A 115,343-nucleotide genomic window follows, 5' to 3' on the forward strand; every position below is an offset into this window, starting at 1 on the left:
AATTCATAGCATTAAAATATCAAAATTATTTTCACCCGCATGCAACCATTTAGCCCAAACATTCATCTTACCTTTAAATGATGTTTTTGGAGCGAACTTATACCATTGAGGAATTGATCAAACGCTGTAAGGCGGGCGAGCGTAAAGGGTGTGAAATGCTTTACAAACAATTTGCTTCGAAAATGCTGGGGGTATGCATGCGCTACGCTACCGATAAGATGGAGGCCGAAGATATGTTGCAGAACGGTTTCATAAAGGTTTTTAAAAAGCTGGACGACTACCGCGGCGAAGGTTCTTTCGAGGGCTGGATCAGGCGTATTATGGTGCACAGCTCTATCGAATACTACCGCAAGCACCATAAAATGCTGCAAGTAGTTGATGTGGAAGGTACAGGGCAGGAGCCATCGGTTAACGCTGTAGCCAATGCCAATTTGGATGCCCGCGATTTGATGGGTATGATACAACAACTGGCCCCGGGGTATCGCATGGTATTTAACCTGTACGCCTTGGAAGGTTATTCGCACAAGGAGATAGCCGAAATTGTGGGCATCACCGAAGGCGCGTCGAAATCGCAGCTGTCGAGAGCGCGTACTATATTGAAAGAGTTAATTGCAAAAAGTGAGGGAAAAAGATATGAATATGCAGGATAAAGAACTGGACGCTTTTTTCCATTCGAAATTGGATGATTTTGAAATGGAGCCATCCCACGACCTGTGGAAAGGCATCGCCGCCGAACTGGATAGCGACAAAAAGAAGAAGAATTTAAAACCTTACCTAAGCATAGCGGCCACTATAGTGGTATTACTAACCGCCGGTATATTATTTATGCCCGGCAAACCAAAGCTAACCAATCAGCAGGTGGTAAAAACCAGGGTGAGCAGCAAGCCCCAGCCTGTAAACAATACTCCTGTGCAGGCAAAGGTAATAGCGCCTGTACAACCTGTGGTTAAACAACAGGCTCCGGTTGAGAGCATAGCGGCTACTAAAGCTGTAAAACCGAAAGTGAAAGCCAATACAGTTAAGGCAGAAAAAGAAGCAACTCATACACCCGTACAGCCGGTAGTTGTGGAGCAGGAGCCCGTGCTGGCAGCAAACACAGCCAAACCGGAGGAAACATTACACCCGGTGGTGCCTGATACGGATATCGCGCTGTCACAAAAAACAATTTCTGCCGAAACCGAACCTTTTAAAACAAAGCCTGTTGTAATGGCTTCAACAACACAGCCCGCAGCCGAAAAACAAGCGACCGAGCAGGAGCCTGTGAAAAAGAAGAAAAGGGGCTTTGGCGGATTTATGAACAGCCTGATAGCGAAAATTGATAAACGTAAAGATAAACTGATTGAATTTAAGGATGGCGACGGTGCTATTACAGGCATCAACCTCGGCATCATCAAAATAAAGAATGAAGACAAATAACAACCTATAATATCCAACATATATGAAACGTATAATTTTTACCATCGCTGCAGTGCTTTTTACGGCGACCATATTCGCGCAAACCAAAACAGATACCGTTGTTACCACAACTACCACTATAACCACTGTTTCTACCGATACCACTAAACATTCGGATACTACCCGCACCAAAAAGCGTCGTTTTAAATTCAGCTTTAGTACCGATAATCATGATACATTAAAAACGCCGTCAAAACAGCCCGGCTTTTCTTATGGCTTCGCCTTTTCACGTATCGACATTGGTTTTGCTACGCTGATTGATAACGGAAGCTTTAAGCTATCGGCCGATAACCAGTTTTTAAGATACCGCTCATGGAAGAGCAGCAACTTCGGGTTAGACCTCGTACAGATCGGTTACCGTTTCAGCAGCTCATTTAAAATATATGCTTCCGGTGGTTTCGACTGGACAAGCTACCGCCTGCGCGAAGATGTATCGATAAAAAGGTTCCAGCCATCGCTAACCTATACTACCGACGATATTGATTACGAAAAGAATAGCTTTTCATCAGTTTACCTGCGTATCCCGCTTACTTTTTACTGGAGAAGCCATAATGACAACCATGGTCACCGCTTTCACCTGGCAGGTGGTCCGCTGATGGGTTTCCTGATGAACGGGGCCACCAGGCAAAAAAGTACCGAGAACGGTGAACAGAAATACACTGCCAGCTTTAACCTGGCCAAAGTACAATACGGCGCATTTGCCCGCATAGGCTACGGAGGCATAGGCATGTTTGCCAAATACTACTTCAACGACATGTTCGACGACAGCCCCGCCCAAAAAGGCCTTAAGAGCTTTATGATAGGCGCTACGATAGGATTCTAATTAAGAGGTAAAAGCTAAAGGCGGAAAGCTGAAAGGATAAAGCTTAAAGGTGAAAGCCGAAAGGCGGAAAAGTTAAGGGGATACACATGTGCCTTTAACCTTTCCGCCTTTTCTTTATTAATGATTAATGCCGACGCTTGGCTCCGGCCAAGTGTCCACCATTACCCGGCCTCCGGCCGTTACGTATTACAGATATATGATTGGGGCGGGAAGCCGCGGGATCGCTAACACTTGGCCGGAGCCAAGCGTCGGCATTAAAGAGCTTTCGGCTTTTCGCTTTAAACTTTCTCCTTTCCGCTTTCTCCTTTTACCTTTAGCCTTTTCGCTTTCTCCTTTCCGCTTTCACCTTTCTCCGTATATTTGCCGCTGATGACGGAAACTTCTTTTTTGCAGGCACGGGGGATAAGTAAAATTTTCCCAGGTGTACGCGCGGCGGGTGTTAAAGATATAAGCCTTGATATTGAACAGGGAAAAATTACAGCCATAATAGGTGCCAGCGGTAGCGGTAAAAGTACCTTGCTGCGCATGTTGTTTGGCTTGATAAGTCCGGAACAGGGGGAAGTACGTTTTAAAGATGAACGTGTTTGGGGGCCCGAAGAAAAGCTGATACCCGGCCACGACTCTATGAAGATGGTAACCCAGCATACCGACGATCTGAACACCTTTGCCAAGGTTTGGGATAACGTAGCCTCTCTGTTGCCCAATACCAACCTGCAAGCCAAAAAAGAAAAAACCGAAAATGTACTCACCCAGCTCAATATGCTGCACCTGGCCACCAAGCAGGTGGTGGATCTTAGCGGCGGCGAAAGGCAGCGTGTAGCCATAGCCCGCGCGCTGGTAATGCAACCCGAAGTTTTATTGCTTGATGAACCCTTTAACCAGGTAGATACCTCGTTTCGGGAAGGATTACAGCAGGATATCAGGCAGATTGTTAAAGATACCGGCATTACGGTGATCATGGTATCGCACGATCCTGCCGAAGTACTGTCAATGGCCGATGAGCTGATCGTGCTTAAAGATGGCGAGATTTTGGAAAAGGGTAGTCCGAAAGCACTGTATGCCAATCCGGGATATTTATATACCGCCCAATTGCTTACCAACTGCAATGTGATGGACGCGGCTGAAGCAAAAGCTTGCGAAATTAATCCGGATAAAAGTACCGTGGTGGTATATCCTGAATGGGTAACCATTACCCATAGCCTCACCCATAAAGACTGGACGGTAAAACAAGTGCTTTTCAAAGGTTTTTACGAAGACCTGATACTGCACAACGGCCACACCCAATTACGCGCCGTAAACCAGGAAAAAGGCAAATACAAGGAAGGCGATACCGCCAACCTGAAAGTGAAGAAGTGGTTGGAGTATTAATGATAGAAAGGAATAAAAGTGTAGGGAAATGTGCGATTCCTACCTTGGGAGGATGTAGGAAAGGGTTCGTCCACTGCTCGTATAAACCCCTCCTTGCCACCGCGATTCCCACCACACTCCTCCCGAGGGAGGAATTAAAAAACACATATATTAGCGAGGATAAAAGAGTAGGGGCTTGTGCGATTCCCTCCCATGGGAGGGTGTAGGGAGGGGTTCATCCACTGCCGTATAAACCCCTCCTTGCCACCGCAATTCCCTACACACTCCTCCCGAGGGAGGAATTAAAAAGTTTCTGACTAAGCCACCCACGTACCGTTCACCAGGTTTAATTGTTTTTTAGCGCGTGTTACAGCGGTGTACCACCAGCGGCAAAGTTCGTTATAGGGCATGCCATACATTTTGCTTTCCAAAAATAGGTATACATCATCCCACTCGCCGCCTTGTGCTTTGTGGCAGGTTACGGCGTAACCGTACGATGCTTTGAGGCTGCTCATATATTCATCGTCGCGCATGGCTTTTTTATATTTTTCGGAATTTTGCGCTATATTCTTAGCCCGCATACGCTTATTAAAATCCATCAGCAAAAACTGCGATTGATCATTTGTTAAACCACCTTTCGGACTTTCCAGCGCATCCATAGATAGGAGCATGGTAGTTTCTTTGTCAGATGCCAGCGCTTTGATGCGTACCTGCTGAAACACGAGGTGCGAGCGGTATTTTAGTTCGGTAAGTTCCAGCACCTCCACAAAATCGCCATTGGTTAAGGCTACAGCATAGTTGTTTTGTGTTACCAACAGGATGTCGCCCTCTTGCAACGGCGCATCGACCGAGCCGTAAAGTTCCCTGCGCATGGCTTTGTTAATGTTTTGTACCAACGCGTTACTGCGGGCTATGGCCAGCGTTTTATTGGCGCCTGTGGCTTTATATTTTTGTACGTAATGGTGAAAGATGTCCTTATCCGAAAAATGTAGTTTGATATTATTCAGATCGCGGGCGGGTAATTGAGGGAAACGTGCCGGGATATCCTGTGTACTCATATTGCGGATGGAAGTAGCAAGGGTAAGGATACCGTTATCAGCATTGGTGCGCTCAATTTTGGTCAGCGTTACCACCATGGCGGTAAGTCCTTTAGCCGAAAGCCAGTTTACATCCAATGCCGGACTAAAAGCCTGCCCGACCGGTGGTAACTGGCACGGATCGCCAACAAAGATGATCTTGTTTTGGCCAGCTACTTCAAAAAAATCATCAAGTAAAATACCCGAACCGAATGTAGCGAAAGCCTGATCTTTAGATGCCTCGCACGACATCATGGAGGCTTCATCAACTATGTAAAGCTTTTTATCTTCATCGGGCGCACGCAGCAAAAATTGCAGCGTCATCTGGCCGTTACTGTTAATTTTGCTGTCGGCCTTTGAGTTTTCCTCAATACCGTCAATCTTACTGAAATTATAAAGCTCGCTATGTACAGTTTTGGTTGTGAAGCCGGTTTTACCCTTTAATACGCTCGCCGCGCGGCCGGTAGAAGCCAGCATGCAAAACTTTTGTTCACGTTTCTCCAGCCAGTTGCACAGGTGCTGCATCAGGAAGGTTTTACCTGTACCGGCATAACCCCTTAACACCAAAATATTGGTAGTAGGATGCTTCAAAAACTCTTGTATAGTTTCAAAAGCAATTTGTTGATCAGGGTTTAAGGTATACGCCGCCATTAGATGGCGCTAATATAAGTATATTTTGCTAAATAAATTAGTATTATTTGGTTTTGGCTTGAATGATAAGAAAGACAAGGTAGAAGGGGACGAGGATAATGCCAGTGATCGGTGTTATCACCCAGGGTGTTTCGAAGAGATAAGAAATGCGGGGCAATGTGCGATTCCCTCCCTTGGGAGGGTGTAGGGAGGGGTTTCATCAACCGGATTTTTTAGTTAAAATGCCGTATAAACCCCTCCCTGCCATCGCTCTCCCAACGCGCCCCTCCCCAAGGAGGGATTGTAAAAAAAAGAATATTTATTAGGCTTACACCAAATATTCAAACAGTGTTTGATCCCTGTTGATCTCTATTACATCAAACCGGTGTTCGGCCATGCGTTGCATGAGGGCCGGGTAGTCGTCGGCAGATTTTAGCTCGATACCTACCAGTGCCGGGCCGTTCTCTTTAGCTGTTTTCTTGATGAACTCGAAACGGGTAATATCATCGCCAGGGCCTAATACATTACTCACGAACAACTTTAAAGCTCCGGGACGTTGCGGGAAACGTACGATGAAGTAGTGTTTCAATCCTTCATACAGCAGCGATTTCTCTTTGATCTCCTGCATGCGGTCGATATCGTTATTACCACCGCTGATTACGCATACCACTTTTTTGCCTTTTATCTGATCTTTAACCAAATCAAGCACCGCTACTGATAGCGCGCCTGCGGGTTCAACCACAATGGCATCCTCGTTGTATAATTTCAGTATGGTGGTACAAACTTTACCTTCGGGTACCAGCAACATTTCGTCCAATACTTCGCGACATATTTTGTAGGTGATACTGCCCACGCGTTTTACCGCCGCGCCGTCTACAAAACGATCGATATGGTCAAGGGTTACCGGGCCATCATTCCCAAAAGCGCCAACCATTGAGGGGGCACCTTCGGGCTCAATACCTATCAGTAAAATATCCGGGTTTTGCGATTGCAGGTAAGTGCCTGTACCGGCTGCCAAACCGCCACCGCCAACAGGCATAATAACGGCTTCCACATCGGGCAGGTCTTTCAATATTTCTACACCAACTGTACCTTGTCCCTCAATAACAGGGTAGGTATCAAACGGCGGAATAAACGTCATCCCGTGTGTTTCGGTGTAAATGAGGGCTTCGCGTAAGCAATCGTCAAAAGTATCGCCGGTTAAAACGGTTTCAACGCTGCCATTGCCAAACATCAGGGTTTGCTTAACTTTTTGCTTCGGGGTAATTTCGGGCATAAAAATTACACCTTTAGTACCTAACCTGTTGCACGAAAATGCTACGCCCTGTGCATGGTTACCCGCGCTTGCGCACACTACACCACGGCCCAACTGCTCGGCAGTTAACTGGCTGATCATGTTGTAGGCGCCGCGCAATTTGTAAGAGCGTACTATTTGCAGATCCTCACGTTTCAGGTAAATATCGCATTCGTATTTTGCTGAAAGGCCTGCATTATATTGTAATGGCGTATGTTTAACTACACCCTTTAAGCGCTGGTGTGCCGCTTCAAAATCAAGCAAATGTTCGGTTTCTGTACCCATTATTATTGTTTTACCAAACGATATGCCAGTAGGGTTTGCAAATCATCGTCATTTATATCCAGCTTGCTATCGGCAAGCGCCAGGAAGCGTGTATAGGCTTCGTTCAATTCTTCTTTGCTTAACTGGTGACCCAAACGCTCTAAGTGGAATTTTAAAGCGTGGCGACCACTGCGTGCTGTAAGCACGATGCTCGCGTTCGGGAAACCAACGTCTTCCGGGCGAATGATCTCGTAGTTCTCACGGTTTTTCAGGAACCCATCCTGGTGAATACCCGAACTGTGCGCAAAGGCGTTAGCGCCAACAATTGCTTTGTTAGGCTGCACCGGCATACGCATTTGAGTGCTTACCATGCGGCTCATTTCGTAAAAGTTCTTTGAGTTTACGTTGGTGTATAAACCCAATGTTTGGTGCGTTTTTAACACCATTACCACTTCCTCTATAGAGGTATTACCGGCGCGCTCGCCGATACCGTTAATGGTACCTTCAATTTGCCTTGCACCGTTTTGCAAACCTGCAATTGAGTTGGCCGTGGCCAAACCAAGGTCATTATGGCAATGTACCGATATAATAGCTTTATCGATGTTTTTTACGTTCTCTTTCAGAAAACGGATCTTGCTGCCGTATTGGTCGGGCAGGCAATAGCCGTTAGTATCTGGAATGTTTACTACTGTAGCACCTGCTGCAATAACGGCTTCCACCATTTTTGCCAGATACTCAACGTCGGCACGGCCGGCATCTTCAGCGTAAAACTCAATATCTTCTACAGCGCGTTTGGCGTATTTAACGGCCTCAACGGCGCGTTCTAAAATTTCCTCGCGGGTGCTATTAAATTTATGCTTGATGTGCATATCCGACGAACCTATACCGGTGTGGATACGTGGGTGTTTGGCATATTTAAGTGATTCGATGGCGGCATCTATATCACCTTTGTTGGCCCTGGTAAGGGCGCAAACGGTAGGCTCTTTTACAGCTTTTGATATTTCTACCACGCTCTGAAAATCGCCCGGACTTGAGATAGGGAAACCGGCTTCTATAATATCCACGCCCAGTATTTCAAGCTCGCGTGCTATCTCAATTTTTTCGGGGGTTGTTAACTGGCAACCCGGTACCTGCTCGCCATCGCGCAGCGTAGTATCAAAAACATAGACTCGGTTGGGATCGTGTAACATAAGCTTTTTTGTTTTTAGTTGTATGTTATTCTTTAGTATCAAGTAGTTAGTATCAAGTATCAAGATTTCTCTTTTTGTTAGCGAATGAGTATGGTACATAAAATGTCTTGATACTTGATACTAACTACTTGATACAATACCTACTCCTTTATTGCTATAAATCTTAATCTCTTGTAATCGGCGTACCATTGGCCGCCTTCGTTGTAATGCGGTTCGAGCAGGGCAGTTACTTCGGCCAGCATTTGTTGTTTTTCTTCCTGCGGGATGCCTGCTAAAAACAGCGGACCAAACATGGTGATCCACTTGGCTACTCCCTGGTCGCCATCTTGCAGCGGCGTTTTACGGTCGAAATGTGCCGCGTAAGTTACCCTGAAACCATGTGCCTCCAGCTTTGAGGTATACTCACCCATTGACGGGAAGTACCACACCTTAGTTTCGGCTTGTTTTTTATAACCGTGGTTTAACAATACCTCGCGTGTTGCTGCAATTAAATGTTTCACATTGCCTTTGCCTCCCATTTCGGCCACAAAGCGGCCGCCTGGTTTCAGGCTGTTGTAAACACTGGTCATCATGGCATCGGTATTCTTTATCCAGTGCAATACCGCGTTTGAAAACACGGCATCGTATTGATCGTCAGTAGTAAATTTTGTAGCATCCTCTACCGCGAAATCAATTTCAGGATAGTTCCCTTTAGCTTGTTTGATCATGTCTGCCGAGCTATCGGTGCCCTTTACCCTTGCACCAAGCTGATGTATCTGCTGTGTTAAATAACCTGTACCGCAACCCAGATCAAGGATATGCTCACCGGCTTTAACCTCCAGCAACTCCAGCACATTCTCGCCGTATTGAAATACGAATGAGTGCTTTTGATCATATAATTCAGCGTTCCATTTCATTTTTTAGTCCTATGTTTTAGTCATTGGGGCATTAGGGCATTCAGTCATTGCGGTCATTGGTTCATTTGCTTTTCGCTTTTACATCAACTCACCCTGTCATCGCTTTGCTCGACGTCCCTCTCTGCTGCGCAAAGAGGGAGTTTTTAGAGTTTGCTTTCAGCTTTTACTTTTCGCCTTTCTCCCTTTAACCTTAACTCAAGTATTCCAATACCTTTTGGCCCATGGCTTTGGTGCCTAATATTTTTGCTTTGTCGGTTGTCGCGTCGGCGATGTCGCCGGTGCGGTAGCCGTCTTTTAATGCTTTGTCAATAGCGTCGGTTATCTTCTTGGCTTCTTCTTTGAGGCCGAAACTGATCTCGAACATCAGCGCTACCGATAGTATCGAGGCCAGCGGATTAGCTTTATCCTGACCGGCAATATCATGTGCCGAACCGTGAATAGGCTCAAAGAAACCGGTACCATCACCCACCGATGCCGATGCCAGCATACCCATTGAACCTGCAATTTGCGATGCTTCATCAGTTAATATATCACCGAAAAGGTTGGCGGTTAATACCACGTCAAACTTTTTAGGATTTTTAACCAATTGCATGGCCGCATTGTCGATGAACATGTGTTCGGTTTCTACATCCGGGTATTGCTTGGCCAGTTCCTGCACTACTTCGCGCCACAGGCGTGATGCTTCCAGTACGTTGGCTTTATCTACCGAGCATAATTTTTTGCCGCGTACACGGGCTGCTTCAAATGCTTTGGTAGCAATACGCTCTACCTCGTAACGGTGATAGATCATCAGGTCCGACGCGGTATTGCGGTCTTCGCTGCGTTTCTTTTCGCCGAAGTATACATCGCCGGTCAGTTCGCGGAAGAAGAGGATATCCGTTCCTTTTAGTATTTCGGGTTTAAGGCTCGATGCGCCAAGCAGTTCATCAAACAGCATGATAGGGCGCAGGTTGGCATATAAACCCAATTCCTTACGGATCTTCAGCAAGCCTTGTTCCGGCCTTACTTTAGCCGACGGGTCGTTATCGTATTTAATGTGGCCGATGGCGCCGAACAAAATAGCATCGCTGGCTTTTGCCTTGGCAAGGGTTTCGTCGGGCAGCGGCTCGCCGGTAACTTCAATGGCCGCGTGGCCCATCAAAGCTTCATCGAACGTAAACTCATGACCGAAATCTTTACCTATTTGCTCTAAAACAGCTTTGCCCCAGGTGGTAACCTCGGGGCCTATCCCGTCGCCGGGTATTACTAATATGTGTTTTTTAATTCCCATTAATTCTTAGATTTCACCGATTCTATTCTTTTGGGATTTCACCGATTTATTGTGATCTCACCGATTATTTTAACTCACCTGGTCTTTGCTACGAAAAAGAGATTGCTTTTAGCTTTATACTTTCAGCTTTCCGCCTTTAACCTTATCTGTTTTCCTCAAATTCAACAACCTTCTCTTTGTTGCTTAAAATATAGTCGATATCGTCGTAACCGTTGGTCATGCAGGCTTTTTTGTACGGGTTGATCTCGAAGTTCTCCTGTTCGCCGGTGGCTACAATTTTGATGAACTGATCAACCAGGTTTATTTCTACCTGCGCGTTATGGTCGGCAAATACGGCATCGAATATTTTTTTCAAAAACTCGTCGCTCACCTGTACCGGCAGCAAGCCGTTGTTAAGGGCATTGCCTTTAAATATATCGGCAAAAAAGCTGCTTACTACGGCATCAAAGCCATAATCGTCAATAGCCCAGGCGGCATGCTCGCGACTACTGCCGCAACCAAAGTTTTTGCCTGCAACCAGTATCTTACCACTGTAAGTGGGGTTGTTAAGCACGAAATCTGTTTTCGGGTTGTCGTTCTCATCAAAGCGCCAATCGCGAAACAGGTTATTACCAAAACCCTCGCGGGTAGTGGCCTTCAAAAAACGAGCGGGGATGATCTGATCGGTATCGATATTCTCTATCGGCAACGGCACCACGCTGGTTTGTATATGTTTGAATATTTTAGTAGCCATCTTGATCTGAATTTTTGTCTGAACCCGAATTTTTAGAATTAAATAATTTTCAGAATTTCTTTAAAATGAAAAATTGCTTGTGCTGTATTTCTTATTAAATAATCGTTTAAACTGGAGGCTTTTACTGCCAAAGTTTATAAGTAAACCGGTTTTAACATTGTATGCTTCCAAATAATTAAGTGCCTGCGCCAAATGAACATCTTCCAATTGTATAATCGCTTTTAGTTCAACCATAATTTCATCATCAACAAAAAAATCAACCCTGCGTGTACCTATCTGCTGTTGTTTGTAATATATCGGCATTTCCATTTCTCTCACAAATCCCAAGCCTTCATCCTGAAATTCTATCTCTAATGCTCTTTGATATATTACTTCCTGAAAGCCGTTGCCCAATACTCCGTGAACCCTCATTGCACAACCTATAATTTTGCTGGTGCAATCTTTAAATTCTTCCGGTGATCTTTTAACGCCCTCCATTCTGTTAATTCAACCAATTCTTAAATTCCGGTTCAGACAATGAATGTTAATTTACCAATTCACCTGCTCCCAACAACTCCCTTATATCAGTAACCTTCCCGGTAATGGCTGCTGCTGCGGCGGTTAGGGGGCTGGCTAAGAACGTGCGTGAGTTGGGGCCTTGTCTGCCTTCAAAGTTTCTGTTTGAGGTTGATACGCAGTATTTGCCTGCGGGTATCTTGTCCTCGTTCATACCTAAGCAGGCGCTGCATCCCGGTTCGCGGAGCGGGAAACCTGCTTCGGCAAATATTTTATCGAGGCCTTCGCTTATGGCCTGTTGTTCTACCTGTTTTGATCCCGGTACTACCCAAACGGTAACGTTATCGGCCTTGTGCTTGCCTTTTACAAAGGCGGCCACCTGGCGCAAATCTTCAATACGGGAGTTGGTGCAGCTGCCGATAAAAACATAGTCGATAGGCTTACCCAGCAACTGGTCGTCGTCGTGCAGGCCCATATATTCGAGTGATTTTTTGTACGAACCTTGTTCTTTAGGTTCAAAATCAGTAGTTGATGGCACGTGTTGTGTAACCCCGATACCCATACCCGGATTAGTTCCGTAGGTGATCATCGGTTCAATATCTTCGGCTTTAAAGCTTAATACTTCGTCAAACTGAGCGTCTTCGTCGCTAAATAAAGTTCTCCAGTAAGCTTCTGCCTTGTCCCACTCTTCGCCTTTAGGAGCAAATTCGCGACCTTTTACATAATTAATAGTAATATCATCCGGAGCAATTAAGCCACAGCGTGCACCCATTTCGATGCTCATATTACAAATGGTCATGCGGCCTTCCATACTTAAAGCACGTATGGTATCGCCTGCATATTCAACAGCGTAACCTGTACCGCCCGCCGCCGAAATTTTAGCGATGATGTACAGGATAATATCTTTAGCGCCAACGCCGTTTTGCAGCTTGCCGTTAACTTCTATCTTCATTTTTTTAGGGCGCGATTGCAGCAAACATTGTGTTGCCATAACCTGCTCTACCTGCGATGTGCCTATACCAAATGCTATAGCGCCAAAAGCACCGTGGGTTGATGTGTGGCTGTCGCCGCAAACGTAAGTGCCACCCGGGCGGGTTATGCCCAGTTCGGGCCCTATTACGTGTACAATACCCTGGTAAGGGTGGCCTAAACCGTAAAGTTCAATACCGAACTCTTTGGTGTTTTTGGTAAGCATATCAACCTGGTAACGCGAAAGCTCCTCCTTAATAGGCAGGTGCTGATCCCAGGTAGGTACGTTATGATCGGCAGTGGCAACGGTTTGTTGCGGCCTGAAAACCGGCAAACCACGCTTGCGCAATCCGTCAAATGCCTGCGGACTGGTTACCTCGTGTATAAAATGTGTATCAATATATAAAATATCAGGAAAGCCCTCGTTGCTGCTCACAACATGCGCATCCCAAATTTTATCAAATAATGTTTGTCCCATTTGCAAATTAGTATCAAGTATAAAGTATCAAGTAGTTAGTACTAAGCGCCAAGGTTGTCTTGATACCTGATACTAACTACTTGATACCAAAAATTATGCTTCTACAGCCTGGTTTTCAGGGCGAAGGCTGCGTACAGTTTTACCTGCCTGCCACATTTCGCTGTCGCGCAGTTCAGCAAGTTCCACGTTTAATTTTTCGCGGTAGTCAGGCTGGCTGTTCAGGTCGATAGAACGTTGAGATTCTTTACCTGTAGCAACACTTTTGTATAATTCTTCAAATACCGGTTTAGTAGCGTCATGGAATTTTTTCCACCAATCTAACGCGCCGCGTTGAGCGGTAGTTGAGCAATTGGCATACATCCAGTCCATACCGTTTTCGGCAACTAATGGCATTAATGATTGGGTTAACTCTTCAACAGTTTCGTTGAAAGCTTCAGATGGTGAGTGACCATTGCTGCGTAATACATCGTATTGTGCAGCGAAGATACCCTGGATACAACCCATCAGCGTACCACGCTCGCCGGTTAAATCGCTGTATACTTCTTTTTTGAAGTTGGTTTCGAACAGATAACCGCTACCTACGGCAATACCTAAAGCTATAACACGGTCTTGCGCGTTACCTGTAGCATCCTGGAAGATAGCGTAGCTTGAGTTTAAGCCGCGACCTTGCAGAAACATGCGGCGTAATGATGTACCTGAACCTTTAGGTGCAACCAAAAATACGTCAACATCAGCAGGAGGAACGATGCCTGTTTGCTCGTTAAAAGTGATACCGAAACCGTGAGAGAAGTATAATGCTTTACCCGGAGTAAGGTGTTTTTTAACTGTTGGCCATAATTCAATTTGAGCCGCGTCACTTAATAAGTAGCAAATGATAGTACCTTTTTCAAGGGCTTCTTCAATTTCAAAAAGGGTTTCGCCCGGTACAAAGCCATCAGCAACAGCTTTATCCCAGGTTTTTGAATTTTTACGCTGACCAACAATTACGTTAATGCCATTGTCTTTTTGATTTAGCGCCTGGCCCGGACCTTGAACACCGTAACCAATTACAGCTACAACTTCGTTTTTAAGTACTTCCTGAGCTTTTGATAAAGGGAACTCCTCGCGGGTTACTACATTTTCTTCAGTGCCGCCGAAATTTAATTTTGCCATGATTTTGTTTTTGTTTTTTGTGATCTCATCTATTTTGAGGACGAGAGCAGCGATTTTATTTTTAGGTTATTGTTATTTGTTGTTTTTGGATTTCACCGATTTTATTGTCTGAACCTGAATTTTTGGAATTTATAGAATTAAGGAATTTTACTTTTCGTATTCAGATAATTCTTTAATTCTGTGAATTATGGTTAAGACAAATTACATCGTAAACACTTTCTGTCCTTTGTTCAGGTATTCGTTTTCTATTACGTCTTCACCCGGTTCAAGGCGTTCAAATTCGCGTAGTTTGGAGTTGAAGCCTTCGCTGTCTTTAATGATAGCTACCCTTGCGCTGCGTACAAACTCAATAAGTCCGTATGGTTGCAGTATGGTGATCAGGTTATCGGTTTCCTCGCGGTGACCGGTAGTTTCAAACACGGTATAATCTTTACGGATCACTACCGCGCGTGCACCATTTTCGCGCAGCAAACGCTCAACGCTTACCTTCTCGGCAATTACATCGGTTGATAGCTTGTACAACGCCAGTTCCTGCCAAATCACATCTTGATTGGTGTGGTAGTATACTTTTAATACCTCTACCTGTTTCTCTATCTGACGGCAAAGCTTGCGCACCACATCTTCTGATTCGGTAATAAGAATATTGAACCTGTGGATGCTTTCAATCTCCGACGGAGAGGTGTTCAAACTCTCGATATTGATCTTACGGCGGGTAAATATAATAGCTATTCTGCTTAAAAGACCAATTTGGTTTTCGGTATAAACCGTTATGTTAAATTCCTGTTTCTCTGTTTCTGGAGTGCTCATAATATTTTCTTTTTAGTGCCCCGGTGGTTTTTGTACCGGTTTCGCATTTTTTAGAAGTTCACTGTAGCTTTCAGCTTTCGCCTTTAAGCTTTCAGCCTTTATCTTATTTAAGCCTAATTTCTGATACGCTGCAACCTTGTGGTACCATCGGGAATACGTTGTTCTCTTTGGTAACAATTACTTCTAACAGGAACGAGCCGTTGTTATTAAGCATTTCTTTCAGGGCATCCTGCAAGTCGTCGCGTTTTTCAATAGAGCGGCCTGCTATACCGTAACCGCTGGCTACGCGCACAAAATCCGGACTTTGAATATCCACGAAAGAATAACGGCGCTCGTTGAAGAGTTCCTGCCACTGGCGTACCATACCCAGGAAACGGTTATTAAGAATAATGATCTTTACATCAACACCCGATTGCATAATGGTACCCAGTTCCTGTAAGGTCATCTGGAAACCACCATCACCAATAATGGCGACAACAGTACGATCCTGTGCGCCAAATTTAGCGCCTATGGCAGCCGGCAGGGCAAAGCCCATTGTGCCCAAACCACCGCTGGTAACGTTACTGCGGGTATTGTTCAGTTTAGCATAACGGCAAGCCACCATCTGGTGCTGACCAACATCGGTAACGATAACGGCATCACCATTGGTAAGCTCGTTAAGTTGTTTAATTACCTCGCCCATGGTCATTTCTTCGGTAGTTGGGTTTAGCTCGTTGTGGATAACCGCGTCAACTTCTTTTTGAGTATAGTCGTTGAATTTGGCAACCCATTCGGTATGTTTCGCTTCGTTAACCAATTCGGTTAATAAAGGCAAAGTCTCTTTACAATCGCCCCAAACAGGTACGGTTGATTTTACGTTCTTGTCTATCTCGGCCGGATCAATATCCAGGTGAACCACTTTGGCTTGTTTGGCGTATTTATCCAAACGACCGGTTACGCGATCATCAAAACGCATGCCGATAGCGATAAGCACATCGCACTCGTTGGTTAATACGTTAGGGCCATAGTTACCGTGCATGCCCAGCATACCTACGTTAAGCGGGTGATCTGTAGGGATAGCGCCGGCACCAAGAATAGTCCATGCGGCAGGGATACCGCTTTTTTCAACGAAAGCTTTAAATTCCTGCTCGGCACTACCTAAAATAACGCCTTGTCCCCAAAGGATGAAAGGTTTTTTAGCCTGGTTGATCAGCTCGGCAGCCTGCTCAATGTATTGTTTACGCACTATAGGTTTTGGCCTGTAGCTGCGGATGTGTTTAAATGGGGTATAACCGCTGTAATCAAATTTCTGGATCTGCGCGTTTTTGGTAATATCGATCAGAACCGGGCCCGGGCGACCGCTTTTGGCGATATAAAATGCCTTGGCAATAACTTCCGGAATTTCGGTAGCATCGGTAACCTGGTAGTTCCATTTGGTAACCGGGGTAGTGATGTTGATCACGTCGGTTTCCTGGAAGGCATCGGTACCTAAAAGGTGCGCGAAAACCTGCCCGGTGATACATACCAATGGGGTACTGTCAATTTGAGCATCGGCCAAACCTGTTACCAGGTTGGTAGCGCCGGGGCCGCTGGTAGCGAACACTACGCCCACCTTGCCCGAGGTACGTGCATAACCCTGACCGGCATGGATGCCGCCCTGTTCGTGACGTACCAATATGTGGTTTAACTTTTCGCTGTAATCATACAGCGCGTCATATATCGGCATTATGGCACCACCCGGGTAACCGAAAATGGTTTCGGTACCTTCGGCTATTAATGCTTCTAATAATGCAACCGAACCCGAAACTTCTGTGGTTTCTTTTTCTGCGGCTGCTGTTAGTATTTCTTGTTGTGCAACTTCCATACTGTTTATTCTTTTGGTTTCACCGATGTGTTTAATTTCACCGGTGTATTGTTTGCAATTTTGTTGTTCGTGGCCGTACTGATTTGAATTTAACGATTACCGTAATTAATGTACTTATACATTCTGTTCATTCGTTAAATGCTGTTATTCAGTATTATTCATCTGTTACACAGCCTTCTGCGGCTGTGCTAACGCTCTTGGCATATTTGTATAAAAGCCCTTTGGTTACACGATAGTTAGGCTGTGTCCATGTTGCCTTGCGTGCTGCTATCTCTTCATCAGATACTTTAAGTATCATGGTGTTTTTGGTAGCATCAATTTCTATCCTGTCTTCGTCTTTTACAAATGCTATCAAGCCGCCTTCAAATGCTTCGGGGGTGATGTGGCCAACTACAAATCCGTGGGTACCGCCCGAGAAACGCCCATCTGTGATGAGTGCTACCGAAGCGCCTAAGCCTGCGCCAAAAATGGCAGACGTTGGTTTAAGCATTTCGGGCATGCCCGGCGCGCCTTTAGGGCCCACGTTACGAATCACTACCACATCACCGGCTTTGACTCGGCCACTTGTAATACCTTCAATAAGTTCAAACTCGCCATCAAACACGCGGGCAGGGCCTTCAAAAAAGTCGCCTTCTTTACCGCTAATCTTGGCTACACTGCCGCCTTCGGCAAGGTTGCCGTAAATAATTTGTAAGTGACCTGTAGCTTTCACCGGTTTTTCAACCGGCCATATAATATCCTGTTTATTAAAATCAAGTGCCGGAACTTCCGCCAGGTTCTCGGCCAGCGTTTTGCCGGTTACAGTAAGGCAATCGCCATGCAGCCAGCCTTGTTCCAGGCAATATTTCATTACTGCCGGTATACCGCCAACCGCATGTAAATCGGTCATCATGTATTTACCGCTTGGCTTCATGTCAGCCAGTACCGGTATGCGGTCGCTTATATCCTGAAAATCATCCTGGGTAACCTTCACGTCCACACTTTTTGCCATGGCTATCATGTGCAGCACCGCGTTGGTACTTCCGCCTAATACCATAATTACTACCATCGCGTTCTCAAATGCCTTGCGGGTCATGATATCGCTTGGTTTAATATCTTTTTCTAACAGGAGTTTTATGGCTTTGCCCGCTGCCAGGCACTCTTCTTTCTTTTCATCGCTCAAAGCAGGGTTGCTTGATGAGTAAGGTAAACTCATACCTAAAGCCTCAATAGCTGCTGCCATGGTATTGGCGGTATAAACACCACCACATGCACCTGCGCTTGGACAGGCGTTTTTTATTACACCAATAAAATCTTCGGGACTGATAGTTCCGGCTATTTTTTTCCCTAAGGCCTCAAAGGCAGATACGATGTTAAGATCTTCACCTTTCCAGCGCCCCGGATGAATAGTGCCTCCATATACCATTATCGACGGACGGTTTAAACGGCCCATTGCAATGATAGATCCGGGCATATTTTTATCGCAACCCGGCAGGGTGATCAAACCATCATAGTATTGCGCGCCGGTAACGGCTTCTATAGAGTCGGCAATAACATCACGGCTTATTAAAGAGTAACGCATGCCGGGGGTACCATTGCCCATACCATCGCTTACGCCAATAGTATTAAATATCAAACCCACCAGATCTTCATTCCAAATACCTTGTTTAACAATTTTAGCCAAATCGTTAAGGTGCATGTTGCAGGTGTTACCATCATAACCCATGCTTGCTACACCTACCTGGGCTTTCTTCATATCGTCGTCGGTTAAGCCAATGCCGTAAAGCATTGCTTGTGCCGCAGGCTGAGTAGGGTCCTGGGTAAAGGTTTTGCTGTATTTGTTTAATTCAACAGCTTGTAAAGTATCGGTGGAAGAACTCATATAGTATTTATATTTATGATCTTATATTTTAGGTTTCGCTTAGCGCTAAAAATCAATATTGTTAAGGTAGACAGACGGCTTATTTTTCGCAATAGCAATAACAAAAATTTTAATTTAGTATATTATTTGTTAATTTATTATTTATACAGAATTAAAGTATGTAAATATATAAATAATAAGAATTATATTTTTATCAAAATAGACCAAAGTTAAAATCGGTATTCGGTATGTATTCTATGCAAGCATAGTAAAGTGTCGTTTTTCTGCCTGAAATTGGATGAAAGCATAAAATTGTCGCAAAAAAAAGGCCCCGGTTGGTTACCGGGGCCTTTTCAAAATAGCTTGTATCTTATCAGTTTGAAATACCTTCGGCAAGTACGGTGATTTTGTTGTTTAATGCTTCAACTACCCCGCCTTTAATAAAAAAGACTTCCTCTTTAATGCCACCACCGCGCACAATCAGTTTTCCATCCTGTAAGGTTGAAATAATTGGCGCGTGATTGTTCAGTATCTCAAAAGAACCTAAAGCTCCGGGCAGGGTAACTGATGTTGCCTCGCCTTCGTAAACTGTTTTATCCGGAGTAAGAATTTCTAATGTCATTTCTTTAGTATCAAGTATTGAGTATCAAGTATCAAGTAACTTTTATAATATCAGGTAGCAATATGTCTTGATACCTGATACGAAATACTTGCTACTATTATGATTGTCAGGTATCAAGTAAATATGTTGTAGTATCAGGTAGCAATATCGTCTTGATACCTGATACTAAATACTTGATACTAACTATTAGCTTCCGCTAATAATTTTTTGCCTTTTTCAATAGCGTCTTCAATGTTACCAACAAGGTTGAATGCTGCTTCAGGATATTCATCCACTTCACCATCCATAATCATGTTGAAACCTTTGATGGTTTCTTTAATATCAACCAATACACCTTTTAAACCGGTGAACTGCTCGGCAACGTGGAATGGCTGTGAAAGGAAACGCTGAACACGACGGGCGCGTGATACAACCAGTTTGTCTTCCTCGCTCAACTCATCCATACCAAGGATGGCGATGATATCTTGTAACTCTTTGTAACGTTGTAAAGTTTCTTTAACGCGTTGAGCAGTGTTGTAGTGCTCGTCGCCTAAAATAGCAGGGCTAAGGATACGTGAAGTTGAATCCAACGGATCCACCGCAGGGTAAATACCCAACTCGGCAATTTTACGTGAAAGTACGGTTGTAGCATCTAAGTGGGCGAAGGTTGTAGCCGGCGCCGGATCGGTCAAGTCATCCGCAGGTACGTATACCGCTTGTACAGATGTAATTGAACCGCGTTTGGTTGATGTGATACGCTCCTGCATCAAACCCATCTCGGTAGCAAGCGTTGGTTGGTAACCTACCGCTGAAGGCATACGGCCTAACAACGCTGATACCTCAGAACCTGCCTGCGTGAAACGGAAGATGTTATCGATGAAGAAAAGGATATCACGGCCTTTACCATCTTCGCCACCATCGCGGAAATACTCGGCAATAGTTAAACCTGATAGCGCCACACGTGCACGTGCACCGGGAGGCTCGTTCATTTGACCGAACACAAAGGTTGCTTTTGAATCTTTCAAAGCTTCGGCGTCAACTTTAGTTAAGTCCCAGCCGCCTTCTTCCATTGAATGCATAAATGCATCACCATATTTTATAATGCCCGATTCAAGCATCTCACGTAAAAGGTCATTACCTTCACGGGTACGCTCGCCTACACCGGCAAATACTGATAAACCTGAATATGCTTTCGCGATGTTGTTGATCAGCTCCTGGATCAATACGGTTTTACCTACACCCGCACCACCAAACAAACCGATCTTACCACCTTTAGCATAAGGCTCTAATAAGTCGATAACTTTAATACCTGTAAACAATACTTCGCTTTCGGTAGATAGATCTTCAAAACGCGGAGGTAAGTTGTGTATAGTACGGCCGCCTGTTTTATCAAGGTTAGGAATACCATCAATAGCATCACCTACAACATTGAATACACGGCCTTTAATTTCTTCACCAATTGGCATTTTGATAGCTGATTCTAAGTCAAGAACCGGCATACCGCGTAATAAACCATCAGTTGAATCCATCGCGATAGCGCGAACCCTGTCTTCACCTAAGTGTTGTTGAACTTCAAGAACGATCTTTTGGCCGTTGTCTTTAGTGATCTCTAATGCATTGTAAATCTTTGGAAGATGGGCGTCATTAGCGAAGCTTACGTCAACTACCGGACCAATGATCCGTGATATTTTTCCAATGTTTGGCATACTATAACCTGATATTTAAATAGTTTTATTGTACAAAATGGTCTTGCTTTAAGACGCTGTTTCGAGGCGCAAAGTTATGATTTATAACTAAATATTTACATAGTGTTAGTAAGATTTTTCGCATACTTTTTTAACTGTTGCAACGGCTATTAAAATGTAAGCACAATTTTGCCTGTATGCGCGCTGCTTTCCATCAGCCTGTGGGCCTCGGCAGCCCTGTTTGCCGGGAAAGCTTTATAAATAACAGGTCGTATTTTACCCGATGATAAATGAGGCCAGATATGCTGTTCGAGCTGCTGCGCAATGGCTGTTTTAAAGCCTGTATCACGTGTACGCAGCTTTGAGCCGGTTATGGTAAGGCGTTTATGCATAATCAAGGCCAGGTCAATCTGCACATCTTTACCGTGTATGGTATTGATATGTACCAGTCGGCCGTCATCGGCCAGTGAGGCGATATTGTTGGCCGTATAATCGCCTCCAATGCTGTCCAGTATGATATCAACTCCGCGGCTGTTGGTAGCTATGTGGATAACTTCTTTAAAGCTTTCGGTTTTATAATTGATGGCCCTGCTTGCGCCAAGCTTTTCGCAGAAGGCGCATTTGGCATCATCGCCCGCGGTAACGTACACTTCGCCACCCATGGCCGTAACCATTTGTATGGTAGCAACGCCTATGCCACTGGAGCCGCCATGCACCAAAACGCTTTCGCCTGCCTTAAACCGGCAACGATCGAACACGTTACTCCACACGGTGAAATAGGTTTCGGGCAGGGACGCGGCTTCCTCAAAAGTAAGGTTAGCAGGGATGGGCAGGCAATTCCCTTCGGCAACAGTTGCATATTCGGCATAGCCGCCACCGCCCAGCAGGGCACACACCCTGTCGCCCACCTGCCAGCGGGTAAAGCCATCGCCAATGGCTTCTATAGTTCCGGCTACTTCAAGGCCCAATATATCCTGCGGTACACCATGCGGGGCAGGGTAATTTCCTTTCCGCTGAAAAATATCCAACCGGTTTAAACCCGCTGCGGCTACTTTGATCAATACCTCGCCCGGGTTGGGTATTGGTGTTGGGCGTTCTTGTATCTGCAAAACATCGGGGCCGCCGGGTTGGGTTATCACTACTGCTTTCATACGGATAAAGGTATCATCTAACTAAAGTAAAATTTGTAAGCATTATGTTGTTTTTTGCTTTTGATTGTTTTGCTTTGCCAAAGTTCAATTTAGTAAAAATTCAATTATGGCAATAGCAGTTGGCCAGGCGGCACCACAGTTTATATTAGTATCATCGGCATTGAAAGAAGTTTCGCTGGCCGATTTTAAGGGCAAAAAGGTGGTGATCCACTTTTTCCCGATGGCATTTACCGGTGTTTGCACCACGCAGCTATGCACCATGCGCGATAGTTTTGGCTATTACGAGGGGCAAAACGCGGTGATTTTAGGCATTTCGGTTGATTCGCCTTTCACTTTAGCCAAGTTTAAAGAGGGAAATAATTACCAGTTTGAGCTGTTATCCGACTTCAATAAGGAGGTTTCTGCCGCTTACGGAGCAATTTATGAAAATTTTGTTTTCGGCTTGAAAGGGGTATCAAAACGTGCCGCTTTTGTTATAGATGAGGCTCAGAATGTGATATATACGGAGGTGCTTGAAGATGCCGGCGACCTGCCCGATTTTGCAGCGATTGCAGAAATTGTAAAGTAATTTTAAAAAAGATTTTGGTTCTTTAAAAGAGATTTCTATTTTTGCAGTCCCGTTTCAAAGGCGGGAAAACAAAAATAAAATATTGGACTTGTAGCTCAATTGGATAGAGCATCTCACTACGGATGAGAAGGTTAGGGGTTCGACTCCCTTCAAGTTCACTCTAACTGTAGCCTTTCCGTTTAATTAACTGAAAGGCTATTTAAATTTTATCAGCATGCTAAACTTAGTTTTGTTCGGTCCTCCCGGCGCAGGTAAGGGCACTCAATCACAAAAACTTATCGAAAAATATGGCTTAATTCATTTATCAACCGGCGACTTACTGCGAGGCGAAATTGCACAGGGCACCGAGCTTGGTTTAGAAGCCAAAAAATTGATGGATGAGGGTGTGCTTGTACCGGACGCAGTAGTTATTGGCATGATCAGCAATAAGCTCGACGCTAATAAAGAGGCCAAAGGTTTCATTTTTGATGGTTTTCCGCGCACGGTAGCGCAAGCCGAGGCACTGGATGCTTTGCTGGAAAGTAAAGATTCGGCCATATCAGGCATGGTTGCCCTTGAGGTTAATGATGACGAACTGGAGCAACGCCTTTTATTAAGGGGTAAAGATTCCGGTCGCCCTGATGACGCCAACCCGGAAGTTATCCGTAAGCGCATTAAAGAATACAATGATAAAACTGCCCCTGTTGCAGGTTACTATAAAAATCAGGACAAATTTACCAGTATAAACGGCATCGGTTCAATACCCGAAATATTTGATGCCATAAACACTGTTGTAACAACGTATTAATAATTCGGATTTCGAATGTTCGATTTCGGATTTATTGATCAACGATGATATGTAACTCCGGTAGACCATTTGATACCGAAAGCTTAATACATATCTCAATTATACATCAGGATTTTGATAACAGGATAAATCCGAAATCGAAAATCCGAAATCCGAAATCAAAATGTCTCAGGGTTCAAATTTTGTTGATTACGTAAAGATCTGCTGTCGCTCCGGTCACGGAGGGGCGGGTTCTTCGCATTTGCACCGTGATAAACTTACCGCAAAGGGTGGCCCTGATGGCGGCGATGGCGCGCGCGGCGGTCACGTTATTGTTAAAGGTAACGCCCAATTGTGGACATTACTTCACCTTAAATTTCGCAAACACGTTATAGCCGGAGATGGCGAACCGGGCGGCACCTCATTACGCACAGGCAAAACCGGGCGTGATGAAATACTGGAAGTACCACTGGGCACCATAGCCAAAGATGCCGAAACCGGCGAAATTCTTTTTGAAATAACCCAGGACGGCGAAACCCGGATATTAACCGATGGCGGTCGTGGTGGTTTAGGTAACTGGCACTTTAAAACGCCAACCCAGCAAACCCCGCGCTTTGCACAACCAGGCGAAGAGGGTAAAGAAGAGTGGAATATATTAGAGCTGAAATTACTGGCCGATGTAGGTTTGGTAGGTTTCCCGAACGCGGGCAAATCAACCTTGTTATCGGTAGTATCGGCCGCTAAACCCGAAATTGCAGATTACGCCTTTACTACCATAGTACCTAATTTGGGTATCGTATCTTATCGCGATAGCAAATCATTCGTGATGGCTGATATCCCGGGAATTATTGAAGGCGCATCAAAAGGCAAAGGACTTGGCTTCAGGTTTTTAAGGCATATCGAACGTAATTCGGTACTGTTGTTTATGATACCAGCCGATACCGCCCGCACCATATCTGAAGAGTACAGCATTTTGCTGAACGAACTGGAAGAATACAATCCTGAACTCATCCACAAGCCAAGGGTACTGGCCATCACCAAATCAGACATGCTGGATGAGGAACTGATGAACGAAATGAGCAAGGAAATACCTGCTGATATTCCTTATGTATTCATTTCATCGGTAGCGCAAAAAAATATCACCCAGCTAAAGGATATGCTTTGGTTAGCGATAAATAAAGAGTAACTGTTCTGTTCCTTTTATAATATTGAGCCTTGACTGATTAAAATTAGTTGAGGCTTTTTTATTTTCTCCTGTCATCCTGAGTGTAACGAAGGATCTAATTATGTGATTGGTAGTTCTTCGTTAGGAATGGTTGTGCTTTAATTGAATAAGGCGTTCAATCTTTTTCATTTTCTCCTGTCATCCTGAGAGTAACGAAGGATCTAATTATGCGATTAGTAGTTCTTCGTTAGGAATGGTTTTACTGTATCATCGTTAGTGGATGTAACTTTCTTTTTTCTCTCAAAAAAGAAAGTCACCAAAGAAAAAAGTCGCGGCTGCGCAAGGAACTGTGTTTGGGTTGTGCTTTGGCAGGGCTTGTGCTAACCGTTCCTTACGATGCCGCATTTTTGTGGGTATGTTAAGGTTGTGCTTTTGCATTGGCGCCCCCTTACACCGCAGCCGCTTGGCTCCGGCCAAGTGGCAACTATTACGCGGCGTCCCGCCGCTGTACTATAGATGCGTATTTATAAAGTAAGCTGAAAGCTTACACCATGCCAGTCACGAGTTACGCTAAACTCGCGACGGCGGGAAGGCCAGTTCACCCGAACCCCGAACCTCGTCCCTGAAACCTGATACCCACAACTTACAACCCACAACCTGCAACAATTACCCGTTCCCTGATCCATACTGCCGGGTTGCCCTGATATATGCCGTAGGCGTGAAGGGCCTTGGTGGCAACAGAGCCGCTGGTAAGTACCGCGTGGCTATATACGGTTACCCCGAGATTGACTATCGCCCCGGCACCTATCCATACGCCATCTTCCAGTACAATGCTTGCCGTGAGCAGGCTGAATGAAGTTTGTTTATAATTATGACTGCCGGTAATCAGCATTACACCTTGCGAAAGGCATACATTGGCACCAATACGGGTGTCAACCAGGCAATCTATCCAAACACGTTCGCCCACCCAGGTATGGTTGCCGATGGTTAAATGCCAGGGGTATTTGATATTAACGCAGGGCTTTATCACCACGCCTTTGCCGATGCTCGCGCCAAATAAACGCAATAACAGCACCTTTAACCCGCTGAATGGTAGCAGGCTGGTTTTAAAAACGATGGCGTTTATATAAAACCATAACACACGCTTCAGCCGGTTGCCGCCGGGGTGATAAGGGTGATTATTATAGGTAGACAGGTCGGTTTTTTGCAGTGTGCTTAGTAACATCGTAGTGTTTTGTCCAAAAGTAAATGGCTGTGGCAATGGCTATATAAATGATGATATTGAACAAGGTATGATGATCGATAAAGCTTCCGGTATGGCTGTTCCAGTAGAGGGCCAGTAAGGCAAAGCGCACCACGTTTAACACCTGCACCGTAACAATCGCCACCAGCATGAACCACAAGCGGGTAGCCAACTTTGCGGGGTATGCCAGCGCGAAGGCCGATAGAAAACTTGAGATGCCCAACCCGAGGCAGGAGTAAGCAAGCACAAGGGTACTTTTACCGGGGACGAGCAACTGATGATAGTTAGTTAAAACTGTATGCCCCAAGCCGCGCAGCAACCATGCCGTGCTGTTGATCAATACATCGCGTAAGCCCTGAATATAATTGAGGTGGTTAGCGACAAACGCGTTATAATGCCCGCCATGGGATGTAAGGCTAAGCATTCCCAAATTGAAATAATAAAACGACGCGAAGAGCAGCACAAACTTAAAGGCGAAGGTTAATGCTATACGCCAACTCCGGTTAGTGTTTCTCGCATGCACCATAATTTCTTCTATCTTAATATCAACCACCAGCCTGAACCAAAAGCCCTGCAAAAAATGGAAGATAATGCCATTCTTGCCATCCATAAAGCCCAGCCTGATGATGAAGCGGTAAAAGAAATAGATCATAGGGCGCACATAGCGGGGGAGTTGCCACCATATCGCTTTAAGCCAGGCCGTACGCTCATCGGGCGCGCCCCAAAAGCGGGGCTTTACGGTTTGCCAGCGGATCTTTTGCATGCGTTCCACTTCTTCATGCGCCAGCAGATCGCTATAACGGTTGTGTTTATTTATCCAGAAGCTGATGTTATTCTCTTTCAGGTTCTCTTCCAGCAGGTGGCCTCTCTTCCAGATCTGCGTTTTACCGTCCACCACAAAATGGTGATCCATGTTCTCATTCAGGTCCGAAAAACCATGCCCATACCTAAACATTTTGAGCAGGTAAAAAGGGTAATAGCCCCCATGCTTTATCCACTGCCCTTTAAAAAAGTTTTTGCGGTTAAAGTAAATCCCGTTGGTGTCGCTGTAATCTTCATCGCGGAAGTTGAGCAGGATTTCGGCCAGTTCGGGGGTAACCACATGGTCAGCATCCAGACAAATTATCCAGGGCGTTTTAATATCGAAACAGCCCAAGGCATAATGCCATTGCCGCGGGTGATTGTCGAAAGGGTTACAAAGTACCTCGGCGCCAAACTGCTCGCCAATGGCCACGGTATTATCGGTACTGCCCGAATCAAGTATGTAAACCGGGGCGTTGAGCCGGGCAATGGAGTTGAGCAGCCGGGGCAGGTGCATCTCCTCGTTGTAAGTTAATATGATGAACGAAAATGGTGTGTTCATACTTTTGTTGCTTTAATGATCATTGATTTCCAGAGGTATGGTATACGGCCGCAGCCTGTAAAATGGGTTACTTTAAAACCCGATTCGCTTAGTAATTGGCTTAAGGAAGCCTTCGACCAAAACTTGATGTGCCCGCCATGCCACGATGGCCCGTGATGCGCGTCCCACTTATTGAGCAAACTCAAACTGAGATTTTTAAGATACCCGTGATAAGGGGTAGAAATAATCAGTTTGCCATTGGGGCCGAGCACTTTGTTACAAAAATCGGTAAGGCCTTTGGGGTGATATAAATGCTCAATTACTTCGGTAGAGATGATGGTATCGATAGGCAGGTTTTGCAGGGCTTGCGGCAGTTCGCCGGAGGCAAGGTCTTGTATAAAGAACCTGCCGGGATGTGCTTCGCGGGCAATAGCGATGCCTTCGGCAGATGCATCGGTACCGTAGGCGTTAAAGCCATGCTGAAGCAGGTAATTCACCAGGTAGCCGTTACCGCAACCTAAATCGAGTATACAACGGTTATGGTTGGGGTTCAGCAATTGCAGCAGTGGCTTTTCAAGGTAGCTGAAGGCGTGACTTGGCCGGGCATCCGGGAAACCGTAATCTATATAATCACTCATTTGTTGATAGCTTATCCAATTATTCTACGCGCCTTAATACACCAATGGTTGTGAACAGCTTAAAAAGCAGCAGCATGGTGATATAGCTCCAGAAAACGCTGTTGATCAGAAACTCGAAGCTTTGGCCACGCCAAAACACCTGGAACAGGCCACTGAAAATTAAGGCCGTGCCTAACAGGTAACCGCCGAATAGTTTTTCGGCTTTAAGGGCGATGAGTTGTGCTGTAGCGCCATATAAAAACAAGGCTATAAAAACGGCAATGCCACCACCCGACAAATAAGCATCGGCAATAAAAGCCGGTTTGGCCGATACATTGGAGCCTTTATAAACCACCCCGGCATCGTAAACACGCTGCATCACCAGGTTTTCGGTTACAGGTTTGGCTGGCCACATTACCCGGGGCACTATAGCCTGTGCCGATTGCCGAAGCAACTGTGTGCCATAAAAATCAATTTTTGTGGGGGTAGATCGAACATACTTGGTGAACATCTCTATCTCGCTGAGGCGATAGGTGAAGAACGTCCAGTTGCCATCATCATCATTTTGGCTGTTAAGGGTGGCATCAAGTGCCGATTTTGAAGCATCGTCAACATTGATTTCTTCTGTCCACGCCATTTGCCTGAAAGCACGGTTGTAAGCCGGCAGCAGCATAAACAGGGTAAGCAGCAACGGTAAAAAGGTTATAATTACAATGCGTTTATAGGTAGGATACAAAAACACGCCCAGCACCAATACGCTGATAATAATAGGTTCTTTAAAGCCCGAAACAAAGGCATGGTAAAAATTGAAAGCATAAAGCGTGGCGCACATCAGTGTGTTCCATAACTTTTGCTGCGGAATGGCAAAGGCCAGTGCCAGTGTACCCGCTATAAAGCTGAGCGAGTTAAGCTGGTAATAAAACTGCGATAAACCCGGTATGTAATTGAACAATAAAGCCACAGGCAAAGTGCCGATAGCCGTAAGTAGCAGGAAATTAGCAGGATCGGAGCGGTCGAAATAATACTTTTGCTGCACCGGGTATTGCATAAACACCAACAGGCCGGTGGCGAAAGCGGCATGACCAAGGCAGTAATAGCGCTGACATTGCGCTGTTAACATCAGTTTGGCGTTATCCACGAGGTAATACTCGTTAGGGGCATGAAAATCCTCATAACCCAGCACGCTGCAATAGTAAAATATGGATGAGCAGCACATATAACCCGCGAAAATCACCTGCGCTAAAAATATAGGGCGCATTAGTTGAGTGGTAAGCGGCATGTCGGCAGGCAGGGGTTTGATCTTGCCGCTCAGGCTAACGTAAAAAATAAAGAACGAACCCAGCCAGGCAATAAAATACGAAGTTTGCGGATTATCTTTCAGCAGCCACGCGATAAACCAGGGCAGGTAAAGAACAACATATTTTTCGAACGATACGTTACGCATCCGGGGTTGGTTGGTTTAAAAGCTGATGCTCGATGGCTTTGGCTGTTTGTTCAAAATTCCAGTGTTTGATGATCGCTTTTGATGCTTGCCCCATTTGTTTTAAAGCAGGTTTGCCTTTTTTTAACAGTGCATTTAGCTGCTCTTGCACATCATCCAACGATGCCGCCCGGAACACCGTGCCGTTATAGCCCGGTTTTACAAGGTCAGCAGCGCAGCCTACCTTATCAGAAACTAAAACCGCTTTGCCGGCCGCCATGGCCTCGTTAACGGCAAGTCCCCAAGTTTCGGCAGGGCCTTTTGATGGCAGGCAGAACAGGTCGCAGGCCTGGTAGATGACCGGCATAACCGATTGATTTTTAAAATCGAGGAAATGCACATTCGCGTGCCCCTGTGCTTTCGCTTTCAGGCTATCTTCCAATACGCCATTGCCAGTGAAAAGCAGGGCCGTATCCGGCAGGTTGATCTTTAAAAAAGTATCCAGTAATAACAAAGGGTCTTTCTTATCCTCAAACTTCCCGGCAAATAAAACGAGAGTGGTATCATCGGCTATGTTTAATAATTGCCGCAAGGCCTTAGCCTCATTACAATGGCAGGCCGCAAAAAAAGCGTTATCAACCGCATGCGGGGTAAAGCTTAGCTGATCGGCTTTAAGGCCGTGCTTGAGCAGGTAGTTTTTATTGTTGGTACCGGTATAAAAAACATGATCGGTAAGGTGATATACCCAGCGTAAAAAGGCGGTACGTAAAAGTGTTTTCAATCCGGGCACGGCATCCAGCAGGGTGGAGTCGCCACGGAAATACACAGGTATTTTGCCTTTAAAGTGCCGCATCACTGTCAAATGACTATGGTAACACCAGCCGATCACCAATAGGGCATCGGGTTCATAAGCATTGATCTGCCCGATAAGATCCGGGTTAACAATCCCCCTGAAATGGTGCGACCCGGCATCTTTCGCGGTATTATTTACCCACTCAAAGTGGTAACTATCCAGTAGTGGTATATCCCAGTCCACCTGCCTGCCAAAACCCGGGTCGTGCTTTTGCATGGCCTCTTTGCCCCAGGTATAAAAGACCTTGATATCGATCTTCCCCCTTTCGGCAAGCAGGCCGAAAATGGGCGCGTAATATTGTATGGGGTGTGTGGTAACGATGGCTAAACGGCGCATTAAATATGTTCTCCCATAATTTTAAAAGCCGGTGCGGTGTACAACCTTTCTTTAATTACCGGGATCTCCCGGCAGTAAATAGTGTTATGATCGCCATAGCTGTTAACAGCCTGCAATTCGCGGGTAAAAGCATCATACGTGTAGGGTGCAAAGCCGTTATCAAGCAGTTGCCTGTGTATAGCACTTTCATCAAATCCGTAGCGTGCGCCGCAGCCGTTCAGCTCAATAATAATGGCTTTAAGGTGCGGGTTAGCCAGCGTTTGCTGCATGCCCCTTAATACTTCGGTTTCGTAGCCCTCCACATCAATTTTTATGAGGGTAGGCTGTAGTTCGTCAAGTAGGCTGTCAACGGTTACGAGTTGAATTACTTCGATATCCGCCTTACTTTCATTTTGGGCGATAACGTGGTTGGTGGTGTCCTCGTCTGCCGAAAAACTTACTGTGCCTTGCTGTGCGCCTACGGCGGCGTTGATCAATTGTACATTTTCGTGCAGCAGGTTGAGGGCTATATTTAAACCAAGAATATCGAACGTGGCTTTCACGGGTTCAATGGCTATACTTTTCGCTCTGCAAACGCCCGATGCCAGCAGGGTATATGAGCCCACATTGGCGCCAATATCAAAAAAGCCATCGCCGGGGCGTAAAAAATGCAGCAGGAAGGCCATATCATCAAACTCGTGCAGGCCGGTATAAATATTACCCGTAATGCCGGTAAGCTGCTTACGCGCCAAAAACTTAACCGGACCGATAAAGCGTTTGATAAAGAAACGATCGGGCTGCGCGCTGCTTTGTGCCTGCCACAGTAAAAACCGTCGCAGGCTTTTTAGCGGGTGCTTTTTACCCAGCGGATGATTAAATATAAAATGAAGCAGTCGTTTAATTTTTTGCATGGATCACTTCATTAAATAATTTACACTGTTGAGCGGTGGTGTTTAGAGCGCTGTACTTATGTAGGGGGGCCTCGTTGTATTGGGTGTTAAAATGCTCAGCACCAATCACCCGTTTTAAAAAGCAGGTTATTTTTTTGCCGATATCGGGCGTGTTATCATAGCTGTAATTATCACGCAGACCAAACTCGTTTAATATGGTTACCGCCGAACTTTTTGAATTGAACAGGCTAAGCAGCGGCTTGCCCGATAGCAGGTAAGGGTACAGCTTTGAGGCGGTATACTTAGGATCATCCGAACCGGGGATGAACAACGCGTCGGCCTGTTGCAACATGGCAAGGGCTTCGTAATAGCTCACCCGGTCGGTTTGCTCGGTTACATATTCGCTCACATTATACTGCTTCGCGATGGGCAGTATGGTTGGTCTGCCTTCGCCCGCAGGGGCGTAGCTGGTACCGATGAAATGAAATTTTAATCGCCCAAATAAAGCGGCATCCGCAATTATACTCTGTTGTAAACTCTCAAACAGTACCGATAGCGCCGGTGCCATATCATCCCCACCGCGACCAACATACACGATATTGATATGCTGTTTATCGAAACGCTGCTGCCCTTGCTTTGCTAATCTTTTAGCTATCTCTATATCGGGCAGGTAAGCACCGAAGGTGATAGTGGCCGATGGCTTGGTTTTTAACCGCGGATACCGTTGTTGCAGATCGGTAATGTAAAGTTCAGATACGCTGATTAACCCGTCGGCATGGTTCATGGCTATAGGTTCAAGGTATTTATTGAGCCGGTACGAAAACCAGTATTTGGGCGGCCGCTGATCTTTGGGTTTATCGCGGTAGTAATCGGAATGCCAGGGATCCTGTATATCTATTACGTAGGGGATATTGAAGCGCTTTTTCCAGTAAGCCCCCAGCACACATACCGGGAACTGGGTAGTTGAAAAGTAAATAAGATCGTAATTGCCCTGTTTTAAAAGCCGGTTAACGTATTTATAGTAATACCACAGCGACCGCAAGGCCAAACTGCCTAAGCCTAATTTTGAGGTCCACTTTTTAGGTAAAGCCTTTACGGTATGGATCTTTATATCGCCGGGAACTGATCGCAGCAGAAGGTCATCCTTCACCATATCGGCGTATCGTACATCAACTGTTACTACCTCGGCCTCCCAGCCCAATTGCTCAAAATACGGCAAACTGGTACGCACCCTATGCATATCGGCCGCGTTGGTAGGCGCAAAGTATGGCGAAATAATGAGTACCTTATTTTTCAATGGCCTGTGCTATCAGTTGTACTAATTTGTGCTGTTCGGCATTCCAGTTAATAAATTTTATTACGCATGGTAATGCTTCGCGGGCTTGTTCAAGTATTTGTGGCGATGCCAGTATGCCGTTAATGGTATGTGCCAATACATCGGCACTGAAACCGGTGGCAATAAAAACGCTCGCGGCGGCTAACCTTGCTACCTCCAGCTGACCCATCGTTGGCGAAATTATCGCGGGCAATCCGTTCACTAAATATTGAAACAGCTTATTGCTGGCCGTCAGGTTTTTATTAGGCGGGTCATTGGGTTCTAAGGCGAGGCCGATATCGTGTTCCTGTATGCGCTCGTTTAGTTCATCGGCACCCACCAGGCCGTGTAGGTAAAGCTGGTGCTGTGCGCATCGTTCCATCAAGGTAAATAACAGGGTTTTATAAGCTTCCGAACAATTGCCCCGCAAGTGCAGTTCCACAGGTTGTTGAACAAGGGTAAGGGCTTCCAGCAAGATCTCGATACCACGGCCCGGCCCAAGCGTTTGCGAAAACCAAAATAGTGAGGGTCGACTAAGATCAACCCTGTCTTTATATCGTATCGGGTTAGCTGCCTTACCATTAAATGTATTATAAATAACAGCCGGGCGGGTTGTTTGATATGCCGCGGCTAAAGCTTTTGCCATAGCCTGCGATGTGGTATAAACGGTAGTGCCGTTTTTAAGGGCAAAGCGTTCCAGTTGTTTTAAAAGCGCTATCGGCCGCTGTTTTTGAGCGGATGGCAGCAGATCCTCCGAATACCAGTCTTCTATATCAAATGCCACCCTTTTTCCCTTCCTCAATAATTGGCAGCCTATATACAAAGGCAGTTCCTGATGGGCGATATAGATGTCGGCCGGGAGTTTATTGATCAGGCTGAAATACCCCTGCACTGCATAACCCAGGGCCGAAGGCAATTGCCAGCCGAACCATTTTACCAGGTTTACGCTGATACGGCGCAGTAGGCGTAAGCGCATTTTACGATAGCTTTTATGGCGTAGGTCAGCGGCGTAGAGGTATTGAATATCGGTGTCCTTTAGCAGTTCTGCATCCTGTTGCAGCAGGTCATCGGCGTGAAAAGTAGTAATAATGCTCACCTTATAACCGGCAGTTGCCAGCGCGGTCGCTTCCTTGTATACCCTCGGGTTTCGGCATAAATGCGATTGCGAAATAATAACCACCTGTTTGCCGCCGCTATTCACTGATTGATTTTACAATGTCCACGTATTTCAGCGCGCATTTTTCGAGCGTGAGGTTATCTAAAATATAGTCGCGCGGGGTGTAGTTGTGCAGGTTTTGCATAAAAGTATCCAGCGTAGCTTCAAAGTCATCATGCCCCGAAAACTTCAGTCCGCAGCGTGCATCCCAATAGGAGGTAGAACTAACGGGACTATATTGTACCCTATGCGGATAATATTCCGGATCGAGCCAGTAGCCGCCCTTGTCCCAGGCCAACACAGGCGTATTGGTAGCCAGCATTTGCTGATAGGCGAGGCCCTGTGTTTCGTGCTCACATAAAAATATAGCAGCCTTTGATGTATGTAGTTTCTGCTTCAATTCATCAGAATTATAGCTGCCGTAACGGATAACACGGTAGCTTAGTCCGCGCTTATCAAGCGTTTGCAAAAGCGGTTCGATGAAAGGCTGCGGCATGTTCTCGTTTATCCAGCGGGTTTTATCGTAAATTAAAAAGTCGTGCGTTCTTTCTATGACCTGCGGTGCCCAGTGAAGGGTATCGATACCTACCGGCCAGGCCTGCACCTTATCACCGTAATATGGTTCAAACATATCGCGCATCCACTCGCCGGCTACCAGTATTTTCACGAGGTTAGGGTATTGCTCAAATAGTCGCGCGTGATCAATAGGGTGCGAAAAAACACCCGCGCCAAACAATACCGGGTTTTTCCATTCGCGGTTAAACAGCACCTGCGGCTTGCCGATGATGCAGGCCAGTTCTTCGGGGTGTTTGTTGATGTAGCGGTAATCATTAAAGCGATAGGGAATGTTGAGCCTGTCGAGCCCCTTCATCAGGTTAATGGCCACCATCATTACCCCGCCCGGCCGTTGCGGACCGCGAACTATCCGGCGTATCAAACGCCTCGGGTAGCGGTCGTACTTAAACCAGCGGTCGGCATCGGGTTCGGCGTAAAAAATATTCAGTGGTTTCAATCGATGTTATTCGGTTATCAGATCAAGATGCCGGGCACCGGCCACATAGCCTTCAATGTAGAGGCGATTTACAAGATGATAATTATATTTCTGCCTGATGATACGTGCGAAAGCTTGTTCCAGCGAGAGCTGATAATGGCTGCCCAAGTGCGGTTTAAATAAAGATTGCAGCATGTTTAAGAAACTGCGCAAACCGTACACGCCCTTTGAATAGGCCAGCATATCTTCAATAGCAAGTACCAGCATATCTTCAAGCAAGGCTTTGTCTTTTATAAAATATGCCCTTGTACTAAAGTTGGCCACCGCTTTATCAAAATCGGTACCGAAGCCAATAATGTCCTTTCCGGTATTGCCGAACCAGGTATTTTTATCGAAACCCGCCACAGGGTAATATCGTCCGCTAATCTTAAAAATGGGAACACCGGCAGGTAACTGATGCAAGTTGTTCAATATCAAAAGCGCCTCGTTAAGCCCTTTGTTGGCAAATGTATATTGTTGCTGATGGCTGATATGCACTTCCGGAAAATGCGTTTTGATCTGGTAGGCGCTGTCATCTATTGAATTATCAAATAGATGGATCTCCTGAAAGCCAGTATCCTGTAGCTTGCTGATGGTAACCAAAGTTTGCTCCAGCCTTTGCTGCGGGGTAAAATGTGTGTACGCCCCGTTGGGCGACAGGGTAGATGTAACCAGCGCGATCATGCTTTGAGTTGATGTACCAGGTTTTGCAATATTTTGGTGAACCGCCAGCCCAGTAGCTTACTAATGGCATTACCCGCAGGCGTAGCGAAAGTATAGTGATAGGTGATATTGTACGGTACGGCAGCGATGGCCTCATCTATTTGTAGCAGCAATAGCGAATAGTTAGGGTATAGCCTGAATTTTAACTGGTGCAGGCTGCGCAGATAAGCCGTTTTTAAATGCGCCGAATCATCGTGCTTGTGTATCCACTGATATTTGAGTTTGGAGGCTTGTAATTGCGATGCAAAATGTTTCTGCTGTTTAGCCGCCGAAAGATTAGCGCCCATACCCGGGTACTTACGGTAATAATTCAATCCCCCGGTTTTTATTATACCTGCCGATTGCAGCAGCACCCTGCAAAAATACTCACCGTCATCGTCAACGGTTAAGGCCTCATTCCACGCACCGGCGCTATCAATAATGGCTTTAGGTACCAGCCATGCATTGGGTTGTACCATGCTGCCATTGGTGCTGTAGCCTCCCCAAAGGTTGATCAAAAAATGAGCGGGGTTATCGTCACTCGGCAAAAAGGCTTCTTCATAAGTTGGGATAAGGCTATTCAAATGATCATCGCCATTATTAAAATAAATGGTGTTGCATACGGCTACCTTATCGGGGTTTTGCTGTAAGGCTTTAACCTGCTGTTCCAGTTTGTCGGGGCTAAGCAGATCGTCGGCATCTAAAAACTGGATGTAACTGCCATTGGCATGTTGTATGCCGAGGTTTCGTGCCGCGCTTGCGCCTTTATTAGCGGTGCTGTATATTTTCACAATCGGGCTTTCAAAAGAACGGGCAATGGTTAAAGAATCGTCAGTGGAGCCATCGTCGATAATGATCAGTTCAATATGAGGCCAGGTTTGTGCGAGGGCGCTTTCTATGCAGGCCTTCAGGTGCTTTTCGGCATTATAAACCGGGATGATGATCGAAACTAATTCACCAGTCATTTCTTAACTGCGGTTTAAACAAACGGATCATTTTTTCGCGCCCCCATACGGCAGTGTATGGGTGTAAGCGGGTAAGCGCTTTGAAGGTAAGGCTACCGTGCGGACATGCGGCATAACCTAATTGCCTGCACAGTTGAAGTGCTTTATGCACGTAAGCCCATGCCTGGCACGAAGCCAGGTTGGCAATGCAATACCAAAGCTGTCGTGCAAGTTCGAGCGGGTATTGATGGCCATGGGTCGCCGCTGTTTTTGCCAGAACGTGGTAATTAGCCATAGCGCATTTGAGGCGGTTTGATGAAGACATACTTTCGCTGTACCGGTAATTAACGCAGGTAACTTCGGGCAGGTAATCAAAACTGAACCCCGCTTTGGCTAAGCGCAGGTGAAAGGCATTGTCTTCATTGTATAATACCTCTGCATCCAAATCAAAGCCCCCGGCAGCAATAAAGCGATCAAGATTATACACCCCGAAGTTCACTATTTTATGGCTTATGGCGTACCGTAGCGGATCAAGTTGCAGGGCATCCACATCATGATTGGCTGTACCTAATAACTTGCCCGTTTTATGATCTACGTAGTTGAAATTCAATAGCAATACATCGTATTGCCCTGCCGATCTCAATATCCAATGATGCACTAATGTGGTGAAGTTGGGTAGCAAATCGTCGTCGGCATCGTGGAAATGTACCCAGCTGCAAGTGGTATGCTGGGCCAGCGCGTTTTTTCCGAAGGAGCATCCCCGGTTGATATCACCGCGTACTACTTTGGCATCATACCTTGCGGCTACCATAGCGGTATCATCGGTACTGCAATCATCATATACCCAAATTTCATCAAACGGAATAAGTTGTTTTTTTGCCGATTGCAATAAGCCGGGCAAATATTTGGCGGCGTTGTAAGCCGGTATACAAAGCGCTAAAGTATTCACCTCGATGAAATTTTGGCGGTTACCCGCCGGTACAAATAGCGTGTAAGTGAACGCAAGGGCAGTTTATCCAGCACATCGGCCTGTAAGGATACCGCGCCCGAAGGCGAGTAATTCTCGGTCAAATAAACATTGGCTGCCGAAGGCTTAAAATTATCTATCGCCCCGGCATAATATTGCAGGTATACGGGGATCAATTTATCGGGAGATAGTTCGGTATCTATCGTATCCATAGCTGCCTGCGCCATTTGCCGGTAGTCGTTCTCTTTAAGGTTGGTCAACGCATCGATACAATCGGCCAGTGCCTGCGCATCATTGGCCGCGTATGTTAAGCCGTTTTTACCATGCTCAATTAATACGGAGGCACCCGCGCCATCGGCACATATAACCGGGGTGCCTGCAGCCATAAACTCAATGCAGGTAAAATTAAACATATCCCAAACGGAGGGGATTATACCAAACTTTGCCCTTTGCTGTATGTATTGTATTTCGGTATTTGGCTTAGGTTCAACAGGCGTTATCGCTTTTCCCCACACCTGCGGGAATTGATCAGTTAGGTATTCCGCGGTGGATGTGTGGTTGTCGTAAGGCATATCGCGGCCGATCCATTGTATCTCAACCGGAGTTTTTAACAGCGGTATGGCGGCGCACAATACTTGCGGCCCTTTCCATTTTTGTATGCGGGCGGTAACCAGGCCTTTGTTATCCCTTTGCCGGTAAGGTACCTCATCATGCTGCGTGCGGTGGTAAACAGGCAGTGCATAGTTAATAAGCGATTGCGGTAATAGTTGCTGCCAAAAACACTGATTTGCCGGGCTATGGGTGATCAGGCTATCGCAAAGGGGCAACAAGGATAATTCTGTTTGGCTGTACAAATGCGAAAGCAGCCCTCTTGCATCGGCATTTTCGTGCAGGGCTATTTGCGCGCTGCTGCCGTGCAGTCTTGTTATTACCGGTTTGGTATGATTAATTACCCATGGTACAAAGCTCAGTCCGAAATCGGTGCATTCAATCATATCGAAACCCTCGCCGTAGTTAGCCTGCTGCCACATTGCCCATGCAGCGGCCAAATTGTTACGGTAATCGGGCAGCAGATCAAACCTGCTGAACTGCGCCACGTATTGCGCGTAAATGGTGGGATTAAGGTACTCCACCGATATACCATCATGCTCAAACTGATCTTGCGATTGCACGTGGCCGCTGCCCACTAACACTTTTATCTCTGCGCAATAAGGCTGAAGCGCCGCAAGATAATGCTGATAATAGGTAGCGATACCACCGCCCGAATGCGGATAATATTCGGGCAGGATGAACAATATTTTTAGCCCTTTCAATCCTGTTTCTTCACCCATATACTACTGAAATTTCTGCCGTACTGATCGGCCGACAGGCTTAAAAGTTCTTCTTCTTTTTTATAGGCTCCCGTTAAGTTGCTGCTTAGCGTACCAAAAAAGGCGTAAGTGCGGTAACGGTGTAAATTGTAACCGGGCAATGCCTTTAACAGCATCTCTTTTGAGATGCCCTCGTTGGCGGCATAAGGCAAACCTTCCACATGGATATCGGTAATGCTCCATAATTCCGTTTCGCTAAGCGGTTCGCTGATGATGTTCTTTTTCAGCAGGATCTGGTTAATGGTATTGATGTAATGTTGCGGTTCAAATGCCTGTTTTATTTTATTGATCACCCGGCTGATGAACGAGCGCCCGGCTTTTTCGGCACCCGATTCTACATGTTGCCGGTATGCTTTATAACGGTTTTTGTAAGTATGGCTTTGCAGGGCTTCCAGCGCGGGATCGTGCATGGTAATGAGTAGTCCGCCCGGTTTTTGTAATTCGCTGATGCTGGCCAAAAAAGCTTTCAGATCGGGAATGTGGTGCATTACCGACGACACCAGGATAATATCGTAAGTTCCGGTCACAGCTTTAATATCGCCAAAAGTAACATCTATATTTTTGTGCCATGCCTTTGCCCGGTAGCGCGCCTTGCCCAGCATAACTGCCGAAGTATCAAGCAGGTGAACGTTGGTGATGCTTTGCCCTGCTATGGTGTTCAGTAATAACTCGGTAGCCAAACCGGTGCCGCAGCCAATATCGAGCAAAGTGAGGTTTTTACGCGATGTAAAATAGGCTTTCAGGTCATCGGCCAGCAGGGCGTATTGTCGCGGCAGGCTTTGCCACATTTCGGTATGCAGGCTATCATAATACTGCGCCTCCTGGTCGTGAAACACCACGTTAACTATCGCGTGAAACTCTTCCGGATCAGTTATTATCCCCTTCTTTTGTATCAGCGGCGCAAGCGATTGGTAGGCGTTAGTCATTAGGTAGGCGTATAAATTCTGCGTTGATAATCCCGGCATCACTTTGCCTTATCGTGTTCGTCCATATTTCGGCAATGTTGAAAATGGCCGCTTCGGTTCCCCAAACCCATTCATCATCGGTATTGCCCCATGCCCCTAAAGCAATGGTGTAATCGCCGGGGCGCAATACGGTGGGGGCAATATTAAATTCAACGGTAAAAGCGCCTTGCTGTAACTGGCGACCGCTATTGTATTCTCTCAAAGTAAACAAACGTACCCCGGCGCAATAAACGGCCATCACAAATACAGCCCTTGTAAAAGGTTCCCGGGCTTCCCCGGAAACCTTGATCTTTATTGGGTCAGTTGGTTTTATGGTTATTTCGCTATCAGCCGAATCATTGATCATTACCCGGTGAAAGGATAGTTTATCTTTTATATTGCCGCTAAATACGCGGGCAATGTTATCGTTACTGCTTAGCAGTTTGTTGTAGCATTGTATGGCAGGCTCAATGGCTGCAATGTTCACCAGGCTGCCGTTGTTGAGTACCAAGCCATTATTACACAGGCTGCGGATGGCACCCAGGTTATGGCTCACAAACAAAATGGTTTTGCCTTCGCCCTTGCTTACATCGCCCATTTTGCCGAGGCATTTTTTCTGGAACTCGGCATCGCCAACGGCCAGTACTTCGTCAACTACCAGTATCTCGGCTTCGAGATGTGCCGCTACAGCGAAGGCCAGCCGTACGTACATGCCCGATGAATAGCGTTTTACAGGTGTATCAATATAACGTTCCACCCCGGCAAAATCCACTATCTCGTCAAATTTGCGGGCAATCTCCTTTTTGCGCATACCCAGAATGGCGCCGTTGAGGTAAATGTTTTCGCGGCCGCTTAGTTCGGGGTGAAAGCCGGTGCCTACTTCGAGCAGACTGGCCATGCGTCCTTTTATTTTTACCGAACCTGTAGTGGGAGAGGTTACCCGGCTCAATATTTTAAGCAGCGTACTTTTGCCCGCGCCGTTACGGCCTATAATGCCAACGGCATCGCCTTGCTGTACCTCAAAATCAATATCCTTTAAGCTCCAAACCACATCGCTGCTGCCTGCCACCGCGCGGTTATTGGCTTCGCCTATCTTCAGGAAAGGGTCTTCCTTGCCGCGCAGTTTGGCCCAGTAACGCTCCACATCGCGCGAGATAGTACCCGTACCAAAGCTGCCCAATTGGTAGGCTTTTGAAAGATTGTCTACTTTTATAGCGATGGCCATTAAACGGTATCGATGAAGTTTTTTTCTACTTTGTTAAATACCACCGTGCCTGCCAGTAATATCAACAGGGTGGTAATGCCGCTGTAACCCAGCCATACCCAGCTGAAACTCCCGCTGCCGAAAAAGCCGTAACGGAAGGTTTCAATAAGCGCGGTAATGGGGTTAAGCTGAATAAAAAGGTAATAATGCGGAAACCTGCTTTGCACCTCGCTCAAAGGGTAAACCACCGTGGTAACATACATCATCAGCGGCACCCCGAAGGCTACTACAAAGGCCAGGTCGCGGTATTTAGTGGTAATGGCCGATATCAGCATACCTAACCCTAAGCCTTGCGCGGCTATCAGTAATATAATTAACGGGAACAGCAAAGCCGCCGCGTTTGGGGCGAAACCGCTGTCTGCCTTTAACCAGTAAAAAACATAAAGGATAACGAACAGCAGCAACTGCACCCCGAATTTTACAAGGTTGGATAGCACGATGCTCAACGGCATAATGATGCGCGGAAAGTACACCTTGCCCAGCATAGCCGCGTTATCTTTAAACACGGTGGATGTTTTGGTAAGGCATTCGGCAAAGTAACTCCAGATGATGATGCCCGCGAGATAAAAAAGCGGCTTTGGTATACCATCAGTTAGTATACCCGCCAGGTTGCCGAATATGAGCGTATAAATAGCAATGGTAATTACCGGCTGAATAAAGAACCAAACCGGCCCCAGTATGGTTTGCTTGTAAAAGGATACAAAGTCGCGCCGAACGAGTAAGAACAGCAGGTCGCGGTAATGCCAAACATCTGCCAGGCGTAGCTGAAACAGGTTGTTGCGGGGCGTTATTTCAATATCCCAATCCTTAGCCATTGTTGTTATCGTCTTCGGTAAGCAGTTTTTCGAGGCGGCTGATGTAGCCTTCCTGGCTAAAATAATACAGGCAATGCTGTTGCAGTAATTGTCTTTCGGCAGTGGTTGAAGGGTGCGCGAGGTGGCTTGCAATGGTCCGCGTCAACTGTTCCTGGTCGTGCGGATCAATAGCCACCCCAAGTTCGCCATCACGAACGGCATCTACCGCGCCATCGGCATTGCCGCATATTACCGGTAAACCGCAGGCCATAGCTTCCACCAATACTATCCCGAAACCCTCTTTGGTACTGGGCAGCACGAAGCTATCGGCCAGTAAAAAATGGGCGGGTACGGTAGCGTCATCAATAAAGCCGGTTAAAATTATTTGCTGTTTGGTACCGGTATCTTTTATCAGCTGGTCAATACGTTTCTTCTCGTACACATCGTATTTGCCTGCCAATATGTATTTTATCCCGGGGATGTCGTTCTTTAGTTCGGCAATGCTGCGTATTACGCTGTCGTAGCCTTTATATTGCTCGGTAGAGGCCAGCCGGGTAAGTGTGAATAATATACGGCTATCGGCATTCAGCTTATATTGATCGAGCAGGTGCTGCGGCTTTTCAAACGTGGCGGGCAGCGGCATCAATGGGTCAACAATGTTGTTAAGCACTATACATTTATGCTCATCAACCTTATGCAGGGTGATCAATTGTTCTTTAGTAAACCTGCTTACGCACAGCACCTTATTGCAGGCAGTGAGCAGCGTTTTTTTAACGGGCGATAGTGTACGCCATATTTCAATACCGTGCGCTATGAGCCATATATCGCATTTGGGGTTAACCAGCTTAATTGCCAGGCCTACAAAGGCCAGGTTTACATGACTCAATATCACCACATCGGCGCGTATGCCTTCGGCTATGGATCGTTTTACAAAACCGGCCTTGTTTTTATTGAAGCCTTTGAAATTGCAAAGTGGTACGTATTGTGTTTGCAGGTCGGTATCGGCATCGTAAGCCGAAAACATGGTGAACTTCCATTGATTTTGCTGCGCGATAATGTTAAGTGTGTGCCCAAGTACACGCGTCATTTTTTGTATGCCGCCCGTTGAGCTAAACGTTTGCAGGGTAAGCAGCATTACTTTTTTAGACATTTTGAATTTGATAAAGTGCGAAAGCCTTTGACCAGTGCACCTGGCCTTTCTTAAATTCTTTAACCAGTTTTTGCGCCTTTTTACCTTTAAACTGTTCGGCGTTCATTGCCTCGTGCTCGGCCAGCCATTGTTGCAGCGGAAAGCTGAACCCCATTTTCGGGCGGTTCAAAATTTCGGGCGGCAGCAGGTCTTTAAAAGTATCGGTCAGTATTTTTTTAGGCTGATGTTTGTTAAACCTGATAGCCGGCGCAATATTGGCTACCACTCGTTGCAGGTCCTCATGCAGAAAAGGTACCCTTACCTCCAGCCCGTGGCTCATGCTCATTACATCGGTATCGCGCAGCAACTGGTTTTGCATGTACAGGTTGGTTTCCAGCCAGGAGGCATGCTGTTCATCGTAACCTGTGGGATAACCCTGCCGTGAGGTAAACAGCACATCTTCAATTATCCTCGGTTCAATATCCAGTATCTCGGCAATGTCGGCAGTGGTGAACAGGCCTCTCAAAAACAGGTAATCAGCCACCGGGTGATCATAAGCGAGGTAAGCCAGTTTTTTATATTTATCGGCCAGAAGCGATTTGCCCAGGCCAAACATCGTCGGACTTAATTGCTTTAGGTGGCGAATATATTTTATGCGGTTAAAAGACGGATACCCGCCGAAAAGCTCATCGGCGCCGATACCCGATAGTACGGCTTTTAACCCATCCTCATGCGCGTATTTGCTGATAAACCAGCTGTTAATGCCATCGGTAGTGGGCATATCCATACTGGCTATAATGTGCAGCAGGTGCTGGTTAAAATCCTGCTGTTTTACCAAATGGGCATAGTTTTTACCAATCAGTTTATCGGCGACTGCCTGCTGATAGGTATGTTCGTTATGGTCTTTATCCTCAAAATAAATGGAGATGGTTTTCAGCTGATCGTCCTTTTGTTTACCGCTCATGAGGGCTACAATGCTGGAGTCGGTGCCGCCGCTTAAAAATACCCCGAGCGGTGCATCAGCTATCATCTGGCTGTTGATGGCATGGTTAATCGCCTTGTATAATTCGTGCTGTGCCTCACGGGCATCGGTAATATAATCGCGCAAAGGCGGTTCATCGGCAAAAGAACGGATTACAGATACCGCTGTATTATGCTGCCATTGCAAGTAATGCCCTTTGGGCAAACTGTACACGTTTTTAAGGGTAGTATACGGTTCGGGGAGATGCCCGTAAGCTAAAAAGCGAATGGGCCATTCACTATCAAACTCCGTGGCGATGCCCGACCTGCTTAAAGCCTTTACCTCTGACGCAAAGCTTAACTGCCCGCCTATAAGGTGATAATACAAAGGTTTTATACCCGAGCAATCTCGAACCAAGTAAGTGGTACCCAAGGCCACATCAAACAAAGCAAAAGCGAACATGCCCCGCAACCTGCCGAAAGCCGAGGTGCCCCATTGCAGGTAGGCTTGTAATATCACCTCGGTATCGGTATGGGTGTTAAAGCGGCTGCCTTGCTGGGTGAGTTCCTGTTTTAGTTCGGGGTAATTGTAGATTTCACCATTGAAACTTATCCAGGCTTGCTGATTTCCGTCGGTCATGGGCTGGTGGCCGCTGCTGCTCAGGTCGATGATAGATAAACGGCGATGACCCAGCGCCAACCCTATCTGCTCGTCGATAAATATGCCTTCATCATCGGGCCCGCCATGGCGTTGTACATCGCACATTTTTTGTACAATGCTCACCAATTGTCGCGGTTCAATACTTTTTGATGCTATTCCTGCTATGCGGCACATACTTGTGATATATTCATGGCTTCGCCCCGTAAGTCACAGTTTTAGTTTGTAACTTATTATTTATCAGCAAGTTGATTTGTTGTGTTTTTTGCTGATAGTTATATGTTTTGACATCGAAATGATGCCCCTTTATGTTGTTCTAATACCTTGCAATTAATGATGCCGCTACGTTGACAATAATGGAGCAGCCAATCCCATCCAGCCGTAAAGCCAGTTGCTTTTGCGAACGGTATTGAATAATCTCGCCGGTTATGCCTTTCAGCGGACCGGCCTTTATACATATTTTTTCACCGGGTTGCAGGTGCCTTTCGGTTATCTCCAACTCGTACGCGCTGGCCATTAACAGTTTCAGGTCTTCCAGCTGCCTGTCGGGCATGGCGGCTACCTTGCCCGAAAAGTAAATGAAGCGCGCTACCCCTTTCGTCATTAACACATTGGCCTGCTCATGCGGGGGGATGCGCACAAACAGATATGATTTAATCAGCGGTTCTTCCGTCCATTTTTTACGGTCGCTCCATTGTTTCAGCTGTTTTTGCAGGGGCAGATAAACCTCAACGCCCTTGCTTTGCAATGCTTCGCAAGCCTTTTTTTCGGCCTTCGCGTGGGTGTATACCGGGTACCATTTTGCTGTTGCTGTAGTTGCCATAGGTTGTGTTATTTATCGCCTGAACCAATTTTTAATACTCCACTTACCGCTTTGTTGCCCCTCGGCATAATAGTTTGAGCCCTCGTACCCGCTATAGTCCGAGTAGTAGTAATACCTGTTGCCGTAATTGCCGCCAGTAAACTTGGTGGTGTAATAGCGTGAGTGCAACATATCCTCGGCAAAGGCATTCAGTACGATCACCGTGTTATTGATGCTGTACTCCTGCGCTATGCGCTGCGGCACCGTTGCCGCGTAAAATTTTGACTTGCCCGAACGGATCACGAATACATTTACATCGCTCACCCGCACCAGCGGAATAGCGTCGGATACCAAACCGATAGGCGCGGTATCAATCATAATAATATCGTAGCTGTTGCGCAGGCTTTCTATCAGGGCAGTCATCCTATCGCTGTGCAGCAGTTCAGATGGGTTAGGGGGCACCGGGCCCGATGTGATAAAATCAACATTGGTATAGCCCGATGGGGTAATAATTTCGGCGACTTCGCACTGGTTTGCAAGGTAATTGCTTAGGCCTTTGCTGTTAGCGGCTTTAAATGTTTTATGCAGTTTTGAGCGGCGCAGGTCGGCGGCTATGAGGATTACCCGCTTGTTGATCAGCGCCAGCGTACAGGCTAAGTTAACGGCCACGAAAGATTTGCCTTCGCCCGCTACCTCGGAGGTAATGCAGATCACCTTACTGGCTTTTTCTGATGCCAGAAAACTCAAATTGGTACGTACCGACCGTACCGATTCGGCAAAGATGGAGCGGGGCTTGCTTAACGCCAGTATCTGGGTATTAAAATCGTCAATTTCGGCAGGGAACTTGCGTATAACACCGATGATTGGGATGGTGGTTAGGCTCTCTACGGTTTCTTTATCATAAATATAGGGGTTAAGCACCCTGATCACTACGATAAGCCCAATGCCTACCAATAGCCCTAATATAATCGCGGTACGGTGAATTTCGCGGCTGTTGGGCGATATAGGCGTGGCCGATGTTTGCGCGGGTTCAATAATGGTAGCCCCCGGTAAAATAGCCGACCGGCTGATCTGCGCTTCCAGCTTTTTTTCCGACAGGAAAGAATACACCTTTTCGTTGATCTCAAAATCACGTTTCATACTTACCAGGTCGCGTTCGGCAGCGGGCAGTTCTGATATCTGGCGGTTAACCTGCGATAGCTGTGCGCTCAAATAATCGAGGTTCTTTTGTATGCGAATGCTTGAAGCGTACACATTATCCAACGCCGCCTTTTTAACCATTTGCAGCTGTTTGTTTACATCCTGCACCGGTTGCGATGCCTCGTTATAGGTTTTCAGCAAGGCGCCTTTTTCAATCAAAAGGGTATTGAAGCTGGTGATCAACCCGTTCAACAATGGGTCGACACTGCCCTCTAAATTGAAATTGAGGCTCACGTTCTCCTTTTCGCTGCTGATCTGTTTTTTAAGCTGATCTATAGCGATCAGTTCTATCTTTAATAAGGAGCGCTGCGATTCTACCTCGCGGGCTTTCTCCAGCGCCTGGTCTGCCGCCGAACCTACATCCAGTATGCGCGCGTTCTGTTTGTACCGTTCTATCTTATTTTCCGATCCTTGTACACCTTTTGAGAGGTCTATCAGCTGCGTATCAATAAAGTGGATCATTTGCGTGGCCGACTGTGTTTTCTGGTTGCGATCATAATTGAGGTACTCGTTCATGATGGCGTTCAGTATATCGGCCGCGAATTGCGGGTTAGAGTCGGTTTGTTGCAGCGATATAATGTTGGAGTTTTTGATCACCTCGCTGATGCGCAAACCGCCCTTTACCCGGCCCAGCAGATCTTCGGGCGTGTTAAACTTAAAGCGATAAGCCGCGTGGTCAATCTCGGCGGCCATGGCAATGCTGAAGGTGGTGTTGCCAATAGTAACGGGGCTGTTGTAGGCGTAGGTTTTGTTCACTTCTTTACCGTTAATAATATAGTTAAGGGTGAACGAGCGCCTGTCTACCGGTTTATAATTAATATCGTCGTGGTAATAAGCTGTGCTGTCAAACTTAAGCAGTTGTACGTTGAGTGGTTTTTGCGGGTAAAGTTCGCTGGTGCGTACCCGGCCTGCTATAAAAAAGCTGATGCGGTAATCAATATCCCTTATGGCATTCAGCAGCAGGTTGCGGCTCTGTATCACAAAGGTTTCGCTCTGTATTTTTGATGGCCCGCGGTCGGCATTATTGATCACGCTAACCAGGTCTGATATTTCAGATTTCTTTTCTTCCAGCTTAATAGTGCCTGTTGTGGCGTAGGTTTTAGGAGTATACCACAGGTATATATATGAAGCAGCGGTAAACAGCACAACAGCGGCGGCTATCCAATACCAGCGGCTGAGCAGTATGCGGCCTATCTTAAAATAGTCGATATCCTGGTTGGGCAATTTAGGCTGTATGTTAACGTTTTCCTGCATTCCCTTTAGCTGTTGTAAGTATGTTTTTCAAAGTCATTTATCTTCCCGGCCAATCTTCTTTTTTCCCAATTTAATACCCTCGCCCTTGTTTTTGTAAAGCAGTAAATTAGGTTATGACGCATATATAATTTAGGTTTGGTAACCGCCCGGTTGATGTATAAATTAGGCGGTGTTATCAAAAATAAATAATTTGAGATCATAAAAAAGGAGGCCAAAATTGGACGGTATCAAGATCACCCTCATAACGGTTTGTTATAACGCCGAAAGTACCATAAGCGCCTGCATTAAGTCGGTAATAAACCAGCGTTATGGCAACCTCCAATACATCATTATTGACGGTTCATCAACCGATAAAACGGTAGAAATTATCAGGCAGTTTGAGGGGCATTTTTATACCCTCATCAGCGAGCCGGATAAGGGTATTTATGATGCCATGAACAAGGGTATAGCCATGGCAGCCGGCGAGGTGATAGGCATGCTGAATGCCGATGACGTATTTGCTGCAGATAATATATTATCAACTGTTAATGAGTATTTTAATAGTGATTTAGATATCCTTTACGGCGACTTGAATGTGGTAAATAAGCAGGGCAAGGTGATACGTAAATGGCGCTCGGCGCCATACCAAAAAGGCATCATGAACTGGGGTTGGATGCCCCCTCATCCTACCTTTTATTGCAGGCGAAAACTGTTCGAAAAACTGGGTAATTACAGGCTCGATTATGGCACCGCTGCCGACTATGAATTGATGCTCCGGTTTATGCACGGCAACATGCACAAAACTGAACGAACACCACTAATAATGGTTATAATGAACGCGGGAGGCGCAAGCAATAACAGCTATTTTAGTCGTATCAAAGCATTGATGAATGATATGCGGGCAATGCGCGAAAATGGCATCAGGTTTCCGTGGCTTACCGTGCTCTTAAAACCCCTCCGTAAAATTCATCAATACCTGTGAAGTTGTTTAGGTTTAACAATTATTCGGTGTTGAATAATGGATCACTATCTACAAATGTATCAGCCGTTATACTATGTGTTTATAGTGGGTTTCTCGGCCTTTATTACTTTCCTTGCCATGCCCTCCATTATACACGTAGCCGGTAAACGGCATTTGTATGATGACTTGGGCCACTTCCGTAAACAGCACGATCATGGTATACCCCGGCTTGGCGGCGTAGCCATATTCTTAAGCTTTACCATTACCTGCCTACTATTTTGCGCTACCGGTAAACTGCTGCCCTTAAACTATTTGCTTACCGCCTGCATTATCCTGTTCGGTATGGGGCTTAAGGATGATCTTTCGGGTGTAGGCTCGGGTACCAAGTTCCTGGCGCAGTTTGTAGCCTGCGGTATCTTGGTTATCCCCGGCGATATAAGGCTTACCAGTATGTACGGTATCTTCGGTGTTTATGATCTCGCTTATTTTCCCAGCGTGCTGCTTTCGGTTATTACTATTATGATGCTCATCAACGCCTTTAATTTGGTCGACGGTATCGACGGACTGGCGGCTACCACCGGTGTAGTAGCCAATTTGCTATTTGCCGCCCTGTTCTTATATACCCGGCATTACGAGCTGGCCGCCCTGTCGCTGGCTATTGTGGGGGCACTGTTCGGCTTTTTAAAGTTCAACATTACCCCGGCCCGCATCTTTATGGGCGATACCGGCTCCATGCTCATCGGGTTGATCTCGGCAGTAATGGCCGTTAAATTTATCGAGGTAAATAAGGCTATTGAGGCGGCCAATATGCCGCAGGTAAATGCCGCGCCTGCCCTGGGGGTAGCCATACTGATAGGGCCAATTTTCGATACGCTAAGGGTATTCTTTCTGCGGATAATAAAGGGTTTATCGCCGTTTACGGCAGATAGGAACCACTTGCACCACCGTATGCTGCGCCTCGGTTTTAATCACCTGCAAACTACGGTTATACTCACCTTTGTAAATCTGACTGCTATTGTAGTGGTGCTCACCTTTAGCGAATTTGGTAACTCGGCACTGCTGCTGGCTATGGCCGGGGTAATGCTGGCCTTCAACTGGATCATTACCTTCTGCATCCGCTCGAAAGAGCGAGCGCATATTGCCCTGCGCAACCTGTTTGTGTAAGCAATATGGCTTAAGGCTGAATATTAGCTTCCTATAATTTTATAGCTTTGCAGCATATATTTTCTTTGAATTATAATGAGGATAGCAATTAACGGGTTCGGGCGTATCGGCCGTATCTTTTTAAGGAGCATTTTAAACAGGCCGGGTATTGATGTGGTGGCCATAAATGATCTTACCGATACACAAACGCTTGCCCATCTCTTTAAGTACGACTCCGTTCACCGGGGTTTTAAAGGCAAGGTTGATTTTGATGGCGATAACCTGTACATCAACGATCACGAAATAAGGGTTTTTGCCGAGCGCGACCCATCGGCACTGCCCTGGAAAAAGCTGGATATTGACCTGGTGATAGAATCAACCGGGAAATTTACCTCTAAGGAAGGTGCCGAACAACACCTTATAGCAGGTGCCAAACAAGTAATTATATCGGCCCCGCCTACTGATAAAAGCGTGCCTACAGTGGTGTTAGGGGTTAACGATAAGGACGTTGATCTTACATCGCCTATCCTGTCGAACGCATCATGCACCACCAACAACGTGGCCGCCATGGTGAAAATACTCGACGAAAACTGGGGTATCATCGATGGTTATATTACCACCGTACACTCCATGACCGGCGACCAAAACCTGCACGATGCCCCGCATAAAGACCTGCGCCGTGCACGTGCGGCATCGGCATCTATCATCCCAACAACAACCGGCGCGGCCAAGGCCATTACCAATATCTTTCCGCATCTCGAAGGTCGTTTAGGCGGCGCGGGCATCCGGGTACCTGTGTTAAATGGTTCGTTAACTGATTTTACCTGTAGTCTTAAAATAGATACCACAGTGGAAGCGATCAACGAAGCTTTTAAAAATGCCGCCGCGAAAGGTTCGTTCAAGGATATTTTGGAGTATACCGAAGATCCGATAGTATCGACTGATATTTTAGATAATCCGCACAGTTGTATATTTGATGCGCAGCTTACCTCTATAGTAGGGGGCCTGGTAAAAGTAGTTGGCTGGTACGATAACGAAATGGGTTACTCAAGCCGCCTTGCCGACCTGGTTGTAAAAATAAGTCTGCTCAAATAAATGGTAAAGTTTATAAAGGTTGAAGAGTTGCTGCCCATCCGCAACGAGGTATTACGCGAAGGAAGGCTGACTAACGAAGAATGCATCTTTCCCGGTGATGAGCTGGAAGGCGCTTTCCACCTGGGTTATTATATAGGCGACGAACTGGCCTGCGTGGCATCGTTCCACCCTAAAGGGTATGGCGAGTTTCATGGTACGGGTTACCAGTTGCGCGGTATGGCCACTATTGAAAAATACAGGGGCAAAGGTTATGGTAACCAGCTGCTTAACTTTGCCATAGTGTACCTGCGCGGCCAAAAGGCCAACTATATGTGGTGTAATGCCCGTAAGGTGGCCAGCGGCTTTTATTTAAACATGGGTTTTGAAATAGTATCGCCCGAATTCGAAATTGCCGGGATAGGGCCACACTACGTTATGTATGTTAAAATAAGATAACGTTTGAGTTAAAAAAACTATCTTTTTAACAATTGACATTCGCTTTTTGGAATAAAATGCTGATTTTGCGCCCCTGAGCGTTAATAACTCACAGATATAGTATGAAAACAATAGATCAAATAAGTTTTGCCGGTAAAAAAGCCCTAATCAGGGTTGATTTTAACGTACCTCTTGATAAGGATTACAATATTACCGACGACAACCGCATAACAGCTGCCCTGCCTACTATCAAAAAAATATTGAAAGATGGCGGCGCGGTTATCCTGATGTCGCACCTTGGCCGACCAAAAGATGGCCCGACCGAAAAATACTCATTGAAGCACGTGGTAAAACATTTGTCTGATCTGTTGGGTCAGCAGGTTGAATTTGCTGATGATTGCATTGGCGCGCAGGCTGTTGAAAAAGCAGGCGAGCTTGAAAAAGGCGAAGTGTTGTTATTAGAGAACCTTCGTTTTTATAAAGAAGAAGAAAAAGGCGACAAAGACTTTGCCGAAAAACTATCAAAATTAGGTGATATATACGTGAACGATGCCTTTGGTACCGCTCACCGTGCGCACGCTTCAACAGCGGTTATCGCGCAGTTTTTCCCTGATGCCAAATACTTTGGTTACCTGATGGCGGGCGAACTGGCCAATGCCGAAAAGGTATTGAACGGCGCTGCCAAACCTTTCACCGCAATTATGGGTGGTGCCAAGGTATCTGATAAAATTGAACTGATCGAAGCATTATTAAGCAAGGTTGATAACCTGATCATCGGTGGTGGTATGGCTTATACCTTTGCTAAAGCGCAGGGCGGCCAAATTGGTAAATCGCTGGTTGAGGCTGATAAGCTTGATCTTGCCCTTAGCCTGATTGAAAAAGCTAAAGAAAAAGGCGTTAACCTGTTATTACCTACCGATTCTGTAATTGCAGATAACTTTGCCAATGATGCCAATACCGACATCGCGCCAAACGATAATATTAAAGATGGCTGGATGGGTTTAGATATCGGTCCGGATTCTATCGTTGTATTTAGCAAGGTAGTAGCCGAATCAAAAACCGTTTTATGGAATGGTCCGATGGGCGTTTTTGAAATGGAAAAATTTGAAAAAGGTACCAAAGCCGTAGCAGATGCAGTAGTAACCGCTACCGAAAATGGCGCGTTCTCGCTGATAGGCGGTGGTGATTCGGCAGCAGCGGTTGCTAAGTTTAACCTTACCCACGAAGTAAGCTATGTATCAACAGGCGGCGGCGCATTGTTAGAGTACATGGAAGGTAAAGAACTACCGGGCGTAAAAGCCATCAACGAGTAATCGTTACCATAACAATATAAGAGAAAGGCAACCGGATAAGGTTGCCTTTTTTGTGAAACCTTTATTTTGTCACTGATGCGGCCTGTGGTATGCAGCTTGTGGTCGGTGTTATCACCGCACCACCTTTCGAAAAGGAAAATTTATGAAACCGTTTTACCAGTATGCATGATGCTTTTTTGGCAGCCTGTGGTCGGTGTTATCACCGCACCACCTTTCGATAAGTTTTCCTCTTTATCCACTGCACCAGCAACTAATACATTTAACAATGCATAACGGTATTGAATTTTTCACTGCTACCTGTTTAAACTGGCAGTTGCTTTTGCAACCGGATGAACACAAACAAATTATTTTGGATAGTTTGAACTTCTTGGTTAACGATAAGAGGATATGGCTTTATGGTTATGTAATTATGCCCAATCATGTACACATACTTTGGCGTAAACAAGATGACTGGTTAAATAAAAATGTGGAGCAGCATTTCTCAAAGTTTACAGCTCAGCAACTCAAATTCAGTTTACAGAATAATTATCCTGAACAGTTAAATGCTTATTTAAGTACACAAAGTGATCGTCAATATCAGTTTTGGGAACGACGACCACATATAGCTACTATGTACAGCAGAAAGATTTTTGAAGAAAAACTGGATTATATTCATGATAATCCGGTAAAAGCCGACCTCTGTAATTCGCCGGAAGATTATCTGTTTTCATCGGCGGCATATTATAGCACTAATGCTAAAAATAGTATGTTAACTCATTACATGGAACATATATGAATGTAAGTGGTGCGGTGATAACACCTACCACAGGCTGAAACGAGTAATCGTTACCATAACAATATAAGAGAAAGGCAATCCGGATAAGGTTGCCTTTTTTGTTGTTGTCAGCTTTACGAAGTTTTTAAAGCTTCGTAAAGCCTGTTAGGTATTATTAACTATTGCCATCACGGCGTCCTTTCAATCTCAAAAATCTTCTTTTCAGTTTTCCAACGAATTTCCATATAATCCGAATACTCAGTGCCGAACTTATCAACCAGCGCAATTAAAATGTAGTTATTTGTTTTTAGAGATATGTTATAGGCATAAAAATTCTCATCTGGATAAGCTTTTAAATCTACTCCATTGGGATTACTCCACACATTGTTGTCAATCTTATAAAGGATCTCGTCCTGGCCATTCTTCTGATTAACGATGATCAAATTATGGAAGTATTTATGTTTAATAGGTTTTATAAATACTTTTCCCGTTACGTTATTGCTGCTATCTTTGTAAGTGTGCACCATTTTATAGCCTTCCAGAACATTGGTTTTCAAGATGTTTGAAGCTTTTTTCTTCTGTTCGTGAACGTCAGCTTTGTTATGTACAGTATTTGAATTGCAGCTAATTATCACTGTAACTATAAAAGATAGAAGAAGTAGAATTTTCGGTTTCATTATTTATTATCGTTTCTCTAAGCAAATAGAAGTAACCTTATTAATTACTGATTTTGTGGTAAATTATGTTTCTCTCGCCTTTTTTATAGTTCCATTTACCTTGATGTAAGGTACTGGTGCCTATGTAAAGTAACGCATTGCTTTTTATTAAATATTTATCAATATAATAAGAGGTTTTTCCGTTGTCTTCCGAATGGGAGTCGTCTCTTATTGTGATAAATAAACCGTCTTTAAGTGTTTTATAAGTGCCCTTTAGTTTATAATTGAGTTCACAATCATATTCAGTAACCTTATAGTCGGTATTAAAACTTAATGTACTGCTGCACTTATTTGAAACCTTTAATGTCCAATTGGTATTCACAAGCTGGTCGCTGTTAGTGAAGCATCCAAGAAAAAGAGATAAGAGTGCTTTTTTCATTTTTTAAAGAGTTTAGGTTTATCATCTAAATTATGTTTAAATATAATAGATAGGGTGTTTTGTTGCCGCCTGTGATGTTATTACCGCACCACCTTTCGGATATTTTTTTAGCTTTTATAAGTCTGCACAGTTATCAAGCCATCAAACTCCCCCTGCTTCACTTCTCTTTCCCTTCTCGTTTTACGACTGAAAAGTTTCCATATAAAAGCAGGTAATACGGGCTTCAATATTTGTGCTAAGTAAGTTTTCGGGAAATTTTCTTTAATACCGTAGTCGGCGGGTTCATTTACGGGGCAAGTATACGTGCGGAAAAGTATATCCATTAATGGTGAAATATTAGCGTAGTTGCCGCGGTCGCGTTCTTTATCGTGATGCCAGTGGTGAAGCTCCGGCGAGCCGATCAGCATTTTCAGCGGACCGATAGGCAACTTCACATTGGAATGGATATATATTGCCCATATTCCCCGGAAAGCAACTACTAAAGCCAGGGTATCTAAATTGAAACCCATGATAAAGGCTGGCAGGTTGATGATGCCAACGGTATAGATAGAATCTAAAGGATGTTCGCGGTGGGCGGCCAGCCAGTCTAAATGTTCGGTGCTGTGGTGTACTTTATGAAATCGCCACAAAAAATCTACCTTATGCTGCAGCCGGTGACCCCAGTAAATAAGCAGGTCACTAAAAAAGATAACCTCAATGGTCTGTAGCCAAAAAGGTTGTGTTTTTATCGCATTGCGTATACCAACAGGTATAATATGATCCAGCCATGTGCCGAAATAGCTAAGTACAGCTAATACAAGCCCGCTCCAAAACAAGTATTGACCTATAAAATGGCAGAGATCAAGTAGCCACTCTTTCCTGAATACTTTTTGCCCCGTCCTGGCCGGAAATACTTTCTCCATCGGGATAAATACCAACGCTAAAAAAAGCAGACTGGCACCTGTAGCAAGCAATAACTGTAAAAAATTCATGGCTTTTGCTTTTTAATGGTGTCAATTTTTTGTTTGGGTTGCTGGGTGCTTTTTTAACAGGTTTAATAGATGTGTTTTTGGGTTTGCTTACAGAGTCGGCGTATGATTTTATATTTTTTGTAAGCCTTGTTTTTCCTGTGTCGGGCGTAAGCCTCAAAGGTTTTGTAAGGACAATTGACTTAGATGACGACATCAATATTCGCTGGAGATCAGCACGGGTAACTGTATCTTTTTGGGTATTTGTTATAGTACCGCCGTTATGGCTTGTTTGCAGGTTTGATGAATCTTGCGGTATATAGTCGTTAAGTTTACCTGTTCGGTAAAGCAAGAACAGGGTAATGAGGGATGCAAAACCTGTTAACGTAAGTGCTTGTATAAATTTGCTGTGTTGCATATTGCTAACGATAAGGATTAGGAACTAAACCGGCTTTGCCCGGTGTTTGCATATAAAAATAAGCTGTTTAATGATAATTATATAGGTTTTAACAATATTTAACTCGTTTAAGCGGCTGTAATGCTTCAGTATTACTTGTTGCCTTTCTCAATTACAACACTTCGTTTTCCTAACTTTCACTACATTTAGCCGTTAATTTCCTCGTAAAAATGAAAAAAGCCACATTGTTCGCCTTTAGCTTTATGCTTTTGGCGTTTGTTACTTTCGCGCAGCCGCAAACCCCTGATGCCGGTTATGTAAAAGAAAATTACATTAAGTACGAATACCAGATACCCATGCGCGATGGCAAAAAGCTGTTCACGTCGGTATATGTTCCTAAAGATCAGTCGAAGAAATACCCCATAATGATGGACCGCACGCCCTACAGCGTAGCCCCTTACGGAACCGATAAATATAAGGGCAGCCTTGGCCCGTCGGAATTATTTATGAAAGACGGTTATATTTTTGTGTACCAAGATGTACGCGGCCGCTGGATGAGTGAAGGCATTTATGAGGAGATGACCCCCGAAAAAGAAGTGCACAAAACCAATAACGACGTTGATGAAGGTACCGACACTTATGATACCATCGACTGGCTGATCAAGAACCTGCCGAATAACAATGGCAAGGTAGGGGTATGGGGCATATCGTATCCGGGTTTTTATACTACTACGGCATTATTGAGCCGTCACCCCGCCCTTGTGGCCGCGTCGCCGCAGGCACCCATTGCCGATTTGTACCGCGATGATGCCTTCCACAATGGAGCATTTATGCTGGTGGCTAACTTTGGCTTTTACCCCGGCTTTACCAACAGGCAGGATGATAAACCCACCCAGCGCAGGGGAAAAGACTTTGATCCGGGTACAGAGGATGGTTATAAATTCTTCATGGAAATGGGATCGATGCGTAACTCTAACGTGAAATATTATAAGGATACCATTCGCCTGTGGAACGAAATGATGGATCACCCCAATTACGATCAACACTGGAAAGACCGCAACGTATTGCCACACCTGCACGATATTAAAACCGCTGTACTGGTAACCGGCGGTTGGTACGATGCCGAAGATCTTTACGGTGCCATCAATACTTATAAAACGTTGGCGCAAAAAAATCCTGCAACGCCCATATACTTCGCTATGGGGCCATGGGTGCACGGCGGCTGGGCACGTGGCAATGGCGATCATTTAGGCGATGTTGATTTTGGGGCGGCAACGTCTCCCTTCTACCGCGAAAATATCGAGTTCAAATTTTTTAGCCATTACCTGAAAGGTACCGGTCTTGATTTGCCTAAAATATCGGCTTTTGAAACCGGCGCCAACAAATGGCATAACTACAATGTATGGCCGCCAAAAGAGGCTACAGAAAAGAACCTGTACTTTTTACCCAATGGTAAACTATCGTTCATCGCGCCTGCCGATGCTAAGGACAGCTTCGACGAGTTCGTATCAGACCCGGCCAATCCGGTGCCGTTCATAGATGGTATCAGCATGGATATGAACAGGGAATACATGACCGCCGACCAGCGTTTTGCCGCCAAAAGAAAGGACGTACTAACTTACCAAACCGACGTATTAACCGACGATGTAACCATTGCAGGTAACATTTGGGCCAACCTTAAAGTAGCCACCACAGGTACTGATGCCGACTGGGTGGTAAAGGTAATTGACGTATATCCCGACACCACTACGGCAGGGAATTTCACCGGAAAAGATGTAAACCCGGCAGGCTACCAGCAAATGGTACGCAGCGAGGCCATGCGCGGCAAGTTTCGCAACAGTTTTGAAAAGCCCGTGCCGTTTGTCCCCGGTAAGGTAAGTCCGGTGAATTTTGAACTGCAAGACCTGTTGCACACCTTTAAAAAAGGACACCGCATAATGGTGCAGGTACAAAGCACCTGGTTCCCGCTTATCGACAGGAATACCCAACAGTTTCAGGATATTATGAAAGCTAAGGATAACGATTTCAAAAAAGCCACCCACAAGGTGTATACCTCAAAAACGCATCCGAGTTATTTGAAGGTGAGGGTAATGTGAGATGGTAAGGTAGTTATGTAGTACAAGTCATGTTGAATTATTTCAACATCTCACTGGCAAGAAATGTTGCTTATCCAATTTGTCCTGTGAGATGCCGAAATTCTTCGGCATGACGGCGGGTATGATTAGATCTTCAGCCTAATAAATGGAGGCTATTTAACGCATACTTATATCGTTGTTTATTATTTCTATAATCCATTCTTTATGTCTTTTGCTATGGTTGAAATCTATCCCTGAATATTCGTTCTCAATATATTCTAATCGCTTTAAAACTTTCATGTAAAAGTCTGTTGATTGATTAGTGCCGATATTTACTAAATTCTGTAATAAGTACTCAATTGTATCTATATAAGTAGTGTTCAAGAATATCTCTCCGTATAACATCTCGGTGTCTTCCTGTGTAGTCTTAAGTTCACCAAGTGCATCGGCAATACAATTCTGTTGATAAGAAGTCAATTTTAATAGTATCGATTTTAAATCAATCCAATCATCTTGATTAAAGCCTTGGAGTTTTGTTACTATTTCATGGATTTCCCATTCCCAGTATCCCCATTCATGAATTTCATTTTCATTAATGAAATTAAGCAGGTTGATGATCTTGTCATTTTTAGTCATATGATGAATCAATATAAAAATATTAAGATACTGAATTATTAATTCATCAGCACAGTTTGCATTTGGTATAATTATAGCGTACTTCTTCTAATTTAAATTATACTCCTCCTGTTACATATCCGCATCGCTTTGCGTAATACTTATATAAACTAATTATTATGCTGAAGAAATTAACAATGGTATTGCTGGTTGCCGTATTGGCTTCGTGCGATAAAAAGGACAGTGGTAAATGCAGTAACCGGGTATGTACTGAAATATTCGCTTCGGTAGGTTTTCGGTTTTTGAAGCAGGATGGGAGCGGTATCATCGTTAAAAACTACAGCGTAGTTAATCAGCAAACAAAAGATACGATTACCATAAAAGAAACCGGAACATTGGGTATTGGTATCAATGAGTTACGCACTCCGGGATACTATACCGTAGTAAACGATTCCTACAAAGATAAACTAACCGAAGCAGGCATCGACCTGAAAGTAAGCGGCACAGATTCTTTACACAACCAAACCAAAACAGCCATTGTAAAGGTAGGGGTAGACGAATGTGGCTGCCACGTACAAAAGATCTCCGGTCCCGACGAAATAAAGTTTGACAATTGAAAAGCGCTTTTTAATTCTTCTTAGTGTTTAATTGTTGTGTAAAACCCGGTTCAGGCCGGGTTTTGTTTTTGAATACCGAAAATGAAGCCTGTGTTAACTCACCCCCAGCCCCTCTCTGCTGCGCAAAGAGGGGAGAAAAGATAAAAGAGGAGATTAAAAAACAAAACTCCCTCTTTGCGCAGCAGAGAGGGAAGTCGAGCGAAGCGATGACAGGGTGAGTCAAAAAGCCATCTGCCAACCCTCCGCGTAACTCCGTGCAAACCTCCGCTTCCTCCGCGGTTAAAAATCTACGCTTAAACATCTCCATCGAAGTCTCGTTTGCTCTATTCCCTCAAATAATTAACTTTGGTTAGCTTGTACCAACAAACTACTAAAACCACACCGCTATGAAAATACTACTTTCCTTTTTATTGCTATGCTTAGTTATCAACAGCTATGCCCAGCAACCTGCTAAATTCAACGGACTGGATATGAACCTGGGCAATCTCTCGCGATTGTCGGATGCGCAAACACGGTCAATCAGTCCGGAAAATTTTACGGGTGGCAAAGGAAAAGGAGCCACGGCCGACCCGGTGAAGAACAAAGGGCAACGCAATGTGGCCAATGCAGCTAACGAATCACGCGATTTAGGTATCGGCTGGAAAGTGAACCCCTTTATTATCGTTAATCCCGGCGAAACCATTACCATTGCCGAAATGGAGGGCCCCGGCGCTATACAGCAAATATGGATGACACCTACAGGTAACTGGCAGTTCTCTATCCTGCGTTTTTATTGGGATGATGAAACCGAACCATCAGTAGAAGCACCTGTAGGCGCGTTCTTCGGGATGGGGTGGAACGAGTACGCGCCGCTCAACTCTTTGCCGGTAACGGTTAACCCCGGCAGCGCTTTTAACTGCTATTGGAAAATGCCATTCCGCAAAAAATGCAGGGTCACTTTAGAAAATATAAACAAGGCCGCCGAAATGCGCCTGTACTACCAGATCAATTATACCCTTACCGAAGTTGGGAACGACGAAGCTTACTTTCATGTCCAATACCGCCGTTCAAATCCGAACACCACATCGGTACATACCATATTGGATGGTGTAAAAGGTAAAGGGCAGTACGTGGGCACCTACATGGGCATCGGTGTAAACAATAATGGTTGGTGGGGCGAGGGCGAAATCAAGTTTTACATGGATGGCGATAAGGAATATCCCACCATTGCAGGTACCGGCACCGAAGATTATTTCTGCGGATCGTACAACTTCGACAGGGGAGGTAAGTATGTGGAATTTTGTACGCCCTATGCGGGTTTGCACCAGGTGATCCGCCCGGATGGCGCATACCGCGCACAGCAAAGGTTTGGCCTGTATCGCTGGCATATTATGGATCCGGTGAGGTTTGATAAAGATTTAAAAGTAACCATTCAGGATTTGGGCTGGCGCGATGGCGGGCGGTACCTGGCTCAAAAGTCGGATATTATAACGGTGGCCTACTGGTACCAGCGCGAGCCTCATGCCAAATTTCCGAAACTACCCTCAAAGGACGAACTGGAAGTGAACTAAAAATATTTTCGAGTGGCTGTTGCGTTTTGGTAGTCATCACCGTATCAGGTACAAAGCCCCGATTATGCGTAAAAGTATTTTAGCCATTTTAGCTGTAGCATTGCTGGCATCGGCATGCAGTAAAACTAAAAAGTCAACCTGTGGCGAGCAAATTTGCACGGCCAATTTCGCTTATATTATGATAAGCTTTTTGGATAAGGATGGTAACCCTACCGAGGTGAAAGATTACCACGCCATTAATTTGCGCACAAAAGATACCGTTAAAAGTATGGTGAACGCGAGTATCAACACGGTTCCCGGTGCTTTCGCGGTAATTGATGACAGCCATACGGCAAATCTGACTGACGGTGGTGATGAAATCCAGGTATCGGCTACTTCAACAACAACTAACCAAACTAAAAAGGCTATCCTGAAGGTATCCGGTGGTAAATGCGCCTGCCATATTAGCAAGGTTTCGGGGCCTGATCAGGTAAAATTCGATTAAAGGTTCTTCTTCTTAAAATAATAGTGTTTAATTGAGGATGGGGCCCGGCTTGCCGGGTCTTATCTTTTTAAACGTCATCCCAATAACTTCTTATAAAAATACTGCTTAGCTTTGTATAGCTTAACCGGCATTACATCTTACCAAAAAACATTATGAAAAAACTCCTGTACTTCCCGTTATTAGTTATTGTATTTGCTGCATGCAGCAAAAGGTTGCAAACACAAAAATGCCCCGATAAAATTTGCACCATGATATTTGCCAGCGTACCTGTAAGCTATGTGGATAATGCAGGCAAACCCGCGGCGGTAAAAAATTACAAGGCCGTAAACCTGCGCACTAAAGAAGATATTACCCATCCCGATAACCGCAACATAACGGCCAGTACATTTACCATAGCCGACGATAGCGACCTCAAACGCATATCAGAAGCGGGCGACGATATTTTACTTACGGCTACAGATAGCGCCACTAACAAGCAACTGCGCGATACCGTTAAAATTGCCGGCGGCGTATGTGCCTGCCACGTAGCACGCATTTCGGGGCTGGAACAAATAAAGGTAAATTAAGCGTTATTAATGACGTTGTTATCCAATTTTAATTGGTGCTTTGAGGGGCTGTTACAACGTATATCAGCCCATTTTGTTCTTGTTTGCCAAAAAAGGCTTGTGCTTCTTTCTTACTGATTATATTCACATATTGAATATCAGTACTTGATAGCTTTTTAAGTCGTTCAAAGTCAATTAGCTCATTATCATTTAAAAATATAACATCATTAACAGGGGGCTTATTTTCTTTTTTATACTGCTCTACCAGTTTTGCCAGTTGTAATTTATCGTCATACGGCCTGCTGTAGCGATACCTTTTGGTATAAAGGTATATGATGCCATTCTTGTAATTAGCACCAAATAAGCTCACCGCTTTTTCAGAAGATATGATATCCACTCCTTCGATAACGCCGGTGTCTATACGGTTAAATATTGTTTCAGAATTAAAAATATAGCCATCAATAACCACCAGTTCTTTTCTCAATGGTTCGGCGCCTTTTCTATAAGCGATAATGTTTTTTAATAAATTGCTCTTAATTTCCTTACGCCTTTCAGCACCTGCTTTGCTAATCAATGATACGATACCTAATTTGCTTTTATCTAAGGGCTTTAAGCTTGAGTTTATGTTCGGGAATACATAGAACCCTACCAGGCTGTCCTTAGTGAGGTATGTACGCCATTCATCTAATGTGGATACCTTATCAAACACGTTTAACTGCACTTTTGAGGTGTCGATGTTTTTAAGCAGCTTAAATGTTTGTTTAAAATGGGCCTCATCATAGCCTTCCGGTTTTACAACAATATTGTTATAGATCAAAAGTTTTTTATTAGCCTTTGGCCCCAAAATCGCTTTTGCCAAAGAAGGTTCAATCACATCTGAATATAGGCTATCGGTATTGATTTTCTTTAAGCTGTTGTAGCCTTTCAGTAATTTGCCGTTCATCATAACATCTGCACCCGCTATACTAATTGTTTCTGCAAATTTTACCGGCATGGTATACGTAAAATCAACTCTTTTACCTTTAAGTGTTGCGGGGATCCAATCGGGGCTTGCGCTTACCGCTCTTAATGCTTCCTTATTGCAGTAAGCATCTAAACCTTTCTTAATTTTAACTTTGCCAACCCGTCCTGTGCTGTCTAATACAAAGCTTAATACAACTTTTCCCTGTTTGCCTTTTAATCTTGATATTACCGGGTACTTGATAGTGTTTTGAAGAAACTCGTAAAATTTTTCTACCCCGCCCGGAAATTGAGCCGGAACGCTGTCTTTTTTTAAGCTATCTGTAATGCTGTAATTTAAAGAATGCCCGGCGAATGCAGTTGTGCTAAAGAAAATGCAGGCTATGGCAATTAATTTGATTCTCATGATGAGGTTATTTGGTAATCAAATATAAATTAATTTCATCAAATAACATATAACAACAAAAGCCTCCGCAGTTGCAAAGGCTTTTTGTTGTTATGTATATGGTTTTTGGTTAATGCTTGATAAGCAGATCGATACTGATGCCTATGATCAGGGTGATGAGGCTAACGGTGAGTAAACCTAATAAGTAAGCCGCGAACGCTTTTGCATAGCCGCCTATTTTTTTAGCGTTGAAAAACTGCCCTACGGCCCATGTTGAATATATAAAGTAAACAACGCCCGAAACGGGTAATACTTTGAGTTTGGTTAAGCCCTCAACCACGGCAAAAATAGTAAATATCAGCATGCCCATACCTATTACAAAGCATAGCAGTATCAGTATCTCGAAAAAGTTGTAACCGCTCTTGCGGAAGAAAAGCTTTAGCCAAAGCGCTATGAATACGCCTATAATTATGTTTGAGTAACCGTAGTGGCTTTGTACCCACTCGTTCATCGCGTTGGTTGATGAGCCTTTCATATCTTCTATATGAAAATAGCCTTCCTCAATATGAAAAGTATGGTTAACAATGGTATAAAGCAGCGATGATATAATGATGAATACGATGGGCTTTACCAGCCTGTCGCGGTTTTCGGCAATAAACAAGCGTATGCTTTTGCCGGGGCGCAGCAAAAGTTCTTTAACAGTATAAAGTATGCCCTTTTCAAAATGGAGGATGTGTAATATTTCGTGCTGAATGTAATGCCCGTCTATCCGTTTAAGTTTAGCCGATTGTCCGCATTGCGGGCAGTAGTTAAGCGTTATATCAGTGTTGCAATGCGCGCAATTTACCATGAGTACAATAATGAAGGATTAGTTATTGGCAGCTACTTCCTGCTTACGCGAGCTGATCTCGCCGTTTAATGATTTTAACGAATTAAAGATAGGCAGCCAGGTGATGGGCAGTACCATTAATGGAACCAGCGAGCCTATTGATATATTTTTCGATTTGAAGAAATACAGGTAGGCATAAACAAAAAGCAAAACCACGGCGAGGGTAATAGAGGTGATCAAAATGCTTTTTAGCTTTGTTCGTCGCGCTGTTAATTCAGTTAAACTTAATGCCGAGAGTTGTTCCATAATGCGATAATGCTTTGCTACAAAAATTAAAAAAGGGATTTTCTTGCTAACTACACTTTGGTGTAGATTTGTAACTTAGCGTTAACTGATGAAAAATGATACTACAAACGGCTTACTGACCCGTAACAAGGTGAACCAGGTGGCCGAGGCCGATTACCTGCAACAGCACGATTACCTGGAAGCCGTAAGATCATTCGCGCGCTTAACGTACAAGAGCGTGTATATAATTGATTATGAAAAGATGGGGTTTGAGTATGTATCAGATAACCCCTTGTTTTTAAGCGGATACACAGCCGCGCAGGTGCTGGCTATGGGATACGAGTTCTATTTTAAAAATGTGCCCGAGCAAGACCTGCAATTGCTGACTGCCATTAACCAGGCCGGGTTTGACTTTTTTGATAAAGTGCCCGGTAACGAAAAGAAAGAGTACAGCATCACTTACGATTTTCACCTCATTAATAAGGATGGCAGGCCGGTGCTGATCAACCATAAACTTACACCCCTGTTTTTAACAAGCGAAGGCAAAATGTGGAAGGCCATCTGCGTTGTTTCCATTTCGCATCATCAGCAGGCGGGCAATGCTTTTATTACCAAACAGGGTACCGATAAAATATGGCAGCTGGATACAACAAACCAGGTTTGGCTAAGATTGGTTAAGCCTAAACTTACCAAACGCGAAATCGAAGTACTGCACCTGCACGCGCAGGGACTAACCATTAACCAAATTGCCGAAAAAATATTTGTAGCCCCCGATACCGTTAAATATTACCGCCGCCGAATTTTTGAACGCCTGAATGTAAGTAATATAGTAGAGGCCCTGGCTTATGCGGTAAACAGCAAGATTATTTAAGGGCGTGCATTACTAAAGTTAAACTATTCAATCTTATTTTCCGATTTCTTATTTACTGCCCAGCCGATCACCGGCGTAATATTAAATGTTTTTGGATTTTGTGCGACACCCATAAATCCCGCCCAGAGCTCCATATTAAAAGATTGTTTTATTTTGCCGGATCCATCTTCTATTTCAACTATAAACGGCACGTTAGACAGCTCTTTGGGTAAGTCGTCTACATTTTTAATTTCTTTAAACTGAGATCGTTTTAAATATAGAGTTTTGGTTTTGAATGCCGGATCGTCTGTATTAGCTACCGGTATATCAATAATTTTATTGTCTTTTGTTGCGTTCTCCTCCGGCATACTTCCGGCATTTAAATAAGGATAGAATTTTAACAGCCAACCGTCAATACCATCGTATGAACCATATATGCCTGTTTTATGGTATTTGATCATGTTCATCCAAAACTGCTTGTCAACTTTTCCGTTCTTTGTGTCAATGATCTTTTGAATTACGGGTTTCAGTTCAGATGTCCACCAGGTTAAATCATAGCGGGATAAATAGTCCAGGCGAGCGAGAATTTTTTTCCAGTCTTTAACGCTTCCTTCAATAGTTACTTCAGGTATGCCACAGCCTATAAACTTAACCTTATAATTGAAAAATTCTTTCATCGACTCCATGATCATCACTTGGCTTGCAAGTCGGGTAGTTGAAGTGGTTGTGCTAAAATCAGCCGTTAAATTTCCCACCAATTCTTTACCGGTAAAATTGGCTATCTGTTCGCTAAATTCTGGAAATAGGGTTTCCCACTTGAAATCTTTCATGTTCGTAAGCTCTTTTGAGTTACGAATTACTTGCAAAGTCTTTTTTCCTTCAAAATTTACAAGCTTAGCCCTTAGCTTTTCGGGGTTACTGGTTACATGGTTTGCGAACCCTTTAGAGATGAGCAACCACATAATATCCGGGCTAATAGTTATGGGGTAGTGATTTTGATATGCCCTTAAATATCCTAAAATGAGCGCGTGCGTTCCGAGGTCCACAATTTCATCAGCCACAGAAAGTTTAACGATGTTTTTATCAATGTTTTGAAACAACATATCGCCGGATACTGTGGGTAAAAGCTTTTCCGGTTTAGTCAGCTTTTCTATTTGATAGGTTTGAGCCTGTGTACCGCAATAGGTGAAGATAAGGCAAAGCACAAAAGTTAACTTATTCATGCAATTAATGGTTGAGGTTTATAATTGGATAAATATAGGTTATTCAATATGACTTTATATTTAGTGCTCTCCGTTTTTTCCTGCGTATTGATTAATAATGGGAAAACTATTGAGCTATCGGCCGGCACTAACGCGCAATGTGGTTTCGAAACAGCTCAATATAAACTAACCTGTAAAATCTGTATTTCTAACCCCTAAAAACCTGGCCCATAGCCGGGTTTTCGCGTTTGCAGGGATGCGCCAAACCACCCCAAAAAATGTTGATAACTTTTTGGTGGGAAAAAGTGGTAGAAAGTGGTAAAAGTAAATTACTTTTACGTTACAAAAATTGCCGATAGACTATAATGGCCCATTTGTTAGGAGAATATGATTGTAAACTGGATGCCAAAGGGCGGATGATGATCCCTTCGGACCTCAAAAAGCAACTCCCCGGAGTTGAAGATGAGGGCCTTGTGATATTACGCGGCTTTGAAAAACAGTTGACAATTTATACCAAAACAGAGTGGGACAATACAGTGAATGACTTAAGCAAACTTAATCAATATGACAAGATAAACCGCGATTTCCTGCGCTTTTTTACCCGCGGGGCTATGGGTTTATCAGTTGATGGGGCAGGTAGGGTGCTTTTGCCAAAATCACTGCTTGATTACGCGGGTATTTCCAACGAGGTTATCCTGTCGTGCCAGCTGAATAAGATAGAGGTATGGGAACCTGTTGCTTACGATAAGTTGATGAACAGCGTTCCTGATGATTTTGCCGCGATGGCAGAGAGAGTAATGGGCAGTGCCGGGAGAATGATAAATGAGTAATTACCATGTACCGGTTATGTTGCAGGAGTGTATTGAGGCGCTTGATATAAAGCCCGGCGGTACCTATGTAGATGTAACCTTTGGCGGCGGCGGTCACTCGCGTGAGATATTGAAGCATTTGGGTAGCGATGGCAGGCTGATCGCTTTTGATCAGGATGCCGATGCGCAGCAAAACATCCCGGATGATGACAGGCTTACGTTTGTTGACCAGAATTTCAGGTACCTGAAAAACTTTTGCCGTTTGCATGGCGCTATCCCGGTTGATGGGATTCTGGCCGATCTGGGGGTTTCATCATATCAGTTTGACCAGGCCGAGCGGGGTTTTTCAATCCGCTTTGATGCCGAGCTGGATATGCGCATGAACCAGGCGGATACGTTGAGCGCGAAGGAAGTAGTAAATACGTACAGCGAGGCCGATTTGCACCGCATATTTGGTATTTACGGCGAAATTCAGAACGCTAAAACGCTGGCCAAAACCATAGTAACCTACAGGCTTAACGCGCCGATAGTGACCGTGGCCGATCTGAAGAACGCGATAGTGAACCTTATCCCGAGAGGGAAGGAAAATAAATACCTGGCGCAGGTTTTTCAGGCGCTCAGGATAGAGGTTAACCAAGAGCTGGAGGCATTAAAAGATTTTTTAATGCAATCGGCCGAGGTGCTGGGCACCGGTGGTAAACTGGTAGTAATGTCATACCACTCGCTGGAGGACAGGCTGGTGAAAAATTTCATCGCCAAAGGCAAATTCAGCGGTGAGGTAGAGAAGGACCTTTATGGTAATGATCAAAAACCGTTTGATGCTGTAAGCCGCGGGGCTATAACAGCAACAGATGAAGAGATAGTAATTAATAACAGGGCAAGGAGCGCTAAACTAAGGATAGCTGTAAAAAAATGACGAATCGTTTACGTACAGAAATTCAGGAAGAAGAAGCTGAAAAGCAATTGGTAGTTGAGGAGAAAAAACCTGCAAAGGAAATTCCCGACAACTTTTTAACGCAGTTTTTCAGCAAAGGATTTGTAACCACCGAAGCGGCTACGAGCGCGCTTCCTTTTGTGTTTTACATAGCCTTTTTGTGTATGCTATATATTGCCAACAGGCACCTTGCCGAAAAGAACCTGCGCGATATTGATAAGATAAGCAAAGAAGTAAAAGAACTTACATGGGATTATAAATCGGCTAAAGCCGAGCTGGCTTACCGCAGCACGGTTACCGAGGTTTCAAAACGGGCCGATACGCTGGGTATAAGGGCTACTACAGAACCGCCGCAAAAAATAACCATCAAAGAGGAGGCCGAGGAATGAGTATACGTACCAATATATTACTCAGGGTATATATCGCTTTCGGGCTGATATTACTTTTCGCCACTGCTGTGGTTTTTCAGCTTTGTAGGGTTCAGTTTGCCCAGGGCAAAAAATGGCGGTCCATGTCTGATAGTTTATCTATCCGTTATGTAGATGTTGAGGCAAGTCGCGGCAACATCTTTTCTGTTGATGGCAGTTTGCTGGCTACTTCGGTACCCGAGTACGAGCTGCGCATGGATATGCTGGCCGGCGGTATTGAAGATGATAAGATATTTTACGAAAAGGTAGATTCGCTGGGTGCTAAGCTTGCCGGGTTTTTCGGCGATAAATCTGCCCGCGATTACAGCCGCAGGCTGCGTGAGGCCCGTAAAGATAAAGAGCGTTACTATTTGGTTAAGCGTAAGGTTACTTACCAGCAGCTGAAAAAAATCCGCAAGTTCCCGATGTTTAATTTGGGCAGGTACAAAGGCGGGCTGATAGCTATACAGCAAAACAAGCGCATTTTGCCTTTCCAAACACTGGCATCGCGTACCATAGGTTATAAAAATGATAACGTGGCTAACGCGGTTGGTTTAGAGGGTGCTTACGCGAAATATATTAATGGCGAAAAAGGTCGCCGGTTGATGCACCGTATTGCCGGTGGCACCTGGATGCCTGTTAACGAAGATGATGATGTAGCGCCTAAAGAGGGTGCCGATATTATTTCAACCATCGACGTAAACTTTCAGGATGTTGCGCAAAGCGCGTTGGAAAAACAATTGATAAAAAGCGATGCCGACCACGGCGCGGTAATACTGATGGAAGTGGCCACCGGCGAAGTGCGCGCGGTAGCCAATTTTACCAAGGTAAGCACCGGCGTATATAAAGAGAAATTTAACTACGCTATTGCCGGTAACCAGGATCCGGGTTCTACCTTTAAGGTAGCCTCGTACATGGCTCTGCTGGAAGATCATAAGGTGGATACCAATACCATGGTGGGTACGGGTAACTATCAAATTCCGGGCAAAATGATCAGGGATTCGCATGGTAGCATCGGTACGGTAACGGTTAAAAGGGCTTTTGAAGAATCATCAAACGCGGCAGTTGCGTTTTTGGTTAATACTCATTACCGCAATAACCAGTCGGACTTTACCGATCACCTGTATAACTGGCACCTGAACGAGCTGCTTAAATTGCAGATCCCGGGTGAAGCGCAGCCTGTAGTAAAAAACCCTAAAAACAGGAGCTGGAACAAAAACATGACCCTGCCGCAAATGGCCTACGGTTATGAAATGCAGTTAACACCATTGAAAATGCTGTCGTTTTACAACGCCATAGCTAACGATGGTAAATACATATCGCCGGTTTTTGTGCGCGAGATAAGGCGTTTGGGCAATACGGTTGAGCATTTTAATGCCCGTGTTATCAACGAGAAGATCTGTTCGGATGTTACACTAAGCAAAATGCACAAAATGCTGGAAGGGGTAATAACCGAAGGTACCGGTAAAAATATTATCTACAACCCGCTTTACAGCATAGCAGGTAAATCGGGTACGGCGCAGGTGGCCGATGGTAATAAGGGTTACCGTGCTAAAAGGCAGTACCAGGCTTCTTTCTGTGGATATTTTCCGGCAGATAAACCTAAGTACTCGCTCATCGTAGTAATTAACGACCCTAAGAATGGTTACTATGGCGCGGCGGTTGCCGGTCCGGTTTTCAGGGAAGTTGCCGATAAGGTTTACTCAAGCGATCTGGATATTAACCAAACACCGCCAACGCACCTGGTAGGTAATACCATATTGCCAAGTGTAAAACAAGGCAACCCGAAGGCATTAAAACAGGTGTACGCCAAATTAGGTGTTAAGCCGCTGTATGCATCGGCCAGCGCTATTGATAATGGCATTGATACCAGCAACGGGATAGCGTTTGAAGAAACAAGAGTTAAAAAAGGTGCTGTGCCTGCGGTAACAGGCATGGGCTTAAGCGATGCCCTTTATGTAATGGGCAACGCGGGATATAAGGTAACTGTACACGGTAGCGGAGTGGTTAAAACACAATCGGTAACGGGTGGCAGCATTATACCAAGAGGATCAAAAATAACATTAGAACTGCAATGAAGTACTTAAGTGATTTACTGGAAGGCCTTGCATTCACCGAATTGCAGGGAAGTGCTGATGTAGAGATCACGGCAGTGGTTTTTGATTCGCGTAAGGTAGTGCCGGGTTCGCTGTTTGTGGCCGTAAAAGGCACTGTGGTTGACGGGCACGATTACATTGAGAAGGCGATTAAAGATGGCGCTATTGCGGTAATATGCGAAGAGTTACCAGCACACGTAACCGGCGAAGTTGATTTTCTGATGGTTGCCAATTCGGCCATCGCATTGGGCATCGTTGCCGCTAATTTTTACGATAACCCATCGGCACAATTGAAGTTGGTTGGTGTTACCGGTACAAACGGAAAAACTACCATCGCTACGCTTTTATACAAGCTGTTCCGCGATATGGGCTATAAATGTGGCTTGCTGTCTACCGTTGAAAATCAAATTAACGGCAAAGTAATCCCATCAACCCATACCACGCCCGACCCCGTAGCGCTTAACGAGCTACTGGCCGATATGGTAGCCACCGGTTGCGATTACTGCTTTATGGAAGTAAGCTCGCATGCGGTAGCGCAGCACCGTGTGGGTAGCTTGAAATTTGCGGGAGGCATATTTACCAACCTAACGCACGATCATTTAGATTATCATAAAACGTTCGACAGCTATCGTGATGCTAAAAAGGCATTTTTCGATAACCTGCCTAAAAACGCTTTCGCGCTCACCAATGCCGATGATAAGAACGGCAACGTGATGCTGCAAAATACCAAAGCGCACCGTAAAAGCTATGCTTTAAAAAGCATGGGCGATTATCGTGCACGCATCATCGAAAATCAGTTTGGCGGCTTGCTGTTGCATATTGATAATGAAGAGGTGTGGTTCCGTATGGTGGGTACATTTAATGCCTACAACATACTGGCGGTATACGCCGCTGCCATGCTGCTCGATCAGGATAAGGCAAAAGTGTTAACCAGCCTTAGCAAACTATCGGGCGCGGTAGGCCGGTTCGATTATGTGGTTGCACCTAATAAGGTGATCGGTATAGTTGATTACGCGCACACGCCGGATGCCGTGCAAAATGTGTTGAGCACGGTGCACGATATCCGCAAAGGAAACGAAAAAGTGATCACCGTAATAGGTTGTGGTGGCGACAGGGATAAAACTAAACGCCCTATAATGGCTAAGGTGGCCTGCGAGTGGAGCGATAAGGTGATCCTTACTTCAGATAATCCGCGCAGCGAAGATCCGGCGCAGATCATCGAAGAAATGAAAGAAGGTGTTGATCCGGCATTTAAACGCCATGTGTTAAGTATTGTCGATAGGCGCGAAGCCATTAAAACGGCCTGCGCACTGGCTCAACCCGGCGACATTATACTATTAGCAGGCAAAGGCCACGAAACCTACCAGGAAATTAAAGGCGTGAAAAACCACTTTGATGACATGGAGGAATTATTGGCGCAGTTTAAACTTTTAACCGATTAGTAAACAGATAAAACATTAAAAGCATAAAGCAAATCTGCCCATCAGCACATCTGCATATATGCACATCAAAAAATCATGCTGTATTATCTATTTCAATACTTAAACGAACATTACAAGATACCCGGGGCGGGGGTGTTTCAGTACATCACGTTCCGTACGGCTATGTCTGTAATAACCTCGTTGGTAATTACTACGGTATACGGCCGCAGGCTGATCGATTACCTGCGTTACAAACAGGTAGGTGAAACGGTGCGGAATTTAGGGCTGGAAGGGCAAATGCAAAAATCGGGTACCCCAACCATGGGCGGTATCATCATTATACTGGGTATTTTAATACCTACGCTGTTGTTTGCAAGGTTGTCGAATGTTTATATCATCCTGATGCTAATTACCACGGTTTGGCTGGGGGCTATCGGTTTTTTAGATGATTATATTAAAGTATTTAAAAAGAATAAAGAGGGATTAGCCGGCAGGTTTAAGATCACCGGGCAGGTTGGCCTGGCGCTTATCATCGGCTGGACAATGTACTTCAACGATAATATAGTGATTCGCCAGGAAGTGAAACTGCCTGTAATATATGATGCCCCGGTAACCTTCCACATGCGCGATAACGCGCCGGTGTATACCCAGGATATCCACTCTACCAAAACCACCATGCCGTTCTACAAGAACAATGAGTTTGATTACGGTAAGGTATTGAAGTTTTTAGGTGCAGGCTACGAAGAGTACTCATTGGTGGTATTCCTGTTCTTTGTAATAGTAATTATAACCGCCGTATCAAACGGTGCCAACATAACCGATGGTATCGACGGATTAGCCACAGGTACGTCTGCCATTATAGGTATTACCTTGGCATTGCTGGCATACGTATCGGGTAACACGGTAATGGCGGATTACCTGAACATCATGTACATCCCTAATTCGGGCGAACTGGTGGTTTTTGCGGGCGCGTTTGTGGGGGCATGTGTAGGCTTCCTGTGGTACAACTCATACCCGGCGCAAGTGTTTATGGGCGATACAGGCAGCTTGGCGATAGGCGGTATTATAGCGGTATTTGCCATTATGATACGTAAAGAACTGATGGTGCCCTTGCTGTGCGGTATTTTCCTGGTCGAAAATATTTCAGTGATCATGCAGGTATCGTGGTTCAAGTATACTAAAAAGCGATACGGCGAAGGCAGGCGGGTCTTTTTAATGGCACCATTGCACCACCACTATCAAAAGAAAGGTTATCACGAATCAAAAATTGTAACCCGCTTCTGGATCATTTGTATCCTGCTGGCCATTGTAACAGTGATAACGCTGAAGTTGAGGTAAGGCGGAAAGGTAAAAGGCGGAAAGCTGAAAGGTAAAAGCAAAAAGCCGAAGGCGAAAAAATATAAACCCCTCTTTGCGCAGCAGAGAGGGTGGTCAAGCGAAGCGATGACCGGGTGAGTTGAAATGGCGAACAAGTTAACTCACCCCCAACCCCTCTCTGCTACGCAAAGAGGGGAGTGCAGAGGCGAAAAAATATAAACCCTTCTTTGCGCAGCAGAGAGGGTGGTCAAGCGAAGCGATGACCGGGTGAGTTAAAATAATCGGTGAAATCATCCCAAATCGGGGAAATCGCAAAAGAATAATAATTGGTGAAATCACCCCTAAATCGGTGAAATCCCAAACAAATAACTATGAACGAAAACAATACATCTGCCACTACAAGCACCACTTCGGTTAAAACCGGGGAGAGGTTTGTAATACTTGGCGCCGGCGAAAGCGGTGTTGGGGCGGCATACCTTGCCCAACAGCAGGGGTATGATGTTTTCGTGTCGGATTTTGGGGCTATTGCCGATAAATACAAGAAGCAACTGCTCGACTGGAATATCCGCTTTGAAGAAGCGCAGCACACCGAAGCCGAAATACTGAACGCGGCCGAAGTGGTGAAAAGTCCGGGGATTCCTGACAAGGCGCCAATAGTTAAAAAACTAAGGGAGCAGGGCGTTCCGGTAATATCTGAAATAGAATTTGCAGGCAGGTATACCAATGCAAAAATGATATGCATAACAGGCTCAAACGGTAAAACTACCACTACAAGCCTTACCTATCATATCCTTAAAAACGCGGGCCTGAACGTTGGTCTGGCGGGAAACATAGGTAACAGCTTTGCTTATCAGGTGGCTACCGAAAAGTTTGATCATTACGTGCTGGAGTTAAGCAGCTTTATGCTTGATGATATGTATGAGTTTAAGGCGGATATAGCCGTGTTGCTGAATATTACGCCCGATCATTTAGACAGGTACGATTATAAACTGGAAAATTACGCGGCATCAAAATTCCGCATTACGCAAAACCAAACCGCGGAGGATTATTTTATCTACTGCGCTGATGATACCGAAACCATAAAAGGTATGGAGAACCGCAGTTTTGCCGCGCAGCAACTGCCATTTTCCATCCAACAGAAAATACAACCGGGAGCATATCTCGAAAACGACAATATTGTCATAAACACAACATTAGCACATTTTACAATGTCAATTAAAGAACTGGCCTTACAAGGGAAGCACAACATTTATAACTCTATGGCATCGGGCATTGTTGCCAAGGTTTTAGAGTTACGTAATGAAACGATGAGGGAGAGTATGGGCAACTTTAAGAACATTGAGCACCGTTTGGAATTTGTGGCCAAAATATCGGGCATCAGCTTTATAAACGATTCAAAGGCTACCAATGTAAACTCTACCTGGTACGCTTTAGAAAGCATGACTACCGATGTAGTACTGATATTAGGCGGCGTAGACAAAGGCAACGATTACAGTATGCTTAAAGACCTGGTAAAGCAAAAGGTAAAAGCCATTGTATGCCTCGGTAAAGACAATAAACGCATACACGATGCCTTTGAAGACGATGTGGAAGTAATAGTAAACACAGGTTCGGCCCAGGAAGCCGCTCAGGTGGCTTTCCATCTATCAGAAAAAGGAGATACCGTGTTGCTGTCACCGGCATGTGCCAGCTTCGATCTGTTCAAAAATTACGAAGATCGCGGCCAGCAGTTTAAAGACGCGGTGAAGGAACTGTAGTTTTTGAGGAGCTGAAAGGTTAAAGCAGAAAGGTAAAAGGAGAAAGCAGAAAGGCAAAAGTCGGAAAGGTTAATGACTAATGACAAAATGCCGAATGACAAAAACTTTGCGCAGCAGAGAGGGTGGTCAAGCGAAGCGATGACCGGGTGAGTTAAAATAATCGGTGAGATCACTGCCAAATCGGTGAAATCACAAAAAGAATATAATCGGTGAAATCACCACAAATCGGTGAAATCACAAAAAATAATAGAAGTAATGAACAGAATACTCAGTAACACCAAAGGAGACCGCTGGATATGGCTTATAGTCATAGTGCTTTCTATGATTTCGTTGCTGGCGGTATATAGCTCAACGGGTACTATTGCTTACAAGCATAATACCGGTGCCGAGTCGTACCTGATGAAGCACATGGCTATGGTATTTGCCGGTATCGCGCTAATGTATATTTCGCATAAACTCGATTACCGTTATTATGCCGGTATCTCAAAGTTGCTGATGATCATTACCATTCCTTTGTTGTTATATACGTTGGTATTCGGTAGCCACGTGAATGATGCAAGTCGTTGGATAGCTATCCCCGGTACGGGATTAACCTTCCAAACATCCGATTTGGCTAAGCTATCGCTCATCACTTACCTGGCACGTACCCTATCGCGCAAGCAGGAAAATATTAAGGATGTAAAGCAATCGTTCATTCCTATCATGGGTTCGGTATGTATCGTGTTCGTGCTGATCGCGCCGGCAGGTTTATCTACCGCTATAATGTTGTTCGGTGTGAGTATCCTGTTACTGATCATTGGCCGTATCAGCATCAAGCAAATTTCACTGGTGTGTTTGGCAGGTGTAATACTGTTGGCCGGTGTAATGATGTTTGGTGGTCGCCGCCAAACATACATATCACGTATAGAAGCATTCATGCACCCCGAAAAAGCCGATCCGGATAAATCATTTCAGGCAGATCACTCCAAAATTGCCATTGCAACAGGCGGGGTGTTTGGCAAAGGACCGGGTAACAGTACCGAGCGTAATTATTTGCCGCACCCGTATTCGGATTTTATATATGCTACCATTATTGAGGAGTACGGCTTTATAGGCGGCTTTGCGCTGGCGCTTATTTACCTGTTTTTGCTATACCGGTGCATCAAGATAGTAACCAAGGCACCCAAGGCGTTCGGCGCTTTGCTGGCGGCGGGTTTAAGTTTTAGTTTAACCATACAAGCCTTCGCCAATATGGCGGTCGCGGTAGGTTTAGGCCCGGTAACGGGCGTGCCCTTGCCGCTGGTAAGTATGGGTGGTACATCAATATTGTTCACCAGCTTAGCCTTTGGTATCATACTATCGGTAAGCCGCGATATTGAAGACCCGCAAAAAGTAGTAGTGGGCGAGATAAGGGAAGTAGCTGTTTAATGTGCAGATAGGCAAATGTGCCGATGTGCAAATGAAAGTATCAGTGTAATCAAAATATTGAATCGATGAAATCAGGAAAAAGAATAATCATAAGCGGTGGTGGTACAGGGGGGCATATATTCCCGGCTGTGGCTATTGCTAATGCATTAAAAAAGCTTGATCCTGCTACCGAAATATTGTTTGTGGGCGCCCTTGGCCGTATGGAGATGGAGAAGGTGCCTGCCGCGGGTTATAAAATTATAGGGTTAAGCATACAGGGCATACAACGTGGGTCGATATTGAAGAACCTCATGTTCCCTATTAAGCTGGCCAACAGTGTGCGTGCCGCGCTTAAAATTATAAAAGATTTTAAACCCGATGCGGCAGTGGGCGTGGGTGGTTACGCTTCCGGTCCGCTATTGTACGCGGCATCGTTGAAAGGCATACCAACGCTGATACAGGAACAAAACTCTTACGCGGGTATCACCAATAAATGGCTGGGTAAAAAGGCCAAAAAAATATGTGTGGCCTTTGATGGCATGGAGCAGTTTTTCCCTGCCGACAGGATACTGAAAACAGGTAACCCTATCCGCCGCGATTCGGTGAATACTGCCGGTAAGCACATGCAGGCGCTTGAACTGTTTAAATTATCGCCGCATAAAAAAACGGTATTGGTACTGGGCGGTAGCCTGGGCGCCCGTACGCTTAACAACAGTATACAAGCCGGATTAGATAAATTTATTGCTGCCGATATACAGGTAATATGGCAAACCGGTAAAACTTATTACAAAGGTATAATTGAGCAACTGGGCGAAAATTATCACCCTAACATAAAAATAACCGAGTTTTTGAACCGTATGGACCTGGCTTATGCCGCTGCCGACCTGATCATATCCCGGGCAGGCGCGGGCACTATAGCCGAACTGTGCGTGCTGAAGAAACCCGTGATACTGGTGCCTTCGCCTAACGTGGCCGAAGACCACCAAACCAAAAACGCGCTGGCATTGGTACAGGAAAACGCCGCCAAATTTGTGGCCGACCGTGATGCCGCCGAAAAACTGGTTGATAAAACAATAGAGTTGCTGAACGATAAAGAAAAACAAAAGAAATTAAGCGACAACATTGGCAAGTTGGCTATGCCCAATGCCGATGAAGTAATAGCTAAAGAAGTTATCCAAATAACAATTAACAATTAAATCAAAGGCCCTCTCCACCAAAAGCGGGGGCCTTATTTTAAAAGAGAGTAACAAATGGAATTAAGCAACATAAAACGTGTGTACCTGGTAGGTATTGGCGGCATAGGCATGAGCGGCCTTGCACGCTATTTCTGCCATTTGGGTTGCATTGTTTGCGGTTACGATAAAACGGCGACCGATCTTACTTCCGATCTGCATAACGAAGGCATACGCATCACTTTTGATGATAACGAGGGCTGCGTGCCCTTGAACTTTCATGAGCCTGATGACAGTACGCTCATTATTTATACACCGGCTATCCCTAAAGATTCGGCCATTCTTAACTTTTTTACCCGTAAGGGATTTAAACTGTTCAAGCGGTCGCAGGTGCTGGGATTGATCAGCCAAAGCAGGTTTACGGTGGCTGTAGCAGGTACACATGGCAAAACCACTACCTCATGCCTGGTAGCGCATTTGCTTAAAGCTTCGGGTATTGATTGCTCTGCGTTTTTGGGTGGCATATCATCCAACTACCAAACCAATGTACTGTTTGGCGATAGCAATATCGTGGTAGTGGAGGCCGATGAGTATGATCGTTCTTTCCTTACCCTGCACCCCGATGTGGCCATTATTACCTCAATGGACGCCGATCATCTGGATATCTACGGCGATCATTCGCAGCTGACCGAATCGTTCAACCTGTTTGCTTCGCAGATAAAGGAGGGTGGTATACTGATCCATAAACAAGGCTTACCGTTATTGGATGGTCGCACGTATTCCATCACCAATGAGGCCGATGCGGTAGCGCAAAACATCCGGATAGAAGATGGCAGTTTCTATTTCGATTTCAGGAATGGCGACACCCTGATCAGCGATATTTTGCTGGGGATAGCGGGCCTGCACAATATAGAAAATGCCGTGGCCGCGACTGAAGTAGCGCTTCGCTTAGGCGTATCGCCCGATGCGGTTAAAACAGCGCTGGCATCATTCACCGGCGTAAAACGCAGGTTCGAGTATATTGTAAAGAACGACGAGCACATTTATATAGACGACTATGCCCATCACCCCGAAGAGTTACGGGCAGCCATAGCATCGGTAAAAAAACTATACCCGGCCAAAAAGCTTACGGTGATGTTTCAGCCGCATTTGTTTACCCGCACGCGCGATTTTGCCGATGGCTTTGCCGAAGTGTTGGATATGGCTGATGAACTGCTGATGCTGGATATATACCCGGCACGCGAGCTGCCTATTGACGGTGTTGATTCTGAACTGATACTCAGTAAGATGAAATTGTGGAATAAACGGAAATGTGGAAAAGAAGAAGCCGTTGAAATAATAAAGAATGAAAAACCTGAACTACTTTTAACAGTAGGGGCAGGCGATATCGATCAGTTGGTGCAACCCTTAAAACAAGCATTGCAGCATGGATAAAAAACGCATAATTAACCGCATTCTGGTGGGTTTTGCCTGGGTAATTTGCCTGGGTGGCCTGGTGGTACTTATGGGTTTTATTGAAGTTAAAAAGGCCGAAACCGTATGCACCGGAGTAAAGGTGTACATACCCGGCAGCCAGTATTTTATAGATCAGCAGGAAGTTGATAACATTTTGCAGGTAAGCAGCCACGCGCTGGTGGGCCGTAAAATGGATGATATCAACATTCACGATCTGGAAAACAAACTGAAGGCAAATCCATTTATTGAGTTTGCCAAGGTATATACCGATATGGATGGGTTGATAAAGGTGGAGATAAGCCAGCGCCAGCCCATATTGCGCATATTGAACCGTTTCGATCAGGATTTTTATGTTGATCAGCACGGGCTTAAAATGCCGCTGTCGCGCAATTTTACCGCGCGGGTACTGGCGGCCAATGGTTACATCGATGAGCTGTTCTCAAACCGGGTTGATACCCTGCACACAAACCTGGCGATGTCGCTGTACAAAACAGCCGACTTCATCAGGCGCGATTCGTTGTGGGATGCGCAGATAGCGCAAATCTACGTGAACCAGGACCGTGAGATTGAACTGATACCGCGCGTAGGCAACCAGCGCATATTGCTGGGCGATGCCGATTCGCTGGAAGTAAGGTTTAAGAACCTGCTGGTATTTTATAAGCAGGCGCTGCCAAAAGTAGGATGGGATAAATACAAAACCATCAACATTAAATATGCCGATCAGGTAATAGGCATTAAAACAGATTCGGTAGTTAAAAGCGCCGGTACTGTTAAACCTGATACAACAAAAGTCAAAAAAGATACATCTCAAATAAAGCAACAATAAAATGGACAAAGGTTTATCACAAGAAAAAAGTTCGCCAATCGTAGTAGGATTGGATATCGGGACTACTAAAATATGCGCCATTGTTGGCCGCCGCAGCAAAAACGGTAAAATTGAGGTATTAGGTACGGGTAAAGCGGAATCTGCCGGTGTAACGCGCGGTATGGTTTCAAATATTGATAAAACAGTACAGGGTATTACGCAGGCGGTTGATATAGCGGGAACACAATCTAATGTTGAGATAAGGATTGTGAATGTAGGTATTGCCGGTCAGCATATAAAAAGCTTGCAGCACCGTGGTTTGATAACCCGCCGCGATCTGCAAAGCGAAATATCCCGCAAGGATATCGATAAGCTGATAGAAGATATGTACAACCTGGTAATGCCTCCGGGCGAGGAGATCATCCACGTATTGCCGCAGGAGTTTACGGTTGATAACGAGCCGGGCGTAAAAGACCCTATTGGTATGGCAGGTGTTAGGCTCGAAGCCAACTTCCATATTATATCGGGCCAGGTTACGGCTATCAAAAATATTGTTAAATGTGTTAACAAAGCGCATCTGGAAAGCCAGGAGCTGATACTGGAGCCGTTGGCATCATCTGAATCGGTATTAAGCGATGAGGAAAAAGAAGCCGGTGTGGTATTGGTAGATATTGGTGGTGGTACTACCGATGTGGCCATCTTCCACGAAGGTATCATTCGTCACACGGCCGTTATTCCATTTGGCGGTAACAGTGTAACCGAGGATATCAGGGAAGGTTGTTCAGTAATGCGTAACATTGCCGAGCAGTTGAAAGTGCGTTTTGGCTCTGCTTTAGCCGACGAGAACAAAGAGAACGAAATTGTATGCGTACCGGGCTTACGTGGCCGCGAGCCAAAAGAGATCTCCGTTAAAAACCTGGCCTACGTAATACAGGCCCGTATGGAAGAGATCATTGAGCACGTATACTACGAAATAAAATCATCAGGCTACGAAAAGAAACTGATAGCAGGTATAGTGATCACCGGTGGTGGCGCGCAGCTGAAACACTTAACCCAGCTGGTAGAGTACGTAACAGGCCTTGATTGCCGCGTGGGGTACCCTAACGAGCATTTGGCTAAAAACGAGGTGTTGCCTAAAAATGTGTACGAAGAGCTGCAAAGCCCAACGTTTGCAACAGGTATTGGTTTGCTGATAAAAGGTATCCAGAAAATGGAATACAACAACATTACACACACCGCGCCCGAGGCCAAGCCCGAGAAAGTTAAGTTTGCCTCTGAGGATAAGAAATACGGCCTTTTCAGCAAGATATTAGAGAGTGGTAAGAAGTTTATTAAGGATGACATTAAGGATGAGGATTTCCTGAAGTAATTGTTCACAAACGATAATTTTTCCACAATATTGACAATTGTGGAAAAACATTGTTGAAAAAAGTATAATATTACATTAGCGAAATCTAACTGATCGTTAAGTCACATTTAACTGAAAACAAGGAATATGCAGTTTGAGATGTTAAAAGAAAAGTCGTCTATCATCAAAGTAATTGGTGTTGGCGGCGGCGGGGGAAACGCGGTAAACCACATGTACAGGCAGGGTATTACCGGTGTAGACTTCATAATTTGCAATACCGATGCGCAGGCGCTTGAGTTAAGCCCTATACCAAATAAAGTACAATTAGGTGCAAGTTTAACCGAAGGTATGGGCGCGGGCTCAATACCCGAAGTAGGTAAAAACTCTGCTATCGAAAATATCGATGATATTAAGCAAATGCTTGGTACAAACACCAAAATGCTGTTCATTACGGCAGGTATGGGTGGCGGTACCGGTACAGGCGCAAGCCCTATAATTGCCAAGGCAGCACGCGAACTGGATATATTAACTGTAGGTATAATTACCACCCCGTTCTCATTTGAAGGCAAACGCCGTAAAATGCAGGCCGAAGAGGGTATGGGCGAACTGCAAAAATATGTTGACTCTTACCTGGTAATATCAAACGACAGGCTTCGCCAGATCTTTGGTAACTTAACCTTAGGATCGGCATTCGCGCAGGCCGATAATATTTTGACCACTGCCGCAAAAGGCATTGCCGAAATTATTACACTGCCGGGTTATATCAACGTTGACTTTAAAGACGTACGCACTGTTATGAAAGACAGCGGCGTATCTATAATGGGTAGCTGCTCTGCCGAAGGCGAGAACCGTGCCCTTAAAGCGGTGGAAGGCGCTTTGGCATCGCCGTTATTGAAAGATAACGAGATTGAAGGCGCACGTTACATCCTGCTTAACATCAGCTCGGGCGATAAAGAGGTTACCATGGATGAGGTAAGTATTATTACCGATTACATACAGGAAGAAGCGGGCCTTGCTGCCGACCTGATTTGGGGTAACTGTAAAGATGATAATTTGGGTGATAAGCTATCGGTTACCATCATAGCTACAGGTTTCCAAACTAAAGATGAGCGCGAGAAAGAGATCAGCAACAAGAAAGTAGTTTCTATGCTGATGCCTGACAATGAGCCTTTGGTAAAACCGGTTAATGAGTTTATTAACCCGGTTAAAGCTGATGCCGTTGCCGAGCCTTACATGAAAGCTAACGCCGAGCCTAAACAAACAGGATTGTTTGATTTGTTTGGTACCCGTACCGAAGAGAGCCAGGGCGTGGTTAGGCATACGCTTAGCCCCGAAGAGCCTTCAGCATCTGCCGAGCCTGATACTGCCGACTTTACTTTTAAGGTAACAGAATCAGTAATGCAGTTTGAGCCCGTAGCGCCACGTGCCCCGGAGCCCGAGCCTGAACCGGAGCCAATACCCGTTGTTGGTGCTGATGACAATAAAACAGATGAATCAATGGAAGAGCAATTGCGCAAATCGCGCGAGCGTATTATGCGCTTGAAAGATTTGAGCATGAAGCTTAGGGCTGGTAATATACAGGAGTTGGAAAATGTACCGGCATACAGGCGTAAAGAGATAGCGTTGCAGCAAACACCTGCATCTGACGAAAGCCAGATTTCGCGTTTCTCATTATTGCCTGATGATCAGGGCAAAACCGAGATCAGGAACAACAACTCGTTCCTGCATGATAATGTAGACTAACATCCAAACCCAAAACTTATATCCTTTAGCCCTTGCAAAAAAACATTGCAGGGGCTTTTTAGTTATACGTACATAAGTAAGCTATATTTGTATAGTATTATTAAACATAACAATTTGTTGTAAGCTTAACCTGCTATACCACTAACGGGTTGCCCCAGGCCTGCTGCAAGTATTATAATTACACACTACGTTGGATCTATTCGATAAAATCACCAAAAGCATGGGCGGGCCAATCGGTCAGCACCAAAAATGGTCGCACGGCTATTTCTCATTCCCTAAACTGGAGGGCAGTATCGGTCCTCACATGAATTTTAACGGCAAACCACATATAGTTTGGAGCCTCAATAACTACCTCGGTCTTGCCGATCATCCCGAAGTACGACAGGCCGACGCGCAAGCCGCTGCCGATTATGGCATGGCTTACCCGATGGGTGCCCGCATGATGTCGGGCAATACCATTCACCACGAAGAACTGGAAAAGGACCTGGCTGCTTTTGTAGGCAAAAAGGCTGCCTTTTTACTTAACTACGGCTACCAGGGCATGGTATCGATAATTGACGCGCTGGTTGATCGTAACGACGTAATCGTATACGATGCCGAAGCGCATGCCTGCATTATTGATGGTGTACGCCTGCATATAGGTAAACGCTTTGTTTACCAGCATAACGATATTGATAGCTGCGAAAAGCAACTGGAAAGGGCATCGCGCATAGTAGCCCAAACCGGCGGCGCCATACTGGTTATTACCGAAGGTGTTTTTGGGATGACGGGTACGCAGGGTAAGCTGAAAGAGATAGTAAAACTAAAGGATAAATATACCTTCAGGTTATTGGTTGATGATGCGCACGGCCTGGGTACCATGGGTGAAACCGGTGCCGGTACGCACGAGCACCAAAACTGTGTTGACGGTGTTGATGTTTACTTCGGCACCTTTGCCAAATCAATGGCCGGCATAGGCGCTTTTGTGGCTTCAGATAAGCAGATCATCGATTACCTGCGTTACAATATGCGCTCGCAAACTTTTGCCAAGGCCTTGCCTATGCCAATGGTGCTGGGCCTGCGTAAACGCTTCGAGCTGCTGCGTTCGCAACCGCAACTGCGTGAGCAATTATGGCAGGTAGCTTTAACGCTGCAAAAGGGCCTTAAAGAGCGCGGTTTCGACATTGGTAACACCAATACCATGGTTACCCCGGTTTATCTTAAAGGCGACCTTTACGAGGCCACCTCCCTAACCCGCGACCTGCGCGAAAACTACGGTATATTCTGCTCTATTGTCATCTACCCGGTGGTGCCAAAAGGCTTGATCATACTGCGATTAATACCTACTGCGGTACACAGTATGGAAGATGTACAACATACGCTGGATGCCTATACCGAAATGGGCGAGAAGCTAAAAGCCGGGTTGTATAAAGAGCAAAACGTAGCATAGCAAAATACCCCTCAAAAATTACGTAGCGGCTTTTAAATGTATGATGTATCTACATTTAAAGGTGTGTTTTTGTGCGGATGAAATTGTTTTCCACATTGCTTAATTTGAGGTGTTTATGTGGGCTTTTAATAATTGGGATGAGCGGCCAACTATATGAATTATTAAGTAAAATCTACTTATAAGTATATACAAGCCACTTATAGGCTTAATTGTGGAAAAAAATAGGTGTTTAAAGTTGTTTTTGTGTCATAAAAATTTTTTTTTGATTAAAAACAATTTTAGATTAGCTTTTAGTAAAACAATTAAACTCATCAATTTTAAAGGAGTAACCTAAATGAAAAAATTTAACGAAGTAAAAGAGCTTGTTGCATCGCTGGAAGCGGATGCCGACAAGTTTTACACAAAAGGCAACAGCGCTGCGGGAACACGTTTGCGTAAAGGTTTGCAAGATCTTAAAAACTTAGCTCAAGCTATCCGTTTGGAAGTTCAGGAGACTAAAAATACCGGAGCTTAACTCATAGATATTTTTAAAAACTGACCAAAAAGAAAACCCGTCCTTTCTCACAGAGGACGGGTTTTCTTTTTATAATTTACCGGGATGCTTATCCCTTTATTTTGTCGGTTTCTTTAATTATGAGGTCGGCAGTTTTGCTGCTTACCTGTACCAGCGGTAACCTTACTGTATCACCGCATACACCTAAATGTTTCAGTGCGGTTTTAACACCTGCCGGGTTGCCCTCTACAAACATTAATCGGGTAAAATCTACCAGGCTGAAGTGGCCTTTTTGCGCGGTTTTAAAATCGCCTTGCAGGCTTTGGCGTACCATATCCGAAAACTGGCGTGGGAACGCGTTGCCGATCACCGAAATGACCCCTGCCGCACCCATAGCCACCATTGGTAAGGTAACCGGGTCATCACCTGAGATGAACAGGAAATCCTCCGGCTTATCGCGCAGTATTTGGTTAAACTGATCAAAGTTGCCCGATGCTTCTTTAATACCGATGATGTTCTTAATATCATTAGCCAGCCTGATGGTAGTTTCGGGGCTGATGTTGCTGCCTGTACGGCCCGGCACATTGTACAATAACACAGGCAATGGTGCAGCCTCTGCAATGGCTTTATAGTGCTGGTAAATGCCTTCCTGGGTTGGCTTATTATAGTATGGGCTTGCCGATAGTATGGCATCGTAGCCTGTAGTATCAAACTCTTTTACCTGTTCAACTATTTCGGCGGTATTATTACCGCCAATGCCTGCTACCAATGGCAAGCGGCCGTTAACAGTTTCGGCAGTAAACTTAAATATCTTCTTCTTCTCGTCCTTATTTAACGTAACACTCTCACCAGTTGTACCTAACGATACGAGGTATTCCACCCCGCCGTCTATCAAATATTCAATCAGGTTTTTTAGCCCGTCAAAATCAACCTGCCCGTCCGCCTGAAAAGGAGTGACTAAAGCAACCCCTGTTCCGAAAAATTTATTCATGTTTACTTTTAAAAGCTGCTAAGATAGTAATTTGACAATTCTGCCGAATGTGTAAAAGGTAATTTTTTGTTTTAGGTTGTGTGAGAGTTGCAGGTTGTGTGTTGTAAGTTGTAGGTGTAAAGGTACTGCAAACTATAGACGCGGAATTTACAACTCGTTCAAATACTTACAACACACAACCTACAACTAATGAAATAACTTACAACAAAAGATTCAATAGCTCCGCGTCACTAATGATCGGGATATTTAGTTTGTTGGCTTTTTCGAGTTTGGCGGGGCCCATATTGTCGCCTGCTACCAGGTAATTGAGTTTGGCCGATATGCTGCTGAGGATCTTGCCGCCATTTTGTTCAATAATGTCCTTCAGCTCATCGCGCGAGTAGGTTTCAAATACACCCGATATGATGAAGCTCTTTCCGGCCAGTTTATCGCTGGCGAGTTGCAGCTCCTTTTCTTCGGTAACAAAGTTTAAGCCGTAGGCCTTTAGCTTCTCAATCTCTTCGCGGTGAACTTCTCCGCTAAAGTATTCTATGAGGCTTAGTGCTATACGGTCGCCAATTTCATCTGCCGTAATTAATTCATCATAAGCGGCGGTAGCCAGCCTGTCGATATTTTTAAAATGCGCCGCCAGTTTTTTGGCCACGGTTTCGCCCACGTAGCGTATGCCCAAACCAAACAATACTTTTTCGAAAGGCATCTGCTTTGATTTTTCAATACCATCCAGCATGTTATTGATCGATTTTTCGCCGAAACGACCGAGCTGTTTTAATTCATCGGCACGCTCATATAGCTTGTAGATATCGCTGATGTGGCTGATAAAACCGCGCTGATACAAAGTTTCTATAGTTTCATCGCCCAGGCCATCAATATCCATTGCCTTGCGGCCTATGAAGTGCTGCATCTTGCCTACTATCTGCGGCGGGCAACCTTCATCATTAGGGCAGTAATAAGCGGCTTCGCCCTCCTTGCGCTCTAACAGGGTATTGCACGCCGGGCAGTGGGTTATATATTTAACAGGCTGCGCGTCGGGCTTGCGTTTATCTAAATTTACACTGATGATCTTCGGAATGATCTCGCCGCCTTTTTCAACAAACACCCAATCGTGTTCGTGCAATTGCAAGCGAAGCTCAATTTCATCGGCATTATGCAACGTGGCTCGTTTAACGGTAGTGCCGGCCAGCAGCACGGGTTTCAAATTGGCAACCGGGGTAACCGCCCCTGTACGACCAACCTGATAGGTTACCGCCTGCAATTCGGTTTCCACACGTTCGGCCTTAAATTTATAGGATATGGCCCAGCGCGGCGATTTGGCCGTAAAGCCAAGTTCCTGCTGCTGCGAATAATTGTTCACCTTAATTACAATGCCGTCGATATCGTAACTCAACCCGAAACGTTCCTTATCCCACTCATTAATAAATTCGAGCACCTCGGTAATATTACCGCATAGTTTGCTGTGGTTATCTATATGAAAGCCCCAGCTTTTTACGGCCTGTAAGCTTTCCCAATGTGTTTTAAAAAGGGTTTTATCGGTGTATAATCCGTACAAAAAGCAATCCAGCGGACGCTTGGCCACCTCTGCCGAGTCCTGCATTTTTATAGTGCCCGATGCAAAGTTGCGTGGGTTAGCGTAAGGTACTTCGCCGTTCTCCATGCGCTCGTCGTTCAGGCGTTCAAAAGCCTTGCGGTGCATAAAAACCTCGCCACGTATCTCAAATAGTTCGGGATAATCGCCTTTGTGCAGGTGCTTGGGTATGGTGTTGATGGTTCGTACATTGGTGGTTACGTCATCGCCCTGCACGCCATCGCCCCGGGTTACCGCGCGTGCCAGATTGCCGCCCTCGTAGGTGAGGCTCATCGATAACCCGTCGAACTTAAGCTCGCAAACATATTCAAAGTTGTCGCCAATGGCCTTGCGGATCCGCTGATCAAAATCAATCAGTTCCTGCTCGTTATAGGTATTGCCTAACGATAGCATGGGCCATTTGTGCCTCACGTTCACAAACTCTTTGGTTACCTCGCCGCCAACCTGTTGCGTGGGCGAATTAGGATCGGCAAACTCGGGGTATTGCTTTTCCAGTTCGGCCAGTTGCTTTAATTTATGGTCGAAATCATAATCGGCAATGGTAGGCATGGCCAGCACATAATAGTTGTAGTTGTGCTGTTTAAGTTCGGCAGTAAGGTCTGCAATTTGTTTTTGAGCTTCGGTGGACGACATAGCAACGAAGATAGGAATTTACCAAATCACTGCGCAAGGGATATAAAAAAGCCTCCCCTGTTAATGTATCAATTAGCAGGGGAGGCTTCAGTTATATAATAGCTACCTTATTTACTTTTGCGCGTATTTCGCAATAAACGGATCGGTATTAATATTGCAGCACGTTACTAAATTGTGAACTCCTTCACCAGGATCAGCATCTTGTTGTGTGCCATATACATTACCAGACATCAGGATATTAAAATTATTATCAATAGCAAATGAGCCATAGATAATAATTTTCTTTGCATATACACATTTGCCATCGGTATTGTATTTAGCTATAAAATTATCGGTAACCTCCGGACGATTACTTGTTAATACTTTATTGTTATTAAAATCAGCAGTTCCTTTAAAAAAGCCCGACATATATAAGTTACCTGTAAAATCTGTTGTAATATAGTACAATTGTATACTCTGTGTATCTGGTGTTGCGGGTGCGGCAATTTGGGTATCTAATACTTTAGTGCCGTTTGCGGTGTATTTTGTTATGGAAATTTTTTGCCATGTTTCGTCTCTTGCACAAACAAAAAAATCGCCATTAGGCAGTATATTCAACAAGGGATAACGAGATGACCCGGGCTGCTTTTTTAGCGTATACAATTTCTGGCCCGAACTGCCAAATTTAATGACAGCATTAAAGTCTTTATCTGTTTGTGAGTTTTCCGGTAAGGTTTCGTTATAGAATGACCCTGACGTATAGATATTTCCTGTAGCGTCAAACGTTACTGAAAAGGCCGTGTTTGTTGTGATGGCAATTTTTTTTGCGAATACAAAGTGCCCGTTAGGGTTTAGCTTCAACATATAACTGCCTGCATTTGAAAGTGCCGCGGTTGAATCTGCAGGGTCAAAGTATACATCGCCTATGCTTTGTGCTGCAATTATGCTGTTTCCGTTGGCATCCACTGCTATTGAAAATGCATGATCGCTTTCATCATTTCCAATGTTTTTACTGAAAATATAATTTCCGGAGGAAGTGTATGCTGCAACGAATGCATCATCGTATTCGCCATGTAAATTAAGTACATGCTCGCCCGATCCGCCATCCATGTCAGCTGTCGGGCCGTTAACAGTGCCCGTTATATAAATGTTGCCGGCTGCATTAACAACCATACCGCTCACATAATCATAACCGGCTCCACCTATGTTTTTTGCGAATATAAATTTGCCCGTTGGATCATATTTGGCGAAGAAGATATCCGAACCGCCTTTACACGTTATTTGATGTACGCCCGGGCCGGGTTCAAAATCGGCGGTGTATTCAAATCCTCCGGCTACGTATAAATTTCCGGCTGCATCGGTGCAGGTAAAACGGTTAAAAGTTAACGAACCTGCCGAAAACTCTTTGGCCCAGGTATAAATAAAGTCTTGTTGTGTTTCTACAGGATCGGTAGGTGTTGGATCTTCTGTAGTAGGTTTCTTTTTGCAAGCGCAAACCGCTATGGCCAATAATATGGCCAGCGTTGGTAGTTTAAAATTCATTTGTGATAAAGTTATAATGCTTTAAAAATACTAATTATTGCCAATACGGTATCAAACTCGCGTGTTAAATTATCTGCATCAATTTTTGTACAGAATGCCATACAAAAAGGTGTAGTGCATTCTGTTCACTCGGCTTTAATTAAATAATAATTTTTAAAATATAAATAAATTAATCTTAAGGCAACCGTGTGTGACGGTGTAATGACAATAATGGCATCATAATTGATTTTTGTGGACTATTTATTCATCTATACACTTTATCTTTTTATGAAAAAACTTATTCTCTTAGCAATATTAACCGTAGCGTTATCAGCAACAAACACCTTCGCGCAATCGAGCTATAAAACCGCTTTAGGTTTGGGTATTGATTTTGGCGACGGTTCAACCCTTGTAGGTCCAAGTGTAAAACACTTTTTCAATTCGCACGATGTAATACAGGGCGACCTGTTATTTGGTAATGATGCTACCTGGATCGGTGGTTTTTACCAGTATCATCAATCGTTTAAAGAAGCCAGCGAACTAAAATGGTATTTAGGCGTTGGTCCGCAGGTGGCTTTGTACGATGGAGGTTCAACCTTCTTTTTACGCCCTGTGGGTGGTTTAGATTATAAGATACCATCTGCACCGTTAAGCATCACCTTTGACTGGCGCCCGGCTATACAATTGAGCGATGGTTCTGATTTTGAGCCTGCCCGTTTTGGCCTTGGCTTCCGTTACGCTTTCAAATAATACGACCTTACATCTACCAACCTATATTGGCTGCCCAAAACGGGTGGCCTTTTTGTTTTATCCGGTAATAATTTTCAGCGGACTGATCTTGCGCATGCGGTAACAATTCATGGCAGTTTCGCCCAGCTGGGCTATCAGCTTGTAATTGGCGATAGCACCCACAGCGGCACCTATAACAGGTATTAGCTGCGCCATTTTGGCGAGGTCTATATAATCCCGGTATTCCTGCTGAAAGGTACGCCAATCAAACTCCTGAACATCATCGGGCAATGATTTGCTGTAACCCTGCCAACCTTCCATCAGCCTATATACCTCGTTACGGTTTTGCTGACTGGAAAAGGCGAGTTGAAAAATGTAGAGGATATACAGGCGTTCCTTATAATCCATCACATCGTACCCGTAAAGCGCGGCAATATCAAAAAGCAGTTTTATTTTAATGCCTATCAGCACCGGGAAATCGGCCAGGCCAAGCAATATACCGCCCGCTCCTGTAACGGCACCTTCCACAGTGGCTGTGTTTTGGTAAAAGCTTATTTTTTCTTTTATGTATGCTTCGCGAAGCTGGAGGGAAGCATCCTCCCGTGGTTCGGCAGTGGTGTGCTTAGCACCGAATAACACGCCTTTTACCATTTTTTCGATAGCTACGGTAATGGCATTATGCACCTTTTCGGGTATAAAACTGTTGATCTTATTTTGAACGGCACGGGCAATACGGTTGCCCGCAGATGGCTTTTTTTGCATTTTATGCTGCCAAAACTGTAGCTGTATATAAGCCTGTTGCTCGTACCCCGTCATTTACTGCTGTTTGCTTTGTAATATAAGTATAACTGATCAATATTGACTCACCCCGACATCGCTTCGCTTGTCGACCCTCTCTACGCAAGCGTAAAGAGGGTTTTACAAATTAATTTTTTATCTTTTCATCCCTCCCTCTTTGCGCAGCAGAGAGGGTGGTCCAGCGAAGCGTAGACCGGGTGAGTTAGCTATGCGATTTGCTTTGCCACAGGAACCGTTCTTAACTTTTTTCTTATCCCACACTAAAAAACAACAGCGGGCTATAAAAGTTTATAGCCCGCCGGTTGATATGTACAAGATTTAGGTGGAGGGTTGCTTATTTGCCAAATACGTAAAAAATTGACAACGACAGGTTATCCATAAAACGTAAGCTAAATGTATTGCTGCTTCCGGGTGTGTTAGTTTGTTTAAGCTTTTGGTGTACATAGGTAATGTCACCTAAATTAGCGGCTAAACCAATATTATTAGCCGGGTAATAAACAAAATCGAGATTTATACCACCTCTGTAAGTATTTGATTTGTAAGATGAATTGTAAATAGCATCAGCATTGGTTGTATTGCTTTTATCATGCATGTAGGTAAAGTATGGCCCTGTGCGTATGCCTATTTTATTATCATACAAAAAGTATTTGCGTATAAAAACAGAAGCCGATATGCCTTTATTTATCAGCTTAGATGTGGTAGAAGCTGTGTTTTTTATTGCTGTATTAGCGTAGTTATATCCTAATGAGGTACCTATGTCTAATTTATCGGCAATAAAATAGCTATAGCTGGGGCTAATGTTATACGATGTTCCTTTGGTTTTGCTGTCGTAACCTTCGGTAGTATATGTTGTGGTATTAATACCAAATGATGCGCCCAGGTTTTGACTGCCTTTTTCCGTTTGCGCGCTTGCGTTTTTAAAGGCAATAAAACAGAGTACAAGCGCTACAATATGTTTGTTCATGTTAATATGTATTAGGTTGACTAAGATGTTAGGAGATAGGATGTAGGGCGAATATGAACGTGTTTACTTACCAAATACATAGTAAACTGATAAGAGTATATTGTTTGTAACGCTGAAGTTGAACGTGTTTGCCTTACTGGTAGGGTTTGATGAGGTATTAATTCTCTGATGTGAATAAGAAAGATCTGCAAGGCGGGCCGCCAGTCCGATATTTTTTATCGGGTAAAAAACAAAATCAAGATTAAGGCCTCCTGTATAAGTTTGGGTTTTTGTATTTGATTCGTTGTTTGTACCTGCAAATGCAGAATAATTAGCATTATTATGCGAATAGCCAAGATAAGGCCCTGTACGTATACCAATCTTATTATCAAATAAAAAATATTTCCTCAAGCCAACTGATGCCGACCAGGTTTTGCCATTTTGCTCTACCGGTGAAGCGTTTGGTGCATCATTAGTTGTTTTGGTGTAGGCGAAGCCCGCGTTTACGTTCAAATCCAACTTATCGGCAATAAAATAGCTGTAGTTAGGGATGATCTGGTAATTGGTGCTTTTGTAATCGTAGTTTACGGTTGCAGCATCGGGATAATCATAAGTTGTTTTGCTTGTTGTGATACCAAAGGTTGCTCCTAAATTTTGAGTTCCTTTTTCGGTTTGTGCGGTGGCGGTTTTAAAGGCGATAAAACCCAGCAGGAGCATAGCGAAGCGCTTGTTCATAAAGATAATTGCGTGTTTAAGTTGATTTTTTTTGTTAAAAACGCCTTTATGACACTGCCTCGGCACTATTGGTTTAACGGTTTTACCTGTTTATTTTACATTATTAATCAATGGGTTCATATTCAGCTGCTTATTTTTTATGGTGATGCTTACCGGTATTTATGAAAAGCAAAACGGCTATCCGTTTTGGGATAGCCGTTTTGCTTTATTCTTTTTTACCATCAGCGGGCTTGGCCGCCGCGGGTTTTTCTTTGGTCGGTTTCGTTTCCGGTGCTTTTTCATCCTTGGTTTTATCTTCTTTATCGCCCGATGATTTGCCTTCTTCCGTTTTATCCTTTGCCAGCATAGCCTCTTTAATGTATTTAACCGGGGCGCTGCCGTAGCTCAAAAACTTCTCGTTAAAGTCTTTCAGGCGGTATTTATCGCCCATTTTCTTTTTGTAGGCTTCGCGAAGTTCTTTTATCTCCTTGTAACCGGTGAAATAGCTGGTAAGCTGTACACTGCTTACGGTTACACGCTTCCACTTGTTTTCGGCTTCGGTTTGCTGCTGAAAGGCTTCTTTGGTGAGTAACGCGATGGCCTGCTCTTTGGTCATGCTGCCTGCGTGTACGCTGTAATCTAAAATGGTATTACATACCGATCGCAGGTTCCATTTGTACCACATCAGGCGCATTTCGGGCGCGTTATCGCCATAGCCTGCATCAAGCATCATTTCTTCGGCATAAACGGCCCAGCCTTCAACCATGGCGCCATTACCTAAAACAGATTTGATAAGGCTTGGCGCTTTGTTAGCATATACCAATTGGGTGTAATGCCCCGGGATAGCCTCGTGTATGTTAAGTATTTGCAGCGTATAATCATTGTATTCGCGCAGGTAGCTTTCGGCTTTGTCTTTGTTCCAGCTGGCCAGGCTGCCTACGTTATAATAGGTTTTGCCATTTTTATCGTACGGGCCAGGTGAGGTTACCGATGCACCGGCTACGCCTGCCATGTAAGCAGGCTCTTTACGTACCACCAAAGGCTTGGTAGGGTCGAGGGTTAGCAGATCTTTAGCCTCCACAAAGGCGGTAAGCTTAGGTAATTGCTTTTCAATGGCCGATTGAAAGTTCTCCGGCTCAACATGCTTGGCCGATAACGCGTCGATCAGCAAGGCAACCTGCTCCAGCGAGTCAGACGGCATAACCCTATCAGCCATGTACTTGCTCCAAACCTGTGTGGTCAGCTTGATCATTTGCTTATGCACATATTTTTTGCGCTCGACTGCCGCGTTAAAAATCTGCTGTGCCGAACCTGCCGATGCTATCTCGTTCTTAAACTTATCCTCATACAAATCTTTACCCAGTCTGAAGCTGCGGCCTTTATCGTTCTTAAGGTTCTTTAACCATTCAGCGAAGTCTTTAATAGCCGATACCGATAGTTTAGCTCGTTCAAGCATCAGTTTTTGCTGATCTTTGGCGATACTGGTTTTCTTTAACGAATCGGCAAAGTCATCCTCAAATACACTTAAACCGCCGTTTAGCTGGTCGGCAGCAAGTGCGGTAAGCTCAGGTACCGGGTTTTTGATTTGCTTTTGCGCCTCTTTATAATAAGCCGGAATATTTTCCATTTTATAATAAAAGCTGGTTAAGCGTTTGCTTAGCGGCGCGTAAGGCTCGTTCAATATATGGGCAAAAGTGCTGATGATGTTGTAGCTGGTTGGGTCCCACTCACCCGCCTTTAACTGCTGTACGCTCCACTGTGTGCCGCGCAGGTAATTCTCAATCAGGTAATAATCCATCCGGTTGTTTACCGTAAGCTCATTTTCGGGGTAGTGACTCAACGAGTCGAGGTGAAGCTTGGTGAAGTCGATCACCTTTTTCTTGTACTGATCATTAGGGACGATCAGCACGCTATCGTAATTATGGTAGCCAGATACCGTGGCCCAATCGGGGTTGAGCTTCCACATGGCATCCAGAAAGTGAGTTTCGTAGGTGGTAAAACCCGCGTCGTTCTTGTTTTCTGGGGCTAACTGGGTTTCGCCCTCTTTTTTGCAGCCAATAAGCATGGCCATACCGCAAAGCGTAAGAAAGAATAGTTTTTTATACACGTGGTATTAATTTATTTTATGTGGATAAACTTAAGGCATTTATAGGAAATAAAAAACCATCAATCCATTTAACTTAAACCAACTCCGCAACAGTTTGTTATCTACCTAAAAAACAATAACCATGAGCGATCAGCATAAAACACTTATTGACGAATTGATACATTTATTGCAGGGCGGTAATGCCCACGCCTCGTTTGATGATGCTATAAAAGATTTGCCTGCCAACCTGCGCGGTGTAAAGCCCGATAATATGCCCTACAGTATATGGCAATTGGTTGAGCACATCCGCATAGCGCAATGGGATATGCTGGAGTTCAGTAAAGATGGCAGCCACGAATCACCCAACTGGCCCGATGACTACTGGCCTAAAGACCCTGCCCCGAAAGACGATGCCACCTGGGATAAAACGGTAAAAGAGATACAGGCAAACCTTGACGAATTTGTGAAATTGATACAAACGGTAGATATATACGCGCCCATCCCACACGGCACCGGCCAAACCATACTCCGCGAAGCCCTCCAAATTGCCGACCATAATTCCTACCACACCGGCGAGATCATCGCTGTGAGGAGAATGCTGGGGGCATGGAAGTAATTAGAATCAAGAGATAAGAGACAGGAATCAAGAGAAATAAAAGGATATATGCAAGGAAATCCTAACTGACGCAGACGCTCGGCTCCGGCCGAGTGTCCATTATTACCCGGCCTCCAGCCGCTTGCCTAAATTATAAATGTGAAGGTGCGGCGGGACGCCGCGGGATAGCTGACACTCGGCAGGAGCCGAGCGTCGGGGTTAAGTGTTCTTTCGATAGAAAGAACACTCTTTCTTATAAGCTTTGTTCAAATCTTGTTTCTGGAATCTATATTCTTGACTCTATCCCAATCTTGATTCCTGCTTCTTAACTCTTGTCTCTCCCACAGGGGTTACTTCACTTTCCCCACAAAATCAACCACCGCTTTTACCAGTTCGGGTTTGAGGGGTAGGTTGGGATTGGTGTAAGTGGCTTTGTTTTGCGTGGGGTCTGCCGGGGCATCCTTCAGTACATGGTTCATGTTCGGGATGATGAGCAGTTGTGCATCTGATTTAGCTTTTTTCAACTTCTCGGCATTGGCAACGGTTACTTGCAAATCGGTAGTGCCTTGTACTATCAGTACCGGGATTTTCAATTTCTTGATCTCACGGGCCGGGTCAAAGCGGCACCAGGTCATGAGGTAATTCTGGATGCTCGGGCGTGCAACAGCGTACAGTCCCGGATCAACATTCGGGGTAAGTTTACCTTTGCGTAAGCTATCCAGCACCGCTTTAAAGCCATCGGCAATAAATTTGGGCTGACTTTTCATTTGTTCGGTAAGTATCTTATCGGCCTGCTCACCGGCACCGGCAAGGGATATAAAGCCATTCACCGGGGCATCCTGCGAAGCAAGCATCCCTACTAAAGAGCCTTCGCTGTGGCCGGCCACAATAATTTTTGAATAATGCTGATCGTCGTTTAACTGGTTGATGAGGCCAAGGGCGTCCTCAATCATATCGTCAAACTTTAACTCCGATTCTTTGGTGGTACTGGTGCTTTTACCAATCAGGCGTTTATCATAACGCACACTGGCAATGCCGTTTTTACCCAGTTCGTTGGCCAGTAGGAGGTAATCGTTAGCGGCAAGGCCCAATTTAGGGCTGTTACCATCACGATCGGTAGGTCCCGAACCGGCAATGATGAGCACTACAGGTATTTTGCCAGTGGCGTTTTTAGGCATCACTAAAGAACCCGATATATTGCCTGCCAATGTTTTTAAATTATATGGGGTTTCTGCCAGGCTCGCATCCAATGCTGATGATTGGGCAGCGGCCGCAGGTGCAATGGCCTCATAAGGTTTGAGTAACAAACCGGTGTATTGCTTTTGGTCGTTAAGTGCAACATTTAATAAAAAAGTGCCTTTATCAAAAGCTGCTTTGTAAATAGATAACGGGCCTTCTGTTTTTATAAACTCCGCTTTTTGTAAATTCCCCAGCTGACTTTTTAGTTGCAGGGTGGTAGCCTTGAACTGGTCGATAGGCAGGGCCGTTTTCATTTCGGTGCTAAAGCGCTTAAATAAACTATCGGGCTGCCCGGCGTTGTAAAACTTTTTAAAATTGGCTACCGCTTCGGCATTGGCGGCCGGTTCTGTTTGCGCAAAAGTGGGCAGGGTAAATAATAAAGCTATCGTTAAAAAAAACAGTCTGATCATTGCTTGTCAAAAATTACTAATCCAAAAATAACAAAAAACCTAAGTTTTGTATGCGATGTGCATATTGATACTTAAGCATGTTACAAACAGCGTTAAATGTTTTAGTGACATGTATTTAACGCGATTTTTAAATACTTAATCGGCTTATTTTTAGATGATAAGATAAGTGGTTCGCTGCTGCTTGCGCGATAAAAAATTGCGTAAAATGACCTGTAACAGCCAATAAATGTTTTTATATTGCAAACGTGTTGCACCGAAACTTTATCGGTTTCCCTACTAATTGTTAATGAAATTACTGACCCGATACTTACTTTTCGCCTTGTTCGGAATACTGAGCTGTTATGCGCATGCGCAAACAACAGCCACCGGTATTGAGGGTAAAGTACTATCGGAGAACGAAGTGCCGGCCGATGCAGCCACCGTGCGCCTGTTGAGTTATCCCGATTCGGCCATTATACGTACCACCATCAGCGATAAAAGCGGTTACTTCGAATTTAAGGCGTTAACACCCGGTAGTTACTTTATACAGATTACCAAGGTTGGTTACCGCAAGCAATACACGCTGCGCTACCAGGTAGTGGCCGATAATAGCATCAAAACACCCGACATCAGCCTGATCCCCATCACCAAACAGTTAAAAGAGATCACCATAACTGATAAGCGCGAGTTTGTTGAAGTACGGCCCGATAAAACGGTACTGAACGTTGATAAAAGCATAGTAGCATCGGGCAATTCCATATTAGATGTATTGCGGACCGCTCCCGGCGTAAAGGTGATGAATGATGAAGTGATGTTTAAAGGCGGACAAAAAGCCCTGATAGCCATTAATGGTAAAACGGTACTGTTAAGCGGCGATCAATTAAGCGATCTGCTGAAAAGCTACCAAAGCGCCAACGTAAGTCAGGTAGAACTCATCAGCAATCCTTCGGCCAAGTACGATGCCGCGGGTGGCGGGTTGATCAATATCGTACTTAAAAAAAATAAAGAACTGGGGCTGCGGGTAAGCGTATTCGAGAGCGCTTCCATAGGTGATAAGTATAAGCTGAACACCGGTTTCAGTGCGAATTACCGTACCGAAAAGTTTAACCTTTTTGGCAACTACAATTTCTCACAAAACAAAATTCCGCGTACCTGGGATATCAACCGCAATATCCGGATGGATGATGTTGTTTCCGGGTATGATGTTAAATACTTAGGCACTACAGTAGCAAAAAATCATAATTTTAACATAGGTGCCGATTTTATTGTAAAACCCGGTCACAACATTGGCGTACTGGTTACCGGTTATGTTAACCCTGTTAAGGTTGATAAAACCAATACCACCAATTTAACAGCCAATGGTATATTAGATTCCACCATTACCTCGCTGTCTACCATCAACAGGCGTATTGATAATATCAACTATAACCTCAATTATAAGGGCACTTTCGGTAAGGATAAAGACCATACACTCTCGGCAGATTTTGATCTTTCGGAATATGACAGGCGCTCGTTTGAAAATTTGAGGAATGATTTTCTTGATGTAAACCGTATCGCGTACCGTAACCCGGTATTCTTTGAGGTTACTTCGCCTGCCGATATCAATATTAAATCGTTCAAGGTAGATTACAGCAAGAAAGTAGGCGAAAAGGGCAGCTTTGAAACCGGTATAAAATACAGCGATGTAAACAGCGATAACCAGATTGACTTTGAAGAGCTGGTGAATAACCAATATACACTGGTGCCATCGCTTACCGATCATTTTACTTATAAGGAACGCATAAAGGCCGGGTATGTGAATTATACCAATACCATTGGCAAGGCAGATATTACCATAGGCGTTCGTGCCGAAGAAACCAATGCCAACCGCAAATCATTTAACCCGGATAGGGTGGCCGATACCAGCTATTTTAACCTGTTCCCAACCGCGCAGGTGGTGTATGAGGTGAATGATAAACACGAGCTTACGTTTAATTACAACAGACGTATAGGGCGCCCCAATTACCAGGATCTTAATCCGTTTGTGGCCTACATTGATAAATATGCCTACAGCACGGGTAACCCTTTCCTGCGCCCGCAGTATACCAATGCCTTTGAATTTTCTGACACCTACCTGGGTAAGTATAAGGCTACTGTAGGGGTAAACCTGATCAACGCGTTCTATACCACGGTTTATCTGCAAAATGATGTCACCGGCGTATACACCACTACCAAAAACAATGTTGGTAACCGTTACCAGTACAATGCCGAGTTTAATATTCCTGTTGAGGTAACCAGTTGGTGGCAAATCAGCAATTACCTTTCGGGGTCCATTGAAAAGTATACTTACAATGCCGAAACCGCGCAAACCAAGCATGCCTACGATATGCTGTTGCAGGTGAACCAAACCTTTGTGATCACCCCCGAACTGAAGGCCGAGTTTAACGGCTCGTACGAAACGCCTACTTATTTCGGTATTAAATCGTACCGCGAACAATATTACTTTAGCGCGGGTTTAAGCCAGGCTATTAATACTTATGGCTCTGTAAAGTTGGCCATGAGCGATATTTTTAACACTTATGTGGATAGGTACAATACCCGTTTCATGAACCTCGACCTGAAAGGCCGCGAAAAAGCAGGAACACGTTTCATTACCCTTTCATTCACCTACAGGTTTGGTAATCAATCGGTAAAGAGCGCGCGTAAACGGGTAGGGGGGGCTGTTGATGAGCAAACCCGCCTCAGCGGTAGCAGTAGCGAAAACTAAGCGTAGCGCACCTGCTCTTCCACATATTTCCCCTTTATCTTCTTCACAAAAAATCGCCCTAACGATTCAGCATTCATGAACTTTTTATAGGCCGATGCCGGGAAAGAAAAGTACTGCCACACATCGCCATTATCACGAAACTCCAGTTCGAGCGTTTTAGTTTCGGGGTTGTACCCCACGCTTTGTAAGGCCGAAGATTGTACACGTATGCGTTGCATAGCTAATGCAAGTCAAAATATATACCAAAGTGTGAATTGCAGTGATTTAACCGGCGTGCCCGCTCAGCATACTGAAAAGGATGATCAGCAATACAATGGAGCTGATGATGGTGTACAGGCGGTCTTTTTCTATCGCGAAGCCGATGGTTGAAAACAGCACCCTTATTACCGGGGTGGCAATAAGCAGGATAATACCGGTTTGTATAATGGCTCGTCCGCGCAGCGTAAAAACACCATGTATAAGGGTAGGGACATGACTTACAAAATCGGGTACGCCTTTAAAATGGGTATAGTCAACCGTTTCTTGTCCGTGGCGGGCTATGTACACAATGCCGCCCAAAAAAGCGATAGCGATAGAAGCAAATACCCCGATGCGGAGTATTCGTCCTATAATGAGCTGCATGTCTGTGTCTTTAAAATTCGCCATGGTATATTATATTTTACCCAACACCCCATTATAGATCATTTGCGCCGCCAGTATCAGTATAATACCCGCGAACAAATAACGCAGCCAGGCCGATGAAGTGGTCTTCACCAATATTTTCGATCCGCTGATGGCACCCAGCACTACGCCTACAACCACCGGCATAGATATCCCCGGCTCAATATAACCACGTTGCAGGTACACTACGGCACTGGCCGCGGCGGTAACGCCTATCATAAAATTACTGGTGGTGGTTGATACCTTGAAAGGGATCCGCATAATACCATCCATAGCCACCACCTTAAGCGCGCCCGAACCTATGCCGATAATGCCCGATATGATACCGGCAAACAGCATCATAAAAAAGCCGCCGCCCACGTTGGCTACATTGTAGCTTATTATTTTATCGCCTTCGGGATAACTGCCGTTCAGTTTAAGTTTTTCAGCCAGCGCGCTTTTCTTTTGGTTGATCTCGATAGCTTTTTTACGTAAGGAGATCAGTGCCGAACAAATAAGTATCACTCCGAATAATGTAGCGATGTAATGCGTGGGGATGTAGGTAGCTAAAATAGCCCCTGTAAATGCGCCAATGGTGGTAGCTATTTCTAAGAAAATACCCAGCCGCATATTGGTAATGCCCTCTTTTACATAAGCTGCCGCCGAACCTGACGAGGTAGCGATGGCTGCCACCAGCGACGCGCCGATTGCGTAATGGATATCAACATGCAGTACTAATGTAAGCAGCGGAATGATGACGAAGCCGCCGCCTAATCCGGTTAATGAACCCAGCAAACCCGCCGCGTACGATCCTAAAAGTAAAATAACCGTGAATACAAGTACCGTCATAACAGAGGGGCAAAAGTAAGCAATAGTTTGGTGTTAGCCGTTAGTAATATCACCAACTATACCCGCTCATATTTGCATCGGTAGTATTTACGTCATATACAAGCCGTATATTTGCGCCAAAATTGATTTAGCTATATTAAATACCCCCATGAAACAAGTACTAACGTTAACGTTAAGCCCTACTATTGATAAAAGCACCACGGTTGATAAGATCATGGCCGAACATAAACTGGATTGCGATTTACCCAAATTTGAGCCCGGAGGCGGCGGTATCAACGTATCCCGCGCCTTAAAACGCCTTGGGCAATCATCCGTAGCCATATTCCCTTCGGGGGGCCTTACCGGCGAAATGCTGGAAGACCTGCTCCACGAAGAGCACATTGTACAACACGCCATCCGCACAAAAAACCTTACCCGCGAAAACTTTATTGTTGTTAACCGCGCTACTAACGAGCAGTTCCGTTTTGGGATGCCCGCGCCGGAATTACTACAAAAAGAAGAAGCCGAAATATTAAAAGTAGTTAAAGAGCTTAGCAGCAAATGCAGCTACATTGTTGCCAGCGGCAGCCTGCCCATGGGCATGAGCACCGATTTTTTGGCCAAGGTAGCCCGTATTGCCCATAAAGCTGATGCCCGCCTTATTGTTGATACATCGGGCGACGCGCTTAAACAGGCGGTGGACGAAGGCGTATACCTGTTAAAACCCAACCAAAGCGAACTGCGCAAACTTACCGGGATTGATGTGGAAGATAATGAGTCGGTAGAGGAAGCCGCTCACCAGATCATCGGTAAAGGCAAGTGTAAAATTATAGTGGTATCAATGGGGCCGCAGGGCGCGCAAATTGTTACCGACGAGTTTTCGGAGCAAATCACTGCGCCATCGGTACGTAAACGCAGCACAGTAGGTGCAGGCGATAGTATGGTTGCCGGTATGGTTTACGGATTAATGCAAGGATACGATCTGCAACATACCGTGCGTATGGGCATAGCCTGTGGTTCGGCCGCTACCATGAACCCGGGAACGGAACTCTTCAAAAAAGATGATGTAGAGCGATTATACGACTGGCTGGTAAAGGGAATGAAGAAATAAATAAAGGAAAATTTTTAAGGTAGGATAATTTATAACTAATTAATTAGTTATATTGCTGTAGCCTAAATATCTCATAGTATGCAGCCTTTGTTTCGCCTTAATTATCTACGTACCGCGGTAGCGGTACTTGTCCCTTTATTGATCTTTTTATCGGTAGCCTTTAAAAAAGATAAAGGCTTTTTAGATGCCCAAAAGAGCAATGTCCGTGTTAAAACGGCCTATGCCGACAAGCAATCGTTAATAACCGAGCGCCTGAAACGCCTCAACCTGGATATGGGTAACATCAATATCCTGATAACGGTATACAAGAACGAGCGGCAGCTATGTATATATGCCAAACGCCCTGATGAGCGCGGTTACAAGATGCTCTCCAGCTATGATATCTGCGCTTTATCGGGCAGTTTGGGCCCTAAACGTAAAGACGGCGACAGGCAGGTGCCCGAAGGTTTTTACTATATAGACAGGTTTAACCCCACAAGCGCCTACCATCTTTCGCTGGGACTGAACTTCCCTAACGCTGCCGATAAAATAAAATGCGGCAGCGCCAAACCGGGCGGTGATATTTTTATACATGGCAAGTGCCTCACTATCGGTTGTATGCCCATGACGGATGATTACATCAAAGAGATTTACATCCTCGCCATACAAGCCCGCCAAAACGGACAGCTTAAAATACCTGTGTATATATTCCCGTTTAAGTTTGATGGCGTAAGCGCGCAAGGCAACATAAATACCTACGCCGCCAACAAACCCATGCTCAGCTTTTGGAATAACCTCAAAACCGGCTACACCAAATTCAACACCAACCACCAGGAACTGAAATACGCTGTTAATACGGCGGGAAATTATGTGTTTCGGTAATAGGAGGCGGCCTCAAAAAGCTGTCATGTCGAACGCAGTGAGACATCTTCTTCACCAGGTATGTCTACTACTTGCTTGAAGCAGAAGATTTTTCGCTATCGCTCAAGAGAATAGTTTCTCCTCGTTCCTCGTTCGGAATGACAAAAAAGTAAAAGAAACTCAATTCCCCTCCGTGTAACTCCGTGAAAACCTCAGCGCACTCTGCGGTTAAATCTTCACCCAAATCTTCAGGCGATAATCAAACAGGCAACCCTCTAAAACTCATCATGCAAATAATACTCTGCCGTATTACAATACAGCCACGAGTAAATATTCAGGTTTTTGATATTGGTACGCAGTTTACGCTTCATGTGTACAATGGGGCTGCCAACGGGTAGGTTAAGCAATTTGGCGATATGTTTATCGGCACCTATGGCCCATATCTTTTGTTCACCCTCTTTTATTTCAATGTTATAATGCTTTTGCAGCGTTTTAAATAACGACTGATTTTGCAAATTACGCACCGTAAAACGCGGCAAATACATATTGGTAATAAAGGTGCGCTCAAACAATACCGGCGAATTGTTTACACTTCGCAAACGCGAAAAATAGATGTTACCGGCCATTAATTCTTCTTCGCTCAATTCGTAAAAAAAATCGATATCCCAGTGGCGTTTTTCGGGTTTTTCAATGATGGTGGTATTGATCATCTTTTCGGCATCCTTAGCGAAACCGTTCACCACAATAATACCGGTGCCGGTTTTAGGCTCACTAACAATGCTGCCTTTACCCTGTTGGCGTGTAATATAACCGGCGTTCATTAATTCGGTAAGGGCTTGCCTTACAGTGGGGCGGGTGGTATTGTAAGTTTTACAAAGTTCGTTTTCAGAAGGGAGCAGATCGCCTTTCTTATAAGTCCCCTCATCGATCAGCTTCCGCAGATCGTCAATCAATTTCTTATATATGGGTAATGGGGCTTCGGCGCGCATTTTTTGGGTCAAGTAATAGTATGCAAATATTGCTCATAAAACGCCATTTACGGTGTGCTAATACGTTTTCCTGAAAAAAAATGTTTCCACATCTATTTTCCAAGCGTTTGGTATTTGTCATTTTTTTATTCAAGATAGCATATCTGCGACAACCTACTTTTACCACTTTGAGGAGTAGTAGGGGATATGATGTCTGAAATAAAGTAAAGGCTGAACATGACTAAGTTAAACAAAAAACCCCGATTGCAGCAAGCAATCGGGGTTTTTAGCATAAATATTTATTTGCTTTATAAAGAAGTAAACTTAAAGCTCTTAATAGCAGGTGTTGTCTGCGCTTTGGTAGTTTGCTTAAGCACTACAAAATAGCCGCGTGTTTTAGCTCCCGGCAATAATTTTACCGGTATACTAAAGGCTGCTGCCTGCTGGCCTGCCTTAAAGTTAAGGGTGGCGCTGCCTGCAATTAGCCCTGTTGGTTTATCGGCATGCAGTTCAACTACATAGGTTGTAGTCTCGGTAGCAGTAATGGCGCTAAGCTCAACAGCTTTGATGCCTGTGAGGTCGAAAGTGCCTAATTTGAAATTGCCTGTGGTAACCGGCAGCACCAGGTATTTGGTACCTGCCGAATCTTTAGCGGTAACACCTGTAAGGTTTTTCGCTTCGCCTGCTTCTATATTGCTGTTGCGCAATATCAGCGTTTTTGAACCCGATAAAGGTTTCACACCGGCCGAACCTGCATCAGTATAAGTAGCGTTAAGGCTGTATACCGTTTTTTGCTCCTTAATATCGGCATCGGTAGGGGTAACGGTACCTTTGGCCGGCATTGATTTTTGCTTGTTGGCTTCGTTACTTAACGAACGGATCCAATGCACGATCTGCTTAGCGTCGGCTTCTTTAAGCGATGGGTGTGCAGGCATGGATACCTCTCCCCAAACACCGCTGCCGCCGGCAATGATCTTCTTCGACAGGTAATTATCAGCATCGCCATTGTCTTTATATTTTTCGGCTACTTTGGTAAACGCGGGACCTATTGAGGTTTCGTCAACCTTGTGACAGGCCTTGCAATCTAACGATAGCATGAGGTTTTTACCCATCATGGCTTCTGATACCTGCTGGTGGCCTAAATTGGCACCCGCCATATCCTGCCCTTTGATGAAACTGCCTGCAACATACAAGTTGGTTAAATCAACAGGCTGACCTTTATCGGTTACCTTAACCTGGTAGGTAAACGGCGAATTAGGGAAGTAAAAAGTTTGGTTACCCAGTATGCTGATGTTTACCTGCGGCTGCTCATTACCGGCAACTACGCTTATGGTATTGCTTTTGGCCGATGCCTTTGCTTTATCAAATACTTCTACGCTGAGTTCCTTTTCGCCCGCGCTGGTTATAGGGTACCTTAACTCGGGCACAAGGGTGGTCTTTTTAACGCCGCCAATGTTCCAAACGTAGGTAAGTTTATCCTTCTCCGGGTCGGTTGCTTTTACTTTGGCATGCAGTAAGAATGGCAGGTTACCGCTCGCTTTATCCACCTGTATATCGCTTACCACCGGCGGGCGGTTGCCTGCCAGGTAATCAATACGTACCAAACCTGCATCAAGGTTTTTATTGAACCAGCCGCTGCCGTACTCCAGTATATAGAAACGGCCATCCGGACCAACTTCCAGATCTATCATCGAGTTGAATTTGGTTTTCGGGATGAAGGGCTCCATTTTCACAAAGTCGCCGTTAGGCTTTTGCGTTACCGCCTTTATCCAACCACGGATGAACTCGTAAATAAAGAATTTGTTATTATAATATTCCGGGTAACGTGTTTTGGCCGGGAAATCTGCCGTGTGGTAAACAGGCCCCGTCATAGCGGTACGCCCGCCCGAACCTACTTCCGGGAAATCCGGCGATTCGGCATAAGGATACCAGATGTAAGCCGCTTGCGCCGGTGGCAGTTCAACCAAACCGGTATTGTTACGCGAATTGTTCAACGGCTTCGCCGGATCGGCCGGCGCGGCGTTTTCGTTAGTATCGTAATTGTGGATGTTGTAGGCATAGTTATTACCTACAAAAAACGGCCAGCCAAAGTTACCGGCCTTGCGTGCCTGGTTCACCTCATCATAACCACGCGGACCACGGGTGCCTATACTATCAACGTTGGCATCGGGGCCAACCTCGCCCCAGTATAAAAAGCCGGTTTTTTTATCAACCGATATACGGTAAGGGTTACGGTTACCCATCACGTAAATTTCGGGGCGTGTTTTTGGTGTTCCCTGCGGAAAAAGGTTTCCTTCAGGAATGCTGTAAGTACCGTCTGGGTTGATCTTGATGCGCAGTATCTTTCCGCGCAGATCGTTAGTATTACCTGCCGAACGGCGGGCGTCGTACTGCTGGTGTCCCGGGCGGTCATCCATCGGCCCGAAGCTATGGCTTGGGTATTTCTGGTTAGGCTCGTCAAACGGTGTAGAGTTATCACCTGCTGATACGAACAGCAAATTATCTTTACCAAAAGCGATAGAACCACCGGTATGGCAGCAAATATCGCGCTGGGTACCAACTTCCAGTATTACCTTTTCGCTGGCATTATCCAGCGCGCCGTTCTTAAACTCAAACCGCGAAAGGCGATCAATCGGTTTATCCCCGGCAGGGCTGTAATACATGTAAATGTAATGGTTGGTAGCAAAGTTAGGGTCGGCGGTAATACCCAGTAAGCCTTCTTCGGAGTTTACATCGGGTACGTTTGCCTTGTGGTACACATTTAAAGCACCCACTTGTGTAAGCGTTTTAGTGGTGTTATTATACAACATCAGCTCACCACGGCGCTGGGTGATCAGTACATCAAGGTTGGGCAATACGGCCAGTTCGGTAGGTTCGTAAAAGCCGCCTTGTGTTAAGGTGGTTTTTACAAAACGGTTCTCCTCGGGCTTGCTGGTATCAGCGGCAGCGTTAGTACCATTATTAGCAGTAGCTAAGGCGTGCTGTATGTCACCATTAATGTGTTTCAGGTAACGTTGCTCTGCTGTCAGCTTTTCGGTTTGTTTGCTCTTTTCAGGCTGCTCTCCCCACGGGTTTATGCTTGCTAAAACGTTTGATACGGCGGTAAAACTTACCCCCTTAATATCGTTAAAGGCAAGCCCTATGGGCTTGCCTGTTAATTTATCGCATGAGTACAGGGTAAAGCAAACCGCGGCCGCTACCCCTGCACCCAGGATGGTGTTTTTTTTTATCACTTGGTTATATTTTATTTCTCAACATTTAGTATACCCTGCATAACGTAAAAGTGGCCCGGTACTGTACAAACGTAAGTGTATTTTCCGGGTTTTGTTGGCGCTACAAAGTAAATGGTTTGTGACGAACCAGGGCCAACCAATGTTGTATTGATTAACAACTTAGGCGTATTAGGTATGTGGCTCAGCTTGGTGCTGGCTAAACCTAACTTCATGGCAAGCTCACCTACGGCTACTGCCTGGCCCGGCTCTACCACTACAAAGTTGTGCGGCATATCATCATTGTTGGTAAAAGTTAATTTGATTTTGCTGCCTGCTTTTACAGTAAGCTCGTCTTTATCATACTTTAAGCCCGGTTTGGTGCCAATCACTATTGTTTGATCGATAGTTGTCCATGCGGCAGGTTTGGTAGTTTGGTTCTTTTTTAAGTTAGAACCAGCTACCGGTGTGTTTACCTTGGCCGGAGTAGTTTTGCCGCCCATGTTCATGCCCGGCATCGAGCTCATGTCATGCGCAGGTTTAGCTTTCCTTTTAGGTACGTTAAGTTTATCGCCGTCAGGAATGTTGTTCAGGGTGTAGTAAGCTACATTGTGCAGTAATGGGTTGTTACCTTCAACAGCGGTTACTTTTTCATCAACACGAATTTCGTGAATGAATTTTTCGCGCAGGCTATCAACCACCAAACGTACTTTTAAACCATCTTCAGATACGATGGCCGCGTTTACGATGTGGGTTTTTTCCCTTACGGTGTTACTACCGTATACCGGGTGGTATTTGTAAATGAAACCGGTGATGCCGTAAGCATCCGGATCAGCAGCAGCTTTTTTGTTAACCGGTTGGGTAAACTCAATTTCAAAACCATCGGCCATAGCACGTACGGCTTTCATTTCGAAAGGAGTTTTCTTTGACCATACTACTCTTTCCAATCCGAATAATTTTTGACCTTTTGAACCCCAGCCACGGCTGGTTTGCCCTACGAATAATGAACCATCATTACCCCAGGCCAGCCTTAATACGCCCGATTCAAATCCTTCGCGGAAAGTGAACGCTGCACCCTGGTATTCGCCTTTTACTTTTTCAAGGAATACACGGTTCAAGCGGCTCTGGCCCTGGTCGCCAATGATCACCTGGCCTGCAAACGGACCAAATTTATCATCGTTAGGAATTTGTACCATTGATGAGGTTGATGTACCCAATACAGAGTGCGGCAACCAAACGGTAGGCAGTTTCATGCCTTTAACTTCGGCAGCAACTTCGTATAATGTTTTGTACGGACGGTTAGGGTCGCGGTCTTCAATTTTTCCTTCCGGATCGTTAAAGCGCGGGTTAACACGTGAGTAAATATCTTCGGTACGTACTTTAACCGGCGATAGCGGATCAGCAGCCCAGCGTAAACCGGCAGGGTGCGGCGCAAAATCGCCTTTGTTCAGTTCCATCAGGTAACCAGAACCAATCCAGTCGCCCTGGTTTTCGCTGTAAAAGTATTTACCATCAATAAGGCCCTGGCCGGCAGGTGAACGTAAACCGGTAGCGTACGGGGTCATGGTACCATCAGGAGCGATCTCTAATGACCATGCTCTCCATTTCACCAAACTCTTACCTCTCCACCACTCGTTATCAAAACCTACGTTAAGGTTAACCATCATGTTGCCGTTAGGCATAATGATCGGTCCGTAAGAGTACTCGTGGTAGTTACCAGATATTGGCCACGCGTATACAGTTTCGTAAACATCTGCTTTACCGTCGCCGTCTTTATCAACCAGTTTGGTCAACTCGCCGCGTTGCACCATGTATAATGCACCATCTTTATAAGCTAAACCCAAAATTTCGTGCAGGCCCGATGCGAATTTTTTGTAGTAAGGCAGGCTGCCGTTAAGCATGTACGGGTTTTGTATAATGTATACATCGCCACGGCGGGTTGATGCCGCGATGCTGCCATCAGGCATCAGCGCTAAACCACCCACTTCAAGCTCAACGCCCTCCGGGGTAGGTAAGGTAACAATGCGGTAGTAATCTTTTTCGGTAGGTAGCTGGTTGGCCGACTTATCTTGCGCAAACGTTGTGGTAAGGCCCACAGCCGCTGTCACAGAAAAAGTCATGAATATATTTTTAAAAATAGCTTTCATTTGATAAGTTTTTTAATCTCTTCTTGAATTGAATTACCAGATCAGTGTGTATTGAACAGAGGTGCCTTTGTCGGTATTTTTTACCGGTAACAGTAATTCTTTACCTTTTGCAGTTGTACGTAATACCGGCTTGGTGCCTTTATCAAACTGTACATAGTATTCAAAGTTATTGATGCTGTATAAGCCGTCGCTTACTTCGGTAATATCATTGGCTACAGCAGCACGTGCATACACGTTTTTAGGCGCGGGGCCGTCTGTGCTGATAACGCGGGTAAGTGATTTGCCCTCGGTAGGGGTAACCTTATCATTAACATGAACGCCGTTAAAAATATATTTGAAAGTAGGGTAACCTTGCGCGTCAAGCTCGTAACCTTTAGGGCGGTATACCAATGATGCAAGGGTATCAGGCCATGCGGCGTTAACGTCATCTAAAACAGCTAATGACGAAGCATCGCTTAAGTTGATAACACTGCCTAAAGCTTTTGAGTTACCATCACCACGTGACAACCACATTGGCGATGCATCAAGGAAGCCGCCTTTCCAAACCTGGTAAATAGCGCCGTTATCCAAATCATAACCGAAGCTGATGTTGTGCGGGTAACCGATGCTGGCCGCGTGAGTAACCCTTTTGCCCGGGATGTCAACAAAGCTCCTGAATACAACAGGCTCGCCTTTTACATCAATGGTAACAGGTTTGTCATCATCGTCCCATACACGGCGCGATCCGTCAACAATTCTCGGATCAACCTTGGTGTTGTATTTAATGTTTTTGAAAGCCACCGGGCCATGATCGCCCTGTAACCTTAACGGACCGGTAGCCGCTTCTTCAGCAAATGCCGAACCACGGGTTGGGCCGGTAAGCTCGGCGTTTTCGGTAATGGTAACACCGTTCAATATAATAGCTACTACACGCGCGTTGGCAACTTTTTTACCGCCGTCAAATTTAGGCGCCTGAAAAATAATGCGCAGGTTTTGCCAAAGGCCCGGTGCACGGCTTACGTTTAAGCGCGGTGCGATACCCTCGTAACCAAACTGTCCGTTAGGGCGGCTTTCATCCCAGCGTGAGTAAACAGCGCCAAGGTCGCTGTTGGTAAGGGCATCTTTACCCCAGCTATCGGTAAGCTGTATTTCGTAACGGCCTTGCAGGTATACGCCCGAGTTTGACTCTTTAGGCATCATAAAATCAAAGCTCAGGTCAATATCACCATGCTCCATGTTGGTGAAAATGTCTTCATTTTTGCTTTTGCCGGGTATGGTTACCAGTACACCGGTACCATCTTTTTTGTTGATGGTATTGGCTTTATTGAAATCGCCAACGGCTGATCCTGCGATAGACCAGTTTGCAGATGGGCTTTTAAATGCTGATAAGTTATCAAGCGGAACCTGACCCGAAGCAGCCGTTTGTGCACTGCTCATTATTGGAGATGAAACAATAGCAAACAGCAAGCCTGCGGTTGCTGTTTTTAATAAGTAATTTTTTCTCATAATTTTTACTAAGATGGTCGCTAATATAGAAAATTTGCAACACGCAGTATGCAAATGATTTAAATTAATAAATCGGTTTACTAAATGTAGAGTAATTGTTACATTACCTTATTAAAATTGTTACTAAGTAGTAAAGATGCAACACTAAATTAATATCCAAAAAACATTAGGCTTTTAGTTTTGAAATAGTGATCACTTAACCACTTATGAAAAAAACTAAAGTAGTATTTTTTGCCGATATACTTGAAAATGAGCATGATGGTGCAACCCGTACCATGTTCCAGCTCATAAAACGCATTGATGCCGATAAATTTGAATATCTTTTTGTGTGCGGTGTAGGGCCCGATAGGGTGCAGGGGTTTGAGTGTATAAAAGTGCCCGCCTTTACAGTGCCTGTAAATACAAGCTACAAAATGGCTTTCCCTAAACTGGTACAGTACAGTTTGCGCGAAAAATTACACGAGTTTGCGCCTGATGTAGTGCACATTGCAACGCCATCATTACTGGGCGAATTTGCCGTAAAGCACGCCAAGCAAACAGGCCTGCCGGTGATATCAATTTACCATACTCACTTTGTATCGTACATTGATTATTACCTTAAAAACGCGCCGTTTTTAATTGATTATGTAAAAAGCAAGGTAATAGAAGGGCAAAAAGCCTTTTATAACCAGTGCGATGTTATTTACGTGCCATCAGAAAGTATGGCCAATGAGCTGATGGATTGGGGCGTGTCGCCGTTGCGTATCCAGTTGTGGAAACGAGGGATTGATACCGAACTGTTTTCGCCCTCGCGTAAAGATCCATACCTGATGCCGCGTTTAACCGGTAATAATTATCCCACTATATTATTCGCCAGCCGCTTGGTTTGGGAGAAGAACCTCGAAACGCTCTTCAGGATCTATGACGACCTGCAACTGAAGAATATTCCTTTCAACCTGATAGTAGCAGGCGATGGCGTAGCTAAAAAAGCTTGCGAGGCACGTATGAGCAAGGCTTTATTTGTAGGCAAGGTGAGCCATAGCGTACTGGCCGAAATGTATGCTTCGGCAGATGCCTTTCTGTTTACATCGGTTACCGAAACTTACGGCAACGTAGTGCTGGAAGCCATGGCATCGGGCTTGCCATGTGTAATAGCAGATGGCGGCGGTTCGGCAGATTTTGTGGAGAACGGTGTTAACGGTTTTAAATGCGAGCCTTACAACGAGTATGCTTATACCGAAAAACTGGCCATGCTGCTTACCGACGATTCGCTTGCCGATGTATTTATAGGCGAAGGCCTAAACTACAGTAAGCAATTCGACTGGAACCAGCTTGCCGAAGTATATTTCACTGACATAAAACGCCTGGCCCGCCACGAAATGGCCGAGGAACTGGCGTACTAAAAGCATGAAATATTTAAAGCTATTTTTAGTACTGGTAATGCTGGTATGCATCGGTCTTTTTTTAAGGGCTACGGATATGCAGCAGGTGGCTGTTTCGCTAAAACGGGTTAGCTATAACTTCGTTTGGATAATACTGGTATCTTTTTGCTCCTACTTTTTAGGCACCATAGCCTGGCGTTTTTGCATGGGCAGCGAGGGACGGCAATTATCGCTGCTGCGTTTATTCATCATCCGCCACATTGGCGAAACCACCGGCATTGTAAACCCGGCCAGTATTGTGGCAGGCGAGGCGGTGAAAATTTACCTGCTGCGCAATTACGCCATTCCGCGTAAAACAGTGGTTACTTCGGTATTGGTTTCGCGCGTAGTAATGATACTTACGCAGGTATTGCTGTTTGTTGCGGCAGCTGTTTATTTTTTATACCTGTACCACGGCCTGCCAGCGGGTTTCGGCGGTATTTTAAAACTGTTTTACGTAATGACGGGCGTACCGCTGGTACTTATCATATTATACAGGTTACGTACGCAGGTGAAGCGCATAGCGATAAAGAACCGCGCGGGTTTATGGTTATACAACCGCACGCTTAAAGCCCGCACGCAAATCAGCGAAGCGCAAACAGAGCTATCGGCCTTTTTTAAGAACAACCGCCAATACCTTTTTCTATCGGTAGTGTTTTTTATACTGCACTGGGTGTTTGGCTCGGGTGAGTTATGGGTGATACTGTGTTTGCTGGGTGTAAAGGCCAGCCTGATGGAAGCTATTTTTGTGGATATGAGCGTAATCCTGCTAAAATCGGCAGGGGCGTTTGTACCCGCCCAAATTGGTATTGAGGAGTATGGCAACAAAATTATGCTTGCGGCAGTGGGCATACAAAGCGTGGCTATTTGGTTAACGGCTACCATACTGCGGCGCGCGCGCCAGTTATTTTGGATAGCCTTTGGCCTGGTAGCCTATTTTATTATTGACAGAAAGAAAGTTATGATACAGGAGCATGCCTGATGGAAGTTTTATTTGTAAGCCATAAATACCCGCCAAGTATAGGCGGCATGGAAAAGCAAAGCTTTGAACTGATAAAGGGGATGAGCAAATATGTAAAGGTGCATACCATTATCCATCAAACGGGTAAAAGTAAGATCAGGTTTTTTGCCTCGCTTAACAGGCGCATATTAAAAATGTGCCGTGAGCACCCGGGGATAGCGGTGATACATTATAATGATGGGTTGATGGCTGCAATATGCCTTAACCATAAAGGCTACGGCCATTTAAAACGCACCGTAACTTTGCACGGGCTGGATGTAGTATTTCCTAATAATACCTACCGCCGGTCGGTATTGCCGGCTTACCGCAATTTCGACCAGATCTTCGCTGTAAGTAATGCTACCGCCCGCGCCTGTATCGAGCGTGGCATCCCGGCAGAAAAAATAACCGTGATAAAGAATGGGGTAGATGCCTCTATTGCCGATTGCAAGCCCCGGCCCGATCTGCTCACTTACCTGTCATCGACCTACCAAATAAAACTGCATGGCAAGCGCATACTTATGAGCATTGGCCGCCCGGTTAAGCGCAAAGGTTTCTCGTGGTTTATTGATAACGTAATGCCCAAAATGAGCGACGATTTTATATTGTTGATGGTAGGCCCTTACACGCAAAAACCAACCTTTGCCGATAGGATGTTTGCCCTGCTGCCCCGCAAGGTACGCAGGCAGGTATCTTTCTTTTTAGGTTTACCAACCGATACAGCCGATATTCAAAAACTGCTTGCCCGGCCCGATATTAGTGAGAAAGTAAAACACCTGGGTAAACTGCCTTATGAGGATATGCTGCAATTGCTGATTGTGGCCGATGGCTTTGTGATGCCGAATATTCCGGTATCGGGCGATATTGAGGGTTTTGGACTGGTATGTTTGGAAGCTTGTTTATGCGGCGCCAAGGTGTTCGCGTCGGCTATTGATGGTATTACCGATGTGATAACCCATGGACAGAACGGTTACTTGTTGCCCGCCCGCAAGGCCGATGCCTGGGTGAACGCCCTTAGCAAGTTAACTAACGAAAACAGTGAGGAGTGTTTACAACCAGAGGAAATAAAGGCATATACGCTGAAACACTTCAGTTGGGATAAAATGGTAAAGCAATACCTCGAGTGCTTTCATGCTTTCGATCATCCTCATAAAACATTTGCTGTTAAAGACTGACCTTTTCATTTTTCGGGTGATTTATTGGATAGGTTTTACCGGCTTAATTGTTTCCTTTCGGCAAGTTTGCTATTGGCAAAGCTGGTGTTCAGAAAGTTTTTGAGGGTAACCAGCTGATCGGTATTGATAAGGTCTACGCCGCAGTTCAGCAGTTCTTCCCAAACTACCTTGTTTTCGGGCGAAGCCCACAGCCTCACCTTTTTACCCATGCTATGCGCGGTATTGATGAGTTTGCACAGGCGGTCTTTTTCTACAGCAGGCAGTACTCCCTTGCCTTTCCAGTTAAGTATGGAGGTGTATTTGCAGCTGGCCATCGGGTATACATCCATCAGTGATGAGTCGCGGCCAATTTTGCGGAGATCTTCATCAATAAACACCAGTCGGCTGTTTTCGCTTTTCACCATTTGATAAGGCTTATGCCCCGATAGCACAATGGTGACCAGCCCGTAGCGTACATGCCCGTTCTCATAACTGGATAACATAGGACGATATTTTTCGAGCACTGCTTTTAAGGCTTTGTAGGTTGATTCCGCTCCCGATTTAATATCGATCATCAGGGTGATAGGCGTGTTATAGCCGTCAAATACCTGCCCGTTTTTTTGCACCTGCTCAAACAAGGGTTCCAGGTACAGTTTTTCGAGCGTGCGGTTCTTTTTAAAGAACGGAAAGAAATGCGCGACCACCAGCTTACCCCCACGCAGGAAAATATCAGCTTCTATATGCGTATACCCATTGTCGAGCGCGTCGCGAAGCGGATGTTTGTGCCAGTAATCGTTGTGTGCAAATGCGTTGGGGAGGGGAATGTTTTGGGGGTAGCAAGGTAGCCGAAGAGATATCAGTATCAGCAGGATTGCCGTTCGGA

102 protein-coding genes and 1 tRNA gene (2 of these 103 running past the window's edge) are annotated in these 115,343 nt (G+C 45.0%); 43 read left to right on the forward strand and 60 right to left on the reverse strand.

What is annotated here, in order from left to right; all coding sequences use genetic code 11:
- Window positions 1-7: the start of a type II toxin-antitoxin system VapB family antitoxin gene (locus AC07NA_RS08875; RefSeq protein ID WP_494897252.1), read on the reverse strand. Its footprint begins 167 nt before the window's first position; 7 of the gene's 174 nt are visible here — the first part of the coding sequence; it begins with the start codon at window positions 5-7; its stop codon lies beyond the left edge, outside the window.
- Window positions 8-80: 73 nt separating this feature from the next.
- Here AC07NA_RS08875 and AC07NA_RS08880 point away from each other — a divergent pair, with 73 nt between their 5' ends.
- The 4 genes from AC07NA_RS08880 (at window position 81) to AC07NA_RS08895 (ending at window position 3,646) form a co-directional block, all read left to right on the forward strand.
- Window positions 81-650 (forward strand): RNA polymerase sigma factor, encoded by a 570-nt coding sequence (locus tag AC07NA_RS08880; protein ID WP_494897660.1) that lies wholly within the window; start codon window positions 81-83, stop codon window positions 648-650.
- Entirely contained in the window at window positions 619-1,416 is a 798-nt protein-coding gene (locus tag AC07NA_RS08885; RefSeq protein WP_494897253.1) for a hypothetical protein, read from the forward strand. Before AC07NA_RS08880 ends, AC07NA_RS08885 begins: the two co-directional genes overlap by 32 nt.
- 22 nt (window positions 1,417-1,438) lie before the next feature.
- Window positions 1,439-2,278 (forward strand): outer membrane beta-barrel protein, encoded by an 840-nt coding sequence (locus AC07NA_RS08890; protein WP_494897254.1) that lies wholly within the window; start codon window positions 1,439-1,441, stop codon window positions 2,276-2,278.
- Between the two features lie 369 nt (window positions 2,279-2,647).
- Window positions 2,648-3,646, forward strand: a complete 999-nt coding sequence (locus AC07NA_RS08895) for an ABC transporter ATP-binding protein (protein ID WP_494897255.1) — start codon at window positions 2,648-2,650, stop codon at window positions 3,644-3,646.
- 296 nt (window positions 3,647-3,942) lie between these two features.
- Here AC07NA_RS08895 and AC07NA_RS08900 read toward each other — a convergent pair whose 3' ends face one another.
- The 15 genes from AC07NA_RS08900 to AC07NA_RS08970 all read right to left on the reverse strand — a co-directional run bounded on the left by AC07NA_RS08900 (window position 3,943) and on the right by AC07NA_RS08970 (window position 21,999).
- Window positions 3,943-5,352, reverse strand: a complete 1,410-nt coding sequence (locus AC07NA_RS08900) for an ATP-dependent DNA helicase (RefSeq protein ID WP_494897256.1) — start codon at window positions 5,350-5,352, stop codon at window positions 3,943-3,945.
- A gap of 307 nt (window positions 5,353-5,659) precedes the next feature.
- Window positions 5,660-6,910, reverse strand: a complete 1,251-nt coding sequence (gene ilvA, locus AC07NA_RS08905) for a threonine ammonia-lyase IlvA (protein ID WP_494897257.1) — start codon at window positions 6,908-6,910, stop codon at window positions 5,660-5,662.
- 2 nt (window positions 6,911-6,912) lie between these two features.
- Window positions 6,913-8,079 (reverse strand): 2-isopropylmalate synthase, encoded by a 1,167-nt coding sequence (locus AC07NA_RS08910; RefSeq protein WP_494897258.1) that lies wholly within the window; start codon window positions 8,077-8,079, stop codon window positions 6,913-6,915.
- A 140-nt stretch (window positions 8,080-8,219) separates the two neighbouring features.
- On the reverse strand, window positions 8,220-8,975 hold the full coding sequence (locus AC07NA_RS08915; protein ID WP_494897259.1) for a class I SAM-dependent methyltransferase: 756 nt from the start codon (window positions 8,973-8,975) through the stop codon (window positions 8,220-8,222).
- A 190-nt stretch (window positions 8,976-9,165) separates the two neighbouring features.
- Window positions 9,166-10,239, reverse strand: a complete 1,074-nt coding sequence (gene leuB, locus AC07NA_RS08920) for a 3-isopropylmalate dehydrogenase (RefSeq protein WP_494897661.1) — start codon at window positions 10,237-10,239, stop codon at window positions 9,166-9,168.
- 148 nt (window positions 10,240-10,387) lie between these two features.
- The gene (leuD, locus tag AC07NA_RS08925; protein WP_494897260.1) at window positions 10,388-10,978 is read right to left on the reverse strand and encodes a 3-isopropylmalate dehydratase small subunit; all 591 of its coding nucleotides are present in this window, start codon (window positions 10,976-10,978) and stop codon (window positions 10,388-10,390) included.
- Window positions 10,979-11,038: 60 nt separating this feature from the next.
- On the reverse strand, window positions 11,039-11,455 hold the full coding sequence (locus AC07NA_RS08930; protein WP_494897261.1) for a GxxExxY protein: 417 nt from the start codon (window positions 11,453-11,455) through the stop codon (window positions 11,039-11,041).
- A 46-nt stretch (window positions 11,456-11,501) separates the two neighbouring features.
- On the reverse strand, window positions 11,502-12,920 hold the full coding sequence (gene leuC, locus AC07NA_RS08935; RefSeq protein ID WP_494897262.1) for a 3-isopropylmalate dehydratase large subunit: 1,419 nt from the start codon (window positions 12,918-12,920) through the stop codon (window positions 11,502-11,504).
- 93 nt (window positions 12,921-13,013) lie between these two features.
- A complete protein-coding gene (gene ilvC / locus AC07NA_RS08940) occupies window positions 13,014-14,072 on the reverse strand; it encodes a ketol-acid reductoisomerase (protein WP_345212178.1) in 1,059 nt (352 codons plus the stop codon).
- Window positions 14,073-14,273: 201 nt separating this feature from the next.
- Window positions 14,274-14,879 (reverse strand): acetolactate synthase small subunit, encoded by a 606-nt coding sequence (gene ilvN, locus AC07NA_RS08945; protein ID WP_345212177.1) that lies wholly within the window; start codon window positions 14,877-14,879, stop codon window positions 14,274-14,276.
- Between the two features lie 103 nt (window positions 14,880-14,982).
- The gene (gene ilvB / locus AC07NA_RS08950; protein WP_494897263.1) at window positions 14,983-16,722 is read right to left on the reverse strand and encodes a biosynthetic-type acetolactate synthase large subunit; all 1,740 of its coding nucleotides are present in this window, start codon (window positions 16,720-16,722) and stop codon (window positions 14,983-14,985) included.
- Window positions 16,723-16,876: 154 nt separating this feature from the next.
- The gene (ilvD, locus tag AC07NA_RS08955; protein WP_494897264.1) at window positions 16,877-18,583 is read right to left on the reverse strand and encodes a dihydroxy-acid dehydratase; all 1,707 of its coding nucleotides are present in this window, start codon (window positions 18,581-18,583) and stop codon (window positions 16,877-16,879) included.
- Between the two features lie 352 nt (window positions 18,584-18,935).
- The gene (gene atpC, locus AC07NA_RS08960; protein ID WP_345212174.1) at window positions 18,936-19,184 is read right to left on the reverse strand and encodes an ATP synthase F1 subunit epsilon; all 249 of its coding nucleotides are present in this window, start codon (window positions 19,182-19,184) and stop codon (window positions 18,936-18,938) included.
- A 179-nt stretch (window positions 19,185-19,363) separates the two neighbouring features.
- A complete protein-coding gene (gene atpD, locus AC07NA_RS08965) occupies window positions 19,364-20,869 on the reverse strand; it encodes a F0F1 ATP synthase subunit beta (protein WP_494897265.1) in 1,506 nt (501 codons plus the stop codon).
- A 149-nt stretch (window positions 20,870-21,018) separates the two neighbouring features.
- Entirely contained in the window at window positions 21,019-21,999 is a 981-nt protein-coding gene (locus AC07NA_RS08970) for an NAD(P)H-quinone oxidoreductase (protein WP_494897266.1), read from the reverse strand.
- Between the two features lie 106 nt (window positions 22,000-22,105).
- Between AC07NA_RS08970 and AC07NA_RS08975 the strand changes: the two genes are divergently transcribed.
- The 4 genes from AC07NA_RS08975 (at window position 22,106) to obgE (ending at window position 24,519) form a co-directional block, all read left to right on the forward strand.
- Window positions 22,106-22,567, forward strand: coding sequence for a redoxin domain-containing protein (locus tag AC07NA_RS08975; RefSeq protein WP_494897267.1), 462 nt, complete (start codon window positions 22,106-22,108; stop codon window positions 22,565-22,567).
- A gap of 84 nt (window positions 22,568-22,651) precedes the next feature.
- Window positions 22,652-22,725 (forward strand) — tRNA-Arg (locus AC07NA_RS08980).
- Window positions 22,726-22,781: 56 nt separating this feature from the next.
- Window positions 22,782-23,354, forward strand: a complete 573-nt coding sequence (locus AC07NA_RS08985; RefSeq protein WP_345212170.1) for an adenylate kinase — start codon at window positions 22,782-22,784, stop codon at window positions 23,352-23,354.
- A gap of 163 nt (window positions 23,355-23,517) precedes the next feature.
- A complete protein-coding gene (gene obgE, locus AC07NA_RS08990; RefSeq protein ID WP_345212169.1) occupies window positions 23,518-24,519 on the forward strand; it encodes a GTPase ObgE in 1,002 nt (333 codons plus the stop codon).
- Window positions 24,520-25,141: 622 nt separating this feature from the next.
- Here the strand turns inward: obgE and AC07NA_RS08995 are convergent.
- The 20 genes from AC07NA_RS08995 to AC07NA_RS09090 all read right to left on the reverse strand — a co-directional run bounded on the left by AC07NA_RS08995 (window position 25,142) and on the right by AC07NA_RS09090 (window position 47,667).
- Complete coding sequence (locus AC07NA_RS08995; protein ID WP_494897268.1) at window positions 25,142-25,723, reverse strand: WcaF family extracellular polysaccharide biosynthesis acetyltransferase; 582 nt, start codon at window positions 25,721-25,723, stop codon at window positions 25,142-25,144.
- Window positions 25,680-27,104, reverse strand: coding sequence for an exosortase Y (xrtY, locus tag AC07NA_RS09000; protein ID WP_494897269.1), 1,425 nt, complete (start codon window positions 27,102-27,104; stop codon window positions 25,680-25,682). Before xrtY ends, AC07NA_RS08995 begins: the two co-directional genes overlap by 44 nt.
- The gene (locus tag AC07NA_RS09005; RefSeq protein ID WP_494897270.1) at window positions 27,101-27,721 is read right to left on the reverse strand and encodes a class I SAM-dependent methyltransferase; all 621 of its coding nucleotides are present in this window, start codon (window positions 27,719-27,721) and stop codon (window positions 27,101-27,103) included. Before AC07NA_RS09005 ends, xrtY begins: the two co-directional genes overlap by 4 nt.
- 19 nt (window positions 27,722-27,740) lie before the next feature.
- The gene (locus AC07NA_RS09010; protein WP_494897271.1) at window positions 27,741-29,144 is read right to left on the reverse strand and encodes an exosortase Y-associated Wzy-like protein; all 1,404 of its coding nucleotides are present in this window, start codon (window positions 29,142-29,144) and stop codon (window positions 27,741-27,743) included.
- Window positions 29,137-30,309 (reverse strand): glycosyltransferase family 4 protein, encoded by a 1,173-nt coding sequence (locus tag AC07NA_RS09015; protein WP_494897272.1) that lies wholly within the window; start codon window positions 30,307-30,309, stop codon window positions 29,137-29,139. The genes AC07NA_RS09010 and AC07NA_RS09015 overlap by 8 nt, the downstream gene beginning before the upstream one ends.
- Complete coding sequence (locus tag AC07NA_RS09020; RefSeq protein ID WP_494897273.1) at window positions 30,309-31,199, reverse strand: FkbM family methyltransferase; 891 nt, start codon at window positions 31,197-31,199, stop codon at window positions 30,309-30,311. Before AC07NA_RS09020 ends, AC07NA_RS09015 begins: the two co-directional genes overlap by 1 nt.
- Window positions 31,186-32,475, reverse strand: coding sequence for a glycosyltransferase (locus tag AC07NA_RS09025; RefSeq protein WP_494897274.1), 1,290 nt, complete (start codon window positions 32,473-32,475; stop codon window positions 31,186-31,188). The genes AC07NA_RS09020 and AC07NA_RS09025 overlap by 14 nt, the downstream gene beginning before the upstream one ends.
- The gene (locus AC07NA_RS09030) at window positions 32,465-33,694 is read right to left on the reverse strand and encodes a glycosyltransferase (RefSeq protein WP_494897275.1); all 1,230 of its coding nucleotides are present in this window, start codon (window positions 33,692-33,694) and stop codon (window positions 32,465-32,467) included. The genes AC07NA_RS09025 and AC07NA_RS09030 overlap by 11 nt, the downstream gene beginning before the upstream one ends.
- Window positions 33,687-34,661 (reverse strand): hypothetical protein, encoded by a 975-nt coding sequence (locus tag AC07NA_RS09035; protein ID WP_494897276.1) that lies wholly within the window; start codon window positions 34,659-34,661, stop codon window positions 33,687-33,689. The genes AC07NA_RS09030 and AC07NA_RS09035 overlap by 8 nt, the downstream gene beginning before the upstream one ends.
- A 6-nt stretch (window positions 34,662-34,667) precedes the next feature.
- Window positions 34,668-35,363: a hypothetical protein gene (locus tag AC07NA_RS09040; RefSeq protein ID WP_494897277.1), complete on the reverse strand. Its 696-nt coding sequence runs from the start codon at window positions 35,361-35,363 to the stop codon at window positions 34,668-34,670.
- A complete protein-coding gene (locus AC07NA_RS09045; RefSeq protein ID WP_494897278.1) occupies window positions 35,360-36,346 on the reverse strand; it encodes a glycosyltransferase family 2 protein in 987 nt (328 codons plus the stop codon). The genes AC07NA_RS09040 and AC07NA_RS09045 overlap by 4 nt, the downstream gene beginning before the upstream one ends.
- Complete coding sequence (locus AC07NA_RS09050) at window positions 36,336-37,274, reverse strand: glycosyltransferase family 2 protein (RefSeq protein ID WP_494897279.1); 939 nt, start codon at window positions 37,272-37,274, stop codon at window positions 36,336-36,338. The genes AC07NA_RS09045 and AC07NA_RS09050 overlap by 11 nt, the downstream gene beginning before the upstream one ends.
- Complete coding sequence (locus tag AC07NA_RS09055) at window positions 37,271-38,623, reverse strand: glycosyltransferase family 4 protein (RefSeq protein WP_494897280.1); 1,353 nt, start codon at window positions 38,621-38,623, stop codon at window positions 37,271-37,273. Before AC07NA_RS09055 ends, AC07NA_RS09050 begins: the two co-directional genes overlap by 4 nt.
- Window positions 38,602-39,588 carry a class I SAM-dependent DNA methyltransferase gene (locus tag AC07NA_RS09060; RefSeq protein WP_494897281.1) on the reverse strand — a complete coding sequence of 329 codons (987 nt, stop codon included), beginning with the start codon at window positions 39,586-39,588 and terminating at the stop codon, window positions 38,602-38,604. Before AC07NA_RS09060 ends, AC07NA_RS09055 begins: the two co-directional genes overlap by 22 nt.
- Window positions 39,581-40,831: an ABC transporter ATP-binding protein gene (locus AC07NA_RS09065; protein WP_494897282.1), complete on the reverse strand. Its 1,251-nt coding sequence runs from the start codon at window positions 40,829-40,831 to the stop codon at window positions 39,581-39,583. The genes AC07NA_RS09060 and AC07NA_RS09065 overlap by 8 nt, the downstream gene beginning before the upstream one ends.
- Window positions 40,831-41,685 carry an ABC transporter permease gene (locus AC07NA_RS09070; RefSeq protein ID WP_494897283.1) on the reverse strand — a complete coding sequence of 285 codons (855 nt, stop codon included), beginning with the start codon at window positions 41,683-41,685 and terminating at the stop codon, window positions 40,831-40,833. The genes AC07NA_RS09065 and AC07NA_RS09070 overlap by 1 nt, the downstream gene beginning before the upstream one ends.
- A complete protein-coding gene (locus AC07NA_RS09075) occupies window positions 41,678-42,814 on the reverse strand; it encodes a glycosyltransferase family 4 protein (protein ID WP_494897284.1) in 1,137 nt (378 codons plus the stop codon). The genes AC07NA_RS09070 and AC07NA_RS09075 overlap by 8 nt, the downstream gene beginning before the upstream one ends.
- Window positions 42,807-44,588, reverse strand: coding sequence for an asparagine synthase (glutamine-hydrolyzing) (gene asnB / locus AC07NA_RS09080; RefSeq protein WP_494897285.1), 1,782 nt, complete (start codon window positions 44,586-44,588; stop codon window positions 42,807-42,809). Before asnB ends, AC07NA_RS09075 begins: the two co-directional genes overlap by 8 nt.
- Before the next feature lie 139 nt (window positions 44,589-44,727).
- Window positions 44,728-45,234, reverse strand: a complete 507-nt coding sequence (locus tag AC07NA_RS09085) for a UpxY family transcription antiterminator (protein WP_494897286.1) — start codon at window positions 45,232-45,234, stop codon at window positions 44,728-44,730.
- Window positions 45,235-45,246: 12 nt separating this feature from the next.
- The gene (locus AC07NA_RS09090; protein ID WP_494897287.1) at window positions 45,247-47,667 is read right to left on the reverse strand and encodes a GumC family protein; all 2,421 of its coding nucleotides are present in this window, start codon (window positions 47,665-47,667) and stop codon (window positions 45,247-45,249) included.
- Window positions 47,668-47,884: 217 nt separating this feature from the next.
- Between AC07NA_RS09090 and AC07NA_RS09095 the strand changes: the two genes are divergently transcribed.
- The 6 genes from AC07NA_RS09095 to AC07NA_RS09120 all read left to right on the forward strand — a co-directional run bounded on the left by AC07NA_RS09095 (window position 47,885) and on the right by AC07NA_RS09120 (window position 53,347).
- Entirely contained in the window at window positions 47,885-48,628 is a 744-nt protein-coding gene (locus AC07NA_RS09095) for a glycosyltransferase family 2 protein (RefSeq protein ID WP_494897288.1), read from the forward strand.
- A gap of 36 nt (window positions 48,629-48,664) precedes the next feature.
- Complete coding sequence (locus tag AC07NA_RS09100; protein ID WP_494897289.1) at window positions 48,665-49,771, forward strand: MraY family glycosyltransferase; 1,107 nt, start codon at window positions 48,665-48,667, stop codon at window positions 49,769-49,771.
- Between the two features lie 75 nt (window positions 49,772-49,846).
- Window positions 49,847-50,845, forward strand: coding sequence for a type I glyceraldehyde-3-phosphate dehydrogenase (gene gap / locus AC07NA_RS09105; protein WP_345212146.1), 999 nt, complete (start codon window positions 49,847-49,849; stop codon window positions 50,843-50,845).
- Window positions 50,846-51,280, forward strand: coding sequence for a GNAT family N-acetyltransferase (locus tag AC07NA_RS09110; RefSeq protein WP_494897290.1), 435 nt, complete (start codon window positions 50,846-50,848; stop codon window positions 51,278-51,280).
- 101 nt (window positions 51,281-51,381) lie between these two features.
- Window positions 51,382-52,572, forward strand: coding sequence for a phosphoglycerate kinase (locus AC07NA_RS09115; RefSeq protein WP_494897291.1), 1,191 nt, complete (start codon window positions 51,382-51,384; stop codon window positions 52,570-52,572).
- 265 nt (window positions 52,573-52,837) lie between these two features.
- Entirely contained in the window at window positions 52,838-53,347 is a 510-nt protein-coding gene (locus tag AC07NA_RS09120) for an REP-associated tyrosine transposase (RefSeq protein ID WP_494897292.1), read from the forward strand.
- A 167-nt stretch (window positions 53,348-53,514) separates the two neighbouring features.
- Here AC07NA_RS09120 and AC07NA_RS09125 read toward each other — a convergent pair whose 3' ends face one another.
- The 3 genes from AC07NA_RS09125 to AC07NA_RS09135 all read right to left on the reverse strand — a co-directional run bounded on the left by AC07NA_RS09125 (window position 53,515) and on the right by AC07NA_RS09135 (window position 55,392).
- Window positions 53,515-54,003 (reverse strand): hypothetical protein, encoded by a 489-nt coding sequence (locus AC07NA_RS09125; protein WP_494897293.1) that lies wholly within the window; start codon window positions 54,001-54,003, stop codon window positions 53,515-53,517.
- Between the two features lie 40 nt (window positions 54,004-54,043).
- Window positions 54,044-54,421 carry a hypothetical protein gene (locus AC07NA_RS09130; protein WP_494897294.1) on the reverse strand — a complete coding sequence of 126 codons (378 nt, stop codon included), beginning with the start codon at window positions 54,419-54,421 and terminating at the stop codon, window positions 54,044-54,046.
- A 107-nt stretch (window positions 54,422-54,528) separates the two neighbouring features.
- Window positions 54,529-55,392 (reverse strand): sterol desaturase family protein, encoded by an 864-nt coding sequence (locus tag AC07NA_RS09135; RefSeq protein WP_494897295.1) that lies wholly within the window; start codon window positions 55,390-55,392, stop codon window positions 54,529-54,531.
- Between the two features lie 603 nt (window positions 55,393-55,995).
- On the opposite strand from AC07NA_RS09135, the gene AC07NA_RS09140 reads away from it, so the two are divergent.
- On the forward strand, window positions 55,996-57,861 hold the full coding sequence (locus AC07NA_RS09140; RefSeq protein WP_494897296.1) for a CocE/NonD family hydrolase: 1,866 nt from the start codon (window positions 55,996-55,998) through the stop codon (window positions 57,859-57,861).
- Window positions 57,862-58,017: 156 nt separating this feature from the next.
- Here AC07NA_RS09140 and AC07NA_RS09145 read toward each other — a convergent pair whose 3' ends face one another.
- The gene (locus AC07NA_RS09145; protein WP_494897297.1) at window positions 58,018-58,476 is read right to left on the reverse strand and encodes a hypothetical protein; all 459 of its coding nucleotides are present in this window, start codon (window positions 58,474-58,476) and stop codon (window positions 58,018-58,020) included.
- A 158-nt stretch (window positions 58,477-58,634) separates the two neighbouring features.
- Between AC07NA_RS09145 and AC07NA_RS09150 the strand changes: the two genes are divergently transcribed.
- The 4 genes from AC07NA_RS09150 to AC07NA_RS09165 all read left to right on the forward strand — a co-directional run bounded on the left by AC07NA_RS09150 (window position 58,635) and on the right by AC07NA_RS09165 (window position 61,672).
- Window positions 58,635-59,072 (forward strand): hypothetical protein, encoded by a 438-nt coding sequence (locus AC07NA_RS09150; RefSeq protein ID WP_494897298.1) that lies wholly within the window; start codon window positions 58,635-58,637, stop codon window positions 59,070-59,072.
- 386 nt (window positions 59,073-59,458) lie between these two features.
- Window positions 59,459-60,622, forward strand: coding sequence for a glycoside hydrolase family 172 protein (locus tag AC07NA_RS09155; protein WP_494897299.1), 1,164 nt, complete (start codon window positions 59,459-59,461; stop codon window positions 60,620-60,622).
- 64 nt (window positions 60,623-60,686) lie between these two features.
- Window positions 60,687-61,106 (forward strand): hypothetical protein, encoded by a 420-nt coding sequence (locus AC07NA_RS09160; RefSeq protein WP_494897300.1) that lies wholly within the window; start codon window positions 60,687-60,689, stop codon window positions 61,104-61,106.
- 152 nt (window positions 61,107-61,258) lie between these two features.
- Window positions 61,259-61,672: a hypothetical protein gene (locus tag AC07NA_RS09165; protein WP_494897301.1), complete on the forward strand. Its 414-nt coding sequence runs from the start codon at window positions 61,259-61,261 to the stop codon at window positions 61,670-61,672.
- 28 nt (window positions 61,673-61,700) lie between these two features.
- Here AC07NA_RS09165 and AC07NA_RS09170 read toward each other — a convergent pair whose 3' ends face one another.
- From AC07NA_RS09170 to AC07NA_RS09180, 3 genes are all read right to left on the reverse strand, one after another.
- A complete protein-coding gene (locus AC07NA_RS09170) occupies window positions 61,701-63,017 on the reverse strand; it encodes an energy transducer TonB (protein WP_494897302.1) in 1,317 nt (438 codons plus the stop codon).
- Between the two features lie 109 nt (window positions 63,018-63,126).
- On the reverse strand, window positions 63,127-63,846 hold the full coding sequence (locus tag AC07NA_RS09175) for a DUF3667 domain-containing protein (RefSeq protein WP_494897303.1): 720 nt from the start codon (window positions 63,844-63,846) through the stop codon (window positions 63,127-63,129).
- An 18-nt stretch (window positions 63,847-63,864) separates the two neighbouring features.
- Window positions 63,865-64,131, reverse strand: coding sequence for a hypothetical protein (locus AC07NA_RS09180; RefSeq protein ID WP_494897304.1), 267 nt, complete (start codon window positions 64,129-64,131; stop codon window positions 63,865-63,867).
- 88 nt (window positions 64,132-64,219) lie between these two features.
- Here AC07NA_RS09180 and AC07NA_RS09185 point away from each other — a divergent pair, with 88 nt between their 5' ends.
- On the forward strand, window positions 64,220-64,981 hold the full coding sequence (locus tag AC07NA_RS09185; protein ID WP_494897305.1) for a response regulator transcription factor: 762 nt from the start codon (window positions 64,220-64,222) through the stop codon (window positions 64,979-64,981).
- A gap of 23 nt (window positions 64,982-65,004) precedes the next feature.
- Here AC07NA_RS09185 and AC07NA_RS09190 read toward each other — a convergent pair whose 3' ends face one another.
- Complete coding sequence (locus AC07NA_RS09190) at window positions 65,005-66,183, reverse strand: DUF4419 domain-containing protein (protein WP_494897306.1); 1,179 nt, start codon at window positions 66,181-66,183, stop codon at window positions 65,005-65,007.
- A gap of 344 nt (window positions 66,184-66,527) precedes the next feature.
- Between AC07NA_RS09190 and mraZ the strand changes: the two genes are divergently transcribed.
- The 15 genes from mraZ to AC07NA_RS09265 all read left to right on the forward strand — a co-directional run bounded on the left by mraZ (window position 66,528) and on the right by AC07NA_RS09265 (window position 84,755).
- Complete coding sequence (gene mraZ, locus AC07NA_RS09195; protein ID WP_494897307.1) at window positions 66,528-66,992, forward strand: division/cell wall cluster transcriptional repressor MraZ; 465 nt, start codon at window positions 66,528-66,530, stop codon at window positions 66,990-66,992.
- Window positions 66,985-67,887 (forward strand): 16S rRNA (cytosine(1402)-N(4))-methyltransferase RsmH, encoded by a 903-nt coding sequence (gene rsmH / locus AC07NA_RS09200; protein ID WP_494897308.1) that lies wholly within the window; start codon window positions 66,985-66,987, stop codon window positions 67,885-67,887. The genes mraZ and rsmH overlap by 8 nt, the downstream gene beginning before the upstream one ends.
- Window positions 67,884-68,294 carry an FtsL-like putative cell division protein gene (locus tag AC07NA_RS09205; protein WP_494897309.1) on the forward strand — a complete coding sequence of 137 codons (411 nt, stop codon included), beginning with the start codon at window positions 67,884-67,886 and terminating at the stop codon, window positions 68,292-68,294. The genes rsmH and AC07NA_RS09205 overlap by 4 nt, the downstream gene beginning before the upstream one ends.
- Window positions 68,291-70,390: a penicillin-binding protein gene (locus AC07NA_RS09210; protein ID WP_494897310.1), complete on the forward strand. Its 2,100-nt coding sequence runs from the start codon at window positions 68,291-68,293 to the stop codon at window positions 70,388-70,390. The genes AC07NA_RS09205 and AC07NA_RS09210 overlap by 4 nt, the downstream gene beginning before the upstream one ends.
- Window positions 70,387-71,850: a UDP-N-acetylmuramoyl-L-alanyl-D-glutamate--2,6-diaminopimelate ligase gene (locus tag AC07NA_RS09215; RefSeq protein ID WP_494897311.1), complete on the forward strand. Its 1,464-nt coding sequence runs from the start codon at window positions 70,387-70,389 to the stop codon at window positions 71,848-71,850. The genes AC07NA_RS09210 and AC07NA_RS09215 overlap by 4 nt, the downstream gene beginning before the upstream one ends.
- 75 nt (window positions 71,851-71,925) lie before the next feature.
- Window positions 71,926-73,167 carry a phospho-N-acetylmuramoyl-pentapeptide-transferase gene (gene mraY, locus AC07NA_RS09220; RefSeq protein ID WP_345212126.1) on the forward strand — a complete coding sequence of 414 codons (1,242 nt, stop codon included), beginning with the start codon at window positions 71,926-71,928 and terminating at the stop codon, window positions 73,165-73,167.
- A gap of 350 nt (window positions 73,168-73,517) precedes the next feature.
- A complete protein-coding gene (murD, locus tag AC07NA_RS09225; RefSeq protein ID WP_494897312.1) occupies window positions 73,518-74,903 on the forward strand; it encodes a UDP-N-acetylmuramoyl-L-alanine--D-glutamate ligase in 1,386 nt (461 codons plus the stop codon).
- Window positions 74,904-75,158: 255 nt separating this feature from the next.
- On the forward strand, window positions 75,159-76,310 hold the full coding sequence (locus AC07NA_RS09230; protein WP_494897313.1) for an FtsW/RodA/SpoVE family cell cycle protein: 1,152 nt from the start codon (window positions 75,159-75,161) through the stop codon (window positions 76,308-76,310).
- 65 nt (window positions 76,311-76,375) lie between these two features.
- Window positions 76,376-77,485: an undecaprenyldiphospho-muramoylpentapeptide beta-N-acetylglucosaminyltransferase gene (gene murG / locus AC07NA_RS09235; protein ID WP_494897314.1), complete on the forward strand. Its 1,110-nt coding sequence runs from the start codon at window positions 76,376-76,378 to the stop codon at window positions 77,483-77,485.
- A gap of 54 nt (window positions 77,486-77,539) precedes the next feature.
- Window positions 77,540-78,895: a UDP-N-acetylmuramate--L-alanine ligase gene (murC, locus tag AC07NA_RS09240; protein WP_494897315.1), complete on the forward strand. Its 1,356-nt coding sequence runs from the start codon at window positions 77,540-77,542 to the stop codon at window positions 78,893-78,895.
- Window positions 78,888-79,742 (forward strand): cell division protein FtsQ/DivIB, encoded by an 855-nt coding sequence (locus AC07NA_RS09245; RefSeq protein WP_494897316.1) that lies wholly within the window; start codon window positions 78,888-78,890, stop codon window positions 79,740-79,742. Before murC ends, AC07NA_RS09245 begins: the two co-directional genes overlap by 8 nt.
- 1 nt (window position 79,743) lies before the next feature.
- Complete coding sequence (ftsA, locus tag AC07NA_RS09250; RefSeq protein WP_345212120.1) at window positions 79,744-81,090, forward strand: cell division protein FtsA; 1,347 nt, start codon at window positions 79,744-79,746, stop codon at window positions 81,088-81,090.
- Between the two features lie 126 nt (window positions 81,091-81,216).
- A complete protein-coding gene (ftsZ, locus tag AC07NA_RS09255; RefSeq protein WP_494897317.1) occupies window positions 81,217-82,812 on the forward strand; it encodes a cell division protein FtsZ in 1,596 nt (531 codons plus the stop codon).
- Window positions 82,813-83,002: 190 nt separating this feature from the next.
- Window positions 83,003-84,241, forward strand: coding sequence for an aminotransferase class I/II-fold pyridoxal phosphate-dependent enzyme (locus tag AC07NA_RS09260; protein WP_494897318.1), 1,239 nt, complete (start codon window positions 83,003-83,005; stop codon window positions 84,239-84,241).
- A 334-nt stretch (window positions 84,242-84,575) separates the two neighbouring features.
- Entirely contained in the window at window positions 84,576-84,755 is a 180-nt protein-coding gene (locus AC07NA_RS09265) for a BF3379 family histone-like protein (protein ID WP_345212117.1), read from the forward strand.
- Between the two features lie 88 nt (window positions 84,756-84,843).
- Here AC07NA_RS09265 and dapA read toward each other — a convergent pair whose 3' ends face one another.
- The 3 genes from dapA to AC07NA_RS09280 all read right to left on the reverse strand — a co-directional run bounded on the left by dapA (window position 84,844) and on the right by AC07NA_RS09280 (window position 89,461).
- Window positions 84,844-85,725 carry a 4-hydroxy-tetrahydrodipicolinate synthase gene (dapA, locus tag AC07NA_RS09270; protein WP_494897319.1) on the reverse strand — a complete coding sequence of 294 codons (882 nt, stop codon included), beginning with the start codon at window positions 85,723-85,725 and terminating at the stop codon, window positions 84,844-84,846.
- Window positions 85,726-85,924: 199 nt separating this feature from the next.
- The gene (ligA, locus tag AC07NA_RS09275; RefSeq protein ID WP_494897320.1) at window positions 85,925-87,940 is read right to left on the reverse strand and encodes an NAD-dependent DNA ligase LigA; all 2,016 of its coding nucleotides are present in this window, start codon (window positions 87,938-87,940) and stop codon (window positions 85,925-85,927) included.
- 111 nt (window positions 87,941-88,051) lie between these two features.
- Window positions 88,052-89,461 (reverse strand): NHL repeat-containing protein, encoded by a 1,410-nt coding sequence (locus tag AC07NA_RS09280; protein WP_494897321.1) that lies wholly within the window; start codon window positions 89,459-89,461, stop codon window positions 88,052-88,054.
- 267 nt (window positions 89,462-89,728) lie between these two features.
- Between AC07NA_RS09280 and AC07NA_RS09285 the strand changes: the two genes are divergently transcribed.
- Window positions 89,729-90,190, forward strand: a complete 462-nt coding sequence (locus tag AC07NA_RS09285) for a hypothetical protein (RefSeq protein ID WP_494897322.1) — start codon at window positions 89,729-89,731, stop codon at window positions 90,188-90,190.
- Window positions 90,191-90,247: 57 nt separating this feature from the next.
- On the opposite strand, the gene AC07NA_RS09290 is transcribed toward AC07NA_RS09285, so the two are convergent.
- The 4 genes from AC07NA_RS09290 to AC07NA_RS09305 form a co-directional block, all read right to left on the reverse strand.
- Complete coding sequence (locus tag AC07NA_RS09290) at window positions 90,248-90,985, reverse strand: EcsC family protein (protein WP_494897323.1); 738 nt, start codon at window positions 90,983-90,985, stop codon at window positions 90,248-90,250.
- Window positions 90,986-91,301: 316 nt separating this feature from the next.
- The gene (locus tag AC07NA_RS09295) at window positions 91,302-91,931 is read right to left on the reverse strand and encodes a hypothetical protein (protein ID WP_494897324.1); all 630 of its coding nucleotides are present in this window, start codon (window positions 91,929-91,931) and stop codon (window positions 91,302-91,304) included.
- Window positions 91,932-91,994: 63 nt separating this feature from the next.
- Window positions 91,995-92,645, reverse strand: coding sequence for an autotransporter outer membrane beta-barrel domain-containing protein (locus AC07NA_RS09300; RefSeq protein ID WP_494897325.1), 651 nt, complete (start codon window positions 92,643-92,645; stop codon window positions 91,995-91,997).
- A 205-nt stretch (window positions 92,646-92,850) separates the two neighbouring features.
- Window positions 92,851-94,731 carry a DUF885 domain-containing protein gene (locus AC07NA_RS09305; RefSeq protein ID WP_494897326.1) on the reverse strand — a complete coding sequence of 627 codons (1,881 nt, stop codon included), beginning with the start codon at window positions 94,729-94,731 and terminating at the stop codon, window positions 92,851-92,853.
- 121 nt (window positions 94,732-94,852) lie between these two features.
- Between AC07NA_RS09305 and AC07NA_RS09310 the strand changes: the two genes are divergently transcribed.
- Window positions 94,853-95,326 carry a DinB family protein gene (locus tag AC07NA_RS09310; RefSeq protein WP_494897327.1) on the forward strand — a complete coding sequence of 158 codons (474 nt, stop codon included), beginning with the start codon at window positions 94,853-94,855 and terminating at the stop codon, window positions 95,324-95,326.
- Window positions 95,327-95,655: 329 nt separating this feature from the next.
- On the opposite strand, the gene AC07NA_RS09315 is transcribed toward AC07NA_RS09310, so the two are convergent.
- Window positions 95,656-96,954, reverse strand: coding sequence for an alpha/beta hydrolase (locus tag AC07NA_RS09315; protein WP_494897328.1), 1,299 nt, complete (start codon window positions 96,952-96,954; stop codon window positions 95,656-95,658).
- Between the two features lie 286 nt (window positions 96,955-97,240).
- Between AC07NA_RS09315 and AC07NA_RS09320 the strand changes: the two genes are divergently transcribed.
- Complete coding sequence (locus AC07NA_RS09320; RefSeq protein WP_494897329.1) at window positions 97,241-99,679, forward strand: outer membrane beta-barrel protein; 2,439 nt, start codon at window positions 97,241-97,243, stop codon at window positions 99,677-99,679.
- On the opposite strand, the gene AC07NA_RS09325 is transcribed toward AC07NA_RS09320, so the two are convergent.
- Genes AC07NA_RS09325 through AC07NA_RS09335 form a run of 3 tightly spaced genes read right to left on the reverse strand, consistent with a single transcriptional unit; the run spans window position 99,676 to window position 101,167 of the window.
- Window positions 99,676-99,897: a KTSC domain-containing protein gene (locus tag AC07NA_RS09325; protein WP_494897330.1), complete on the reverse strand. Its 222-nt coding sequence runs from the start codon at window positions 99,895-99,897 to the stop codon at window positions 99,676-99,678. The genes AC07NA_RS09320 and AC07NA_RS09325 overlap by 4 nt on opposite strands.
- A gap of 46 nt (window positions 99,898-99,943) precedes the next feature.
- The gene (locus AC07NA_RS09330; RefSeq protein ID WP_494897331.1) at window positions 99,944-100,324 is read right to left on the reverse strand and encodes a DUF1634 domain-containing protein; all 381 of its coding nucleotides are present in this window, start codon (window positions 100,322-100,324) and stop codon (window positions 99,944-99,946) included.
- 6 nt (window positions 100,325-100,330) lie between these two features.
- The gene (locus AC07NA_RS09335; protein WP_494897332.1) at window positions 100,331-101,167 is read right to left on the reverse strand and encodes a sulfite exporter TauE/SafE family protein; all 837 of its coding nucleotides are present in this window, start codon (window positions 101,165-101,167) and stop codon (window positions 100,331-100,333) included.
- 148 nt (window positions 101,168-101,315) lie between these two features.
- On the opposite strand from AC07NA_RS09335, the gene AC07NA_RS09340 reads away from it, so the two are divergent.
- Together AC07NA_RS09340 and AC07NA_RS09345 are read left to right on the forward strand one after the other, a co-directional pair.
- Complete coding sequence (locus AC07NA_RS09340; RefSeq protein WP_494897333.1) at window positions 101,316-102,257, forward strand: 1-phosphofructokinase family hexose kinase; 942 nt, start codon at window positions 101,316-101,318, stop codon at window positions 102,255-102,257.
- Between the two features lie 78 nt (window positions 102,258-102,335).
- Window positions 102,336-103,118 (forward strand): L,D-transpeptidase family protein, encoded by a 783-nt coding sequence (locus AC07NA_RS09345; protein ID WP_494897334.1) that lies wholly within the window; start codon window positions 102,336-102,338, stop codon window positions 103,116-103,118.
- Between the two features lie 254 nt (window positions 103,119-103,372).
- Here the strand turns inward: AC07NA_RS09345 and AC07NA_RS09350 are convergent, their stop codons facing one another.
- The 4 genes from AC07NA_RS09350 to AC07NA_RS09365 all read right to left on the reverse strand — a co-directional run bounded on the left by AC07NA_RS09350 (window position 103,373) and on the right by AC07NA_RS09365 (window position 110,906).
- The gene (locus tag AC07NA_RS09350; protein WP_345212098.1) at window positions 103,373-104,086 is read right to left on the reverse strand and encodes a GntR family transcriptional regulator; all 714 of its coding nucleotides are present in this window, start codon (window positions 104,084-104,086) and stop codon (window positions 103,373-103,375) included.
- Window positions 104,087-104,373: 287 nt separating this feature from the next.
- Entirely contained in the window at window positions 104,374-107,298 is a 2,925-nt protein-coding gene (locus AC07NA_RS09355; protein WP_494897335.1) for a PQQ-dependent sugar dehydrogenase, read from the reverse strand.
- Between the two features lie 11 nt (window positions 107,299-107,309).
- Window positions 107,310-109,394 (reverse strand): plastocyanin/azurin family copper-binding protein, encoded by a 2,085-nt coding sequence (locus tag AC07NA_RS09360; protein WP_494897336.1) that lies wholly within the window; start codon window positions 109,392-109,394, stop codon window positions 107,310-107,312.
- A 60-nt stretch (window positions 109,395-109,454) separates the two neighbouring features.
- On the reverse strand, window positions 109,455-110,906 hold the full coding sequence (locus AC07NA_RS09365) for a 3-keto-disaccharide hydrolase (RefSeq protein WP_345212095.1): 1,452 nt from the start codon (window positions 110,904-110,906) through the stop codon (window positions 109,455-109,457).
- Between the two features lie 206 nt (window positions 110,907-111,112).
- On the opposite strand from AC07NA_RS09365, the gene AC07NA_RS09370 reads away from it, so the two are divergent.
- Genes AC07NA_RS09370 through AC07NA_RS09380 form a run of 3 tightly spaced genes read left to right on the forward strand, consistent with a single transcriptional unit; the run spans window position 111,113 to window position 114,481 of the window.
- Window positions 111,113-112,288, forward strand: coding sequence for a glycosyltransferase family 4 protein (locus tag AC07NA_RS09370; protein WP_494897337.1), 1,176 nt, complete (start codon window positions 111,113-111,115; stop codon window positions 112,286-112,288).
- 4 nt (window positions 112,289-112,292) lie between these two features.
- Complete coding sequence (locus tag AC07NA_RS09375) at window positions 112,293-113,288, forward strand: lysylphosphatidylglycerol synthase transmembrane domain-containing protein (protein ID WP_494897338.1); 996 nt, start codon at window positions 112,293-112,295, stop codon at window positions 113,286-113,288.
- Complete coding sequence (locus tag AC07NA_RS09380; RefSeq protein WP_494897339.1) at window positions 113,288-114,481, forward strand: glycosyltransferase family 4 protein; 1,194 nt, start codon at window positions 113,288-113,290, stop codon at window positions 114,479-114,481. Before AC07NA_RS09375 ends, AC07NA_RS09380 begins: the two co-directional genes overlap by 1 nt.
- A 35-nt stretch (window positions 114,482-114,516) precedes the next feature.
- Here the strand turns inward: AC07NA_RS09380 and AC07NA_RS09385 are convergent, their stop codons facing one another.
- Window positions 114,517-115,343 carry the 3' portion of a phosphatidylinositol-specific phospholipase C/glycerophosphodiester phosphodiesterase family protein gene (locus AC07NA_RS09385; protein ID WP_345212091.1) on the reverse strand. It continues 31 nt past the right edge of the window, so the window shows 827 of its 858 coding nt (coding positions 32-858); its start codon lies beyond the right edge, outside the window; the stop codon is at window positions 114,517-114,519.

It is taken from the genome of Mucilaginibacter sp. GW821-FHT07G05 (assembly GCF_059418565.1).

What these genes read in the sequence shown, in the direction of transcription:
- ftsZ (WP_494897317.1), top strand. Translation starts at nt 81,217, where the DNA reads ATGCAGTTTGAGATGTTAAAAGAAAAGTCGTCTATCATCAAAGTAATT.
- ilvA (WP_494897257.1), bottom strand. Translation starts at nt 6,910, where the DNA reads ATGGGTACAGAAACCGAACATTTGCTTGATTTTGAAGCGGCACACCAG.
- asnB (WP_494897285.1), bottom strand. Translation starts at nt 44,588, where the DNA reads ATGTGCCGCATAGCAGGAATAGCATCAAAAAGTATTGAACCGCGACAA.
- AC07NA_RS09135 (WP_494897295.1), bottom strand. Translation starts at nt 55,392, where the DNA reads ATGAATTTTTTACAGTTATTGCTTGCTACAGGTGCCAGTCTGCTTTTT.
- AC07NA_RS09070 (WP_494897283.1), bottom strand. Translation starts at nt 41,685, where the DNA reads ATGGCTAAGGATTGGGATATTGAAATAACGCCCCGCAACAACCTGTTT.
- AC07NA_RS09010 (WP_494897271.1), bottom strand. Translation starts at nt 29,144, where the DNA reads ATGCGTAACGTATCGTTCGAAAAATATGTTGTTCTTTACCTGCCCTGG.
- AC07NA_RS09360 (WP_494897336.1), bottom strand. Translation starts at nt 109,394, where the DNA reads ATGACTTTTTCTGTGACAGCGGCTGTGGGCCTTACCACAACGTTTGCG.
- AC07NA_RS09140 (WP_494897296.1), top strand. Translation starts at nt 55,996, where the DNA reads ATGAAAAAAGCCACATTGTTCGCCTTTAGCTTTATGCTTTTGGCGTTT.
- murD (WP_494897312.1), top strand. Translation starts at nt 73,518, where the DNA reads ATGAACGAAAACAATACATCTGCCACTACAAGCACCACTTCGGTTAAA.
- leuC (WP_494897262.1), bottom strand. Translation starts at nt 12,920, where the DNA reads ATGGGACAAACATTATTTGATAAAATTTGGGATGCGCATGTTGTGAGC.
- AC07NA_RS09110 (WP_494897290.1), top strand. Translation starts at nt 50,846, where the DNA reads ATGGTAAAGTTTATAAAGGTTGAAGAGTTGCTGCCCATCCGCAACGAG.
- AC07NA_RS08970 (WP_494897266.1), bottom strand. Translation starts at nt 21,999, where the DNA reads ATGAAAGCAGTAGTGATAACCCAACCCGGCGGCCCCGATGTTTTGCAG.
- xrtY (WP_494897269.1), bottom strand. Translation starts at nt 27,104, where the DNA reads ATGAACACACCATTTTCGTTCATCATATTAACTTACAACGAGGAGATG.
- AC07NA_RS09180 (WP_494897304.1), bottom strand. Translation starts at nt 64,131, where the DNA reads ATGGAACAACTCTCGGCATTAAGTTTAACTGAATTAACAGCGCGACGA.
- ligA (WP_494897320.1), bottom strand. Translation starts at nt 87,940, where the DNA reads ATGTCGTCCACCGAAGCTCAAAAACAAATTGCAGACCTTACTGCCGAA.
- AC07NA_RS09280 (WP_494897321.1), bottom strand. Translation starts at nt 89,461, where the DNA reads ATGAATTTTAAACTACCAACGCTGGCCATATTATTGGCCATAGCGGTT.
- AC07NA_RS09005 (WP_494897270.1), bottom strand. Translation starts at nt 27,721, where the DNA reads ATGAGTGATTATATAGATTACGGTTTCCCGGATGCCCGGCCAAGTCAC.
- AC07NA_RS09150 (WP_494897298.1), top strand. Translation starts at nt 58,635, where the DNA reads ATGCTGAAGAAATTAACAATGGTATTGCTGGTTGCCGTATTGGCTTCG.
- AC07NA_RS08895 (WP_494897255.1), top strand. Translation starts at nt 2,648, where the DNA reads ATGACGGAAACTTCTTTTTTGCAGGCACGGGGGATAAGTAAAATTTTC.
- mraZ (WP_494897307.1), top strand. Translation starts at nt 66,528, where the DNA reads ATGGCCCATTTGTTAGGAGAATATGATTGTAAACTGGATGCCAAAGGG.
- mraY (WP_345212126.1), top strand. Translation starts at nt 71,926, where the DNA reads ATGCTGTATTATCTATTTCAATACTTAAACGAACATTACAAGATACCC.
- rsmH (WP_494897308.1), top strand. Translation starts at nt 66,985, where the DNA reads ATGAGTAATTACCATGTACCGGTTATGTTGCAGGAGTGTATTGAGGCG.
- AC07NA_RS09345 (WP_494897334.1), top strand. Translation starts at nt 102,336, where the DNA reads ATGCAGCCTTTGTTTCGCCTTAATTATCTACGTACCGCGGTAGCGGTA.
- AC07NA_RS09020 (WP_494897273.1), bottom strand. Translation starts at nt 31,199, where the DNA reads ATGCAAAAAATTAAACGACTGCTTCATTTTATATTTAATCATCCGCTG.
- AC07NA_RS09160 (WP_494897300.1), top strand. Translation starts at nt 60,687, where the DNA reads ATGCGTAAAAGTATTTTAGCCATTTTAGCTGTAGCATTGCTGGCATCG.
- AC07NA_RS09245 (WP_494897316.1), top strand. Translation starts at nt 78,888, where the DNA reads ATGGATAAAAAACGCATAATTAACCGCATTCTGGTGGGTTTTGCCTGG.
- AC07NA_RS09320 (WP_494897329.1), top strand. Translation starts at nt 97,241, where the DNA reads ATGAAATTACTGACCCGATACTTACTTTTCGCCTTGTTCGGAATACTG.
- AC07NA_RS08910 (WP_494897258.1), bottom strand. Translation starts at nt 8,079, where the DNA reads ATGTTACACGATCCCAACCGAGTCTATGTTTTTGATACTACGCTGCGC.
- AC07NA_RS09065 (WP_494897282.1), bottom strand. Translation starts at nt 40,831, where the DNA reads ATGGCCATCGCTATAAAAGTAGACAATCTTTCAAAAGCCTACCAATTG.
- AC07NA_RS09170 (WP_494897302.1), bottom strand. Translation starts at nt 63,017, where the DNA reads ATGAGAATCAAATTAATTGCCATAGCCTGCATTTTCTTTAGCACAACT.
- AC07NA_RS09215 (WP_494897311.1), top strand. Translation starts at nt 70,387, where the DNA reads ATGAAGTACTTAAGTGATTTACTGGAAGGCCTTGCATTCACCGAATTG.
- AC07NA_RS09175 (WP_494897303.1), bottom strand. Translation starts at nt 63,846, where the DNA reads ATGGTAAATTGCGCGCATTGCAACACTGATATAACGCTTAACTACTGC.
- AC07NA_RS09045 (WP_494897278.1), bottom strand. Translation starts at nt 36,346, where the DNA reads ATGACTGGTGAATTAGTTTCGATCATCATCCCGGTTTATAATGCCGAA.
- AC07NA_RS09055 (WP_494897280.1), bottom strand. Translation starts at nt 38,623, where the DNA reads ATGGGTGAAGAAACAGGATTGAAAGGGCTAAAAATATTGTTCATCCTG.
- AC07NA_RS09155 (WP_494897299.1), top strand. Translation starts at nt 59,459, where the DNA reads ATGAAAATACTACTTTCCTTTTTATTGCTATGCTTAGTTATCAACAGC.
- ilvN (WP_345212177.1), bottom strand. Translation starts at nt 14,879, where the DNA reads ATGAGCACTCCAGAAACAGAGAAACAGGAATTTAACATAACGGTTTAT.
- AC07NA_RS09330 (WP_494897331.1), bottom strand. Translation starts at nt 100,324, where the DNA reads ATGGCGAATTTTAAAGACACAGACATGCAGCTCATTATAGGACGAATA.
- AC07NA_RS09370 (WP_494897337.1), top strand. Translation starts at nt 111,113, where the DNA reads ATGAAAAAAACTAAAGTAGTATTTTTTGCCGATATACTTGAAAATGAG.
- AC07NA_RS09205 (WP_494897309.1), top strand. Translation starts at nt 67,884, where the DNA reads ATGACGAATCGTTTACGTACAGAAATTCAGGAAGAAGAAGCTGAAAAG.
- AC07NA_RS09190 (WP_494897306.1), bottom strand. Translation starts at nt 66,183, where the DNA reads ATGAATAAGTTAACTTTTGTGCTTTGCCTTATCTTCACCTATTGCGGT.
- AC07NA_RS09375 (WP_494897338.1), top strand. Translation starts at nt 112,293, where the DNA reads ATGAAATATTTAAAGCTATTTTTAGTACTGGTAATGCTGGTATGCATC.
- AC07NA_RS09350 (WP_345212098.1), bottom strand. Translation starts at nt 104,086, where the DNA reads ATGCGCGCCGAAGCCCCATTACCCATATATAAGAAATTGATTGACGAT.
- AC07NA_RS09210 (WP_494897310.1), top strand. Translation starts at nt 68,291, where the DNA reads ATGAGTATACGTACCAATATATTACTCAGGGTATATATCGCTTTCGGG.
- leuD (WP_494897260.1), bottom strand. Translation starts at nt 10,978, where the DNA reads ATGGCTACTAAAATATTCAAACATATACAAACCAGCGTGGTGCCGTTG.
- ilvC (WP_345212178.1), bottom strand. Translation starts at nt 14,072, where the DNA reads ATGGCAAAATTAAATTTCGGCGGCACTGAAGAAAATGTAGTAACCCGC.
- AC07NA_RS09040 (WP_494897277.1), bottom strand. Translation starts at nt 35,363, where the DNA reads ATGATCGCGCTGGTTACATCTACCCTGTCGCCCAACGGGGCGTACACA.
- AC07NA_RS09085 (WP_494897286.1), bottom strand. Translation starts at nt 45,234, where the DNA reads ATGGCAACTACAGCAACAGCAAAATGGTACCCGGTATACACCCACGCG.
- AC07NA_RS09310 (WP_494897327.1), top strand. Translation starts at nt 94,853, where the DNA reads ATGAGCGATCAGCATAAAACACTTATTGACGAATTGATACATTTATTG.
- AC07NA_RS08975 (WP_494897267.1), top strand. Translation starts at nt 22,106, where the DNA reads ATGGCAATAGCAGTTGGCCAGGCGGCACCACAGTTTATATTAGTATCA.
- AC07NA_RS09230 (WP_494897313.1), top strand. Translation starts at nt 75,159, where the DNA reads ATGAACAGAATACTCAGTAACACCAAAGGAGACCGCTGGATATGGCTT.
- murG (WP_494897314.1), top strand. Translation starts at nt 76,376, where the DNA reads ATGAAATCAGGAAAAAGAATAATCATAAGCGGTGGTGGTACAGGGGGG.
- ftsA (WP_345212120.1), top strand. Translation starts at nt 79,744, where the DNA reads ATGGACAAAGGTTTATCACAAGAAAAAAGTTCGCCAATCGTAGTAGGA.
- AC07NA_RS08900 (WP_494897256.1), bottom strand. Translation starts at nt 5,352, where the DNA reads ATGGCGGCGTATACCTTAAACCCTGATCAACAAATTGCTTTTGAAACT.
- murC (WP_494897315.1), top strand. Translation starts at nt 77,540, where the DNA reads ATGGAATTAAGCAACATAAAACGTGTGTACCTGGTAGGTATTGGCGGC.
- ilvD (WP_494897264.1), bottom strand. Translation starts at nt 18,583, where the DNA reads ATGAGTTCTTCCACCGATACTTTACAAGCTGTTGAATTAAACAAATAC.
- AC07NA_RS09315 (WP_494897328.1), bottom strand. Translation starts at nt 96,954, where the DNA reads ATGATCAGACTGTTTTTTTTAACGATAGCTTTATTATTTACCCTGCCC.
- AC07NA_RS09115 (WP_494897291.1), top strand. Translation starts at nt 51,382, where the DNA reads ATGAAAACAATAGATCAAATAAGTTTTGCCGGTAAAAAAGCCCTAATC.
- AC07NA_RS09285 (WP_494897322.1), top strand. Translation starts at nt 89,729, where the DNA reads ATGAAAAAACTTATTCTCTTAGCAATATTAACCGTAGCGTTATCAGCA.
- AC07NA_RS08985 (WP_345212170.1), top strand. Translation starts at nt 22,782, where the DNA reads ATGCTAAACTTAGTTTTGTTCGGTCCTCCCGGCGCAGGTAAGGGCACT.
- AC07NA_RS08890 (WP_494897254.1), top strand. Translation starts at nt 1,439, where the DNA reads ATGAAACGTATAATTTTTACCATCGCTGCAGTGCTTTTTACGGCGACC.
- AC07NA_RS08880 (WP_494897660.1), top strand. Translation starts at nt 81, where the DNA reads ATGTTTTTGGAGCGAACTTATACCATTGAGGAATTGATCAAACGCTGT.
- AC07NA_RS09325 (WP_494897330.1), bottom strand. Translation starts at nt 99,897, where the DNA reads ATGCAACGCATACGTGTACAATCTTCGGCCTTACAAAGCGTGGGGTAC.
- dapA (WP_494897319.1), bottom strand. Translation starts at nt 85,725, where the DNA reads ATGAATAAATTTTTCGGAACAGGGGTTGCTTTAGTCACTCCTTTTCAG.
- AC07NA_RS09265 (WP_345212117.1), top strand. Translation starts at nt 84,576, where the DNA reads ATGAAAAAATTTAACGAAGTAAAAGAGCTTGTTGCATCGCTGGAAGCG.
- AC07NA_RS09380 (WP_494897339.1), top strand. Translation starts at nt 113,288, where the DNA reads ATGGAAGTTTTATTTGTAAGCCATAAATACCCGCCAAGTATAGGCGGC.
- AC07NA_RS09165 (WP_494897301.1), top strand. Translation starts at nt 61,259, where the DNA reads ATGAAAAAACTCCTGTACTTCCCGTTATTAGTTATTGTATTTGCTGCA.
- AC07NA_RS09125 (WP_494897293.1), bottom strand. Translation starts at nt 54,003, where the DNA reads ATGAAACCGAAAATTCTACTTCTTCTATCTTTTATAGTTACAGTGATA.
- AC07NA_RS08915 (WP_494897259.1), bottom strand. Translation starts at nt 8,975, where the DNA reads ATGAAATGGAACGCTGAATTATATGATCAAAAGCACTCATTCGTATTT.
- atpC (WP_345212174.1), bottom strand. Translation starts at nt 19,184, where the DNA reads ATGACATTAGAAATTCTTACTCCGGATAAAACAGTTTACGAAGGCGAG.
- AC07NA_RS09295 (WP_494897324.1), bottom strand. Translation starts at nt 91,931, where the DNA reads ATGAACAAACATATTGTAGCGCTTGTACTCTGTTTTATTGCCTTTAAA.
- AC07NA_RS09090 (WP_494897287.1), bottom strand. Translation starts at nt 47,667, where the DNA reads ATGCAGGAAAACGTTAACATACAGCCTAAATTGCCCAACCAGGATATC.
- AC07NA_RS09075 (WP_494897284.1), bottom strand. Translation starts at nt 42,814, where the DNA reads ATGTCTAAAAAAGTAATGCTGCTTACCCTGCAAACGTTTAGCTCAACG.
- AC07NA_RS09145 (WP_494897297.1), bottom strand. Translation starts at nt 58,476, where the DNA reads ATGACTAAAAATGACAAGATCATCAACCTGCTTAATTTCATTAATGAA.
- AC07NA_RS09340 (WP_494897333.1), top strand. Translation starts at nt 101,316, where the DNA reads ATGAAACAAGTACTAACGTTAACGTTAAGCCCTACTATTGATAAAAGC.
- AC07NA_RS09060 (WP_494897281.1), bottom strand. Translation starts at nt 39,588, where the DNA reads ATGACTAACGCCTACCAATCGCTTGCGCCGCTGATACAAAAGAAGGGG.
- AC07NA_RS09300 (WP_494897325.1), bottom strand. Translation starts at nt 92,645, where the DNA reads ATGAACAAGCGCTTCGCTATGCTCCTGCTGGGTTTTATCGCCTTTAAA.
- AC07NA_RS08930 (WP_494897261.1), bottom strand. Translation starts at nt 11,455, where the DNA reads ATGGAGGGCGTTAAAAGATCACCGGAAGAATTTAAAGATTGCACCAGC.
- obgE (WP_345212169.1), top strand. Translation starts at nt 23,518, where the DNA reads ATGTCTCAGGGTTCAAATTTTGTTGATTACGTAAAGATCTGCTGTCGC.
- AC07NA_RS09130 (WP_494897294.1), bottom strand. Translation starts at nt 54,421, where the DNA reads ATGAAAAAAGCACTCTTATCTCTTTTTCTTGGATGCTTCACTAACAGC.
- AC07NA_RS09100 (WP_494897289.1), top strand. Translation starts at nt 48,665, where the DNA reads ATGGATCACTATCTACAAATGTATCAGCCGTTATACTATGTGTTTATA.
- AC07NA_RS09015 (WP_494897272.1), bottom strand. Translation starts at nt 30,309, where the DNA reads ATGCGCCGTTTAGCCATCGTTACCACACACCCCATACAATATTACGCG.
- ilvB (WP_494897263.1), bottom strand. Translation starts at nt 16,722, where the DNA reads ATGGAAGTTGCACAACAAGAAATACTAACAGCAGCCGCAGAAAAAGAA.
- AC07NA_RS09120 (WP_494897292.1), top strand. Translation starts at nt 52,838, where the DNA reads ATGCATAACGGTATTGAATTTTTCACTGCTACCTGTTTAAACTGGCAG.
- AC07NA_RS09290 (WP_494897323.1), bottom strand. Translation starts at nt 90,985, where the DNA reads ATGACGGGGTACGAGCAACAGGCTTATATACAGCTACAGTTTTGGCAG.
- AC07NA_RS09335 (WP_494897332.1), bottom strand. Translation starts at nt 101,167, where the DNA reads ATGACGGTACTTGTATTCACGGTTATTTTACTTTTAGGATCGTACGCG.
- AC07NA_RS09185 (WP_494897305.1), top strand. Translation starts at nt 64,220, where the DNA reads ATGAAAAATGATACTACAAACGGCTTACTGACCCGTAACAAGGTGAAC.
- gap (WP_345212146.1), top strand. Translation starts at nt 49,847, where the DNA reads ATGAGGATAGCAATTAACGGGTTCGGGCGTATCGGCCGTATCTTTTTA.
- AC07NA_RS08995 (WP_494897268.1), bottom strand. Translation starts at nt 25,723, where the DNA reads ATGTTACTAAGCACACTGCAAAAAACCGACCTGTCTACCTATAATAAT.
- atpD (WP_494897265.1), bottom strand. Translation starts at nt 20,869, where the DNA reads ATGCCAAACATTGGAAAAATATCACGGATCATTGGTCCGGTAGTTGAC.
- AC07NA_RS09365 (WP_345212095.1), bottom strand. Translation starts at nt 110,906, where the DNA reads ATGAGAAAAAATTACTTATTAAAAACAGCAACCGCAGGCTTGCTGTTT.